Source organism: Henriciella sp. AS95 (assembly GCF_038900055.1).
Lineage (GTDB): Bacteria > Pseudomonadota > Alphaproteobacteria > Caulobacterales > Hyphomonadaceae > Henriciella.
The window spans coordinates 2028845-2140878 of the sequence record NZ_JBBMQM010000001.1 but is presented as its reverse complement, the minus strand read 5'-3'; the positions used below and the strand labels follow the sequence as shown (position 1 = coordinate 2140878).

Sequence of the window (112034 nt, the reverse complement as noted above, 5' to 3'; positions counted from 1 at the left end):
GGCGGCTTGGCCGCGCTGGCTGAAGCCAGCCGCCGCCTGCGCTCCGGCAGCGTCATGTGCATCACGCCCGACGGTCCGCGCGGACCGGCCGAAACGGTTCAGCCTGGCCCGATCGTACTGGCGCAAAGGACGGGGGCGGCCATTATTCCATATGCCCTCGATTGCCGGCCGGTGAACCGGTTGAACACCTGGGACCGCTTCATGATCCCAATCCCCTTCTCCAAAGGTGCCATGGTGATCGGCGAGCCCATCTTCATCGACAAAACCGCAAGTACGGATGACGCTGTCCATGAACTCGGCAACGCCATGGACGCAGTCTACGCGCGGGCGTCTGAGCTCATTGCCAGGAAACACTGATCGCAACTGGCGACGCCGGACCAAATTCGCTTTAAAAGACCCGCTATGAGTCTGGGCCGAACTCTCTATCGAACTGCGACACGCGCTGTGCATCCGTTTCTGGGCTTGCTGATTTCCCACAGGGTGCGCCGGGGGAAAGAGGATGGCGAGCGTTCGGCTGAGCGGTTCGCCCGCATCCCTGGCCACGCGAATTCTTCGCCCCTGGTCTGGCTTCACGGCGCCAGTATAGGCGAATCACGCCTTCTCATCGCTCTTGCCGAGGCATTGATCGAGCATCGTCCGCATCTCAATTTCCTGTTCACCAGCCAGACCCGCACATCAGCTGAACTGGTCGATAAGGCGATCGCGTCGAGTGAAACACTGAAGGGGCGAGGCACCCACCAGTTTGCGCCCATCGATGCGCCCGCCATCGCCAGACGGTTTATAGAACACTGGACCCCGCAGGCCGCAATTTTCGCGGAAGGCGAGATCTGGGCCAACCTCCTCACAGAATTGAACAAGGCCGACATACCCACCGCTCTCATCAATGCGAGGATGACCGAAAAAAGCATTGATGGATGGGAAAAATGGCCAGCATTCGCAAAGGAGCTTTTCGGCAGTTTCGATATCGTGCTCGCGGCCGACCAGAAGACGGCTGCCGGCCTGACACGCCTTGGTGCACGCAAGGTGCTGCAACCGGGCAATCTGAAAACCTCACTCCCGGCGCCGACATCTGACCCGGCGGAGCTGGCCACACTGCGCACCCAGTTCAAAGGCGATCGCCATTGCCTCGCAGCGATATCCACGCATTCAGGTGAGGAAGCCTTCGCCCTTGATGCGGTCGCGCTGATGGACGAAACGCCAGCTCTGGTGATTGTCCCGCGCCACCCTGAACGGGCGCCTGAGATCATGGAGCTCCTGAAATCCCGTGGCGTCTCTTTCCATCAACGGTCTCTCGGACAGTCCATGACCGGCCCCGTCGATCTCATCCTGGCCGATACGCTGGGCGAAGTCGGCCTCTTCGCAGAACTTGCCGACACGGTTTATCTCGGCGGCGGCCACGCGGCCGGGGTCGGTGGCCACAACCCAATCGAGATCCTGCAGACCGGCACGCCTGTCCTGACGGGGCCGGACCAGTTCAACTTCGAAGACATCACTTCTGACCTTGCCGGCATAGCCGGGTTCTCGATCGTTGAGACACCGTCAGACCTTGCCGCAGATTTTCCGGCGGCAGCCCCATCCGAAGAGATGCGCTTATTCCTGAAGCAACGCACGCGCGAACCGATGGAGCAAACAGTCGCGGCGCTTCTCAATATCATTCCGGCGGAAACATCATGATGCGTTCACCCCATTTCTGGGACCGCGATGTCGACCCAAAGTCGCGTGAAGCCGCGCCCCTGACGCGTATCATGCTGACGCCGCTCGCTGCGGTTTATGCCGGTGTCACAAAGCGCCGTATTGCCAATACCGAACCCCACAAGCTCGACATTCCCGTTCTCTGCGTGGGCAATCTCAGCGCTGGCGGAACAGGCAAGAGCCCCGTCGCAGCTGCCATCAGGGACCGCCTCTCAGAAGAGCTTCCCGGCGCCCGTATCGCAACGCTCTCGCGCGGTTATGGAGGGACATCGAAAGGCCCGTTGAAAGTTGACTTCAAAACTCACACGGCAACCGATGTCGGTGACGAAGCGCTGATGTTCGCCAGTTCTGGCGAAGCGTGGATCGGTGCGGACCGGGCCGAGGCGGGCCAGGCCATGCAGGATGACGGCGTCGATTTCATCATCATGGATGACGGCCATCAGAATCCCGGCCTGTTCAAGGATCTCTCTCTTGTCGTCATTGATCGCCAGTCCGTCTTCGGAAACGGACACGTCATTCCCAAAGGCCCCCTGCGCGAGCCGGTCGCAGCAGGATTGTCGCGCGCGGACGCGATCGTCCTGACAGGCACCGGGCCTGAGCCTGAAGAACTTGACGGCTGCCCGCTGCCGATCATTCGCTCCAGCCTGGTGCCGCGCTCGGCCAACCTGCCGGGTACCTACGTCGCCTTTGCCGGCATCGGCAGGCCCGAGAAATTCTTCGATACGCTCGAAGAATGCGGCGCTCGCCTAGAAGACAGCGTCCCCTTCCCTGATCATCACGTCTATTCGGACCGCGACATTGCCTATCTGACCAGCCTGGCCAAGGACCGCGAAGCCACGCTCATCACGACCGAGAAAGACTATGTCCGCCTGAAGCAAAGCCAACGCGGAGACATCCTTGCCTTTCCAGTGCTAGCAACGTTTGAAAATGCGGACGTTCTGGACCATCTCCTGAAGCCGCTGATCGAACGGGCAAGCCAAGCGACATGAGCGAAACAGACCAATATATCCGTCCAACGGACATTGATGAGCGCTCAACCTTCGGGCAGCGCATCGCCTGGCGCCTGGAAGCGATTGCCTGGGATGTCGTCTACTGGTGGCCGATGAAACTGCTCGGCCCCGACCGCGCATCGGGCGCTGCTGGGTGGATCGTCAAGACGATTGCCCCGCTGCTCAGCCAGAACAATACGGTGAAGCGCAATCTGCGCATGGCCTTTCCCGACTGGAGCGAAGACGAGATCGAACGCGTCGCCAAGGCCAGCTGGGAGAGCGTCGGCCGCACGGCGGGCGAACTTCCCCACCTCCCCAAAATTCATCCCTATGAAGGTAACCGTGTCGACGTCGTCAATCCTGAGCGTCTCGACGCTGTCGAGCAGAGCGATCAAGGCGCTGTGTTCATCTCGGGCCACTTCGCCAATTGGGAAGTCATGGCCGCTGTCATCTGCCGCCGCCCCGTCGATTGCCTCGTTACCTATCGCGCGCTGAACAACCCGCATATCGACCGACGCATCAACAAGGTCCGCCACGAATACGGGATCGGCGTCCTGACGCCCAAGGGCCTCGGCACGCGCGAACTGATGCGGGCCCTGTCCGCTGGTCGATCAGTCGCCCTGATGAACGACCAGAAGTTCAATAAGGGGCTGGCGGTCCCGTTCTTTGGCCGCGACGCGATGACCGCACCGGGCCCCGCCCGCCTCGCGCTCAAATACAAGGTGCCCATCATCCCCGTCTCGACCGTTCGAACCGGTCCTGCCCGCTTTCGTGTCACTATCCATGAAGCGATCACGCCCGATCCGGGCCTCGAAGGCGACGCCGCCGTCAAGGATTGCGTCGCAAAGATCACAGGGTTCATTGAAGAACAGGTCCGTGCGAACCCTGAGCAATGGTTCTGGCAACATCGGCGCTGGCCCAAATCGGCCTGGAAAGAGGCCGGCGTCTGAGTGCGTCTTAACTCGCCGGTGAGGCTGACTGTTCTAAGTGTAGCTTTCAGGCCAATCAGGTGGAGATCTCATGACAATCCTCACAATCATTTCCGCGATCGCCCTGTTTGCGGGCGCTTTGATGGGTCTGGGCGCGCTGTTTGTGCCCAAATGGGCGCAGGGCGTGGTGCGCCTCGTGCCGGATCCGGATCCAGCAAAGCCGGGCGGCTACTCGGAGTTCCGGGCCACCTATGGGGGCCTCCTCTTCATGGTTCATATGACAACTCTCGTCATTCTCCTTCGCGTCGGCGGCTTCTACTCCCTCTTTGCCATCATGCCCGTGGCCGCCGGATGGTTCGGCGCCGGTCTCGGCCGGTCCTTATCGCTCCTGCTGGACGCAAAAGAGAACCGCTCAGCCGGCATGATCCCCGTCTGGATACCACTGGAGCTTGCCCTCGCTCTTGCAATCGCGTGCCCCATCCTTCACATAAGCTGACGCCCTTAAAGGACAGCGATAATGACGGATCGTCGTGAGACGCCCCGGCCCGGCAGACGGACCAACTCACCCTCATCTGAAAACGCCACGCCCGATGACTGGAGCGAAGGCGAACGGATTGCCAAATGGCTGGCCCGCGCTGGCATTGCGTCCAGGCGTGAAAGCGAGGTGCTGATCGAGCAGGGCCTCGTCACCGTAAACGGCAGGAAACTCACTTCGCCAGCCTTCAAGGTGACGGGCAATGAGACGATCCAGGTCCGCGGCAAGAAGGTCAAACAGCCAGAAGCGACACGCCTCTGGCGCTATCACAAACCGTCCGGCCTGATCACGACCACGATCGACCCAGCAGGCCGTCGCACGATCTTTGACGAGCTGCCAAAGCACCTGCCCCGCGTCATGACGGTTGGCCGGCTCGACCTTACCACTGAGGGGCTGCTGCTCCTCACCAATGATGGCGAACTCGCCCGCACGCTTGAGCTGCCCAGAAATGAGTTTCAGCGCAGCTACCGCGCCCGCGCCCATGGCAAGGTTACCCCGGAAAAGCTGAAAGAGCTCGCGGACGGTATCACGGTCGACAGGGTTACCTATGCGCCGATCGTGGCGGAACTCGAACGCGAGACCGGCACCAATAACTGGATCCGCGTCACGCTGACCGAAGGCAAGAAACGTGAGGTCCGCCGCGCCCTCGAAGCGGTTGGCCTTGAAGTGAACCGCCTCATCCGGACCAGTTACGGCCCATTCGAGCTCGCGGATTTGCAGCCGGGTGCCGTCGAGGAAGTCCTGCCATCACAGCTCAATGAAGCGCTCGGCACGTATATGCCGAGTCAGAAGAGCGGAAAGCCGAAACAAAAACGGACCCGCGGAAACCAGCGAAATGCGCCGCGAAAGCCGCGTTCCGCTTCAAAGCATCAATAGCCCTGAAGCGTGAACTCAATCCGGCGGTTGCGAGCATAGGCCTCTGAGGTCTGGGCGTAGTCCAACGGGCGGCTTTCGCCATATCCAACCGCGGTCAGCTTGCTCTCGGTCACGCCGTTGTCGACCAGGTATTGCTTGACGGCGTCAGCCCGCTCCTGAGAGAGGCGCAAATTGTAGGAGTCAGCGCCCCGCGCGTCGGTGTGGACGCCTATTTCGATCGTATAGTCCGAACAGATAAGCGCTGCGCCGGTCACCGCATCCAGAAGACGCGCACTGGACTCCGCAATGCTTGAATTGTCGCTATCAAACTCAATATTGCGGCCAGTCATGACAGCCGCGAATGTCGCCTGGCAGGCTTCTGGAGTCGGACGGTCAGCCAGTCCTGCAAGCGCGCCCCCCACGGCTTGCTCACCGCCGTCGACCGAAATCCCATCGACAACGAGGCTGATGTGTTGAGCACCGACCGGGCTCGACATGACGGCATTTCGTCCTGCTGAGTAAGCGGCCTGTTTCGTATCGGCATCGGGCGCCGTTCCAACCAGCGTGGCAACCGGTCCCGCTACGCTCACCGACAGCCAGTCATAGCCCATATTCTTGACGTCGTCCGTTACACTATCCACCCACGCGACCTGGCTTTGAGTGGTTTGGGCCGGCAGCTCTATGGCCATATCCTCACTGGTTGGAGAAAACTGTCCTTCAGTGAACAGATAATATCCATCCGGAATTTCCACACAGGCGCTCGCCGCACCATCATCGGCGACAGGACCGCTCGATTGACCGCCGCACGCCGAAACAATTGCCGGGGCAAGAAGCGCCGCCGTCCACAATTGAAATTTCAGCTGATATCCCATGATGCTCTCCGCGCAACCGACTTGAGTGTTTACGGTTTTTCCAACTAACCTAAACTTCGATGCATGAACCGTGCAAATTTCACTAAAGGCTCCGTGATGTTCAATTTATTTCCGCTGAAGCTGCCAAGCTTGGGCCTCCTGACGACCATTATCGCCATGTCAGCATCCTTCGCCACCGCCCAGGGCATCAGCTTCGATGAGCCGATCGACTCCCTGGACGAGGAAGTCGACGCCTGCCTCGCCTCCGAAGGCGTGTCGGTTCTGCCGGATACGAAGACCATTTGCTACAATGCAGCGATCTTTCCAGGCCAGTTTCTGCAATTGGCGGATATGGATCCTGCCGACAGAATAATCATTACCAGCCCAGGCGGAAACGTCGCCACGGCACGAATGATGAGCCGAATCCTTGATCAACGCGACGAACCGATTGTCATCGCGGGACAGTGCATGTCTGCATGCGCCATGGTGCTTGTTCCGGGGGCGGATGAGTTATGGATCCATCATTCTGCCCATATTTCCGTGCACGGCATCGTCATGATGGGATTTGATCAGTGGTTCGGATGGCTGAAAGACGGAGAAGACGCCACCAAAAGCGAACGTATATTGGCCGGGCTCGGCTATAATTTCCCCTACACCCTGCACAAGAGCGGCCAGGATCACATGATTGATCACCTGAAGGGCCAGGGTGTTGACGCAGATTACATTGAAATCGTCAGCGACAGAATGCTCGCCGACGCCCTCAACCATGACTGCCGCGTCGACCCGAATGAGTATTGGGGCATGATCGATGCCGCGCACCTGAAGCGCTTTCTGGGTGACCGCATCGCCCATATGGAGCGGTTCGCACAAAGCTGGAGCGACCCGGTCAACACCGTATACAAAGACGTCACCGTCCCCATCGCCGAGCAGACTTACATCTTTCAGCGGGACTATAATGAAGCGGGCTGCGCGGCGTCCGATTAGGCCGGAAGCAACTCTTTCGGATAGTCCGGATAGCTCGCCTTCATGATCCCATGATTGAGCAGCATCTTGGCTTTGAGGGTTTCGCCAGCTTCGTCGTAGAAGCTCGTCTCAACCCAGTAATTCTCGACGCGGCGGCTCTGGGACAGCGCGACGACTTCCCGTTTCAGCTTGTAGGTCGCACCCACAAATAACGGGCCGTCCACCATCATGATTTCGAGGTCAGCAAACAGGCCAATCGATGGTTTCTTGATCGGCCATTTGACCATGCCGCCCGTATAGTTTCCCAACACGGACACCATTTCGGTCGGCACGATGGCACGTCCCCACGGCGAGGCATCGGCATCATAATACCAGTCCATCGGTTCGGTAATCTTCTGGAGCTTCTGGTTCAGCGAGAACGGATAGAGATCGCCCATATGCTGATCGGGCTCCATGCGAACGATTTCTTCGCTCTGCCCCGTCAATCCAACTTTCATGTCCGCAAGGATGACCAGATCGCCTGCAGGCCGAAGCTTCGCCATCCGGGCGCGCAGCAGCGTCTCGCCGTGATCGGGACCGAGCGTCGCGCTCGCTTCCAGAACCGGTGTGCCATCCTCTTTTTCGGCGCGGCAATACGCTTCGGTGTCGTTCTTCGGCTCGACGAAGACACGCACCGCCTCCCCTTCGACAACCATGTTGAGGAAATGGGTGGAAAAACAGCCTCGCTCGAACCATTCCTTGCCGAACAGGTCCACCAGATAGGGTGAGAACTGGCTGAAATGCGTCGGCCCTTCGATCGGGCCGGCCTTGATACCAAGCCTCTCGGCTTCACTGTCATCATGCAGCGACTTGTGGCCGTCATAAGATTGATCCGCCAGCATCTGAGCGGGTTTGCGAAGCGGTCCTTCAATAATATTCGCCATCATCCTTATCCCTTCATTCCCGCCATGCGCGCCCGCTCTGCGGCAAAGGCTGCGAGAGGCTTCACACGCTCGGCATTCGCGGCAGCGTTTGCATTGGAGGCTGTCCCGTCGCGCACGCGCCCGACAATGCCCTGCAGGATGCCCGCGAGGCGGAACGCGTTGTATGCGAAATAATAGTCGAGCTCCGGCAACCCATCACGGCCGGTATGCTCGCAATACATATCGACATATTCCTCCATGGTCGGAATGCCGTGCGCCTTCAGGTCCGGGATGGACGACAGTGATCCGCGCGTTTCATCGCCGCTCGGCATCACCCAGTTCATGAGATGGTAGGAAAAGTCCGCAAGCGGATCACCGAGCGTGGACAGCTCCCAGTCCAGCACGGCAATCACTTTCGGCTCGGTCGGGTGCAGCACCATATTATCCAGCCGGTAGTCACCATGGACAATCGTCGTCGTATCGCCCGGCGGGATATTCTTCGGCAGCCATTCGATCAGCTTCTCCATATCTTCGACATGTTCGGTTTCCGACGCCTTGTACTGCTTCGTCCACCTGTGAATCTGGCGCGCAACATAGTCGCCTTCCTTGCCGAAGCCTTCCAGGCCAATCGCCCGCCAATCCGTATTATGAAGATCGGCGAACGTCTTGACCTTGGCTTCGTAAATCTTCCGCCGCATCGCTGGCTCATACTCCGGTAGCGTCCCGTCCCAAAGGATTCGTCCGTCCACGCAGTCCATCACATAGAAGATTGTGCCGATGACACTTTCATCCGTACAGAGACCATATGGGCGAGCAACAGGGAATCCCGTCGGATAAAGCGCGTTGATGACGCGGAACTCTCGGTCAACCGCATGCGCCGATGGCAATAGCTTGCCAGGCGGTTTACGGCGCAACACATAGGTCTTGCCCGGCGTGAAGAGTTTGTAGGTCGGGTTCGACTGACCACCCTTGAACTGCTTGACGGTCAGGGGCCCTTCATAGCCCTCGACATTCGCTTCCATCCATTGCGCGAGCTTGCTCTCGTCGAACTTGTGACTCTCGGCGACCTCCTTGGTGCCCGTAAACATTTCCTGCGCGTTTTCGGCCTCTGACATGCTCTACTCCCTGCAATACCTTTTCGGGGCGCACCCTAGCGCGTGCAGTCACGCGGACAAGCTTTTCGCAAGGTCAAATCGCCACAATGAATGGGTCGGCCGCCTCCCGCATTTGAACGCGAGACAGCAAAACGGCCACCCTGATGAGAGTGGCCGTTCATGTTTTTGTATGACTGGATTAGCTCCGAGCGTCTTCAGCCATTTCAGCGAAGCGTTCGCCGTAGCAGGCCGACGCTTGAGCGCGCTGAAGCAGCTCGCGGGTCACCATGTCCAAATCCTTGTCTTCCAGCTTGGACGCCGCTTCCTTGGCGAGGTGTTCTTCGCCGCCTTCAACGGCCTCCAGAGCGGCGTGCTCATCGTCCTGGAAGAGCGACGTAAAGTCGGCCCAGGCCCTGTGAAGCGAGCCGCCTGTGCCGCCGGAGGTTTCCGGTTCGCCGCCAAAGGAACGGACCTGATTCTGGAAACTCTGGATCAGATCGGCCCGCTCGGCCGCCAACGATTGGAACTTGCCGCGAAGCGCATAGCTGTCATCAGACATGGCGCACACTTTCTCATAGCCTTTCTGGCTATCGATCAGCGTTTTGGTCACGTCGTTAAGGGCATCGATATTCTTGTTAGTCATGAGGTTTCTCCTTCATATCAGTGAAGAAGAAACGGATTGCCCGCCGCTTGGTTGCCTGCCGAGCCGCCAGATTACGCTTTTTTTAGCGCTCGGTGAGCAATGTCCTTGCGGTAGAATCCTTCGGGCCATTCGATTGCCCCGACGCCCTGATAAGCACGGTCCACAGCCTGCTTCAGATCATTGCCTGTCGCGGTAACGCCCAGAACCCTTCCGCCGGAGGCAAGAAGCTCGCCCTTCTCATTCATGTCGGTGCCGGCATGAAATACCGTCACGCCGTCAATGCCGTCAGCCTTGTCGACGCCCGCAATGACCGAGCCTTTCTCGGCCTTTCCGGGATAACCCTTGGCCGCCATGACAACCACCGCGCTTGGCTTGAACTCGGTGAGCCCCATCATGTCGCACAGCGCCGCATGACTGGAGACCAGCCCACCGGTCGCGCAGACAAGCAAGGCCGGCACGATGTCGCCCGGAAGGCCCGCCATCAAAACCTGGCATTCCGGATCACCGAAGCGCGCATTGAACTCCACCACTTTAGGGCCGGAGGGCGTCACCATGATGCCGACATAGAGAACGCCCTGATAGGGCATATCATCCTCAGCCATGCCCGACAGCAGCGGCTCGACGATCAGCGTCTGCACCAGTTCCAGCGTACGGGCATCGACAATTGGCGCAGGCGCATAGGCGCCCATACCGCCTGTGTTCGGCCCGGTATCACCATCGCCCACGCGTTTATGGTCTTGAGCCACCGGAAGATAGATGGCGCCTTCGCCGTCCGTCATCACGAACACAGACGCTTCTTCGCCGTCCATGAATTCTTCAATGACGACTTCGGTGGAGGCCTCTCCAAACTTGCCGGTCATGAATTCCTCGACCGTGTTTTCGGCTTCCTCGAGCGTCTGGGCAATCACGACACCCTTGCCCGCTGCCAGGCCATCGGCCTTGATGACATAAGGCGCACTCATCTGTTCGAGGTATTCCAGCGCATCGGTCAGATCAGTGAAGCGTCCATAGGCGGCGGTCGGCACGCCATACTTCTTCATGAGGTCCTTGGCGAAGCCCTTGGAGCTTTCCAGCTGCGCCGCTGTCTGGCTCGGCCCGAGCACGTCGAACCCCCGCGCGCGCAAGGCGTCGCTCACGCCTGCGGCCAGCGGCCCTTCCGGGCCAATGATGATGAGATCCGGCACAATCTGAAGCGCGAGTTCCTGAACGGCTTTCAGATCCGTCGGGTCAAGATCGAAGCAAGGTCCGATCTTGTCCATGCCGGGATTACCCGGCGCACAGAAAACTTCGTCGACGAGCGGGGACTGGGCGATTTTCCAGGCCAGCGAATGCTCGCGGCCACCGGAACCAAGAAGGAGTATTTTCATAAGCTGGGAGATGAACGCCCGGCCCTGTTTGATCAAGCCCCAATCTGCGCTCTGGCCTGTCATCATTGGGCTTTTGCAGGGAATCGAGAGCTTTCCCCCTGTCAAGCTCACAATTGGGCTTGCTAGCCCCGCTTCTCGCAGGGCAAGGTACCCCTATGGCAAACAGTCCCCCCAAACGCCGCCAGACAAAAGATCTGAGCGGGCTCTGGACAGGCTTCTACGCCTATGACCTCACCGATGATGCCGTCATGTTTACCGCATGGATCAAGGAAGAAGGCGGCAAGGTCACAGGCTCGATCCTCGAAGAAAATCTGACTGAAGAGCAGGATATCGCTGAGTATGAAGCCCGCATTACGGGCTATCGGCAGGGCCTCGACGTTCACTTCACGAAAATCGCTCTGGATGATGAGAGCGGCGAACCTTTCATGCTGCGCTATCATGGCGACGTCGATGCCGATTGCTGCCTCATCAGCGGCGTCTGGTTCTTTGATGACCCATCCGACTGGACGGGCACCTTCATGATGACCCGCATTTCGGGTGAGCTGAAAGCGCGCACAGCCGTCGCCGCGTCCGATACGCCGCGCAATTCGGACCAGGGTGAAAGCTAGGCCCGATGTCCGAAGAGGCACCATCCAACATCGCCGAGCTAAGCGTCTCGGAACTCGCCGCAAACCTGAAACGCACCATCGAAACCAATTTCGATCATGTGCGCGTGCGCGGTGAACTCGGCCGCGTCACCATCGCCCGGTCCGGCCACATGTATGCCGACATCAAGGACGACAAGGCTGTTCTGAACACAGTGATGTGGAAAGGCTCGGTGCAACGCCTCCCCTTCAAGCCTGAAGAGGGCCTGGAAATCGTCGCCGAAGGCCGGCTCTCTATCTATGCTGGCCGGTCCAACTATCAGATGATTGCGGATTTCATGCGCCCTGCCGGGGCGGGTGCGCTGATGGCGCTGCTCGAAGAGCGCAAGAAGAAATTCGCCGCCGAAGGCCTGTTTGACGAGCGGCATAAGAAAGCGCTGCCGTACCTGCCGCAAACCGTTGGTGTGGTGACAAGCCCGACAGGTGCCGTCATCCGAGATATCCTGCATCGCATACGTGAGCGCTTCCCGGTGCGCGTCATTCTCTGGCCAGCGCTGGTTCAGGGCGACAAGGCCGCTTCGCAGATCGAAGCCGGCATTCGTGGGTTCAACGCGTTGCCTGAAGCCGACCGTCCCGATGTTCTCATCGTCGGACGAGGCGGTGGATCGATCGAGGACCTTTGGCCATTCAATGAAGAAAATGTCGTCCGCGCCGCCTTTGAAAGCGAGATTCCGCTTATCTCTGCGGTCGGCCACGAAACAGATACGACGCTGATCGATTTCGTTTCCGATGCCCGGGCACCGACGCCAACAGGCGCCGCGGAAATCGCCGTGCCCGTGCGATCGGATCTCCTCATCGCCATTGAAGACCGTGAGCAGAGCCTGAAGCGGGCGCTGGCCCGCCGCGTTCGGCATGACCGGGACCGGCTCCGCGCGTCTCGTCTTCCACGCCTCGAAACTTTGATCGCGCAGAAGCGCCAGACCGTCGACTATCTGGAAACGGGTCTTCGCTCAGGTCTCTCGAGCGCGATCAAGACCAAGCAGATCCATCTGACCCGCGCCGGCGCGCGCCTTCGGCCGGAACCGCTGAAAACAGAAACGCGCCGCAACCGACAGAAACTCATCGATGTCGCTGTGAGGGCTCGCCCTGCCCTTTCAAGAATCATTGAAAGCAATCGAACCGCGCTCGCCTCAGAAGCGAAATTGCTGGAGACACTCTCATATCAGGCGACTCTCGATCGCGGCTTTGCCATCGTTAAGGACGGTGCCGGAAAAGTGCTGAAAGACGCGAGCGAAGCGAACGCCGACGAGACACTCGATATCACTTTGTCCAAAGGGTCTCTTGAGGCCATCGTTTCGGGCACGAAAAAAGCCGCTGCAAAGAAGCCGCCGCCGAAAACAGCAAAAAACAAGCCCAAGCCCAAATCCGAGTCGAAACCGCCTCCTCAGGGCTCACTTTTCTGATGTCCGGCATCGGCCTGCAATCGGCCTAAAATCGACCCAGGATCGGCCCGTAATCGGCCTATAATCGGCCTGTCAGACCGCCGGTTTTATCCGGAGGACGTTTCCAATCGTATCCTCGACAATCACACCGGTGCCTGCAATCGGGCTGGAGCCGTCCATGGTCTCTGCTGACCACTCTGTATCGCCAAGCTTCACGCGGCCCACACCGCCAGAAAAGTCTGCAATAACAACGCCTCGCTGCCCCACGGTTCGGTCCATTCGCCTGTTCAGCGTCGGATGATCACCGACGATCTTGCGCATACCAGCAAACACAGTGCGTCCAAGGATCACAAGCCCCGTCGCCGCGACAGCAAAGAAGATCAGTTGGCCTTGCCAGTCACTCAGCCCCGCCGGCGCAATGGCCGCAAAGATCGCTGTGATACCGGCTGCAATCGCAATCCACAGAAGATCGAAAGTCCCAACCGCCATTTCGATGCACAGCAAAAGCAAGGCGATCGCCAGCCAGTGCCAGGCCGTCAGTGGCCAGATGAGCTCATTGACCCCTTCCATGACTAGTCCTCCCGGCGCCTTGTTGAGGGAACGGTTCCGCCATTATTGCGCGATGATGCGGCGCTGTCGGCGAGGCCTTTGATACCTTCAATTGTCCCGAGGATTGAACTGAACTCAGCCGGAATGATGACCGTCTTCTGGTTTTGGGCCGTTGCGAGTTTTTCAAACGCCGTCACGTATTGCTGGCCGAGGAAGTAATTGATCGCATTGACGTCGCCCTTGGCGATCGCTTCGGACACCATGGCGGTCGCTTTAGCTTCCGCTTCAGCTTCGCGTTCGCGGGCTTCGGCGTCGCGGAAGGCGGCTTCCCGGCGGCCCTCGGCCTCAAGGATCTGAGACTGTTTCTGGCCTTCCGCTTTCAGGATCGCCGATTGCTTATCACCCTCAGCCGTCAGAATTTCAGCGCGCTTCAGGCGTTCAGCTTTCATCTGGCGAGCCATGGCTTCTGTAATGTCTGCAGGCGGTGTCAGGTCCGCAATCTCTATGCGCGTGACTTTCACACCCCACGGATTGGTCGCCGCGTCAACGACACTCAAAAGGCGCGCATTGATCTCATCACGGTTGGAAAGCACCTCATCGAGATCCATAGACCCGACCACGGTACGAATATTTGTCAGCGACAGATTCTGGATCGCATTCTGAAGATTGTTCACTTCGTAAGCCGCCGAAACCGGGTCGATTACCTGAATGAACACAACAGCATCGCAGGACACCATCGCATTGTCCTTGGTGATCACTTCCTGCGTGGGGATATCAAGCACGCTTTCCATCATGTTCATCTTGCGGCCAACCCGCTGATAGAACGGTACGATGAAATGAAGGCCCGGGTTTAGTGTCTTGGTATAACGGCCGAAATTCTCAACGGTGAAGTTGTACCCCTGTGGGACAACCTTCACCGCAGACGTCAACAAGACCAGTCCGGCAATCGCGAGGATAATCGCGACAACAAATGATGGCTCCATAGTGTTTCCCTCCTAGTACCTATGGATAAGATCGGCACCAGTTTTCCGTTTTTCAATAAATTCCGCCATAAAAAACGGCGTGTACCGATCTGGTACACGCCGCCTTTAAACTGGTTTGCGACAAAGCGGGACTCAAATTTGCCCGAGCAGATAGTCCGCGCTGGAGACCTTGAACTCGCCGCCGTCCTCGACATTCAATTGTTCGACAACGCCATCCTTGACGAGCATGGAATAGCGTTGGGACCGCTCTCCCATACCAAAGCCGCTGGCGTCCATTTCGAGCCCAAGTGCCTTTGTGAAGTCGCCATTGCCATCGGCCATCATGCGAACCTTCTCGCCAGCATTGGCCGACTCGCCCCAGGCATTCATGACAAAAACGTCGTTGACCGACGTGCAAACAATATCGTCCACACCTTTGCCGTGAAGGGCTTCGGATTTCTCGACGAAACCGGGCAGGTGCTTGGCCGAACACGTCGGCGTAAACGCGCCTGGAACCGCGAACAGAGCGACGGTTTTACCCCCGAAAATATCGGCAGTCTTGCGAGGTTCGGGCCCGTTCCCCGTCATTTCCATGAGGACGGCGTCGGGTAGCTTGTCGCCAACTTTGATTGTCATGAGGTTCTCCTGATTTCCTGCTCGGTACTTAGGCATTGTAACCGCCTCATTCAATCAAGCCTTGCCAATAATCGCGTGCTGCGTCAGCCTGATGTGAATGAAAGGTGACTTGAGATCATGACCGAGGATCTGACTGGAAAACTGCTCATTGCGATGCCAGGCATTGGCGACCCCCGATTTTCGCGCTCGCTCGTCCTCGTCTGCGCCCATCAACCCGACTATGCGATGGGAATTGTCCTCAACAAGCCGATCGACGACCTCACCCTGCCTCAGCTATTGTCGCAGCTGGACATTGACCAGCAAATCAGAGTGCCTGAACGCGCGGTTCTCAATGGCGGCCCGGTCGGCACTGATAGGGGTTTTGTGGTTCACTCAGGTGATTTCCACTGCGATGGAGCAACGATGGATGTCGGACAAGACGTGTGCCTCACGGCAACGCGAGACGTTCTGGAGGCCATCGCCTCGGAGGATGCGCCGCGCGAATCAGTGATGGCACTTGGATATTCCGGATGGGGCGCCGGGCAACTCGAAACCGAGATTGCAGAAAATTCCTGGATCATCGGCGATGCGGCGCCGGATATCGTCTATGGAGACGAGCACTCGCTGAAATGGGGATACGCGCTCGATCTGCTCGGCATCGACCCGGCCCGTCTGCATTCAGCTGGCGGATCCGCCTGAGCTAGCTTGCCAGCAATGAAAGTGCGTCGTCCGAGCTGAGCGGCTTCGAGAAGGCGAAGCCCTGTGCGAAGTCGAAACCCAGATGCTTCAGAACACTGATCTGCCCCAGATCTTCAATCCCTTCGGCCGTCGCGCTCATACCAAGTTTGGACGCGAGCAAAGTGACGGTTTCCAGAATCGTATCGACTTTCGGATTACCAATCTGACGCGTGAGTTCGGGATCGATCTTCAGCCCGTCCGCCGGCAAGGCTGCCAGCCATGAGAATGAAGAATGCCCGGATCCGAAATCATCCAGAATTACACCCGCGCCTGCCTTTTTGAGCGCGTCGGCGACCCGCACGGCCTCAGCGGCATCGCGAAGGGCCGCCTGCTCGGTTATCTCGATCCGCAATTGACCCGCCGAAAACCCGTGACCGGTCACGAGCGCATCCACTAAACCAGCCAGATCGTCGCGCGCCAGATCGCGTCCCGTGAGATTCACATTGACGAAAAGATCATCGCCAAACCCGTCCTTGCGCCACATCGACAAGGCTTCGCTCGCTCGGATCAACATGTTTGGCGCAAGCGCGGCATCACCGATTCCCGTGTGCCCCGTATGAAGCTGTGGTGCTTCCCCGTCCCAGCGGGCCAGGGCTTCAAAGCCTGCAATATTCCCCGTCGAAAGGGAGATGATGGGCTGAAAAACAGCCTTTAAACCCGGCCCCGGTGTCCCGGCAACGGACACGCCCGGTTCAATTTCCTGAATGAGATCGCCCACGACAGAGCCATCTTTTCCAAACTCACCGGTCAATCGAATCGCGCCGCCATTCGACAGACCGAGTACGCAGGCGAAACGTGGCTCCTGCTTCCTCGATGGGTCCAGCGCGCGTTCCAGCCGACTGCGGCTCAGCCCATCCAGTAGCACACCAATCGCATCGAGCGACCAGATGCCGCCGAGATCATCTAATGGAGATTGCGGCAATGGCTGGATTTCCAGCCGCCGGTCACCAGCATCCCACTTCCAGTGCCCGACGTTCGTGTCCGAATAGTTGCCCATTCCGGGAATCCTAGCGATTCAAGGCCGGGCTGGCGAGAGACTTCATGTTCTCTGGTGCGAAAGAATATAGTCGCGAACGGCGCCAGCGTCGGCCGCCATTTGTTCGAACACTTCCGCCCGGCCAGCCAGGGCTTTCACGCGCTCTGGCAAAGGCGCATCTCGACCGGTCGCTTCCAGAACCGTCTCCGGAAACTTGGCAGCATGCGCCGTCGAAAGCACCACTGTGACGGCATTCGACTGGGGCATCTCACGTGCGACCGAGGTTCCGACGGCCGTGTGGGGGCAAATTAGCCATCCCGTTTCCGCCAGAACGGTTGCCATTTCAGTCATCGTTGTCGCGTTCGATACGGACTTCGACGAAAGTCCGCTACAGCTCAAAGGTCCTTTGATCTGGTCAGGCAGTTCGACATCGCCGCTTTGAGCGAACTGGTCGTAGATCTGGCGGACAAGCCCGGCGTCACGGCCCGATACCTCAAAAGCGATCCGCTCGAAGTTGCTGGGAACGGAAATGTCCATGGCCGGGCTCGGTGTCGCCACTGCCTGCTCGCGGCGCATCCTGCCCTGCTCGAACAGGACATTCAGCGTGTCGTTTTCATTGACGGCGCAGACGCCTTCAAATCCCGCCAGCAAGCCGCATCGGGCGGCGACATAGCCAGCCAGCGCATCCCCCATATTGCCACTGGGCACGACAAACCGAAGAGGACGGCCGGCGCCAAGTGCGGCCTGCGCGGTCGCGTAATAAACCGACTGGGCCGCAATCCTCGCCCAGTTGATGGAGTTGACGCCAGAGAGACTTGTTCGGCGAACATAGTCCCGGTCTGCGAACAATGATTTCACGATCGCCTGGCAGGCGTCGAAATCTTCCGTCAGTGCCAGATTATGGACATTGGACGACCCGGTCGTTGTCATGAACAGCCGCTGCACAGGCGAGATACGTTCGAAAGGGTGCAGAATGAAGAGGTCGACATGGCCGGCCCCCGCAAAAGCAGCTGCTGCTGCGCCGCCAGTATCACCTGACGTGGCGCATGTGACGCTCATACGCTCGCCGCGCTCGGCCAGCACGTGGTCAAACAGTTGAGCAATGAGCTGCATGGCGACGTCCTTGAACGCCAGGGTCGGCCCGTGGTGCAGCTCCATCATGAAAGCATTCGGACCCGTCTGGACGAGCGGCGCGACCGACTGATGGGCGAAACTCGCATAGGCACGCTGGCAGATTCCACGCACGACATCGTCGGAGAGTTCGCCATCGGCAAAGGCCGATATGATGCGTGCGGCAACATCAACATAGGATTCATCAGGACCCGCGGGGTCTATGCGCGGCCACTCCTCGGGGACGTACAGGCCACCATCGGGCGCAAGTCCGGCAAGGCAGGCATCCACAAAGCCAACGGCAGCGGCCTCGCCTCGTGTCGAAATGAATTTCATCGATTATCCTCGAAAACGTAAGCGGCCTTGAGCGTGATGGAAGGCGAGATACACGCCAATAAGCGCCATTGCCATCCCCCACCAGGTCAGGGCGTAGCCAAAGTGGCGTTCTGGCGGCAGAGCGTCTCTCACCTGAAGCGTCGCATAAGGGTTCTCGGCCTTGCGAGCGCGCGACGAATCTTCGGCCAACCGGATCGTAATCTGGTCTGGCTCCACGACTTTCACGTTCTCCTGCTGATAGCCCAGCTGCCGAAGCATGGCGGTACCATCGAACCCGTACCAGATATCGTTTTCAGGCTGGTTGGACCTGGCGATGCCACCCGTCTTTGCCGGCCGAATGAAAACATTTGATCGCCGTGTGAAATCCTCCACATCGGCGACGGCCATCGGCACCGGGTGTACGCCCGACGTCGCATCGACCAGGGCGAGGACAAGGCCATCCTCTCCCTCAATCCTTGCCGGCGCATAGCGGCGCCAGACCGCTTCGCCGCCAACGATGCCGTTCAATTGCTGCACCCGACCAGGATTGGAGCGGTCTATCTGAACCGTAATCTCGTTAAACTCGGCCGAAACCTGCTCTGGCGGATTGGCTTTCTTGTCTGCGTAGCGCCCATATTGCCAGTTGCCGAGCCAGACCAGGATGGCCAGGCTCACCAAAGTCAGCACGGTCAGAAGAGGCATGGGCCGGAATGTCATGGCTGGGACTGATCGTCAGTCTCAGTTTTATCGACCCACTGCGCTTCTTCTGCGTGGTTCTTCCACTGCAAAGCAAACATGAGAGACTTGAACGGTCTCAGCAGCAGTACCGCCAGAACGATAATCACAGGCGTCCACAACAGGAAGTGGACCCAGAAAGGCGGAGAGAAAAGGGCCTGCACAAGCAAGACGGGCGGCATGATAAGGATGCCAAGCAGGAACATGACAAAGAAGGCCGGACCGTCGCCGGCATCGGCTTTGGAAAAGTCGGCCCCGCACGCAGTACATTTCGGCGCGAGACCGAGATAGGATTTGAAGACCGGTCCTTCTCCGCATGCGGGGCATCGGCAACCGAGCCCCGCTGAGATGGGAGAGACAGACCGGCTCACGTCAATATCAGTGTCCGAGCACCAGGTAAGGGATGACGTAGACGAAGGCGAACAGGAACAGCCACACCACGTCAACAAAGTGCCAATACCAGGCCGCGAATTCAAAGCCGAGGTGCTTCTTGGCCGTCATGCCACCCGTCATGAGACGAATGAGACATACAGTCAGGAAGATCGTTCCGATGACGACGTGCGCGCCGTGAAAACCGGTCGCCATGAAGAAGGCTGAACCATAAATGGTGCCGTCAAACGAGAAGCCGGCATGCGTGTACTCGAGAACCTGCAGTCCAGTGAAACTGATGCCAAGGACGATCGTGATGGCCAGCATGAAAATCGCAGACTTGCGGTTATTGTGCTGAAGCGCGTGGTGCGCTGCCGTGACGGTCGTACCAGACAGCAAAAGGACGAGCGTGTTCATCAGTGGCAGATGGAACGGGTCGAAAACTTCAACGCCTGCCGGAGGCCATTGCCCACCGACGGCCTGCAAGGCATCAGCGTATAGCGGATTGGTTGCATCAAACGACGCGCCAACGCGAGCACTATGGAAGATGGCGAACTCAAAGAAGCTCCAGAACCACGCCACGAAGAACATGATCTCCGAAGCAATGAACAGGATCATCCCGTATTTCAGGCCAATCTGGACGACCGGCGTGTGGTCACCACCCCGGCTTTCCTTGATGACTTCGCGCCACCAGCCGAACATCACGTAGGCCACACAAGCAAATCCGAGCGCCATAAGCCACCAGGTGCCTTGCGGCATTCCAAAGAGGCCTTTCATGAAGGTCACCGCGCCTAATGCCAGCACAACCAAGGACATCGAGCCGAGCAGAGGCCACGGCGACGGATTCACAAGGTGATAATCGTGTTTCACTTCATCATGAGCCATTGGCCACAACCCCTCGATTCATCATGTTTCCGGCGCTTTTAGCCTGCACCGCATTAAAGTCGCAACAGTTCAATTGAGCGCGGCTGAATTCGCCGCACCTTCAAAGCTGTCAGTTTCATAAAAAGTGTAAGAGAGCGTGATGGTGCGCACATCCTTCATGTTGCGCTCGTCATCCAGTTCCGGTCCGACAAAGAAAACGACCGGAAGCTTTTTCGTCTCACCCGCTTTGACGATCCGCTCCTCGAAACAGAAACACTCCAATTTGTTGAAGTAGAGACCGGCCTTGTGCGGCGTAACATTGTAGGACGCCATCAGGCTCACATCGTGATCGGACGTATTTGTGACTTCATAGAAGGCGAGGCCATGTTCGCCGAGATTGATCGGCATCGACGTCTGCAGCGGACGAAACATCACCGGCGCGTTCATTACATTGGCGTCAAACCGTACTTTGATCTCACGATTGACGATGGCTTCAGGGGCTTCTTCCGCAATTTGTGTCGTGCCACCAAAGCCGGTCACACGGCAAAATGTATCGTAGAGCGGCTTTGATGCGAAGGCGAGACCGAGCATCGCCAGCACGAGCACACTTAGCCCCAAAGCAATCATGCGATTGTTCATTCCGGCGCCTCCTCCGTCTGGCCGGCGTCATCGCCAGGTAGGACGGGCATTGGCGCTTGATCAGCGGTGCCGGGATCATTGCGCCAGTAGATACCGCCATCTTCGCCAAGGTCGGCTTCGCCGAGACGGATCACGGTCGTGAGGCCGACGATAATGACAAATGCGAACAAGGCGACAGCGAGCCACAGGTTTCGTTTCTTCTGAGCAGCAAGGCGCGCCTGCTCTTCATCAGGAACGTCGTCGGGAGGCATTTGCTCGTTGGTGTCACTCATCACGCTATCGTCACCGGCATATATGCGCCAAATCCACGCTCAATGATGATCATGGCGAAGAGAATGAAGAGATAGAGAATGGAGAACGCGAAGAGGCCTTTCGCCTTTTTCAAATCTGAGCCCGGTGCCCCGGCGTCACCCGCCTGACTGCGCCAGACATTGAACGCAAGAACCAGAAAGACCGCCCCGAGAACAAGAGCCGTGATGCCATAAAGCATGCCAGCGAGCCCCGTGATGACCGGTGCCAGACCAAGCGGCGCCAACACGATCGAATAAGCAAGAATCTGATTGCGTGTAGCTTTGGCCCCATGTGCGACGGGAAGCATTGGAACATTCGCTTTCGCGTACTCTTTGTGCGCCAGAAGCGAGAGCGCCCAGAAGTGCGGTGGCGTCCACATGAAGATGATGGCGAAAAGGATCCAGGCATCGAGCGGCGTGCTACCGCTAACAGCTGCCCAGCCGATCACAGGCGGAAACGCCCCTGCCCCACCGCCAATGACAATATTCTGCGGCGTGCGGCGTTTCAGAAGCATGGTGTAAAACCAGCCATAATACGCAATCGAGCCTGCCAGCAGCAGCGCCGCGAGCGCATTTGAAGCAAGCCACATCATGAGGACCGAAACACCGGACATGATGAGCCCCATGGCCAGCGCCTCGTCGCGTGGAACCGCCCCGGACGGAATCGGACGGGTGGACGTGCGCGTCATGATCGCGTCGATATCCGCGTCATACCACATGTTGATCGCTCCGGCCGCGCCAGACCCGAGAGCAACCGCCAAGGTCGCAATGGCAGCCATGACCGGGTTCATGGAAACTCCGGTGACGCTTTGCGCGGCGACGAGGCCAGCAACAGCGGTAAACACGACCAGCATCATGATGCGCGGCTTCATCAGCTGCACATAGTCAGCAGCCGTGGCATGACGGCGAGCGACTGGGTCAATCATTTCTGCTGTTTCTGTATGTGCCATATGTCGATCCAAGTGACGATACTGGAAACGGCCCCACACGCGCTCAACGTGACAGGGCCGCCCCTCATTCTTTACCTGACGCGGGCCTTAATGGTGTGCGTCGGGCTTAACTTCCGGCAGTTCATTGAACTGGTGGAATGGTGGCGGTGAAGGCAGCGTCCATTCAAGCGTTGTGGCACCTTCGCCCCATGGGTTTGCGGAACCTTTGCGGCGGCGAATAGCGGCTTCGATGACACCGACAAAGAAGATAGCCGTCGCAACCAGGGTCACCGCATAGCCCATCGAAGACCAGAAGTGCCAGGTCGCAAAACCGTCTGCGTAGTCGATATAGCGACGCGGCATGCCGTTGAGGCCCAGGAAGTGCTGCGGGAAGAAGAGCAGGTTCGATCCCACGAACATCGTCCAGAAATGGGCGTAGCCGATCGTCTTGTTGTACTTCACGCCGAACATCTTCTCGAACCAGTAGTACCAGCCCGCAAACAGGCCGAACACAGCGCCGAGAGACAGCACGTAGTGGAAGTGGGCGACAACGTAATAGGTGTCGTGAAGCGCGTGGTCGATACCCGCATTGGCCAGGACAACACCTGTCACCCCCCCCACCGTGAACAGGAAGATGAAGCCAATCGCCCAGACCATTGGCACTTCGAAATCAATCGAGCCGCCCCACATTGTGGCGATCCAGGAGAAGATCTTGATGCCGGTCGGCACTGCGATCACCATGGTGGCTGCCACGAAGTAGGCCTTCATGTCAGACGGCATGCCGACCGTATACATGTGGTGAGCCCACACGATGAAGCCGATCGCGCCAATCGAAACCATGGCGTACGCCATACCGAGGTAGCCGAAGATCGGCTTCTTGGAGAAGGTCGACACAATGTGCGAAATGATGCCGAAAGCCGGCAGGATCATGATGTAGACTTCCGGGTGTCCGAAGAACCAGAACAAGTGCTGGAACATGATCGGATCACCACCGCCAGACGGATCAAAGAATTGCGATCCGAAGTTACGGTCGGTCAAAAGCATGGTGAGTGCACCAGCCAGTACCGGCAGCGACAAAAGCAGAAGAACGGCGGTCACGAGAACAGACCACGCAAACAGCGGCATTTTGTGGATCGTCATGCCGGGCGCGCGCATATTCAGGATTGTGACGATGAAGTTGATCGCACCAAGAATGGACGCAATACCGGCAGTGTGAAGCGACAGGATCAGCAGGTCCATGGACGGACCAGGGTGACCAGTTGTGCTGGACAGCGGCGGGTAAAGCACCCAGCCACCACCGAAACCAAGGAATTGGCCCGTGCCCGGCAGCGTCATCGAGATGCAGGCCATGATGAAGGCGGCAACCGTCAGCCAGAACGAGATATTGTTCATTCGCGGGAAGGCCATATCCGGCGCGCCGATCATCAGCGGCACAAACCAGTTGCCGAAACCGCCAATCAGCGCCGGCATCACCATGAAGAAGATCATGATCAGGCCGTGATAGGTGATCACAACGTTATAAAAGTGCTTTGCGTGCTCAATGGCCTGGTCACCTTGATAACCAAACATCTCCATGATGCCGGTCAGAGGACCGATACCCGGCTCAGCAAGCTCCCAGCGAATTAGGCCAGAGAGCGAGTAGCCGACGATACCGGCGACCAGCGCAAAGACCAGGTAGAGCGTACCGATGTCCTTGTGGTTCGTTGACAGGAACCAGCGTGTAAAAAAGCCCGGCTTGTGATCGTGCGCGTGATCATCGTGGGCGACTGAGACTTGATCCATTGGCATGTCAGATATCCCTCTGGTGTCTTACTGGGCCTGGGCGAGGCGCATGGCTGCGTCCGTCGGCTCATCAATTGAAGCGGTAATGGCGGGACGAATGGCGTCAAACGCCGCATCAAAGTCGTCACCTGCCTTGAGGCTTTCGATCCAGGCCTCGTACTGGTCAGGTTCGACAACGCGAACCTCAATCGGCATGTACGCATGGTCCTTGCCGCAGAGCTCTGAACACTGACCGTAATAGACGCCGGTCTCCTCGACCAGGAACCAGCCCTCATTCAAACGGCCGGGTACTGCGTCCGTCTTCACGCCGAATGCCGGTACTGTCCACGAATGAATGACGTCCGAAGCGGCAGTCTGATAGCGGATGTAGCGGTTGGCAGGCAGAACGAGCGGATAATCTGTCGCAAGATTACGCGGACCGTTCTCAGGTGTCCCACGGTCATTGCTCAGACCACGCTGAAGCGGGTTGGAGACGTACTCTACCGGATAGCCACCGCCATCCAGTTCATCCGGGAAGGAGTAGGTCCAGTTCCACTGGTTGCCTTGCGCCTTGACCGTAACCCAGCCTTCTTCTGCAGCTGCAGGATAAATATTCTCATTGTCGTTTTCTGTCTGAGCAATTCGCTCCAGATCGGGTTCGTTCTCCTGATAGAAAAGATTGGAGAAGGAAGGCCCGGCGATCACGACCAGAATGATGACCGGAACGACAGTCCAGACGATCTCAACCACGGTATTGTGGCTGAACTTCCGGGAAACCGGATTTGAACGCTTGTTGTAGCGAACACAGACCCAGATCAGAAGCGCAAGAACGAACAAGACGATGATGGTGATGATCACCAGCACACCGAAGTGAAAATTATGAATGCGCTCTGCAATACGCGTTGCAGCAGGCTGGAAATTGATGCCGCCCTGTTCAGGTTGAGCAGCCAGCGCCGATGCGCCGAATGGTAAAATCGAAAGAAGAGCGATCAAAAAACGCACAGCCCGACTCCTTGGTAAAACTCTGACGCCTGCCATAACTACACTCTAAACTCTCGTCCACCCACCCGCTCAGTCTTATCAAATTTGTCGCAGCTGGTTCGCTTCGTGCGCGAAAAGGAGTATATTCCAGAGCATAACAAAAATGGAGGTATCAATGTCGATATATCGACTTGGTAGTATGCTGGCAGCTGCAGGCCTGTTCACTGCAGCCGCTTCAGCGCAAGTCTTCGTTGTCGGTGGCGGCTTGGCTAAGGAATGCTTCGACGAAGCCAAAAGCGGGAAATACATCTATCGCCTCGCCGAAGAAACTTGCTCCCAAGCGCTGCGTGAAGAGACGATGAGCCGGGAAAACCGGGCGGCCACATACGTCAATCGAGGTGTGATTCGAATGCGAGAAGGCCAGTATGACGGTGCCCTGAGCGATTATTCGCGAGCTGTCGATCTCAAGCCAGAGCTTGGCGCCGCCTATCTGAATGAGGGGGCCGCGCACATCTATCGCAAGGACTTCGCAGCTGCCTTGTCGCCGCTTAATCGGGCGATCGAACTCGATTCGACGGATATTTTTGCCGCCTATTACAACCGCGCCATTGCCCGCGAACAAACAGGCGATGTCAGCGGTGCCTATTATGATTTCCAGAAAGCACTGGAGCTGAAGCCAGGCTGGGAACTTGCTGAACGCCAGCTGAGCAGGTTCACGATCAAGCAATAATACGCAGTGATGACCTGGATGGGCGCTTGCAGCCATGAAGCGAAGCGCCCATTCTCATGTCTATGGAACAAACAGACCTCCCATTTGACCGCCAGGAGGCCACCGCCCTTCTCGCTGAAGCATGCGATGGTGCCGATGACGGCGACATCTACGTTCAACAATCCCGTTCAGAGAGCTTTCTCTTCGATGATGGAAGACTGAAGTCGGCAGCCTTCGACACAAACCAGGGCTTCGGGCTTCGCGTCATTGCTGGCGATGCGAGCGGCAATGCCCACTCCGGCGAATTGACCATAGAAGCCATTCGGCGCGCAGCCTCGACGGCGTCCGCAGCGAAGCGCGGTTACCAAGGCTCACTGGACGTTGGTCCACAGCCGATCAATCGAAGGCTTTATGCGCCAATCGATCCGACCGAGGCGCCCGGCTTTTCAGTCAAGACAGATTTGCTCGGCGAGATCGATGCCTGGGTCCGCGCCCGCGATCCAAAGGTGGTGCAGGTATCTGTGTCGCTGGCTGGCAGCCACGAAGAGATCGACGTGCTGCGCCCTGCGGGTGACGCTTTTCACGACGTACGCCCACTTGTTCGACTGAACATCGCCGTCACGCTTGAAAAGGATGGCCGGCGCGAATCGGCGTCATCAGGTGCCGGCGGCCGCGCTGAATACGCTGAATGGATAAAGCCGGAACGCTGGAAAGCAATCGCCGAACGCGCTCTGCGAAAGGCCGAGATCAACTTGGACTCAATTCCTGCCCCCGCAGGCGAGATGGAAGTGGTGCTTGGGCCGGGCTGGCCTGCTGTTCTGCTGCACGAAGCTGTTGGCCATGGCCTGGAAGGTGATTTCAACCGCAAGCAAACCAGCGTCTACGCCGGCCGAATCGGTGAGCAGGTCGCCGCCAAAGGCGTTACGGTTATTGACGATGGCACGATTGAAGCGCGCAGAGGCTCGCTCTCATTTGATGATGAAGGCACACCAACCCAGAAAACCGTACTGATCGAGGATGGCATCCTCAAAGGCTATATGCAGGACCGCCAGAACGCCCGCCTCATGGGTATGGCGCCAACCGGCAATGGCCGCCGTGAATCATATGACGCGACCGTAATGCCGCGCATGACCAACACCGTGATGCTGGGCGGCAAAGATGATCCCGACGAGATCGTGAAGTCGATAAAGCGCGGAATTTGGGCCGTCGATTTTGGTGGCGGTCAGGTCGACATCACGTCCGGCAATTTCGTCTTCCAATGCACCGAAGCGTACTTGGTGGAGAACGGCAAAGTCGTGGCGCCCGTCAAGAATGCGACCTTGATCGGGCACGGCCCGACAGCGCTCAACAAAGTGTCCATGATCGGCAATGATTTTGCGATGGATGACGGTATCGGCACATGCGGCAAGGCGGGGCAATCCGTCCCTGTTGGCGTCGGACAACCAACGCTAAAACTGGATTCGCTTACCGTCGGCGGCGCCGGTTAGGAGACCGGCACCTGGCTACAAGGTTTTTCCTGTTTCTGTTGGCGCAATGGCCTTTCCATCTCTTCGCCCGTTTTCAGGTCCGTGTAAGCCAGTCGGTATTCTAAAGGGTAGACCACATCGGTACGGATGCGTGGTACACCTTTGTAAAAGGCTGGCTCAAACCGCACCTTCGAAACAGCTCGTTTGGACTCAAAGCAAAAAATGGGTTCTGTGCATCTGGTCATGAGTCCAAACGGGTACCCCTCCTCGTCGACAGAAAACCTGACTGAACAACTTCCCTGCAGCCCCCAAGCGGCGGCGAGTAATGGATATGTTGGCACCGGAGGCAAAATCGGTTGAGCATCCTGGTCATCGAAGACAGGCTCAGCAAAGACGGAAAAGGACCCAAAAAACGCAATAAGCCACGACAAAAAGAATAAGCGCATCCCAACCCCCGGCTGCCTTTCTCAATCTTTAGTGACGTAACTGCAGTTGAGCAAGCAATCTACCGATGTACCGACAGAGTCGGATCGTGATAAAGTGAGTGCATGACATCGTTCATCGCAAAAATCGTGATCGTCACCACGCTGGGGTTGAGTGTGAACCTACCCATGGCTTCAGCACAAGGCCTACCACCAGAAATGCCGGTGCCGCGTGCGGACCTTATGGTCCGCAAAGCGGATGGGCTGCTGATCGATGTACGAACGCCGGAAGAGTGGGCGCAAACGGGCGTTCCCGCCACAGCCCATACGATCTCGATCAAGGATGACGACTTCGTGGCGCGGGTAGAAAAGATTGCCCGCGGCGACAAATCCAAACGCATCGCGCTGATCTGCAAGTCAGGCAATCGCTCTGCGCGGGCCCGCGATATCCTGATAGACGCCGGCTTTGAGAACGTCACCAGCGTCGCTGGCGGCGTGACGGGCACGGAAGGCTGGATCGATGCTGACCTGCCTGTCCGGCCCTACCCCTGACCGCTAATCCTACTCGGCGGTCAGCCGTCGCGCGTTTCGTTCTTGACCTGGTCGCCTGCGCCAATCGACGCTGACTCGGCGACCATCTCCTGACCTGCCAGGTTGTGGTCCGGCTCGTCCTCATCGCTCATTTTCATCCAGCCCTTAACGATCGGAGCGATGAGCAACATGACGACGCCAATCCCCATACCAATCCAGCCGACGCTCGAGAAGACAGATGCGTAATTGTCCTTCGCGGCCGCCTTGTCGATGATTTCACCGCCAACGGTTTCTGCACCGGCTGCCGAAGCGATCACACCCGACATGGCATTACCGAGGCCGGAATAGACAAACCATGCGCCCATCATCAGACCGACCGCACGGGCAGGGGCAAGCTTGGTCATGGCCGAAAGGCCCACCGGGGAGAGCATGAGTTCTGCCATGGTGTGGACCCAGTAGATGGCGAAGATGAAGAAGACTGGCGTCAGGAAGTCTGCGCCTGCTGTGCCCATACCTGCGGTCAAGACGAGATACCCAAGACCAGCGCCGAACACACCCATGGCGAATTTGACCGGCGTGGAAGGCTCCCAGCCGCGCTTGGCAAGCCACACCCACAGCCACGCAATCATCGGCGCGAATATGAAAATGAAGCCTGCGTTCAGCGACTGGAACACTGGTGTAGGCACTTCCCAACCAAATATCTTGGTATCCACCAGACGGCTGGTAAACAGCGTCAACGAAGAGCCTGCCTGTTCGAAAAGAGACCAGAATGGAATCTGAGCGATCGCAAAGTATATGCCCGCCCACATTCTCGTACGGTCTCGCCCCTTGAGGCTGATGAAGCTGTAAGCGGTAAGGCCAATAAACATGGCGATCCCGACGAGTGCACTCAGCGAACCAACGACTTCTGAGTTCATCACCAACAGCATGGCAAGCATGATCAGCCCAAGCCCCGTCAGGTAACAGGCCCATTCGATATTGATTGGTCCGAGCACCTTCTGCTTCAGTTTTTCCGGGTTTGGCGGCTCTGCGCGCCCCTCAAGCCAATGCTGCAACCAGAGGAAGGTCACCAGGCCGACCAACATACCGATACCGGCGAGACCGAAGCCCCATGCCCAGCCGTAATAGATCCCCAGAATACCGCAGGTCCACGTCGACAGGAATGAGCCGAGGTTGATGCCCATGTAAAAGAGCGTGAAACCGGAATCGCGACGCGGATCCTTGATGTCGTAGAGGTCCCCCACAATCGTCGAGATGTTCGGCTTGAGAAAGCCCACCCCCGTGATGATCAGCGCCAATGACAGGAACAGGATATAGATGAAAAGCTGCTGCTTCTCATTGCGATCGGAGTATTCGCCATCCGGCACAGTGAGCAGAACATTCGGTTCCGCATCAGCGTCAGCATTTTCAGACAGCGGCTCGACAACCAGGAGATCCGTCTGGGTTGCCTCCTCAAAGGTCACTTCCTGGCCATCGACAAGCGCCACCTGTTGAACAGCGCCGTCCTGACGATCAACGTCCTCAATCGGGTAGGATTGCCCGTCCACAATCAAAGTCTTCGATGGATCGGGCCCTGCGCAGCCGAGACCAACGAGATTGCAGACGTTCTGGAAGAGCGAGCGGGAGACGACATCGATGCGATAGTCACCTTCGCCATCTGCATTCATCGGCGTAATCCGGCGGTCTCCCAGGGTCGCGTAATTTTCGCTATCGAAAACCAGCTGGCGCTGGTCGCCCTCATAATCGATATAGAGTTTCCGGAACCGGTCACGGCCTTCGTCTTCGACAGCATATTCAGTGCTGTTGAACGTCACATATTGCTGCGATCCTGATCCCTCGAACGCCATGCCGAAGTGGCCGAGCACGAGCAATATTGCTCCATATGTTACGGCCTTTCTCTGCCCTAAATACCGGTCAGAAAGCGTGCCGCCGATGATGGAGATCGCATAAACAAGCGAGATGTAGGCGCCGTAGATCAGGGAGGATTCCTGATCGGAATAGAGGAAGTGCTGGATCAGATAGAGGGTGAGAAGCGCGCGCATCCCGTAAAACGAAAAGCGCTCCCACATCTCGGTGAAGAACAGGACGACAAGACCGCGTGGATGGCCGAAGAAGCCCTTCTCGCCAGACTTTCCGGACACCTGGTCCGCCGACACATCACTCATATTCACTCCCCGAGCTCAAAGTCAGACTCACTGACTTCCCTGACATCGCGCACACTATGACCACGCGTTTTCGCGTTGCTCAAGCAATCTTGTGCCATTTTCAGGATGTGGGGCGCAAATACCCGCTAATAGGCGAGTGTTTCGAAGACCGGTTCTACCCGCCTTCCCCATTCGCCGTGGTAGAGTTGGAGGAGACGATCTGACGGCGTCAGCCCGCTTTCAGCGATTTCATCGAGCTCGGCCAGGAAACCCGTTTCATTGTCGCCAGCCGAATTGGGCTTGGCGCGCGCCTTGAGCCCTGCCCGGCTGATCGCAAGCACGTCTACGGCCAGCTCGCGCATTGAGCGTCCATCGGGAAGCGGTGTTCTGAGGCCAAGCGTTCGAACAGACTGGCGGATGGCTTCCCGGTCGGCGGCCGTCCAGTCCTTCACAAGGTCCCATGCCGCATCCAGCGACGACTCGTCGTAGAGGATGCCGGTCCAGAACGCTGAGAACGCGCACAGGCGGCTCCAGGGGCCCGAATCTGAGCCGCGCATTTCCAGGAACTGCTTGAGGCGAACTTCCGGGAAGATTGTCGACAGGTGATCGACAAAGTCATCCATCGCCGGCTTTTCGCCAGGCAGGATGGACAGTTCACCTTTCAGGAAATCGCGAAAGCTGAGACCACTCGCATCGATATATTTCCCGCCCCGCCGGACGAAATACATGGGCACATCAAGCGCATAATCGACATAGCGCTCAAATCCTGCGCCATCTTCAAACATGAAAGGCAGCATGCCCGAGCGGTCCGGGTCAGTGTCAGTCCAGATATGCGACCGGTAGGACAGGAAACCGTTTGTTCGGCCTTCGGTGAACGGCGAATTGGCAAAAAGTGCCGTGCCAAGTGGCTGCAATGCCAATGAAACACGCAGCTTCTTCACCATGTCTGTTTCGGAACCGTAGTCCAGATTTGCCTGAACGGTGCATGTGCGGAACATCATCTCTCGGCCGAGGCGTCCGACCTTCTGCATGTAGTCCCGCATGATCTTGTAACGGCCTTTCGGCATCATCGGAGTCTCATCCATGCTCCATAGTGGAGAAGAGCCCATGCCGAGGAAGCCGATGCCAAGGGGATCGGCGATCTCGCGGACTTCGCGCAAATGATCGCCAACTTCGTTACAGGTCTGATGGATATGTTCGAGCGGCGCCCCAGAGAGTTCGAACTGACCACCCGGCTCAAGGCTGACGCTTGCGCCGTCTTTTTTCAGGCCGATCAGGTGGCCGCCTTCTTCAATGGGCGCCCACCCGAACTTATCGCGCAAGCCTTCCAGCATGGCCCTGATCGATACATCGCCATCATAAGGCAGAGGACGCAGTCCCTTGCGAATAAAACCGAATTTCTCGTGTTCCGTGCCGATTTTCCAGTCCGTTTTTGGCGTGCAGCCGCTTTCGAACCATTCAACCATTGCTGATTTGGACTCTATGCGCGGTGCGCTTTCGTCGATGTCAGACGTTGGAGTCGTCATAAAATTCTCCGCCCCTAAGCGATCCGCGAGTCTGGCAGATAGGGATGTTCCCTCCAGTCGCCAACCATTGACTGCCACAGGGTTAACGCGGCAACCGCCGCCGTTTCTGCTCGCAATATACGGGGGCCAAGCGTGACGGGCACGACAAAGGGAAGACTGCGGATCCTGCGGCGCTCGTTTTCTGAGAAACCGCCCTCCGGCCCGATAAGGACGCCTGCTGGGCCAAATTCCGTTTCGGCAAGGGTTTGCGCCATGGGCTTCGCCTCACCCGCTTCATCGCAATAATAGAGCATTCGCGCCGGGTCCCAACCATCGAGCGCGCTGAACAGGGACACATCGTCAGCCACGATCGGCACATCCATTCGTTCGGTTTGTTCGGCCGCCTCAATCACAACAGACTGAAGCCGGTCTGACCTCACACGCGAAGATTGAGTGCGTTCCGTCATCACGGGCTGGATATGCTGGACCCCAAGCTCGCACGCTTTTTCGACGACAAAATCGGTTCTCGTCTTTTTCAAAGGTGCGAACATCAAGGTGAGGTCTGGCGCTGCGACCTGTGGCCTCGTCTGCTCTTCAGGTATGACAAACACCTTCTTGCCGCTTGCCTGGCTCAAGCTGGCCCGCCATTCACCGTCCTTGCCATTGAATAATCTGACCATTGCGCCATCGCTGAGGCGCATCACACGGGTCAGATACTTCCCCTGATTCTCGTCGAGTTGGACGTGGCTTCCAGCTGATAAAGGAAGGCTTACAAATATTCGCGGAACGGAACTCATGGGCCCCATATAGGCTTCACACTTGTAAGAGTTAAGAGACCCGAAAGGCAGAAAATCATGACAGTGCGTTCAGTAAATCCCGCGACGGAAGACGTCATCGAAGAATTCGAACCGCATTCGGACGTCGACGTCGACCAGGCCCTCGCCGTCGCCGAAGAACGCTACGCCTCCTGGCGCCTGACAGGTTTTGACGAAAGGTCGCGCCTGATGCACGCGGCAGCAGACGTGCTGGAGGACCGCAAAGACAATTTTGCGCATCGGATGACGCTGGAGATGGGTAAACCTTTGAAACAAGCCGTCGCTGAGGCTGAAAAGTGCGCCTGGGTTTGCCGCCATTATGCCGACCACGCTGAGGAATACCTCAAAGACGAGACAATCGGTACAGATGCCAAGACGTCTTATGTCCACAACCTGCCAATCGGTCCGGTCTTGGCGGTCATGCCATGGAATTTTCCGTTCTGGCAGGTTTTCCGGTTCGCAGCGCCTGCGCTTATGGCCGGGAATGTCGGCATTTTGAAACACGCATCCAATGTCTGGAGGTGCGCCCTCAATATTGAAGACGTGTTCAGCGAAGCGGGCTTTCCTGCTGGATGTTTCCAAACCCTATTGATTGGTTCTGACAAAGTGGAGCAGGTCATTCGCGACCGCCGGGTTCGCGCGGCCACATTGACGGGCTCGGGGCCAGCGGGAAGTTCGGTCGCGTCGATTGCGGGGGACGAAATCAAACCGACCTTGCTGGAACTTGGTGGAACTGATGCTTTCATCGTCATGCCGTCCGCCGACATCGAAGCGGCTGTTGAAACGGCGGTCGATGGCCGCACTCAGAACAACGGCCAGTCCTGTATCGCCGCCAAAAGGTTCTTTGTTCACGCCGATATTTACGACGATTTCCGCACCCGTTTCATAGAGAATATGAGCGCTCTCAAGGTGGGTGATCCCATGCAAGAGGACACGCAAATCGGGCCACTCGCGATGAAAGCCATTCGTGACGATCTCGCCGAACAGGTAAAAAAATCGATCTCTTGCGGGGCCAAGCCTCTGATCGATACCCAGTCCTTGCCTGATACTGGTTACTGGTTTGCCCCACAGATACTTGAGGACGCCCCCGACTCAGCGCCTGCCAGCTATGAGGAAATGTTTGGGCCTGTCGCTTCTCTTTGGAAGGTGTCTAATCTCTCCGAAGCCATCGCCCGCGCAAACGATAGCGAGTTCGGCTTGGGATCTGCGATCTTCACCTCCGACAAGGGCGAGATTGAGGTCGCAGTGCGCGACCTGGAAGCAGGGTCGACCTTTGTGAACGCGAAGGTCGCAAGTGATCCGCGTCTGCCCTTTGGCGGCGTGAAGGCATCCGGTTATGGCCGTGAACTTGCGCGCGATGGCATCTTGTCGTTTGTGAACCGGAAGACAGTGTCTATCGCCTAGCAGGTAAAATTCGGTATAGGGGCGCCATGAACGATTCAACAAAGACTCATGACGATCCGGATCCAATCGAGGCCGAGTTCACAGAGAAGGCGGAACCGTCGGCGAAAGCGCCCGCCGACAGCGCCCTCCCCGTGTGGCTGACATCGCTGCCGGACCGATTCAGACCTTACGCGGCCCTTGCCCGACTGGACCGTCCAATCGGGACGTGGCTTGTGCTACTTCCGACGCTGATCGCGTTGTCGTACACACGCATCGCGACGGGCTTCCTGTGGATCGACCTTTGGTGGGATGTGCTGTTCGTCGTCGGTGCCGTAACCATGCGTGGCGCTGCCTGCACCTGGAATGACATCACTGACCGCGAATTTGATGCGAAGGTGGAACGGACGGCGAACCGTCCCCTCCCCTCTGGCGACGTCAGCGTCAGAAATGCGTATATTTTTCTCGGCGCTCAGCTCCTGCTGGCTTTTCTCGCCTGGCTTTGCCTGCCACTCGATGCAAAGATTGTCGCCTTGCTCGCGATCCCGCTCATCACCTCATACCCATTCATGAAGCGCGTCACCTGGTGGCCTCAAGCCTGGCTCGGTTTCACGATCAACTGGGGCGTTCTGGTTGCCGCTGCCACAGCCATGCACGTCTCATTCGGGACGATCCTTCTCTATTTCGGCTTTGTCTGTTGGACGATCGCCTATGACACGATTTACGCGATTCAGGATGAAGAAGACGACGCGCTGATCGGCGTTATGTCGACCGCCCGCTTGTTTGGCGATCGGGTGCTGACCTGGTCGTTCTGTTTCTTTCTCGGCGCGGGAGCCTTCTTTGCAGCAGCATCAGCAGCAGCTGGGGCGCCGCGTATAGGCGCTCTGGCTGTCATCGGCTTCCTTGTTCACGCTGTCTGGCAGGTCAACCTTGTCGGCAAGGACAAGACTGCGGCGCTTCGCGTTTTCAAGTCGAACGCTTTTGCGGCCCTGATCCTCCTCATCGGCTTCACCGTCGCAGCAATCCTGTAGGAGAGGGTCGGAAAGAAAGGCGCCGCAAGCTTGTATCGCGCCGGCTGAGCCCCACCTTCTGAAACCAGGAAGGCAATGTGCAAGGAGGCGCCGCGATGACCAAGCTAACCATAGAAATGGTGTCCGACCTCGTATGTCCCTGGTGCTGGCTCGGCCTGAGACGCATCCGCGAAGCCATCAATCTTGTGCCGGAAGTCGACGTCGAACTCCTGTTCAGACCATTCGAACTCGACCCGTCGATTCCGGAAGGCGGCGTGAATTACCGCGATTACATGGCCAAGAAATTCGGCCCCGAAACCGAAGACAGCCGCTGGGCAAGCATGCGCCAGGCTCTGATTGAGTATGGCGAGGCCGAAGGCATTCCATATCATTTCAATGATGTGAAGCACCGCCCGAACAGTTTCAACGCACATCGTCTTGTTCGCTGGGCTCAGGGACAAGGCAAGGGTGCCGAGGCCAAGGAAGCGCTATTCTCGGCTTATTTCGAACACGCCCGCGATATTGGACAGGATGAAGTGCTGGCTGACATAGGCGAAGAGATCGGCCTCGAGCGGGAGATTATCGAGAAACTGCTCGCCTCTGACGCCGATGTCGAGGAAACAAAAAAAGAAGAAGAGCTTTTCCGAGAGATGGGCATTGGCGGCGTACCGACATATATCGCCATGCGCCGTGTTGCCGTTCAAGGTGCTGAGTCCGCTGAAAAGCTGGCGAAGTTCATCCGCGCCACCGCAGCACAGATGCCGCAAGAGCGTGGATATGGATGAGCTAGCTTAGCTGAAGCTCGACGAGCTTCTTGTACGCGCCGCCGAGGCGCATCAGCTCCTCGTGCGACCCGTCTTCGACCAGCTTGCCGTCTTCCATAACGATGATCCTGTCGGCTGCACGGACGGTCGATAGTCGATGCGCAATAATGAGCGTCGTTCGATCCTTCGAAAATTCATTAAGAGCCGCCTGCACCTTCGCCTCGCTCTCGGCATCCAGAGCGGACGTGGCTTCGTCCAGCAAGAGAATCGGCGCTCCCCGGAGTATTGCTCTGGCAAGCGCAATACGTTGGCGCTGACCGCCTGAAAGGCTGCGCCCCATTTCACCGACAGGTGAATCATAGCCGCCGGGCAGTGTCAGGATAAACTCATGCGCATTGGCGGCCTCTGCAGCGGACCTGATCTCGTCACGCGTGGCACCAATCTTTCCAAGCGCGATGTTGGCAGCAATCGTGTCATCGAAAAGAAGCGCTTCCTGCGCGACGAGCGCTGTCGCCTGACGCAGGGATTTCCCGGTAAAAGCTCTGATGTCGTTTCCATCAATAGCCACTACCCCGGAAAGCGGATCATAAAGGCGCAATAAAAGATTGAAAACAGTGGACTTTCCGGCACCCGAAGGCCCGACCAAGGCAACCGTCTCACCCGGATTGGCCGAAAAGCTTAGACCGCTGAGCGCCGGAGAGCCGTCCGGATAGACAAAGTGAACATCTCTGAATTCCACGCCGCCACGTGCGCCTTCAAGCGTTTTGGCACCTTCACGGTCCGAAATGCTGGAGTCCGCATCAAGAATTTCAAACACACGGTCCGCAGCGGCCCCGCCTTCCTGAGCAACCGCGTTCAAAGTTCCCAGAGCTCGCAATTCCGGCGCCGCGACTGCCACGGCGCCGATAACACCAACAAAATTGCCAAGTGATGTATCGCCCTGCGCGATCCGCCAGGCCGTGAGCGCGAGAATGCCGACGAGAGCCAAACCACCCGTGATTTCCAGAATGGGATCGACGGCCGCCTTGTCCGTCAGGACCTTGAGAAAAAGCCGGGAACGCTCGACGAATCCCTTTTTGGCGCGGGCCTTCTGATAATCCTCAAGCCCATAGGCTTTCACCACCCGCGACGACTGAAAGCTCTCCGACAAAAGCGACGCGACTTCCCCGATCTGTTTCTGGGCCTTTTTCGAGCGCTTCCGAACGCGGTTGCCGAGCGCAATGACCGGACCGAAGGCGAGTGGATAAATAACCAGCAGCACCAGCGTAAGCTTCCAGTCCATGATCAGCATCGTGATCAGAACTCCGATGACGGTGAGCACGCCCTTGGTGAGATTGTTGGCCAAGCGAAGCCCAGCCTCGCGCAACGCGTTGATATCATTAATGAAGCGAGATACGAATCCGCCGGACCGGTCGTTGGAAATGCGGGCGAAGTCGCCATCTGTCAGCGAGTCGAATTGATCGGCCTGGATGTCGACAATCGCCCTTTGAACGCCGGTATTATTGGCGAGCGTCATGCCATAAAGGGAAAGTGATCGTACGATTGCAGCCATGGCAATAATGCCAATCAGCAACCACAATCCTGTTGGCACCGTTGTATTCACCGGATCCGCGAGACGCTCAAGTCCCTCGACGACCAGCTTCAGCAAATAACCGTACGACGCTGCTGCGATTGACGTCAGTGCCGCGCACCCTGTGCCCAGCGCAAACCAGCCCCAGTGTGAACTGAAGCGTTCACGGATCAGCCGATAAAGGCTGCGCGCACGAGGTTTGTGCGCTTTTTCCGCCTTAGACGTGATGGTGCGACCCCGTTTCCGGGTCGAGAAGACGGTGCGCATGCAGGATGAAATATCTCATCTCGGCATTGTCGACCGTGCTTTGCGCAGCAGATTTCCAGGCATCATAAGCGGCCTTGTAGCTGGGAAATGCGCCGACGAAATCGATCTTTGAAAGGTCTTCAAATTCGACACCGCTCACGTCTTTCAGTTCACCGCCAATAACCAGATGAAGAAGCTGCTTTGCTTCTGGCATGTCCGCCATGGGTCTTTGCTCCGTTGTTTCAGTCTTTTCGAATGGACGCACCGTCCAGTTCGGATCGGGCAGCCTCACGCCTTTGACGCGCTCCACTAACAGAGGATGCAGAGCCTTTCCAGCCGCGATCAAACTCCTTTGTGCAGGTTCGCTGCGATTGAACAGAAAGGGTTCTCCCAGATGCGTGGTCGCCAGTCCACCCGCCTCCTCAACAATGATACTCCCAGCGGCGAGGTCCCAGTCGGATTTCCGCCACAGGGCGAGGGTCGCATCCCATTTGCCGGTGGCCACCCAGCACATCCGGAGCAGCGTTGCATTCGGCTTGGGATTGGCCAGTTCCATTTTCGGCCACGGCACGCGCCAGGCTGGATGGGTCAGCATCGACTCGGCCGCGATCATCCTGCAGCCTTCTTCCTCATTGCAGGCACTGGTCTTGAGAGGCTTACCATTGAGAAAAGCCCCCTTCCCCCATTCGGCAATGTAGGTCTCACCAAGAAGTGGCGCATGCACGACGCCGGCAACCGCTCGGCCTCGTTTAATCAGAGCCAGGCCAATACACCAGTATGGCTGCCCGCTCATGAAAGCCCGCGTTCCGTCGATCGGATCGACACACCAGACTGTCTCTTCCAGCTGGGTCGACTTTGACAGCGCCGTCTCCTCCGAGAGCCAGCCATAGTCGGGACGCGCCGTCATCAGACGATCGCGAATCAGTTTGTTGGATTCGATGTCAGCTTCCGTCACCGGATGACCAGGGTACTTTTCCCAGGTTGGTGTCTGGCCTCTTTCAAAATAGGCGAGGGCCAAACTGCCTGCCTCGACCGCGACCTCTCTCAGAAGCCTTGTCTCTTCGGAAAAGCCAGCGTCAGTTTCCTGCAATCGACATATCCTCGATGAGAAGGCTCGGCGCATTGTTGCGACCGCGGAATTCAAGATCAGACGCAGGAACCAAGCGCGCAAACATTGCCGGCAAGTCGCCCGCAATCGTCACTTCCGACACTGGGTACTGCACTTCCCCGTCTTCATACCAGAACCCGGCCACGCCAACCGAATAATCGCCTGTATTCGGATTGATCGATGGACCAAACATGTCGGAGACCAGCAAACCTTTACCCGTCGCCTTCATCATCTCTTCTGGCGACTGCCGCCCAGCCTCGATGTGGAGATTGGACGTCCCAACGCCGGGCGGGTTACCAAAGCCGCCACTGGCAAAGCCATTTGGCTCCATGCCGAGCTGCCTGGCCGAGGCTGTGTTGAGCAGCCAGCGCGTCAGCACGCCATTCTCGACAAGGTGTGTCCGCTCAACCGGCAGGCCTTCACCATCATGGTTCCGACACCCCAGTGCTTTTTCGAGGAAAGGATCATCAATCAGATTTACCCCCTCTGCGAAGACAGGCTGACCCAGCCTGTCTTTCAGAAAGCTGACACCGCGGGCGACGGATGGCCCCGAAATCGCGCCGAGAAACGCGCTCATCAAACTTGTCGAGACCCGCTTGTCATAGATAACGGCCGCCTTCTGGGTCTTTACCTTACGCGGGCCCAGCCGCGCAACGGCTCGTTCGCCAGCCGTTCGCCCAATCTCTGCGGGCGACGGTCGATCCGCCATCTTGCGCACACTCCAGCTGTCATAGTCGCGTTCCATGGCGCCATCGCGTTCAGCGACCGCCGCGAGGCCGAGCCCGGTAGATCCACCCGACAGATAGGCACTGAATCCATTGCTGGCGGCGACCCATCGCTCCGACTGGCTCCAGCCATTGCCGCACCCACCGACAGTTTTAACGCCGGGAACTCCAAGGGCCGCTGCCTCTGCTTCGATCGCATCTCTTTCCAGCGTCTCCAGCGCGATCTCCCCGTCGCCAGACAGGTCGAGCTCTGGTGGATCCGTCGCGAGACGGTCCGACGGCGCGAGACCGGCATACTTGTCCTCCGGCACCGCTTTCGCCATAGCGACGCAGCGCTCTGCCATGGTCGTCAAAGCGTCGTCCGAGAGGTCGGAGCCGGACACATGCGCCTGCTTCTGGCCGAACAGAACACGCAGTGAAACACCGCGCGATTCAGATCGCTCCACATTCTCCAGCTTTCCGTCTCGAACATCCACGCTCACGCCTTCGGAGAAGCCAAGGCTGCAATCAGCTGCGCTAGCCCCTGCTTTCAGCGATGTATCGATGAGTTTCTGAAGAATATCCGCCGGCGGCGTCTTGAATGAAGATGATGTCATGCCTTGCAGTTAGCCCCTGCCCTGCCCAGCCACAACGCCCAAAGCACTCAATTTACACATTGATGGCTGATGCCGCCTCCGGGGCGGTACGAACAATAGCATCAATGAGCACGTCGATATCACTCATTCGCGTGCGATGGTTGGTTATGTTGACGCGAATGGCGAGGCGCCCGCCAATCCTGGTCCAGGAAGGCGCTGCGATGCCCGCTTCCTGCAAACGAATAACAATCTCCTGATTGAGCGCGTCCAGATCATCTTCCGACATGTTTTGACGAACATAGCGAAAGCAGCAAATGCTGGTTTCAATCGACGCCATCCGCTCCAGCGATTCGTGCGCATCGATGCAACTGGCAAGGTACTCGACTTGCTGGCAATTGCGCGTGACGACCGCGCCAAGACGCTGAGGCCCAATTTCCTTCAGGTGCGCCCAGACTTTCAGCGCGCGAAAGCCTCGTGACAGTTCCGGACCGAACTCCACCGGCCAAGGGCTTGCTGCAGCCAGGCCTCTGTCGACGCCTGAAAGGTATTCCGGGAGATCAGAGAAGGCGCGGCGGTGGAACGCTCCGTCACGAACCAGAACGAACCCGGCATCATAGTTGACCTGCAGCCACTTATGAAAATCGAAGGCGATTGAGTCAGCCCGCTCGATGCCTTCGAGCTTCGGCTTCAGGTGGTCGCTGAGAATGCCCGCGCCGCCGAACGCCCCATCCACATGAAACCAGAGCGCTTGTTTGGCGCATAGCGCTGCCAAATCCGCCAGTGGGTCGATGGATCCGGCGTTGACTGTGCCCGCTGTCCCTATGACGACGAAGGGCGTGTCGCCCGCCGCACGGTCCGCTTCGATCATCGATTCCAGTGCGGCGACGTCCATCTTCAGGTCTGCATCGCATGGCACTCGGCGAAGGGCATCCGTGCCGAGCCCCAGCATGTCGAACGCTCGTGCATTGCACGCATGCGCTTCAGCGGAAGCATATCCAACGAGTTGGCCGCCCGCGACGCCAGCTTTTCGGCTTCGGAAATCGAGGGCCACATCGCGAGCGACTTTCAAGGCAACAATCGTCGCCATTGAAGTCCCCGAAACAACCAGCCCGCTGGCGTTTTCCGGAAAAGAGAACAGGTCTCTCACCCAACGGATAATCTGGCGCTCGACATGGATCGCGGCATGATCGCGTCCGCCTGTATTCGCATTCATCGCGGCCGCTGCAATGTCAGCAATCAGACCGCCTGGTGTCCCGGCACCGTGTACCCAGCCGAAGAAACGCGGATGCGTGTTACCAACACCATAGGGCATGAGTTCTGAAATCGCCGCATCGGTCGTATTCGGTCCTGCACCATCAACAGGCAGGTCGGCCTGTAATGCCGCCATCAGGTCTTCCGGAACAGGCGTCCAGACACGCCCCTCAAGTGCGGCCTCCATCTGGTCGACCGCGCGCTCAACCATGGCGTGGGCCCGCGCTCTGAAGGCCTGCCAGTCTTGTGGATCAAGCGTTGCGTCTGAGCGGGTGGTATCGTCTTCGTTCACTCTCATTGGTATCCAATAGCGAAACTGTCTTCACAGTGCAGCCCGTCAAACGCGCTACCTATGCGCGCGCATTCGCATCGCGTAAGCTTCGGCGAAGAGCCGATGACGGCCATCTCAAGCAAGGGAACAGGAATGGCCGAACAGCACTGGATTTCAAGGAGCAATATTCGCGACACCAAATGGGTCGAAACAGAGCAGGCCTTGGACGCGGGCAACGTGCGCTTGAAACCCGACGCTTTCGCGCTCACGGCAAACAACGTGACCTATGCGACATTTGGCGGGCCGCCGATGAAGTATTGGGATTTCTTTCCAGCCGAAGATCCCGCTTATGGCCGGGTGCCTGTCTGGGGTTTTGCAACGGTGGATGAATCGACCGTCGACGGAATTGAACCGGGTCGGCGCGTGTACGGCTATTTTCCGATTTCGTCCGAGCTTATCGTGACGCCGGTGAAATTGAACGAAGGCGGCTTTTCCGACGGGGCACCACACCGTAAGGAGCTGGCGCCCATCTACAACGCCTATTTCTTCACTGACACCGATCCGATTTATGTCGCCGAAAGGGAAGCAGAGCAGATGCTTTTTCGCCCGCTCTACATGACGGGCTGGATGATTTGCGACAGCCTGATGAGTGCTGACAGACCGCCCAAAACGGTCATTATTTCAAGCGCTTCGTCCAAGACGGCGCTCGCAACAGCGCACGGCCTGCACCAAGGCGGCGTTAAAACCATCGGCCTGACCTCGCCCGGCAATACTGGCTTTGTCAGAAGCTCGGGACTCTACAGCACAGTCATGACCTATGATGATGTCGCCGATCTCTCACCTGATGCGCCCTCCGCCTATGTGGATTTCGTCGGTCGCCCCGCTTTGACTTCTGCCGTGCATTCCGCCTGCGGTGACGCCCTGGCTCGCAGTCTCGTGATCGGTATGACGGATTGGGAGAGTGATCGATCACCGCAAGCCGACCTTTCAGGGCCTACGCCCGAGTTCTTCTTCGTGCCGACCTATGCTGCCGAACGCGCCAAGCAACTTGGCCCGGCGGTCCTCGCCAGCAAGACACAGGAAGACATGCGGGCCTTCTACGCCGCCTCCCGCAAGTTCGTCACGCCCGAAACAGTTACGGGCAAGGACGCAATCAGCAAAGCCTGGGCGGATACCGTCGAGGGTAACGTCGCGCCCGACCGCGGACTGATCTGCAAGCTTTATGTGGGTTGACCGGTGGGCTCGCGCGCGCCACATCGCGCCTTATGAGCATAAAACCGATCCACATCATCGGCGGCGGCATGGCCGGCTCCGAAGCAGCCTGGCAGGCGGCCAATATGGGCGTGCCTGTCATCATTCACGAGATGCGCGGCGTTCGCGGCACCGAAGCGCACCAGACCGACAAGCTGGCCGAGCTCGTCTGTTCGAACTCGTTCCGGTCTGACGATCACACGTCAAATGCGGTCGGCGTCCTGCATGAAGAGATGCGCCGGGCGAACGGGCTGATCATCACCAAGGGCGCAGACCACCAGGTCCCGGCCGGGAGCGCGCTGGCGGTCGACCGCGAAGGTTTTTCTGAAGATGTCACAGCAACGCTGGAGGCCCATCCTCTGGTCACCATCGTGCGCGAGGAGATTGATGGAATTCCGCCCGAAGACTGGGACAGCGTCATTATCGCGACCGGGCCGCTGACGTCGATCAAGCTCGCCGAAGCGATCCGCGCGCATACCGGCGAGGAAGACCTGGCCTTCTTCGATGCCATCGCGCCGATCGTCTATTTCGACAGTATCGACATGGACAAGGCGTGGAAACAGAGCCGCTATGACAAACCCGGACCGCATGGCGACACGGCGGCCTATATCAATTGCGGCATGAATGAAGAGCAGTACAACGCCTTCATCGACGCGCTGATCGCTGGCGAGAAGACCCAGTTCAAGGATTGGGAAAAGGACACACCCTATTTCGAGGGCTGTCTTCCTATCGAAGTGATGGCCGAGCGCGGACGCGAGACGCTGCGCTTCGGGCCGATGAAGCCGGTTGGCCTGACCAATCCGCATGATCCTGACGTGAAGTCTTACGCGGTGGTGCAGCTGCGCCAGGACAATGCCCTCGGCACGCTGTGGAACATGGTCGGTTTCCAGACCAAGCTGAAATATGGCGCGCAATCGGACATCTTCCGGATGATCCCGGGGCTTGAGAACGCCCAGTTCGCGCGGCTTGGCGGCATTCACCGCAACACATTCCTGAACTCGCCGAAGCTGCTGGATGTGCAGCTGCGGATGAAATCCATGCCCCGCCTTCGGTTTGCCGGACAGGTGACGGGCGTGGAAGGCTATGTCGAAAGCGCGGCCATGGGCCTGCTCGCCGGGCGGTTCGCTGCTGCCGAACGCCTCGGCCAGGAGCTAGCGCCGCCACCGCCAACGACAGCGCTCGGCGCCCTGATCGGTCACATCACGGGCGGCCACCTTGAAGGCAAGCAGAGCTTCCAGCCGATGAATATCAATTTCGGCCTCTTCCCCGATCCAGACCCGGAGACGATTCCGAAGAAGGATGAGGAAGGCAAACGCCTGCGCGGCAAGGCCAAGGGCCGCGCCAAGAAGGGTGTGCAGGCGGTACGGGCGCTTGAAGACATTCAGGCCTGGGTGGAAGCGCAACGCGCGGGCGTGGCGGCGGAATAAGCGCCGCCGTGAAACCTCTGTTTTTGTTGCAATGGCGGTTCCTTTATACTCGGCGCGCGGCCCGGCGTGATTTGATTTCGCTCGCCATGCGAGCCTTTTAAAGCCTGCTGGCCACCGTCTAGCGCGCACGATTTCACCCGAGTTGCGGCTGGGCTGCGCCTGATCGGTCAGGATGGACCGGGAGCTTTGCCCATGTCGTGCGATCAGATTGCCGCGACAGCAGCCATCGCGCTCTCGCTTTCAGCCACGTTGCTGATCTTCAGGCTTTATCTGCTCTATGAGGGCGCAATCATGGCGCTCATGACCGGCGAGATCGAAGACCCCGGGCAACGCCATTGTGCGCGCGGAAGAGCCATCCAGATTCTGAATCGCGGTTGCCGTGGACGGGCTGATCGACCTCATGGTTGTGGCCAGCGGCCTCTTCGCTTGCCGGGTGTTGATACCCCCGGCGGCGAAGTCAGTGATCGCGAAGCGGTGAGGACCGTCGAAGTGAGCGTTCTAACCCATATCAACCTTCACCCGTTCGCGTCACTTGGCTATATTCTGGGACGCCTTGTGCGACTTCCAATTCATGCCCAGGCCAAGCTGACGAAGCGCAGTTAAATATCCTTCAGCGACTTCGTGTCTTCGCGCAGATTGTTTAGTATATCGAGGCCCCGGTTCTTCTTCTGCTCGGCGGAACGCAGAGATCGGATCAACAGCACCGCTAGGATGCCCATGACGATCGAAAATATCAGCATGGCCGGGTCCTCCCTGTAGGGCCGCCCGGTCTCTTCATCAGTCAGAAACACTCCACCGACGAAGACCATAGCCATGAAAATCGCAAGTAGCCAAAACACCAACTTCAGAAGATCCGGTGTTGTTTTCCAAGTGACCCAATAATCCCCTGTCGAGATATTTTTCTCGCCAACTTCCTTACCATTGTAAACAACTACAGCAACGATATCCCCAGGTGCGTAGGTTCCGGTCATTGGCCAGTCCTTAAGCGCCCCTTTCTCAGTGCGCAGACGGATCTCTGAGAAGTAGGATGTACTGGAATGAACCCGTCCACCAGCGCCAGAAACATCGGTTTTGCTCATTCGAGTTGAAGCTTCCACGACACCGCGCACGAACCAAAACCCTGTTTTTTTTGCCATTACAGCCCCCCAAGAAACGAGATGTTCAAAATCCTGCTGAGTTCCGATTCTGCAACAGCTATTATTGATCACATCCGACAACGCGCAAGCAACCACTCGCGCAGCCCCCTGTTGAGCGGCAAATTATCGCAGCGATGCAAATGGTGTGGATTTACCCGATCGCCGCCTTCGCGCGTTCGCGCCATTTTCCGATGTTCTCGAACTCCTCGTGCGGCTTCCATTTCATGACGCCGGCAAAACCCGTGAAGCAGTAGAGGGTGATATCGGCGATGGAGAAGCGGCCGGCGGCGAGGAAGTCATTCTCGGCGAGGTGGGCGTCGATGCGCTTGGCCATCGCCTTGGCGCCCTTCTCGGCCTTGGCGCCGGCTTCGGGGACCTGCGGGACTTCGAGCGGCGCCATGGCGGGATGGGTGTTGCGGAACCATGTGGCGAATTGCAGGAACAGCATCAGCTCGACGCGCCGGTCCCACATCTCGATCAGCGCCTTTTCCTTCGGGTCTGCGCCCATCAGGTTCGGCTCTGGAAAAACGCCTTCCAGATAGGTGCAGATGGCGCGGCTTTCGGTCAGCTTCGTTCCGTCATCAAGGATTAGAGCCGGAACTTGCGAAAAGGGCGAGACCTCGCGGTATTCCGGTGTCTTGTGCTCCTGCTTCATGATCGAGAGCTCCTCGATCTCGACGGCGTCGAGCTTGCCCTTCGCCTTGAGGAATTTGACCACGCGTTCCGGGTTCGGCGCCTGCGGGCTGTGGTAAAGCTTCATGACTTCCTCCTGTTTTACCAAAGCCCTACTCCTGATCGTGGCGGAAGTCGAAGGCTGTCCTGACGCTAATCGAAACGCTTTTTGATCCCGATCGTCGCGTTGAGAGGCTCTCCAGGAAAGTACCGATCATTGCCGAAAGCAAAATCGGCGCGGTCCGCATAGTTGAGATCAAACAGATTTCTCACGATCACAAATCCTTGCAGACCCTCGGCGAAATCATAGGCGAGACGCAGATTGGTGAGCGTGTGCCCCGGATAGGTCTGCTCATTGGCCGGGTCGGTATAGTACTCGCCGATGTATTCAGCCGACACGCTCGCCTCAAATCGATCAGTCGGTGTCCAGCGGAGCGCGAGATCGCCGAGCCAGTTAGGTGCGGTGTCGACCTCGTTGCCAGAGCGAATGATTTCAGAACCGTTGCCGACGATCCGATCGAATGTGTAGGTGTGCTCGGCAACGCTAAGAGTCGCGTCAACAGAGAGCTGGTCAGACAGAATCCAGTTCGCCTGTCCTTCGATACCCTGATGGCGCGTCGAGCCGTCAGTGACATTGAGACCGTCGGAGTCGCGGAAAAAGAAGTTCTCCTTTTCGGCGTAGTAAGCCGCGATATCGAAAACGAGCGCGCCATCCAGTACAGCCCCACGCGCGCCAACCTCGATGCTGTCCATCGTTTCCACATCCGCTTCAGCGATGCCCTGCTGGGATTGCAGGCGGTACAGGTCCGATGCCTGCGGCGCGCGTTGGCCGCGCGCATAGTTCACATAATAGCTGATATCGCCACTGCCGGGGGTCCAGATCGCGCCGAGCTTCGGCGTCAAAAGGTCGAAACTGTCTTCGCGGTCAGCCGGGACGAGGAAACGGCCATTTGGCCCGGCAGGCGCATCGGTCGAGTAGTCATAATCATGCGTCTCACCACGCAAACCAGCCAGCACAGTCAGGTCATCGGACACTTCCCATTCAGCTTCGCCCCATAAGGCGAGCATTGTCGTATCGACCGTGTAGTCATAGTGCACGCCGGTCGGAAATCGCGTGTCACCCGGAAAGAATCCGAACGGGTCTGACTGCGTCTCCTTGAGCCAGCCTGATGAAACATCGACATCGGCACCTATCCGCCATGTGACCGGGTCGTAGGCCCTGATTTCGTATTTCGACATGAGGCCGAAGCCATCATGGCCATTCTCCTCGACGCCTCCGTTCGGCAGAAAGTGCTGTGCGAACTCCATTTCCTGCCAGCGATAGAAGGGAGTCAGCGTCAGCTCACCTGTGCCAAGCTCTCGCGAAAGCCGAACAGCACCCATGGCCCATTGCGCATCTCGATAGGCTTCCGGATTGGGATTAGTGGTGGCGGTGTCGTCATCCCGGTAGGCTTTGTAGCCTTGAAGGAAACCGGCCGTCTCCTGATTGAGATTTGAGGCGCTCATCCATGCGAGACCATTCCAGCCAGCCACGTCGAACGCGTAATTCGCTGAGAGCTTCTGCTGTTCAACACCGGTAAAATCACGCCAACCAGCATCATCTTGCAGCGAAAGGGAGACCTTGGCGGTCCCGGACAGATTGCCGGTGAGGTCAGCTCGATAACGGTTGAGAGTGGAGCCTGTCAGTCGCAGATCGGCGTAGTCCTCGTGGCTGGGCCCATCAAGAATGACGTTGATCAACCCGTGGACCGCATTCGAACCATACTTCGCCGAGGCCGGTCCGCGCACGATCTCGATGGCTTCAGCGACTTCGTGGTGGATCTCGAACAGGGAATTGACGTTGCCAAAGGCTGGCGCGCGGGTCGGAACGCCATTTTCCAGGATGAGAAAACTTCCTTGCCCCGCGCCGCCTGTCAGGACGGGAGAGCGCAGGGCGATGAGGTGCTCCTGACCGGAATTCATCTGGATGTTGACGCCTGGCAGCTCGTTCAGGATTTCGGCCGGGTGGTCTGCGTTGATTTCTGCAATTGTCTCGGCATCAACGCTCGAAACACTTCCCGGCTGACCAGACGTCCGGTCACCGTAGATCTCGACCACGGGCAGCCGACTGTCGGCCACAATGACTTGTTCTCCGTCATCATTGACCTGAGCAGATGCAAGCCCTGCAGACGAAACTAAGATCGAAACACTGGCAGCTGTTGCAAACAGGCGGCGGAGCGGCATGGTTTCTTCCCTCGAAGGTCGGTGGAGTTTACTCTCTTCACCAGCCATCTAGCTCGATGCCCCTGCTTTGACGAGGGCGACTCTGCGTTAGCCGGCGCCGGCAAAAATGGAATATGGCAAAGCGCCAACCACTGCGCCCGACAGACACGTCGCCAGGGTGCCGGCCAGCAGAGTCCGCCAGGCCAGCGACAGAAAGTCATCGCGTCTTGCCGGCTCGATGATCGACAGACCGCCAATCAGAATGCCCATGGAGCCGAAATTCGCAAAGCCGCAGATTGCGTGCGCCGTGATCATACGGGTGCGCGGGTCCATGGCGTCAGCTGGCACATCGGCAAGCTGTATGAAGGCCACGAACTCTGTGAGCACCGTTTTTACGCCCATGAGAGAGCCCGACTGCGCCGCCTCGCCCATCGGAACACCGATCATGTACATCAGCGGAGCGAAGATCCAGCCGAGGATCCGCTCAATGGACAGGGCATCTCCCTGCGCCAGCAGCCGGATGGTCTGGTCGGGTTCGATCGCGGCGCATTTTTGAAGAAAAACCGGTTCCTTCATCATCACCCAGGTCTCTTTCAGTGCGGCATAGTCGACGGGTGGTGCACACAGCTTTGCCAGCGATACGCTCTGGCCCCAGAACATGCCCGAGACGGCTTGCAGGCCAGCATTGATGATCCAGAGGAGCGCCAATGCGGCAATCAGCATGGTCGCGATGTTGAAAACGATCTTCAGGCCGTCAGTGGCGCCCGTGGAAAAGGCGTCCATCGTTGATGAATAGGCAAAATCCGGCTCCTGCATGCGTTCGGTTCCAGAGGTCGTTTCCGGAATCATGACGAGCGCAACAGCGACAGCTGCCGGAGCGGCAATCAGCGACGCCGCAAGAAGCTGTGGCAGCGGGTTGGCCATCTTGCCTTCCAGGAACGCTCCGTAAACGACGAGGACAGACCCGGCGATGGTCGCGAACCCGGCTGTCATCATGATGAGCAGCTCTGAGCGCGTCATGCCCTTGATGTACGGGCGGATAAGGACGGGTGCTTCCGTCATGCCCATGAACACGTTGGCAGACACCGCCAGAGAGGTTGCACCGCCCAGCCCCATCAGCCGCTGGAAGACATAGGCAAACCCGTTCGTGATCCATCTCAGGATGCGCCAATGCCACAAGATTGCGGACAGGGCCGCAACGACGATCACGATGGGCAGGATCTGGAAGAAGAACAGCGCTGGGGGCGACCCTTCCATGATCTGCCCGGCCGCAACATTATCGCCAACATAGCCAAACACGAATCCCGTGCCGGCACGCGTCGCTTCCTGCAAGCCATCGACGAGAACATTCGCTTTGAGAAGCACGCTACGAACGGGTGTCACCCAGAACAGGATGAGAGCAAAGGCGAATTGCATGATGGTGGCGCCAATTACGATCTTCCACGGGAACGACCCTCGGCGCTCGGAAACGAGCAGGCAGATTCCATAGATCAGCGCGATGCCGATAAGCGCACGCGCATTGTCCCAGCCCCATTCCATGCCCGACTCCCTCATTCCACGGATCAACAAGCCTTAGCCTGCGATCACACATTGCTCTACCCCCGATTTTCACCGCCCGCGCCAATGCAGGAACATCAGCAGGGTCCGCACGTTAATTGACCAGACAACCATCCCAAAAGGAGCGAGATATGAAAAAGAAGAGATTCACGCCACTCAGGGAGCAGACCGTTACGATGGAGCCGCGCCCGGTAACATCCGACCAGGTCGATGGTGTTGGAATGTCGTCCGACGATCTCGACGTTAAGCTCGAAAAGCTTAAAGAGCTGCGCCAGCAGCACCAGGATTGGTCAGCACGCCAACCGGAAACAGATGGCAAACCCCTCCTTCTGTACATTGACGGCTACATCAAGCGCCTGATGCACGATGGCGATTTGAAAGAAATCACGGCCGCCTGATAAAGAATGCCGAGCGAACCGATGAGGCCGCAGCAGAAGCTGCGGCCTTTTTTGTGCGGCTAACCCAGTTTGCAAACGCAGATCTTGTGACCATCCGGATCGCGGAAATATGCGCCATAAAATGTCGGCATGCGATTTCCAGGCTCGCCCTCGCCCTTAGCGCCAAGCTCCAGCGCCTTCTTGTACACCCTGTCGACCGTTTCGTTGTCTGGTGCTGCCAATGCAGGCATCACTCCATTCCCGACCGTCGCCGTACCTTCATCATAAGGCCCCCCAATGGCCAGCATCGGTTGCCCGGGCGCGGTGCCGTAGAAATAAAGTCGCCCATTATCGAAAAAGCGTTTCGCGCCCAGTTCAGGCATCAAAGCGTCGTAAAACGCCGTCGCCTTTTCAACGTCGTTGGAGCCTAAAGTTACATAAGCCAGCATTGTTGTTTCCTCCTGTTTGATTGCCCCTCAACAGCATGACCGCTGGCGTCACACAAGCGCTAACCTTGCGCCAGTGCTTGACGTTTGGCCGAGCCGGTGCTGCAAGGCACGCCAGTTTCAGTCAATCTTACTCTCCGGGAGAAATTCATGTCCGATATTCGTTTTGATGGAAAAGTCGCCATTGTGACAGGTGCTGGCGGCGGTCTTGGTCGTTGCCATGCGCTCGAACTTGCGCGACGCGGCGCGAAAGTCGTTGTCAACGATCTCGGCGCGTCCATGGACGGATCAGGCGGCAGCTCCGAAGCCGCAAATGACGTGGTGAAGGAGATTGAAGCGCTCGGAGGCGAAGCTTTTGCGAATGGCTCATCCGTGTCTGATACGGCGGGCGTCCAGAAGATGATCGATGACACGATGGCGAAATGGGGCCGCATCGACATCCTGATCGCGAATGCAGGCATCCTGCGCGACAAGTCCTTCTCCAAAATGACGCTGGAAGACGTTGAGCTCGTTGTCGATGTTCACCTGATGGGCAGCTTCAAGCCGATCAAGGCGGCCTGGGACATCATGAAAGAGCAAAATTACGGCCGTATCGTCGTCACCACCTCCTCCACAGGTCTGTACGGCAACTTTGGCCAGGCGAACTATGGCGCCGCAAAGCTCGGCCTCGTTGGCCTGATGAATACGCTGAAAATCGAAGGCGCGAAGAACAACATCAAGATCAATGCTGTCTGCCCGGTCGCAGCAACCCGCATGACGGAAGGCCTCATGCCGCCAGAAGTTCTGGAGCAGCTAAAGCCCGAATATGTCACGCCGGGCGTCATGAACCTCGTCAAGGAAGAAGCGCCGACCGGCATGGTGCTGTCTGCCGGCGCCGGTGCCTTTTCTATGGCCCAGATTGTAGAGACAAACGGCGCTTTCGTTGGTCAGGGAGACGCCCTGACGGCCGAAGCCGTCGAAGCGAAGTGGGATCAGATCACTGACACCTCGACGCAAACCCACTTCGAAATGGGCGCAGGCCACAGCCAGAACATGTTCCGGCTGCTCTCAGAAGCGGGAAAATCCTGATCAATTAGCGGGCTGGCAGGCTCTATTTTTGCTGAGGCGCTTGCCAGCTCGCAACTTACATGGCCCAATTGGGGCAACTAACGGATTCTCTGCGGGGCAAAGATGAGACTTCTGGCAATTGCACTTTCCATCGGTTTTCTTACGGCGTGCCAGCCATCGGGCAACGACTCACCCGAGCCAGCGCCCGAAGATACGATGCCGGTTGAAGAGACAGTCACCCAACCGCAGCCCGCTCCCGACGCAGAAGGGGCGACCTGTGGCGGTATCGCAGCGATCGAGTGCCCCGCCGGTCTTTTCTGCAAGCAACCGGACGGGCAATGTCTCGAAGTGATGGATGGCACCGGCACGTGCGAACCTGTTCCTGATTTCTGCACAGAGGAATATGCACCGGTTTGTGGCTGCGACGGTCAGACCTACAGCAACGCCTGCGTCGCCGCTTCTGCAGGCGCCAGCGTTGCTGCAGAAGGTGAGTGTGCTGCCAGCGACGTGGAATAGATCAAAGCGCGGCTGAAATGCCTGAGCGCAGCACGGGTAGAGGCTCCAGAATCGGAAAATCCTGCACCGAACCATCGGATTCGATCCGTCTGATGACCTGGTCCTGACCTGTTTGATTGAACGGGGCCACCAGAGCGCCGCCACGAGCGACCTGCTGAAGCAGTTTTTCCGGTATGCCTGAAACCGCTCCAGTCAGCAGAATGCGCTCGAATGGGCTGTGCTCCGGCCAGCCATCCAGCCCATCGCCATGCCTGAAGTTCACATTCTCGACTTTCAGCTCAAGCATTCTCGCGCGCGCCGCCACGACAAGTTGCTGGTATCGCTCCACGGCCCAGACATGACGCCCGATCTGAGCGAGCAAGGCGGTCATGTAACCTGCCCCTGCTCCGACAATCAGAATCCGGTCTTCCTTGCCGGGCGAAGCCTGCAAAGCACCAAGGAGCTGTGCGACAACAACCGGCTTTGGGATCATCTGCCCGCAGGGAATGGGAAGCGCCGTATCTTCGTAAGCGAGCTCTGCAAGCTTCGGATCAACGAAAACGGCGCGGTCGATCGTTTCCATCGCCGCAAGAACGGCATCATCGCGAATTCCCTGCCGGCGCAGCAACAAAATAAGCCGCGCGGCCCGGAATGGATCAGCGATCAGGTCTGCCATGACGCCTTCAGCGTTTCGAGATACCGGTTATGGGTCAAATCGACATGCAACGGCGTCACCGAAATCCGCCCCTCATAGATCGCGCGTAGGTCAGTCCCTTCTTCGGGGCGTGACAGCTTGGGCTTGAAACCGATCCAGAAGTAATCATTGCCGCGCAGGTCTTCGCGCCGTTCCGTCGCAATGATCGACTCGTCGCGAAATCCCTGACGCGTGATCTCAATACCTGTAACGTCGTCTGGCTCGCGGTCGGGGAAGTTGACGTTCATCACAACATCATCCGGCCAGCCTTTCTCGATGAGCGGCTTGATGACCTTTGCGCCCCAGGATTTCGAGGTTTCCCACGGCAAGGACACGCGTTCGCGAAAGCCCTGCGCCTGACTGAGCGCGATGGACGGGATGCCAAGATGCATACCGAACATAGCGCCGGCAATCGTACCCGAGAGGCTCGTATCCTCGGCGATGTTCTGGCCACGATTGACGCCTGAGAGGATCAGGTCTGGGCGCTCATCCATAAGGTCATGCACAGCAAGCAGGACGCAGTCGGTTGGCGTACCCATCACGGCCCAGCATTTGTCGCGCACCAGGCGGGTACGGACCGGCTGTGTCAGCGTGATGGATCGCGATTGGCCGGACTGCTCGACTTCCGGCGCGGCGATCCAGACATCATCGGACAGCTCCCGCGCAATGGATTCCAGCACCGACAGCCCCGGCGCGTGAATGCCATCATCATTGGTGAGCAAAATCCTCATTTGATGACCTCAAGGCCGCCCATATAGGGCTGCAGCACCTTCGGCACGGCGATGGAGCCGTCTTCCTGCTGGTAGTTCTCCAGCACGGCGACGAGCGTGCGCCCCACAGCGAGGCCGGAGCCGTTAAGCGTATGTACGAATTCGGGCTTTGGTTTCTGATTTTCTTCGCTCGGTTCCGGGCGCCAGCGCGCGTTCATGCGGCGCGCCTGGAAGTCGCCGCAGTAAGAGCAGGAACTAATTTCACGGTAGGTGTCCTGGCTCGGCAGCCAGACTTCGAGGTCGTACGTCTTGCGCGCGCCTGCTCCCATGTCGCCGGTACACAGCAGCATGCGCCGATAAGGCAGATCGAGGCGTTCAAGAATGGTCTCGGCACATGTCGTCATGCACTCAAGTTCGGTGAGGCCTTCTTCTTCGTCGCGGACGATGGAGACGAGCTCGACCTTGTTGAACTGATGCAGCCGGATCATGCCACGCGTGTCGCGACCTGCACTGCCAGCTTCGGAACGGAAGCACGGCGTGTGCGCGGTATAGCGGCGCGGAAGGGTTTCATCATCAAGAATGCTCTCGCGGACGATGTTCGTGAGCGGGACTTCAGCGGTGGGGATGAGGTAATCAGCTAATTCTTCCAGACGCGGAAGAATGACCTCCCCTCCGTCCTTCGTCGGCACCTTGATCGTCTTGAACGCTTTGAACAGGTCCTCAGAGAATTTTGGCAGTTGCCCAGTGCCTATAAGTGCTTGTGGGCGAACGAGAAGTGGCGGGCTAGCTTCGGTGTACCCATGCTCGCCGGTCTGTACGTCCAGCATGTAATTGGCTAGCGCCCGTTCCAGTCGCGAGAGCTGGCCTTTCAGCAGCACGAAACGCGAGCCGGACATCTTGGCTGCCGTCTCGAAATCCATCAGGCCGAGTTTCTCGCCAAGGTCGGCGTGATCCTGCGGCGTAAAGTTGAACTGGCGCGGCGTGCCGACCTTTTTCTGCTCGGCATTGGCCGCTTCATCTTCACCTTCTGGAACGTCCGGCATCGGCAAATTCGGCAGACCGAGCAGCAACTCGTCCAACGCCTCGCGGGCGGCAGCTTCCTGCTCACCCGCCGCCTCGATCGTGTCCTTGGCCTCAGCAACGATAGCGCGCAGACGCTCAAACTCTGCATCGTCACCCTTGGCCTTGGCTTGACCGATCAGTTTTGAATTCGTGTTGCGCGCGCTTTCAGCTTCCTGCTTGTCTGTCAGCGCTTTACGAAGCGCCGCGTCGTGAGCGCGGATGTCGTCGACCGCATCGCCGAGTCCCGGCTTGCGGCGATTCCAGGCGGCGCGGAATGCATCAGGGTTGTCGCGGATGGCGCGGATATCAAACATGAAACTAGGCCTTGAAAGTCTGTACTCTGCTTGGCTCTAGCCCAATTGGAGCCATAGCGGAACAGGACATCTTGCGCGGCTGCAGCTAGTCGCCTGCCTCGCGGGCCGCTTCTTCTTCTGCCGCCTTTTTCTCCATCATGGAAACGCACCAGATGGAAATCTCGTAGAGGCCATAAACCGGAACAGCGAGCATGATCTGCGAGATCATGTCCGGCGGCGTGAAGAAGGCCGCTGATACAAGAATCGCGACAATCGCATATTTGCGACCGCTTCGAAGCGTGTCGGTCCCGACAATGCCGGCGCGGCCGAGCAGGCCCAGAACAACAGGCAGCTGGAAACTGAGGCCGAAAGCCAGCATCAGCGCCATCACGAGGGAGAGATATTCTGACACTTTGATCTGCGGCGTAATGGCCGCGACGCCTTCCCCGCCCTGCTGCTCAAACGACAGCGCAAAGCTCGAGATCAGCGGCAACATGATGAAGTAGACGAAAAGTGCGCCAATCACGAAGAGGACGGGCGCCGCTATCAGAAATGGCAGCACTGCACCGCGCTCATTCTTGTAGAGGCCGGGCGCGACGAAGGAGTAGATCTGCCATCCCATGATCGGAAATGACACGAAGACGCCAGCGAAAAGCGCTAGTTTCAACTGAACGAAGAAGACTTCGAGCGGCTGGGTATAGATGAGATTGAACTGGGTATCGCCGCGCTCGACTTCCGCAACCTGAACAAGGGGCTCCAGCAGCCAGTTGTAGAGCGGCTTTGCCAGGAAGAAGCAGACTATGCTGGAAATCGCCAAAGCGGCGATTGACCAGATAAGGCGGCTGCGAAGCTCGATGAGGTGATCAAGAAGCGGGGCGCGCGATGCTTCAAGCTCGTCCTCGTCGGTAATGTCGGGACGCTGATCTGACGGAAGGTCGGTTGTCATGAGCTCTTGGCCTTCGGCTCGTCAGAAGACTCTTGTGATGTTTCCGGTTCCGGCTCCAGTTCCGGCGCGCCTGTCTCTACCGATTTGGGGGCGTCTACAGAATGCTCGTCTGGCAGCTTTGGATCATCCGCGTCAGTCGGCATTGGGCTTTCCATCATGACCTGGCGATTGATGTCGGCTTCAGTCTTCTTCAACTCGTCGACGGCCTGGGTGAGCGCATTGTCGCGGCGCAAATCCTCAATCTCCTTGCGCAATTCATCGAGCTCCGCCTGCTTCGCAATGTCATCGAACGCCGACTGAAACTCCCGCGCCATAGATTTGCCCTTGGCCACGAACTGGCCAAGCTTGCGCATCATCATTGGCAAGTCCTTGGGGCCAACAACGATCAGGGCTACTGTCGCAATCAGCAGAAATTCAGTCAGTCCAAATTGTGGAAGCATTGATCAGCCGGCCTCCCTCGCCAAATTAGCTGGAGGTTTTCGACTTTTCCTTTTCAGGCGTCACATTGACCATCTTGTCGTCTTCGAGATTCTTTTTCTTCTCGGTGTCGTCTTCTTCATCGTCGTTCAGGCCTTTGCGGAAGCTGCGCACGCCCTTCGCCATGTCACCCATGATCGAAGAAATACGCCCGCGGCCGCCAAACAGCAGCAGAGCCACGATGAGTACAATAAGAAGCTGCATCCAGCTTGGGGCCATGGGAACTCTCCGGATTATCTAAACAGACATGTAGCGCCGACACCTGCCCGGCTCAATGGTCACGCTTACAATCCCTAGTCTTCCTCAGCGTCGCCGTCCATGAAATCTGTGACGAAAGCACTATTATCTTCGTCACTGCCAGAGACAGCATCTGCGTCGCCGATCGGCATGTCGACCTCGGAGGCATCGAAATCCTCAGGCACGACATCAGACAGAAGTCCGCCCGCTTCCAGCTCGGCGCGGCCTGGAAGGACATCCAGGCTCTCCAGGCCAAAATGCTCAAGGAAATCATCGGTCGTGCCATACGTCACAGGGCGACCAGGCGTCTTGCGACGACCCTTGATGCGAACCCATCCGGCTTCCATTAGCTGATCAATCGTGCCTTTGGAGACCGCAACGCCGCGAACTGCCTCGATTTCGGCCCGTGTGACGGGCTGACCGTAGGCGATGATGGCGAGCGTTTCGAGCGCGGCCTGAGACAGCTTTTTCTGCTCGTGGCGCTCTTCAACGAAAAGATAGGACAGATCTTCGGCGGTCTGGAAGCGCCATTTTCCGGCGACTTCAACGAGGTTCACGCCGCGATTCGTATAGGCCGCCTTCAGCGACATGAGGACCTGCGCCGCATCGGCCTCCTGCGGGAGGACCTCCGCAATCTGCTCGGCTGACAGTGGCTCGCCGGCGGCAAACAGGACAGCTTCGGCACGGCGTAGCGCTTCAGAACTCGCGTCAATTCCCGCATCGCTTGCTTCTGAAAGCGTTTCGGCTGAGCGCCGATAGGCGAAAGAGAGCTGGCGCACAGCCTTGCGGATATCTTCCGGCTCGTCTTCCATCGGGTCTTCTTTCATCTGAGGTATCGCGTTCATGCGTGAACCCCTCCCCTCTCGTCTTGAGCGCCGCGCAGATAGAGCGGCGAGAAATGCTGGTCCTGACGCAGTTCGACGTCGCCGTCACGGGCGAGTTCCAAAGCTGCAGAAAAGACGCTGGCGGTAACAGAGCGCGGCGGAATATCGCCGGCAATGTCGGTCATTCTGGCGCGAAGCTGATCAAGGCTCGCCCAATCGTCGATCAATTTACTGAGCGACTTCAGCGAGTCGCGCGCATTTTCGAGCGGCAGAACAAATTGGTGCTCGACCTTATGCGGGGCCGCCTCTTCACGGCGCTGCCGGATAGATCCGAAAGCCTGCATGAGATGCCAGAGCGTCGTGTCATATTCGGTCTGCTTGATAATGCGTGGCTTTTCTGGCGCGCCGCGAACGAAAACCTCCTGTCCGAGCTGGGCCAGGTCCATCAGCTGGTCACCCGCCTCGCGCATGGCGTCGAGACGTTTGAGGCGGAACGCCAGGCGTGCCGCCATCTCCTCGCCATCAACCTCGTCATTTGCGGCCTTCTCGGGCTTGGGCAGCAGAAGCCGTGATTTGATGAAGGCGAGCCATGCTGCCATCAGCAGATAGTCCGCCGCGAGGTCTATCCGCTTGCGCCGAACCTCTTCGATAAAGTCGATATACTGGTTCGCGAGCTCAAGCATCGAGACCTTGAGAAGATCAACTTTCTGCTTGCGCGCGAGATCGAGCAGGAGGTGGAGCGGGCCTTCATAGCCATCCAGATCCACCGAGAACATGTCCTCGGCTTCGATATCATCCTGCTCGACGAGGTCGTTGGAGACTAGTTCAAGGCTCATGCGTAGGCAGCTCCCGTATTCGAGAGGAGCGCGTTGAACCGCTCCCAGCCGGCTTTGACGTCAAACTCTGATCCGCATTGCGTGGCCGCTTCGGCGCTTTCCGCTCGATCAAGCGACTTGCCCTCAAGCGGTGGTGCGGCCTCTGCGACCTCTGTCATTTCGGCAAGAATATCCGCTGGCTCTTTCAAAAAACCAGAGCAATGCAGCAGCACATCGCAGCCCGCCGCCATGGCAGCTTTAGCGCGATCTGTGAGCGAGCCCCCCAGGGCATTCATGCCGAGATCATCCGTCATCAGGAGACCATCAAACCCGATTCGCCCGCGAATGACGTCCTGAATCACAGGTTTCGAAAGCGTGGCAGGCGATGTGGCGTCAAATTGGTCATATGCAATGTGCGCTGTCATCGCCATTGGCGCGTCTTTCACCTGCTCAAATGCAGCGAAGTCCGAGGCCAGTTCATTGTCACCTGCCATGACGCGCGGCAGCTCCATGTGACTGTCCGACATGGAGCGACCGTGCCCTGGCATGTGCTTGATCACTCCAGCGACCCACCCGTCCTGAAGCCCTTTCAGCGCGGCCTTCGCCAGCGCGCCGACCTTCTCTGGCTGAGCACCAAAAGCGCGGTCGCCGATAACGTCATGTGCGCCGGGCTGAGGCAGGTCACACACAGGCGCACAATCGGCGTGGATACCCATGCTGGCAAGCTCATGCGCCATCAGCCGATGGCCGAGCCATGCGGCTTCAAGGCCCTTGTCGCGGTCAATATCGTAGAGATCACCGTACACTCGGCCTGCTGGGAATACGGGCCATTCTGGTGCTTTCAGGCGCGCAACGCGGCCACCTTCCTGATCAATAAAGATGAATATCTGTTTGCCAACAGCTTCCCAGATATCCTGAACCAGCTGCGTGACCTGTTGTTTCGACAGGCAGGAGCGGCCCATCAGGATGACGCCCCAAGGCTTGTGCTCGGCAAGCAAGGCCGCTTCGTCGCGCAGCAGGTTCGGCCCCGCCACGCTGAGGATGCAGGCCTTATTCGTCACGCCGTTCCGCGAACAACGATACAGTCACCGCCGTTCTGCTTCAGCGCATCACAAAACTCTGATGCGGTATCACGCGAGCCGAAAGCGCCGGCACGAAGGCGATAAAAAACGCCCTTGGCACCAAGATCTGCTCTTTCAATCGACATCTTGGCGCCGTCGAATATGTCCGGGTTATTGCGGCGGGCTTTTGTCCAGGCTTCGCTGGCGGCCTCTTCGCTGCGCAGCGCCGATATCTGGACCAGATACTCGCCGCCCGGCGTAAATGCAAAGCGGTAGCCTGGCTCAGGGGCCTGCTCGATTTCCGGTTCGGTTGCAGCGGGGGTTTCGACAGCAACCGGCTCGATCGTCGGCAAGTCCTCTGCCTGGACAATAGGCTCTGACGGCGTCTCGACCTGGCTACTTTCAGCTTCACCTGATGGGCGCAAGTCCATCGGCGGTCCACCGCGAAGATAGCCATCCGTGCGGCTGACGACTTGAGTCGGCTCCGGCCGGCGCGTTGAGCCATCCATGGCATCATAAAGACGCCGGTCAAGATCATCGATCTGGATGCCGCCCTTGTCATCAGGCAGGCGTTTGTAAGGCTGGGCCTCGGCGACGACCATGGGCAACGCCCCGTCGGTCGGGCGCACGCCCTGACGATAAGTATTCCAGACGACAGCGCCGAACACGATCAACACGCCAATAGCGAGCGACAGGATCAGCGGTCCACGCGCGGAATCATCATCTCGGATATCGAAGCCGCGATATTCTTCTTCGTACGGCGCCGCATCATAATCTCGGTTGCGATTGCTCATTCTGGTCATCAGCCCCTTGATGAAATGGTCTTTGGTTAAGATTAAGGCGCGTTTCGTTAACGATCGTTGAATCGGACCGAAGACAGGCGCCTACCCCTCAGATCATGCTTTCCAGGTTGAAGACCTTGCGATGCAGGTCGATCGCATAATTGTCAGTCATTCCAGCGATGTAGTCGCAGACAAGACGGGCACGGCGCTCTTTGGGCGCCTGCTCGGCATCCTGTCGCAGCGGCGGCGGTAGGATGTCTGGTTCCTGCAAGAAGAGGTCGAACAGCTCCTTCAGGACCCGCTTTGCCTGGCTACGCATCCGGTTGACCTTGTAGTGCTTGTACATGCGCTCATAGAGGAAAGCGCGTAGCGCGCGCTGCTGGGCGTCGAATTCTTCGGAAAAGGCAACCAGCGGTTCTGGAAGCGCGCGAACGGCGGCAGCCGAGTCTGGCTGATATTTCTCGACCCGGCGCTGGGTTTCGGTGATGAGATCATCAATCCACAGGCCGATCAGCTGACGAACGGCTTCATAGACCGTGCGCTGCGTATCGAGCACCGGGTGTTCCAAGCGCACGCCGCGAAAGACATCGCCGACGAGCGGTATGCCCAGCATGTCATCAATGGTGAAAAGACCCGCGGCGATGCCATCGTCGATATCATGATTGTTATAGGCGATGTCGTCGGCCAGCGCAGCAACTTGCGCCTCAGGACCGGCGAATTGATCCAGCTCAAGTTTTTCCAGATACGGAAAGTCCCTGAAGGCGGCTGGCAGGGAAGAAATCGGATTATCCGCCGTCACCAGCGGCCCGTTATGCTTCACCAGTCCTTCCAGCATTTCCCAGGTGAGGTTCAGGCCATCAAACGTCGGATATCTTTGCTCAAGCCGGGTCACCACGCGGAGCGTCTGCGCATTGTGATCAAAGCCTTCATAGTCGTGCATGCTCTCATCGAGCTGGTCCTCGCCTGCATGACCAAAGGGCGGATGCCCCAGATCATGCGCAAGCGCCATGGCTTCGGCGAGGTCTTCGTCCACCCCGAGACGACGAGCGACCGACCGCGCGATCTGGGCCACTTCCAGCGAATGGGTGAGCCGCGTGCGGTAATGGTCGCCCTCATGGGCCACAAAAACCTGCGTTTTCTGCTTCAAACGACGAAATCCGGAGGAATGAATGATCCGGTCGCGATCCCGCTGAAACGGCGTACGCGTTGCAGATTCCGCCTCATCATGGAACCGGCCGCGAGAGTTTTCCCACAGCGTCGCAAACACGGCTCTCTTTTCAGGGAGCGCAGGCTTTCCTATCTTGTTCGACATGACCGACGTCACTCTCTCTTCCTCAGCTGCCCAGCGCATTAAAACGATTCTGGCGAAACAGTCTGACAAAGACTTCCTTCGCGTCTCCGTTGAAGGCGGCGGCTGCTCCGGCTTCTCCTACAAGTTCGATCTTGAGGATACCCGCAATGAGGACGACATTGTGGTCGAACGTGACGGCGCGCAGGTGCTGATAGACGAGATGAGCATGGAGTTCATGCGCGGCTCGGAAATCGACTTCTCGACCGAGCTGATCGGCGCGGCCTTCAAGATCAACAATCCGAATGCAACGGCCGCGTGCGGCTGCGGGACGAGCTTTTCGCTCTAGGCCAATTTTGCCTAAGTTACGTTTGCGATAGCACGTACGCAAGCGCAGCCAGAGCGGCAATCGTAAGGCAATTTGTACATGTTCCAATGAGCCTGGTTGTTGATGTGCTGACGAACGCCAAACTTACTGCCGCAATAATCCAACCACCAAAAAAGAGTGAGAATGGCAGCCAGAGCAAATAGCCAAGCTGATCGGCCACATAACTCATACCTCCGTTACAACATCCCAGAACAACGATGAGGCCTCCTGTTACAAACAACACGGTCGGTCCTAAAAACGTCGCGAGAATGCCTGTTGTAGACAAACCCGATTTCCTGGTCTTCAGGGTCATAGCCCTTCCTCAATGTGAGCGCTCACTTACTACTAATGTGTTAGCTCATGGTCAATCAAAATCCGACCAGTATGACTGGCTGCCGCTCGTGTATGAGGGCTTCGCTCTAGCGTTCCGGCGTCCTCCAATCGCTCTCATCCGTGTCACGGCGGCTGAGTCGCAGGGCGAGTCCGACGGCCACGCCGACACCAATGGCAACCGTCAAGTCGACAAGAACCGTCAACACCATGGTCAGGAGTAGGAGCGCCAGATCGCTCTTTCGCGCCCTGGCGTATTCATTCCATTTGTGCGGTTCAGTCATATTCCAGGCCGTCATCACTAGCAGGGCTGCCAGCGCCGGCAAAGCGAGGTAGCCGGCAAGTGGCGCGGCCGCCACCATGATGAGCAGGATCACCAGCGCGTGAACGATCCCTGCGACGGGTGTCTTCCCGCCAGCGCGCACATTAGTTGCGGTGCGGGCGATTGCGCCTGTGGCCGGAAGGCCGCCGAAGAGCGATGAGGCGATGTTCGCGGCCCCCTGCGCGGTCAGCTCGGCGTTCGGGCGGTGATGGCCGCCAATCATCCGGTCAGCGACCATGGCGGAGAGGAGCGACTCCACACCGGCGAGGAATGCGATGATGATCGCTGATGGCAGAAGCTCCACCAGCCGGTCCCAGCTGATGTCCGGCAGCTGCGGCATCGGCAATTGGTTTGGCAGCGCGCCAAACCGCGAGAAGAGCGTATCGACCGGAAGATTCATCAGCGCCACAGCCGCCGAGCCGACGCCAACAGCAACGACAAGGCCGGGATATTTCGGCGCGAGCCTGCGCAGGCCGATGATCAGGACAAGCGTCACCAGCGCGATACCGAGCGCGGCGAGATTCATCGTCTCACGCGCGTCCCACAGGACAGGAAGTTTTTCAAGGAAGTCCGCCGGCATATGGGACACGGTGAGGCCAAAAAAGTCGCTGATCTGGCTCGCCGCGATGATGATGGCGATACCGATGGTAAAGCCATTGACGACCGCTTCCGGGATGAAGGCGATAAGCCGCCCCGCCCTGAGCCACCCGGCCACCAGCAGGATCAGCCCCGCCATGAAGGTCGCCAGGACAAGGCCATCATAGCCGTGCTCCGCAATCACACCGAAGACGACGACAATGAAGGCGCCCGTCGGTCCGCCGATCTGGACGCGGGATCCACCAAGCAATGAAATGAAGAAGCCCGCGACGATCGCGGTGACCAGCCCCTTGCCCGGGTCAGCGCCAGACGCAATGGCAATGGCCAGGCTGAGCGGCAGCGCTACCAGGGCGACCGTCAGACCGGCCATCAGGTCGGCGAGAAAGATTGACCAGGAATATTCCCTGATCGTCGTGAGGATTTTTGGCTTGCGCATGGACATGGCTCACTAGCACGGCCTGGATGTCTCGGCACTGCGGCTTGCCTGCGCAGAATTTTCCGCTGCGCGCCCTTCCCTTCCCCAACGTCGCGCACCTATTTGAGTCGCGAATTCAGGGGAGACTTCAGATGGATGTATCGCAAGCTGTTGATCAGCGTATCTCGACGCGCGCCTTTCTCGACAAACCGATTCCCGAAGCTGACATTCGCGACTGGCTGACCGCAGCCCAGCGTGCCCCATCGGGCGGCAACACACAGCCCTGGCGGGTCATCGTGGTGACCGGTGACGCGATGCAGGATGTGATCGAAACCTGTCAGAAAGCGCTGGCTGACAATCCTCGCGGCGAACCAACGGACCGGCTGATTTATCCGAAGGATCTTTGGGAGCCGCACGAAGCACGCCGCCGCAAGGTTGGCGAGATGATGTACGAAACGCTCGGCATTCCGCGCGAAGACAAACCAGCGCGCCGACAATGGTTCGCCCGCAACTTCCGCTTCTTCGATGCCCCTGTCGGGGTGTTCTTCGTGATCGACGAGCGGATGGGCCACGGTCAGTGGGCCCATACCGGCATGTATATGCAGACGCTCGCCCTGCTGGCCGAAGAGCGCGGTTGGGGCACCTGCTTCCAGGAATGCTGGGCCATGCTTCGTCCGACGCTGAAGCAGCATTTCAGCCTCGGCGAGACCGAGATGCTCTATTGCGGCATGGCGCTTGGCTATCCCGATCCCGACCATCCGGTGAACTCGCTTCGGGCTGAGCGCGCTGAGTTATCGGAGGTCGCAGAACTGAAAGGGTTTTAAAAAGCCCGATCTGCGCCGCATTCGCGCCGCAACCTCTGGCCAATCTCGATTCCCATGAGGACGAGGAGAGCATTTATGGCCAGTCTGGGCGCGCTTCCATTGGCAGCCAACAATACCGGCTGGAGGGCTTTTCCTCAATCAACTCAACTGGTTGCGGCGGCGCGGCGACAGATTGGGGTAACGATCGATTATGACCCGGCCTATGTGCGGCTCGACTACCCCGGCGGGGATGTTCCGCGCGAATCGGGCGTGTGCATTGATGTCGTAATTCGCGCTTATCGCGATGCGTTCGGTTACGATTTTCAGAAATCCATCCATGAAGACATGCGCGCCAACTTCAACAAATATCCAACAAGCTGGGGCCTGTCGCGCACTGACCGCAACATCGATCACCGGCGGGTGCCAAACCTTGAAACCTGGCTTGTTCGCAACGCAGTGGAGCTGCCGGCGGATGACTGGCAGCCGGGTGACCTGCTGACCTGCCGCGTCGATCGATCCCTGCCTCATATCGCAATCATATCCGACAGGAAGATGAGCTGGGGCGAGCCTTATGTGATCCACAATATCGGACTTGGCGCGCGAGAAGAGCGTCTGATCGGCCGCTTCGAAAATGAGCGACGTTTTCGATTTTTTCCGCCTGTCGCCTGAGCTCATTTCCCCGAATTTCGGCAGGCCGATTTTAGGCCGATACCGGGCCGATTACAGGCCGATTTCAGGTCAATGCGAACGACAGCCGTTAAAGATGCGAAAACGGCGTCCCGGACATCCGAAACGCCGCCATCGAAGAAGACCATTTCTGGTCAGCTAGACTCTATTTCACGTCGTAGCGGTCAAGCATCATGACCTTGTCCCAGGCTTTTACGAAGTCTTTCACGAACTTCTCGCCATTGTCGGACTGGGCATAGACTTCCGAAATCGCACGAAGTTGCGAGTTGGAGCCGAAGACCAGGTCAACGCGGGTGGCGGTCCATTTCAGGTCGCCCGACGCGCGGTCGTGGCCTTCAAACAGCATTCCGCTATCGTCCGTTGGCTGCCAGGCCGTGTTCATGTCGAGCAGGTTGACGAAGAAGTCATTCGTCAGCTGGCCTGGACGCTGGGTGAACACGCCGTGCCTGGTGCCAGCGTAATTGTTGCCAAGAACGCGAAGGCCGCCAATCAGGACCGTCATTTCCGGCGCTGAGAGCTTCAGCAGATTGGCCCGGTCGATCATGATCTCTTCGGTCGGTGCGGTGACGTGTGAGCCTTCAACATAGTTGCGGAAGGCTTCAGCACGGGGGCGCAGCGGTTCGAAGGACTCAACATCCGTCATCTCGGCGGTCGCGTCGGTGCGGCCCGGCGTGAACGGAACGGTCACGTCATAACCCGCATCCCTGGCGGCCTTTTCGACGCCTGCACAACCGGCCAGGACGATGAGGTCAGCCATCGAAACCGGCTTGCCGTAAGACGATTTGATCTCTTCCAGCTTGCCGAGCACTTTCTGAAGTTGAGCCGGGTTGTTGACTTCCCAGTCATTCATCGGCGCCAGGCGGATACGGGCACCATTCGCGCCGCCGCGCTTGTCGGAGCCTCGGAAAGACGCCGCAGATGCCCAAGCCGTTGAGATGAGTTCAGACACTGAAAGACCGGTCTCAAGGACCTTGGTTTTCAGTTCCCTGATCTCAGCATCGCCGATCAGTGGGTGATCCACTGCCGGCACCGGATCCTGCCAGATCAAATCCTCTTGCGGGACTTCCGGACCAACATAGCGGGATTTCGGCCCCATATCGCGGTGCGTAAGTTTGAACCAGGCGCGCGCAAACGCGTCGGCAAACTTGTCCGGATTGGCGTGGTAGTCACGGGAGATCTTCTCGTATTCCGGATCCATGCGCATCGCCATGTCCGCGGTCGTCATGATCGTGATCTGCTTCTGGGACGGATCATGGGCTTTCGGCGCCATGTCCTCTTCCTTGACGTCCTTCGGCTGCCACTGAAAGGCTCCGGCCGGGCTCTTTGTGAGCTCATAGTCATAGCCGAACAGCATGTCGAAGTAGCTCATGTCCCATTTGGTCGGGGTTGGCGTCCAGGCGCCTTCGATACCGGAGGTGATCGTGTCATCACCGATGCCAGAGTTGAACGTGCTGGCCCAACCGATGCCTTGCGCCGCGATGTCGGAGCCTTCCGGATCTGCGCCGACGAGGCTTGCATCGCCTGCGCCGTGGCACTTGCCGAAGGTATGGCCGCCTGCGGTGAGCGCGACGGTTTCTTCGTCATTCATGGCCATGCGGGCAAAGGTCTCACGGATGTCCTGGCCGGAGGCGAGCGGATCGGGATTACCGTCAGGGCCTTCCGGGTTCACATAGATGAGCCCCATCTGGACAGCTGCCAGCGGGTTCTCCAGGGCGCGGCCTTCGGAATAGCGGCTGTTCGGCTTGTCGCTGGTGGCGAGCCATTCAGCTTCAGAGCCCCAGTAGACTTCTTCCGGTTCCCAGACGTCCGGACGGCCGCCTGCAAAACCGAAGGTCTTGAAGCCCATATCCTCAAGCGCGACATTGCCGGCGAGGATGATCAGGTCAGCCCAGGACAGGGCGTTGCCATACTTCTGCTTGACCGGCCACAGGAGGCGGCGGGCCTTGTCGAGGTTGGCATTGTCTGGCCAGGAATTGAGGGGCGCAAAACGCTGCTGGCCGGAGCCTGCACCGCCGCGGCCATCGCTGATGCGATAGGTACCAGCAGAGTGCCATGCCATGCGGATCATGAATGGGCCGTAGTGGCCATAATCAGCCGGCCACCAATCCACAGAGGTGTTCAGGACCTCGGCGATGTCAGCTTTGACGGCTTTAAGATCGAGTTTGGAAAAGGCTTCGGCATAGTCGAACCCGTCATCCATCGGGTCACCTGCCGGATGGTTCTTGTGCAGGATGTCCAGGTTAAGGAGTTTTGGCCACCAATCCTTGTTGCGGGGTCCGCGGAATAGCCAGTGGCGCTCCGTGTCGCCTGAAAACGGGCATTTCATGTCGTCAGCCATAATTTCTCCTGTGAAATAGACGTGGGGGAATGGGGTATTGGGCTTTTTATAACCCAGGCAAACCTATAGAACCAATCGAAATCTCTTGGCTTGACTATAGACCTACTCTATCCCAACCAATCTATTCGAGGCGACCGACAGGGCAGCTTCAGTTTTTCCGTTTATTCGGGGGCGTGCCGTGGCGGCCGGTGCTTTCCCATTTGGCTTCTTCAGCCCGGTGTCGCAGCTGAAGATTGAACAGGACACCCTTGAACAGCGGCAGCAGCGCCAGAACCAGTCCAAACATCGTCGATAGCAACACGATCCAGAGAAGGACCTTGGTCACAAGTCCCACGTCGACGATCGGCAGAATGAAGTAGAACGGCGCGAACAGGATCAGGACCAGGAAGCCGACAAAGAAGGCCGGGCCATCTGCCGTGTCGGCGACGCCAAAGTCCTGCTCACAGGCGGGACACTCGTCATGAAATTTCAGGTAAGACCGAAACAGCTTGCCTTCGCCGCAGCGCGCGCAACGCCCCTTCAGTCCACGTTTTATCGGATCTTCGTACATGCCCGAAACATCGGGATGACTGGTCCTCGAAGGAAGTGAGACAGAGGCGCACAGGTCGGAAATCAGAGATCCGGCGCGATGGGGACACTCGCCCATGCAATCGCATCTTTTAGCCGCGAGAGAGGAAGCTTACCCGGAAACCCATTGTAGCTGGGGTACTGGTGCGCCGGTTCGCCGTCTGGCGTGGTGGCGTGAATTGAAATGGTTGTCTCGTTCGCGTTCGCCATCAACATCTCAGCCGTGGCAGCGTCCAGCACGAATTTGAAACGGCCGGCATGAGGACCTTCAGACACCTGCCCAACCGGCTGCAGGGTGTAGCCATTCCCGGCCTCGTCCCGAATTTGCAGACCGGTGGGCTCGTGCTGCATAACAGCCTCCAGCGAGCCATCAGCCATCACATACAGAACGCCTACAGTATCGTAGGAACCGGTCTCCTTGAGACTGATGCCGACGAGTGGTCCGCTGGTCCGATCCGGTGTGCGATAGGCTGATACCCCAAACTCGGAAAGGCTCTCGAAGCTGAAGAATTTATAAGCCGTCCAGTCGCCGTAGATCTGCACGCTGTTTGGGCCGTCTTCCATCTTCAGGGCCTGGCGGTCCTGCAGCGTTTTCGGCCCGATGAGATCACTGGAGAACACCTGGCCAATGCATTGTTTTGTCATCTGGGACGCAAAGGCTGTGACAGTGTTGGTATAGTCGGTCTCAGTTGGCTTTCCGGCATAGCGCGCATCGGCGATCGCCTTGGCTTCACTCATTGTGGAACGCTGGATTGGTTTGCCATCGCGGGTGAGCGCACAAGACTCAACCGACGCATCCATGGCGCCGGGGGCCGCGATCAAGGCGTCAACATAGAAGCGGGCGGAATCGATGTTTTGCCATTCGGACGCATTGGACTCCCGCGCCAGGCAGCCTGTCCAGTTTTCGGCGGCGAGCTCAGACAGCCGCTCTTCTTCAGCGCTGACGGCAGCCTCACCCGCCCGGTCCTTCAGGGCCGTTCTCATGACGAGTTGAAGGTGCTTGGCTGTTTCGTACTGGATATGGTCGAACACCTGGCACCGCTCATCGACGGCGAGGCCGTACGTGCTGACGGTGAACATGGTAAGGATTGGATCCTGCTGCTGCGCGGTCGCCGGCGCGGCGATCCCCAGAATCCCAGACACGGCCAGACCCGCTGCAAACTGCTTCTTCATACCCCGCCCCACCTTCCGGATTCTGCAATGACCAGAACAGTTTAGAAGCCGATTTGGATGATGTCATCAAGAGCTTTGACTACCGTTGCGGAACCGCACTAGCTTGCGCCAAACAGAAAAATGACCGGGAGACAATCGGGATGGACTATGAAGAGGTCGTACGCGGGCGGCGGAGCATTCGGGGCTATCTCGACAAGCCTGTCCCGAAGGCGCTGATCCGCGAAATCCTGGAAATCGCGATGCGCGCGCCGACCTCGCTCAATTCCCAGCCCTGGAACTTCTTCGTGTGCACTGGCGAGGTGCTGGACAAGATCCGCAAGGGCAATGTCGAGCGCAATGTTGCGGGCGTCCCAGACAGCCGCGAGTTTCGCACCGGGCCTGCCTATGACGGGGTTCATCGCGAACGTCAGGTCGGCATTGCGGTGCAACTCTTCAAGGCGATGGGCATCGAGCGCCATGACAAGGAAAAGCGGATGGACTGGGTGCTGCGCGGCTTCCGCCAGTTCGACGCGCCGGCCTGTATCGTCGTCACCTATGACAAGGCGCTGGCGGGCGGCGACATTCCGCCATTCGATTGTGGCGGCGTCGTCAATTGCATTGTGAACACGGCCTGGTCGAAGGGGCTTGGCTGCGTGATCAATTCGCAAGGCATCATGCAGAGCCCGGTCGTGCGCGAACATGCGCAGATCCCGGACGATCAGGTCATCCAGACCTGTATCGCGATTGGCTGGCCGGATGATCGCTTCCCCGCGAATGCCGTCGTTTCGACGCGCAAATCGGTTGACGAAGCGGCAACATTCCTGGGCTTTGAGGACTAGGCTTCTTCGGTAATATCGACGGAGTTCTGCGCGTCGAGCTTCCAGATCGCAGCGATGAAGGCGCCCTTGGCCCTTGGCAACACGGTGAGGCAAAGCCCGATCGCAAAGATCACCATACCGGCGGTGCTCAGCCATAATGGCAGCGCGTCTGTCATGAAGGTGATCGCCATGAGCGGCGCGAGGAAATGGCCGACGATGAGCAGTGTCAGCCAGGGCGGTCCGTCGTCGGCGCGAATGTCGCCAGTCTTCAGGCCGCAACTCGAACAGGATGGCGTCTGACGGAGATAACCGGAGAAGAGCTGGCCTTCGCCGCAGCGCGGACACCGCTTCCTGATCCCGCGCACGAGCGCAGTGGCGATGCTGGTTTGCTCATTAGAGTTGGCCATGATTGCGGCCTCCAGCCGAGCCCCAGACCTGGCGCACGGGCGCGTCAAACTCAATGCGTGAGACTGCCGCAGCCCGGTTGGCAAGTATCTGACTGCCCTATTTCGTTTCGCCGTCGACCGGATCGCCGTGAATATCGAGAACAGTGACGTTGCCTTCGGCGAAGTCGGTGACCGGCTGCAATTGTGTCTCCCCGTCGCCGACAACGACCCAGGTCATCCCCGGCGCTTCGAGATACTCGGCGATGACCCGCTTATACTCTTCGAGCGGCATGGAGAGGAGCTGTTGCTGCTCGTCTTCGACGAAGCTCAGACTCTTGCCGTACTTGGAGATTTCGCCAAGCATATCGCGTTTTGCGTTCAGGCTCTCATAGGCAAGCGTGTCCTGCTTGACGAGCTTCTGGCGCGTGAGCTCAACGGCAGCGTCGTCAAACTCCGGCCCGTAGGCTTCCAGCATGTCTTCAATGACATCGAGCGACGCCTGGGTCGCGTTTGCGCGCACACTCGTGGACACGATGATCGGCTCAGGAACCAGTCCATTCTGGAGGTAGGAATAGGCGCCGTAGGTGTAGCCCTTCTCGATGCGAAGCACCTGGGCGAGGTCGCCCGAAATACCGCCGCCGAGCTTCTCGTTTGCAAATTCGATCTTGAGGAAGTCAGGGTTGGGCGTGGCCACGGTGAGCTGGCCAATATAGAGCACGCTCTGCTTCGAGCCCGGCACATCGATGAAGAAGACCTCGCCCTGCTTGTCCTGCACCGGCGTCAGAGCCTCCTCGAACGCAATCTTGTCTGCTGGCAGAATGGAAGCAATGTCGCTGAAGGCAGCTTCCGCCCGGTCCTCGGACACGGCGCCGGCAACATGCATCCGAACATTCGTGGCGAGCATCATGCCGAACGATGATTTAAGATCGTCCAGCGTTATCGTCTCGACGCTTTCTTCGGTGCCGATGCTGAAGCGGCCATTTGGATGGTCCTCGCCGTAGATCAGTTTCGCAAAGGCACCGGCCGCGATGTATTGGGGATTGGCCTGGCGGTCACGGATGGTTGTGAGGGCGGCTGACTTCTCTCGCTCAAAGTACTCCGGATCCCAGCGCGGTTCGGTGAGCATCTCCTCAATGAGCGCCACCGTTTCCTCGAAGTTGCGGGCGAGTGATGTGGCGTTGATCGTGATGCTGTCGGTGTTGGCGCTGACGCTGATACCGGAGCCGAGCAGACCGATTGCCTGCTCCAGCTCCGCTGCTGTTTTCGTGGCCGTGCCTTCATTCAGCATCTCGGCGACAAGATTGGCAACGCCGACTTTGCCGTCCGGGTCGAGCCTTGAGCCGGCATCGAATGTGATATCGAAAGAGACAAGCGGCAGCTCATCATTCTCGACGCCAAAGGCCCGGGCGCCGTTTGGAAGGGTCGCCGTCCAGACATCCGGCATCTCAATCAGCGGCAGCTCACCAAAAGGCGGCTCTGAGCGATCATATTTGCTTGGCGTCTTTTCGTATTCGGCTTCTTCGCCCTGGCTGACCTCTTCCGAGGCGACATCGGCTTTCACTTCCTCGATCCAGACCGAGGCGAGCTCTGCGCCCTCCAGCGCGAGAGCGGTTTCGCCCTGTGGCACAAAGCTGGTGATCACGGATGGCTTGCCTTTGATATAGGTTTCGTAGGCGGCCATCACGTCGTCAGCCGTGACAGCGCGTAGTAGCTCGGCCTGCTTGATCGCATAGGCCGGATCGCCCGCGAATTCATTGTCTGACGACATCTGATTTGCCTTGCCGAGCACGGTGGAGAGATTGTTGTAGAGGATGGTTTCCTGCTCGGCCTTGATGCGTTTCAAATCCGTTTCATCAACACCATTGGCTTCGAAGTCGGCCAGCGCCGCATCGAGCGCGGATTTGACGGCATCCAGATCCGTCCCGGCCTTGGCGCGGACGCGGAACACAAACTCGCCTGCCAATTCCATGCTGTTATTGTAAGCTGAGACATCCGGCGCAAGCTGCTGTTCTTCAACGATTTCCTTGTAGAGCGGTGAGTTCTTTGTGCCGGCGATAATGCGGGCCAGCACATTCAGAGCTTGCTCATCCTCATTGTAGGATTCAACGGTCGGGAAGGTCAGGCGCAACTCTGGCAGCTTGGCGAAATTGTCCTCGAAATAGAGGGATTTTGTTTCAGCCAGCGTCACGGGCTGGGGCGCAGCCGGTTCGACATCCGGGCCTCTGCGGATTTCACCAAACCAGCGCTCGACCTTTGCCTTTGTCTCTGCGATGTCGATGTCACCGACAATGGAGAGGGTGGCGTTTCCAGCGCCGTAATACTGGTTGTAGAATTCCTTGAGGTCATCGAGCGTCGCGGCCTGAAGGTCCGGCAGCTGGCCGATGACCGTCCAGTTGTAGGGATGATCTTCAGGGTAAAGCGCGGCGCGGATCACTTCCTGGGTATAGCCATAGGGCGCATTGTCGACGCGCTGGCGCTTCTCATTCTTCACGACCTGCTTTTCGCGTTCTAGCGCCGCCCGCGTGACCGTGTTCAGCATGTAGCCGAGGCGGTCGGAGTCGATCCAGAGGATCTTGTCGAAAGCGTCTTTGGGGACGACTTCATAGTAGATCGTGCCGTCTGACCATGTGCCGCCATTGCGCTGGCCGCCCCAGTCCGGAATCGCCTTGCGGTTCCAGCCGCGCGGGACGTTCTCGGAATCGTTGAAGGCCATATGTTCAAAGAAGTGGGCAAAGCCCGTGCGGCCTTCCTTCTCACGGTTCGAGCCGACATGAACGACAGTGGAAAACGCGACAATCGGGTCCGATCGGTCGACATGGAGGATCACTTCGAGACCGTTTTCCAGCGTGAATTTCTCGTATTCGAGGTCAAAATCAGCGGTTTCTTCAGGAGCCTGGTCAGAGGCAATGTCAGCGGGCTTTAGCGAAGCCCCCTCGTCAGGACTGGATTGCGTCGTGGCGGCGCACCCGCCGAGAATCATGATTACGCCAAGCGCGGTCGCTGCCGTCAGTCTCATCACCTATACCCCAATGTCGATTATGGTCGTGGCGCGTCGCTGCGCCGGATACCGACATCTGTAGCATATTGATTTTCGATGTCACCTCAGAGGCGAGTACGGTGCGCATTTGCTCGCGAAGCGCTCAGACCTGGCCCGACATGACGGCTCTCAGGATGCTCAGACGCTTGGCGATACGGCCGGGTTCAGTCGTTTTTCCGTAGAGCCGGCGCAGGCGGAAATGCGCGATCGCTGGCCTGATCGACTTCGGCACCTTCGGAACCACCGGCCCGTATCCAACGCTCTCGCCGCGTCGCAACGCTGCGACATGCGGGGCGAGCATGTGAATATGCTGACCCCAGCCATGCGCATCAGCGAGCACCCGGGCAGCGGTCGCGGTCAACAAGGTTTCCGGCTGCTGGCTACGGTCAGAGGCTTCAAACGCATCTTCATACTGGTCAATCAGTCGTTTCAATGTGTCGATACGCAGCTGATCTGCCGCGATCTGATCGCTCAGCGCCCCCACGACATCATGAGCGCGCGGTGTCGCGCCCGATTCGATTTCGTCCAATGCATCACGCCACCACTGAAACCGGATGGCACCCAGGCCTGGCTCCGTCACGACAAGCCGGACACGGGCCAATTCGAGGGCGAATGCATAGAGGGCAATGAGGGTGCGACGCTCTCTGGCAGGCGCGTAACGTGACGAAATCCAGCGGTCTTCATCGGCTTTTCGGAGCCGATCATCAATATTTGCCCAAATTTCAGGGCTTGTCAGGGTGGCAGAAGCTGGCATGGAACCCATATGAAGTGCAACACGCTACAAACTATACATACGCAAATGCAAGGAGCGACCAAATGGCTTTTGACCTTCCAGACCTACCCTATTCCCGCGATGCGCTGGCACCACACATCTCAGAAGAGACGCTGAATTTCCACCACGGAAAGCACCATCAGGCCTACGTCACCAACCTCAACAAGTTGATTGACGGCACCGACATGGAAAGCAAGTCGCTTGAAGAGATCATCAAGGCGGCAGCGTCCGATTCCTCCAAAGCTGGCCTGTTCAACAATGCAGCCCAGGTCTGGAACCACACCTTCTACTGGCACTCGATGAAGCCAGGCGGCGGCGGCAAGCCGTCCGGGGCGATCGCGTCCAAGATCGATGAAGATTTCGGTTCGTACGACAAATTCGCCGAAGAGTTCAAAGCAGCCGGCGGCGGCCAGTTCGGTTCAGGCTGGGCCTGGCTCGTCCTGAAAGGCGGCAAGCTCGAGATTCGCAAGACCCCGAATGCCGAGACCCCGGTCACCGATGATGGCGCGACGCCGCTTCTGACGATGGATGTCTGGGAGCACGCCTATTATCTCGATTACCAGAACTCACGCCCGAACTATATGACGGCGTTCCTCGACAATCTGGTGAACTGGGACTTCGCGAACCAGAACCTCGCTGACGCAAGCTAAGCGATTTTTCGCCTATCCAGCAAAGCCCGCCTCCAAGAATGAGGCGGGCTTTTTTGCAACTGTGTTTCGCTGAAACCATTGCAGTCTGTCCATAATCCTTTCGCAACTGCGAAAATTCGGCTATGGCGGCGCCAATATGTACTTCCGGGCATGGAATCGCCCGGGCCGAGCACCATAGGGGTGACTCACCGAGCGACATTTCATTTTATATCCCGAAAGACACACATTTGACCGAAGAAACAACCGAAGCTCCGAAAACCACCTTTGCCGCTCTTGGCCTTGGTCCGAAGATCCTTCAGGCCATCGAAGAAGCCGGCTATGACAGCCCCACACCCATTCAGGCGCAGGCCATTCCACACGTCCTGCTCGGCGGTGACGTGACGGGTATTGCCCAGACCGGCACAGGCAAGACGGCGGCCTTTGTGCTGCCAATGATCCACAGGCTGGAACAGGGTCGGGCCAGGGCCCGCATGCCGCGCACGCTGATCCTCGCGCCGACGCGCGAACTGGCTGCGCAGGTGTCCGAGAATTTCGAAAAATACGGCAAACATCTGAAGCTGGAGATGGCGCTGCTGATTGGCGGCGTTTCCTTCAAGGAACAGGAAATGAAGCTGATGCGGGGCGTCGACGTCCTGATCGCGACGCCTGGCCGTCTGATTGACCAGTTCGAACGCGGCAAAATCCTGCTGACCGGCGTCGAGATTCTCGTCATCGATGAAGCTGACCGCATGATGGACATGGGCTTCATCCCTGACATCGAGAAGATTCTCGGCATGCTGCCCCCGCGTCGCCAGACGCTGCTCTTCTCGGCCACGATGCCGCCGGAAATCGCGAAACTCGCCAAGACGTTCCAGAAGCATCCCAAGCGGATCGAAGTCGCCAACCAGCAAATGACGGCGTCGACGATCACCCAGCATGTGGTGAAAATCTCTCGCAATGACGACAAGGCGAAACGCACCGCATTGCGCCGCGTGATTGAAGCGCGCGAAGTGAAAAACGGCATCGTGTTCTGTAATCGCAAGCGTGAAGTCGATGTTGTCGTGAAGTCACTCAACAAACACGGTTTCGACGCTGCCGCCATTCATGGCGACCTGCCGCAAGCCTATCGCACACAGACGCTGGAGCGTTTTCGCGATGGCGACCTGAAGCTGCTGGTGGCATCCGACGTGGCTGCGCGCGGTCTGGACGTTCCGGATGTGAGCCAGGTGTTCAATTATGCGCCGCCACCAAAAGACGAAGATTATGTTCACCGGATCGGTCGGACCGGCCGTGCTGGACGCGAAGGTGAGAGCTTCACAATCGTCAGCCCTGAAGATGAGAAGTCCTGGGCAGGCGTTCTGCGCCTGATCAAGACGGACGTTGAAGAGTACATGCCGGAAGGTCTGGCTGAAGAGCTTGAAAACCTGCCTGAAGATACCGGTGGCCGGGGACGCGGTCGAAGCCGTGGTGGCCGGAATGAGCGCAGCGGCGGTGGCCGTAGCCGCAGTCGCGGCAACCGGTCAGCCGATCGCGAACGCTCGACACCGGACGCAGCTGAAGCGAACGACAACGACGCAAAGCCGTCCAAACCGCCTGAAAAGAAAAAGCCGGCCAAGCCTAAGACCGAGAAGACTGATCAGCCCAAGTCCGAAGCGAAGCCGAAGCAGGATCGTTCCGGCGGGCGCAAATCATCTGATCGTCGCTCGAAGAAAGATCTCGAACCGGCAAATGATGGCGTCCGCGGCTTCGGCGGCGATGTTCCGGACTTCCTGAAGCGCTAAGCCCGGTTACGGATTTGCGCTGCGGTTGGGGTCGAACATCCCGTTCCGCAGATTGCCGGCCAATTCTTCGCGCATGAAACTGATCGTGTGACGCGTACCGCTTGAGCCGGTTTCGCGATCCACTTTCGCGCCCAGAACGCTGGTCAGAGCTTCGACCAGAAGCGTGCCGACGCCCGTACCGTTTGGGTCACGCTCACCGTCCTTGATGCCCACGCCGTCATCCATGACGGACACCATCACCTCGTCGCTTTCACCATCGATGAGGAGCGTTATCCGACCCACGTCACGCTCTTTGAATGCATATTTGCAAGCATTCGTCAGAAGCTCCGTAACGGCGAGGCAAAGCGACACCGCCTTGCTGATAGGCAGAATGATCTCGCCTCTTGAGTCGCGGATCAATTTGATCCCGCGATCAAGCTGGTAGGTTTCAAATATCTGTTGGCAGATGTCCGGCAGCAATTTCACACAATCGACGCGGTCATGCGTACCGAGCTCATAAAGGCTGCGATGCGTCGCTGAAACGACATCAACACGGTCGCGGGTCTGGCGAAGGGCATCGCGCGCTTCCTTGTCCTCGATGCGCTGCAGCGGCAGGGACACAATGGACGAGACAATCTGGAGGCTGTTGCGCACGCGGTGATTGACCTCGAACAGCAGCATTTCCTTCAGGTACAGGGCTTCTCTCAATTGCTGTTCGGCCTGCAGGCGCAGCGTGTCGTCGCGCATGGTAAGCACCGAACCGATCTGACGACCATCATCATCAAGGACGGGACGCGCCGTGCCGACCGCAAAGACGACGCTGCCGTCCGGTCTCTTTATCTTCCATGCCGAATCGACAACGGTTTCTCCGTTCAGCACGGCCCTGGCGAGCGGCAGTTCATGGGAGGGATATGGCTCATCCTCCATGGTCAGCAATTTGTAGGTTTCGCTGTATTCGTCTGGCGGAACGTCGAGCCGCACGCGGCCGTGAATTTCCTCTGCCGCTCGATTAACGGTGATGATTCTTCCTTTATCATCAGCAACGATGACGCCCTCACCCAGTTGGTCAAGCACACTGGCTTTGAACTTTTCGACCGAACTTAACATTCCGCCCGCCCCGTTTGATCCCCGCAGTCTGATCTGAAATCAGCGTCCCGCATTCAGACTGGGGGTGTTTTATTCATTCGCGTTATCTCTTCAATCTACTTTCTACCTGCTTGCGATATTTGGCCCCGTAAGGTGGCCGAATAACCGAGAGCAGGTCCGAACCAATTTGCGTGTATACAGACTTCCTGTGGCTGAATTCGCGGAAGCCGTCGACTCCGTGGTAGCTACCCATGCCGGATGGTCCCACGCCGCCGAATGGCAGATCTTCCTGGGCGACGTGGAAAATGACGTCGTTTACCGTCACACCGCCTGACGTCGTATTGTTCAGGACATAGTCGCGCTCACTGGAATCCTGACCGAAATAGTAAAGGCCGAGCGGGCGCGGGTGCGCGTTGACATAGTTCACGGCGTCTTTCGTTTCGCCATATGACTTGATCGGCAGGATCGGTCCAAAAATTTCATCCTGCATGATTTTCATGTCATCGGTCGGGTCGACGATAATGTGCGGCGCCATCTTGTGATGCGGCTGCTGGCTGAAATTCTCGTCTTTTGGATTGAGCTCGATGATTTCGGCCCCTTTGGCGCGGGCATCGTCGAGATATCCATTCAGCCGCTCGAAATGGCGCTGATTGACGACGGAGGTATAGTCGTCATTGTCCTTCAGGCCCGTCGGAAACATCGTCTCGACAGCGCTTGTCGCAGCAGAGATGAAGTCACGTGTCTTGTCTTTCGGAACAAAGGCATAGTCAGGCGCCAGGCAGATCTGACCGGCATTGAGCGTCTTGCCCGCCATGATGCGCTTGGCGGCCTTGTCGAGGTCTGCGGACTCGCCAAGAATCACGGGCGATTTACCGCCGAGCTCTAGCGTGAGCGGGACGAGATTGTCCGCCGCCGCCCGCATCACATGGTGGGCGATGGACGTCGCCCCCGTGAACACCAGGTGATCGAATGGCAGGGATGAAAACTCGGCGCCGACATCGGGGCCGCCTGTTACGACAGCTACTTCTTCTTCCGAGTAATATTCGCCAAGCAGCTTCTTCATCAGCTCTGACGTGGTTTCGGTAAATTCCGATGGCTTGATCATCGCCCGGTTTCCGGCGGCGAAGATGCCAGCAAGCGGCGTGAAGGTAAGATTGACCGGGAAGTTCCACGGGCTGATCACCCCGATTGTGCCTTTCGGCTGGAAATGCAGCCTCGCTTTGCCACCGAGCAAATTCAGCGGGAATTCGACAGAACGCTTTTCCGGCTTCATCCAGCTCTTGAGGTGTTTCTTCGCAAATTTCAGCGCGCCGATCGAACTGGCGATGTCTGTGAAGTCCGACTGGTCGGTCGAACGGTGGCCGAAATCTTCGCTCATGGCCTTGCCGAGGGCTTCGCCATGCGTGACGAGCAGGTCAATCGACCGGTCGATCCAATCGATGCGCTTTTCGGCTGAAGGAATTCCATCTCGAAGGTGCGCCGCCTTCTGAGCTGTTAGAATTGAACTCATTCCGCCTGCAGGTCCGCCCTCAAGTGCCATCGTTTCTCTCCCGGTGTTTGTTGTCTGCATACTACCATACAAAAGACCGCGCCGTTTGAAAAAGTCTTCCGCCACGTCACGGTTTTCAGGCGCTCCGGATGCCTTACATTGCGGCCAGCAAAGAGAGGACACGCGCCGATGAGTTTCGAGAAGATCACCTATTCCGTTGACGACGAAATTGCCGTCATCGCCATGAATGACCCGAAGACGATGAATGCAGCTGGCGTCGATACGGTCGAAGAGATGAGCCATGCTCTTGAAATGGCGGGCGATGAAGCGCGCTGCACGATCATTACCGGCAATGGACGAGGCTTCTGCTCTGGCGCTAATTTGTCGGCCAATCCAGGCGGCGCACCCGGGCCAAAACGCAAGCCGGATACGGGCCGGGAGCTCGACCGGGTCTACAACCCGTTCATCAAGGCGATGCGCACACACCCTCACCCGATCATCACGGCCGTCAACGGCGCAGCCGCTGGCGTGGGCTGTTCAATCGCGCTGATGGGTGACTTTATCGTCGCTGCGGAGAGCAGCTACTTCCTGCAGGCGTTCCGCCGGATCGGCCTGGTGCCAGATGGCGGCTCAACCTATCTGCTGACGCGCACGATTGGCCGTGCCCGCGCAATGGAAATGACGCTGTTTGGCGAAAAGATACCGGCGAAACAGGCCTTTGAATGGGGCCTGGTGAACCGCGTCGTTTCCGATGACAAGCTGATGGATGAAGCCAAGAATTATGCGCTGCAGCTCGCGAATGGCCCGACCACGGCGCTCGCCATGATCCGCGACCTTGTCTGGCAAGCTGAGGACAATGACCTCGATAGTCAGCTCCAGGCTGAACGGTTTGCCCAGCGCACGGCTGGTCGCTCGCCGGACTTCGCCGAAGGGGTCAAAGCCTTCCTCGAAAAGCGCCCTGCCGATTTCAGAAAGGGCTGATCAAGCTCACCCTTCCTTCGGAAGCCCGAGCCGGTAGATCCCCTTGAAGTCATCGGGGTCTGCCGGCTTTCCTTTTCGGTAGATCGTGATTTCGCCGGCATGAGCGAGCTTGATTGCGCGTACTCGAACTTCACCCATGAGCTGCTGCCAATTTTCCGCGCGGAAGGTGCGCGCCGCTTCAGACGGGCAGATCGTCTTGCCTTGCCCGCGTTCAGCGGTGAGGCGCAGGATGATGTCATCCAGCGTCTCTTTCTTCTTCTTGCGCTCCGGCTCGCTCACCAGTCGATGGCAGCGTAGACGAGCTGCTGGAATTGCGGACGGATCGGGTAGCAGCCGGAGGGGATCATCTGGGTCGCCTGAAGGGCAATCAGCTCTTCCTCGAAGTCGATCCAGAAGAATGTATTGGCGAGGCCGCCCCAGCTGAATGTACCGAGAGAGCCGGGCTGCATGGTTTCAGCAACATTGACGATCGTGCTGCCGCCGAGGCCGAATCCGTTGCCTTCCATACGGGCTTCGGAAAACGTCTTGTCGCCCATCTGCTTGATCGTCTTGCCTTCCGGCAGGTGATTCATGCGCATGAACTCAACCGTTTTTGGGCTGAGGAGGCGCGCGCCTTCCAACGTGCCGCCATGCAGTAACATCTGGCAGAAGCGGTGGTAATCACGGAGGGTGGAAACCAGGCCGCCGCCAGCATTCAACAGTGGCGGCTTGGCGCGATAGAGCTTCGATTCCGCGCCAGCGCCATCACTCAAGCTGATCGCGCCGGTTTCAGGATGCTTGTTGTAGCACGCCATCAGGCGCTTCAGCTTGTCTTCAGGCACGTAAAAACCGGTATCGACCATGCCGAGAGGGTCGAATATGCGCTCCTGGAAAAACGTATCGAGCGCCTCACCTGAAGCCACTTCAACCACGCGACCGAGGACATCGGTGGAGTGACCGTAATTCCAGCGCGTGCCGGGAGAGAAGAGCAGCGGCAGTTTGGCGAGACGTGCGCACATTTCTTCGAGCGTCTCATCCGGCCGGGCAATTTTTTCCTGGCGGTACAGGGCATCGACCTCGTGCTGGAGGAGGAATCCATAGGTGAGACCAGACGTGTGCGTGAAAAGATCACGGACTTCCATGGGACGCATCGGCTTGCGGGTCTCATAGTCGTCGAGCGTGCCTTTTACCCAGACTTCGGTATCGGCAAACTCAGGAATGTATTTGCTGACCGGATGGTCGAGGCGAATCTTGCCCTCTTCAAACAGCATCATCGCCGCGACCGACGTGATCGGCTTCGTCATCGAATAGATACGGAAAATCGTGTCGGAATTGATCGGATCGCCGCCATCGATATGGGTGCGACCGCGATAGGCTTCGTGTACGATCTGGCCATTGCGCGAGACCATCGTCGCGACGCAGGGCAGCTTGCCCGTGTCGAGATAGGCGCTCGCGAAAAAATGCGGAATCGCGTCCAGACGCTCTTCATTGAGACCAACATCCGATGGCCCGATTTCATCCTGGATCGACATATCAGCCCCTCTTTCCCTTTGCCCTGCCTGCTGCGGTTATTACAGCAGGTCCGCCGCCGCAGCCTTTTTCAGTTCACGCGCAATGATGATCTGCTGAATCTGGCTTGTCCCTTCGTACAGGCGGAAGATGCGGGCGTCACGATAGAACCGTTCGATGCCATAGTCAGAGATGTATCCGGCACCGCCAAATACCTGCACGGCCCGGTCTGCGACGCGACCGTTTGCTTCCGTCGCGAAGAGCTTTGTCGACGAGGCCAGCATTGTGACGTTCTCGCCTGCATCGCGCTTTTTCGCTGCGTCCAGGATCATGCATCTGGCTGCATAGGTTTCGGCCTGGCTGTCGGCGAGAAGCGCCTGGATCAGCTGGTGGTCGATGATCGGCTTGCCGCCCTGCACACGCTCGCTGGCATAGTTGACCATCTCCTTGATGAGCCGCTCGGACATGCCGGTCGCGACTGCTGAAATGTGGAGACGCCCCTTGTCGAGCACGCTCATCGCGACCTTGAAGCCTTCGCCTTCATTTCCGATGAGATTGTCGACCGGCACACGGGCATCTTCAAAGATCACATCACAGACATGGGCGCCCTGCTGGCCCATTTTCTTTTCAGGCTGGCCGACGCTGACGCCCGGCGTGTCGCGTTCAACGACAAAGGCAGAGACGCCTTTGGGGCCTTTCACATCCGGCGAGGTGCGCGCCATGACGGTGAAGAGGTCAGCCTTGTTGGCGTTGGTGATGTAGCGCTTGGTGCCGTTGAGCACATAGTGATCGCCGTCGCGAATGGCCTTCGTCGTCAGGCTGCCGGCGTCTGACCCTGCACCCGGTTCGGTGAGCGCAAAGCTCGAAATGAGATCACCCGAGGCAATGCCCGGGAGCCACTTTTCCTTCTGCTCAGGCGTGCCGAACAGGACGAGCGCCTGCGACCCGATGCCGATATTTGTCCCCGCCACAGAGCGGAACGCAGGAGAGGTGCGACCGAGCTCAAGCGCGACGAGGCATTCGGTTTCCATATCGAGGCCGAGACCACCGAAATCTTCCGGAACGGCAAGTCCGAAGAGACCGAGCTGTTTCATCTCGTCGACAATGTCCTGCGGAACTTCGTCCGTATCGCCGACCTGACCTTCCAGCGGGATACATTTCTCCGTGACGAACCGGCGAACCTGCTCGATCAGCGCCTGACGGATTTCTGCATCGAATGCCATGATAGTCTCCTACACCTATTTTCTTTCATCATACGCTTTGATGGCTATTGAGTCGAAGGGCAAGGCTGGACGCTGAGGCATCATCGTCGCAGGCTGGTGCGGAATCGAAGATCGGGGAGAAAACTGTGACGCAGACTGTCGAGGTAAAGGCGGGCGAATTTACCGGTTGGAGGACATGGCCGACCGAACCTTTTGAATATGAGACGGTTGGCCCCTTTTATTTTCGCATTGATGAGCAAGGGCCGGTCGCGGCCTTCCGGGCCCAGCGCAAACATATGAATGCGGGCGGCGTGGTCCATGGTGGCTGCCTGATGGCATTCGCCGATTACTCCCTGTTCGCGATCGCGCATGAGCAGATCCAGGACGAGTACGGGCTTACCGTCGCCTTCAACTCCGAATTCCTCTCCGGGCCAGCTGAAGGTGCTTATATAGAAGCGCGCGGTGAAGTGCTTCGCGCCGGCCGGTCCATCATCTTCGTACGCGGGCTCATCACGGGCGACGGCAAGCCGTGCCTGAACTTTTCAGGCACGATCATGCGGCGTTCGGTGAGGAAGGACCAATAACTGTTCAGCGGGCCGAATGGACACAGTCCCTCAGAACTCGAACTCCCACATGTACCGGCATTCGTCCTTGAAGGCATACCCGGCCCATGAGCCGTGTGCATCGCTGGCCTGTTGCGACAGACAATAGCCGCTGTCGTTTGACCGGCCAAAACTTTGGAGTTCGATCCTCCACGCGCATCCGTCTCACCTGCCGAAAACTACGAAAGGCGCCGGCTGCGGCCTAATGCAGAAACCTGAAGACCGGCATGAAGAAGCATGAAGATGCGCGAAATGTGCGCTGGCGGGGCGGCAACGGTGACGGACACTCTACGTGAACATCCATGGGGCGGTCGTCGCAAGCCGACGCGCTCGCGCCCTGCTTCCCGGATTGAGACCCTCATGCTACTTTCAGCACATGCCGGAATTTTAATTCGGCAGCGGGAGGGGAAATGTCACTGAAAGTCATAAGCGCCGGTTTTGGCCGGACGGGAACCATGTCGCTCAAGCTCGCGCTGGAGCAATTGGGATTCGGGCCGTGCTATCACATGATCGAAGTGATCGAAAATCCCGATCCGCAAGTTGAGCTCTGGAATGATGCGCTGGCCGGTGCCCCGGATTTCGACGCGATCTATCAAGGCTACGTTTCAGCCGTGGACTGGCCCACTGCCGCTTTTTGGAAAGAGACCGCTGATGCCTGTCCGGAGGCGAAGATCATCCTCTCCACGCGCTCACCAGAGAGCTGGTATGCCAGCATTTCCGAGACGATTCTTGCCACGGTGTGGGCACCGGACACATGGCCGCCTCAGGCGGTTGAGTGGTTCAAGATGGTGACCAAGGTGCTTGAGCGCAGCTTTGGAGATGCGCGAGACAAGGACGCACTGATCAGGGCATTCGAGGCTCATGAAGCCAAGGTGAAGGCGGCGATCCCTGACGATCGTCTTCTGGTTCATAGCGCAAAGGATGGCTGGCAGCCGCTGTGCGACTTCCTTGGCGTCGCGGTCCCGGACGGCGACTATCCCCGCACCAACAGCAAGGAAGAATTCTTCCTGCACATGACCAAGGCCGACGACATGTAAGGTGGCAGGTTTACACGCCATCGCCGCGCGCCTACCTGACGCTGTCGGGGCAGCACAGGGCGCACAGATGACAATCTCTGAGGAATGGTGGGACCGGTGGTGGGAGGAGGATTACTCCTGGGATGGGCTGGCGAAGAAGGACTGGGATGGCTGGGTCGTGCCGGAGGATGGCGTTCCGGTGCCGGGCAAAGTTGGTGTGGACGGCGATCAGGCTACGCTGCAGGATTATTGGCGGCGCGCAGGCCTCGAGGAGGATATCAAGCGTGAGGGGCATACGTGTCCCAAAACGGGCAAACAGTTCACCCGCATCCACCTGCCCCTGACATTCGAAGATGGCAGCGAGACGCTGAAGGGGAAGGACGACAAAGCCTTCCTGGAGGAGGTGTATGATGTGCTTCGTTCCGAACTGGCCCGGCCGATCATGGAAACCAAATATCTGGATTGGGGCGAGCTTGAAGGGCCGGACCACCGGATGCAGTGGCGCGGAGTCGTCCTGCCGCATTTCGACCTTGAAGACCTGTCCGCCCAATCCCGGGACGAGGATGACAGGATTCCCCTCTCCCTGCATGCAATAGATGCCGCCTTCTTGGGAGACGCTTGGTTCAACAGCGCCGCCTTCTCGGGAGATGTCCGCTTCGACAGTGCCGCCTTCTCGGGAGACGTCAGCTTCTACAGCGCCGCCTTCTCGGGAGACGTCAGCTTCTACAGCGCCGCCTTCTCGGGAGACGCTCGCTTCGACAGCGCCGCCTTCTCGGTAGACGCCAGCTTCCACAGCGCCACCTTCTCGGGAGTTGCTGAATTCGAGAGCGCCGTCTTCTCGGGAGACGCCATTTTCTACGGCGCCGCCTTCTCGGGAGACGCCGGGTTCAGCAGCGCCGCCTTCTCGGGAAACGCCCGCTTCGACAGCGCCTCCTTCTCGGGAGACGCCGGCTTCTACGGCGCCGCCTTCTCGGGAGACGCCGTGTTCAGCAGCGCCGCCTTCTCGGGAAAGGCCCGCTTCTTCAGCGCTGCCTTCTCGGGAGACGCCAGCTTCAACAGCGCCGCCTTCTCGGGAGATGTCCGCTTCGACAGTGCCGCCTTCTCGAGAAACGCCAACTTCGATAGCGCCGCCTTCTCGCGAGACGCCTGGTTCAACAGCGCGGCCTTCTCTGGATACGCCAGCTTCGAGAGCGTCACATTCTCGGGAGACGCCGTCTTCGCCAACGCCGCCTTCTCGGGAGATGCGATCTTCGACAGCGCCGCGTTCTCGGGAAACGCCAATTTCGATAGCGCCGTCTTCTCGGGATACGCCATCTTCGAGAGCGCCGCCTTTTCGAGAGGTGCCATCTTCGAGACCGCCACCTTCTCGGGAGATGCTTGGTTCGACAACGCTGCCTTCTCAGAAGACGCTTGTTTCGCCAGCGCTGCCTTCTCGGGAGAAGCTCATTTCAACGGTGCTGTCTTTTTAGGTGATGCCGATTTTGGCGGGGAGAGGCGCAGCCTGATGAGCGAGCGTGTGGACCAGCCTACCCCACTCGCGATGGCGCGGCGTTCCATTCAGCGTTTCGCCGCCAATGGAGCCGTGTTTCTGGGGCCCGCCAACTTTTCCAATCGGGACTTTCTGAGTGGGCCTGACGGTGTTGAATCCGATTTCCATGATGCTCACTTTTTCCATCTGTTCAAACTCCATGACAGTGCGCTGCACCGTGGCATCAACTTTAGGAAAGCCCGTGTTGAGTTAGCTCTGGATCAGGGTAAGGCTCAGGAGTCTTGTCTGCCAGTCCCCGGTGCGCTGATGGAAGGACTGGAGACTTTGAAGCGGGCTGTTCCGGAAAAGCCGAAGCCCCCCAGGGCAGATGCGCTTGAATCGAATAAAGAGCAGTATCTGCGGGACGCCTCAAAATGGTCAGCGCTATATGAAGGTGGCCTTGAGGAATTTCAGGCGTGGCGGCGGAGTGAGGCGCGGGCTTTTGCGGAAGGTTCGGTCGAAGATCGGAACGAGTATTTTCGCGCTCTGGAAGACTGCTACCGTACTTTGAAACTATTCAATGAAGACAGGCGGGACAGGCTGGAAGAGAGCCGATTCCACCGGTTGGAATTGATTGCCCGGCGCAGGCGACGCCGGCCGAAATATACGGCACCTCAAATGCTGGCCTTCTGGCAGGAGAAAGAGGGCATCCCGATCTGGGAACGGACGCTGTCTCACATCTATGGTGGGGCATCCAAGTATGGAAACTCAGCCGTATTGCCGATTGTCTGGCTAATTTGCGGTGTTCTGCTGTTCGCCGCGATTTATGCCGCGATGGCATCCTTTCCGCATCACACGCCTACGGTGAGCGAGCTCGAAAACGCGCTCTCATTTTCGACAGGTCGGGTGTTGCCTTTTGGTCCGTGGGCGGCTCCGGAGGCGTGTTCCCGCATTGGACAAATGCTGGAAACAGCGGGTCGTGAAAATTGCTCCGGAGGTGCAATTCACTATGGCACGTGGGTGCCGTTTGGCCTGCGCCTGCTGGCGAGCTTTCAGTCGCTGACCGCAATTATCCTGGCCTTCCTGTCAGGCCTTGCGATCCGTCGGCGGTTCCAGATGAACTAGTAGCTCTTCGGCAAGCCCAGCACGCGCTCTGCGATGAAGTTCAGGATCATCTCCCGGCTGACCGGCGCGACGCGGGCGTCGAATGAACGTTCCTCAATCGGATCCGTCAGCGTCGTCCATGAGCCGCCCATAGGCGTCCAGATCGAAGGCAATCGGAAGCGGCTTGCCGTCCATCCACGCGCCAAGATGGATGTGCGGGTTCCGACCGTATCCATTGTTACCGACGACAGCGATCTGCTGACCGGCCGTCACGACATCACCGACCTCAACCAGAGGAGATGCAATATGCGCGTAGAGCAAGTGCGCGCCATCGGCCCGCTTGATCACGATCATTGAGGCCGGTGGCTCTCCGAGATTGCCAGGTTCATTGACAACCGGGTTCTCATGCATCCGGATAATCTCGCCGTCGATCCCGGCGAGCACGGGCTCGTTCCACGAAAACCAGTCTTCATTCGACAGGCCATCATTGACGTAAGCGCGTGCAAACTTCCCGCCCGATGGCGTGTCGACCAGTCGATAGACATAGCAGTCCGAGCCGAGCGCATCCCCCATATGGGGAAGCTGGCCCTGCCAATGCTGGGCGCATGAAAAACTGTCGGCGAAAAGAGGGCCGATCAGGAGGTGATCAGGCGTCGGCGCGTCTGCTGCCGGTTCCTGCGAACATGCCGCCATTGCCGCCAAGGCGGCCATCGCAATCCTGATCTTCATCCCCCACCCTTTCCTGTTGTTATCAGTAACTCTTCGGCAAGCCCAGCACACGTTCGGCCAGGAAATTCAGAATCATTTCACGGCTGACCGGGGCGATGCGGGCGAGCATGGCTTCGCGCATATAGCGCTCGACATGATATTCCTTCGCATAGCCCATGCCGCCATGTGTGAGGACAGCATTCTCGCAGGCGCTGAACCCGGCTTCGGTGCCGAGATATTTCGCGGCATTGGCTTCGGCGCCGCAGTCCTGCCCGGCATCGTACAGGCCAGCCGCCTTGTAAGCGAGCAATTCGGCGGCTTTCAGCTCTGCCCAGCTTCTGGCGAGCGGATGCTGGATGCCCTGATTCTGACCGATCGGGCGGCCAAAGACGACACGCTCTTTGGCATAGGTGGCAGCGCGTTCGAGCGCGGCGAAGCCGAGGCCGATGGACTCCACGGCGAAGAGGACACGCTCCGGGTTGAGGCCCTGAAGGAGGTATTTGAACCCCTGCCCTTCCTCACCGATCAGATGTTCCTTCGGCACTTCGAGCCCGTCGATATAGAGCATGTTACATTCAACAGCCTTGCGGCCCATTTTCGGGATCGGCTTGGCGTCGATCTTGCCCCGGTCGAGGTCTGTGTAGAACAGTGACAGGCCGAGATAGGGTTTGGCGCACTGATCTTTCGGCGTTGTGCGCGCGATGATCAGGATCTTGTCGGCGCGCTGGGCCCCCGTCGTCCAGATCTTGCGGCCATTGATGGTGTAGCCGGCATTGGTGCGCTCTGCCTTGGTCTCGAGGCTGGATGTGTCGAGGCCCGAGTTTGGTTCGGTCACGGCAAAGCACATCTTCTCTTCGCCGGAGATGATGCGAGGAAGGTTTTCCTGCTTCTGCTCAGGCGTACCGAATTTCTCGAGCGGTTTGGGCCCGAAAATATTGAGGTGGATTGCCGATGCACCTGAATAGCCAGCGCCAGAGCGCGTTACCGTCTGCATGACAAGCGCCGCTTCGGTAAGCCCGAGACCTGCGCCGCCATATTCTTCCGGGAATGCGACGCCGAGCCAGCCACCCTCCGCCATCGCATCGCAGAAGGCTTCCGGCCAATTGCCGGTCTCATCGGTCTTGGCCCAATACTCGTCATCGAACTGGCTACAGGTCCGCTCGACAGCATCCTTGATGGCGACTTGGTCTTCCGTCATCTGACCGATTGAGTGCATTGGGTGTCCTCCTATCGCCAACCACCTAGACCGGCAGGGCAACTATATCCAGTTTCAAACCGTCTCAAGTTCTGCGCGTGTCGGCGAGAAGCAACCGGCATTCGCCGCCGCTGGCTTGCCTTCAATCATGTCAGCAATCCTGTGCGCAGTCGCCGGTGCGAGCAAAACGCCGTTCCGAAAATGACCCGAGGCAATAAACTCACCCTCATCAAGAGCGCCGATAATGGGTAAGGCATCCACCGAGCCCGGGCGCACGCCGGACCAGCTTTCCTGACGGATCGCTTGCCTGAGTGATGGCAACACGTCGCAGGCAGATTGGTACAATGTCTCAATCGTCGCCGCGTCGACCCCTGCATGGGCATAGGTTGCTTCGCTCGTTGCGCCGATCACGATCCGGTCGGGCTTCGGGACGATGTAGCCGCCGCCATAGCGGATCACTTCAGCGGGCATCGTCTCCACCGGGTAAAGAGACAGGGCCTGCCCCTTAACGTCCCGCGTGACGCCCGTCTCGTGGCTGCCTCGCGCCCACACGATAATATCGAATCCATTGCCTTCAGCCTGCTCCCTGGCCTCGGCGAGCGTCTCGACATGCTGAGCGACGAAACGACCGCCCAGCTTTATCAGCGCGCGCCGCAGGGCGATCAGCAATTTGCGGTTGTCGATCTGATGGTCACTTGTGAGCTGTAGCACCGCCTGAACCCGACCGGACAGACCGTAACGCTCCATTGCCGCGTCCCTGCCCATCCAATAAGCGGTATGCCCCCGCCCATTCAGCTCGGCTTCGAGCGCCCTCAGGGCGGACCGGGCCTCGCTATCGAGAGCGACTGCCAGCGTCGGTGCGTTGCTGTAGCCCACCGGCATGCCCGCCGCTTGACGGATCGACGGTGCAAAGCGCTCCCAGAGTCTTGCACTTTCAAAGGCAAGTTCACTGAAAGCGCCGCCTGACTCGCCGCCATGCAGATACATCTCGTAGGCTGGCGCGATCATGCCAGCAGCCGCCCAACTGGTTGAACGGCGCAAATCACCGCCATCAAAGCAGGTGACCAAATGCCCGCGGCGCAAAAGTTCGAAGGCGCAGGACAGGCCAATTACACCCGCGCCGGCGACAGCAATCTTGAGGCGTGAGGCGCCCTCTGGATATTCCACTTTGCTCATCGCAGATTCATGTAGTCGGAGACATCGTACAATCCTAGACGGTCATCCCAGCATACCGCACGACAGGCCGCGAAGTGAGACACTCTGCCTCGCCCAGTTGCGAATGCTTCTCATTTATGAGAAAGCCCCCTATATGGTTCTCATGAAAAGATTTCTCCCAGTTCTGGCGCTGGCAGGCGCGATGGCAGCCTGCTCGCCCGCACCGTCTGACGAAACACCGGCAAATCCAGACGTCGAGGTCGGCTCGAACGGGACGCTGCGCATCTATTCGGCGCGCCACTATGATTCTGATCGCCTGATGTACGAAGCCTTTGAAAAGGCGTCCGGCGTCAAAGTTCTTTATCGTGAAGCCGGTGCCAACCAGCTCCTGGAAACAATGAAGGCCGAGGGCGAGAACAGCCCGGCCGATCTGATTATTGCGTCTGATGCGGGTGCCCTGTGGCGGTTTGAAGATGCAGGTCTCACCCAGGCTCTGCCGGAAGGCGAGTTTGAGAGCCGCATTCCAGCCCGTCTGATTGATGATGGTCGCCAATGGGTCGGCCTTGCGCGCCGCGTGCGCGGTGTTGCCTATGATCCCGAGCGTATTTCCGCTGATCAGGTCGATGAATGGAGCGATCTCGCCGATCCGTCGCTTGAAGGCGAAATCTGTGCGCGGTCTTCAACCAACATCTACAATCTTTCGCTGATGGGCGAGATGATCGAACGCTGGGGCGCGGACGAAGCCGCAAACTGGGCCGACGCGGTCGTGAACAATATGGCGCGCCAGCCTCAAGGCGGCGACACCGACCAGATCGAAGCGGTCGCGGCAGGGCTTTGCGGCGTGGCGATCACAAATCACTATTACTGGGTCCGCATGACGCAGAGCAGCTCTTCCTCGACGCGCGAAGCCGCCGATTCAACCGAGCTCTTATTTCCGACCTTCGGACCGGACACCGGCGTTCATGTGAACATTACCGGCGCAGCGCTCGCAGCCCATGCGAAGAATCCGGACCTTGCGTTGGAGTTCATCGAATTCCTTCTGACGCCAGAAGGTCAGGCGCTGCTCGTGGACGAAACCAAAGAGATTCCTATCAGTCCAGACGCTGAAAGGCCGACCGGCCTGGACCGGATTCCAGATTTCGAAGACAGCGACATGCGGCTGAGCGCCTTTGGCGAACACCAGGCCGAAGCCCAGCGCATCTATGATGAGGCCGGCTGGAACTAGCCGGACCTCTGATGCAAGCCTCGCCGTTCGCCTTGAAGATTCCGACTCGCGTGAAATCACTGCCGGTGATCACGCTTGTCGCGGCGATGGTGATCGGTGCGCCGGTGCTAATCGCGCTGATGACCGGGCTGATTGGCGGCGGCGGAGACGCCTGGTCTCACATCGTTTCCACGCAGCTTCTCGGTTATACGCTGACGACGCTTGGCGTTCTCTTGCTGACCTCGTTGCTGATTATCCTGTTCGCCGTTCCAGCAGCATGGTTCGTCAGCCTGTATGATTTTCCGGGTCGCGGCTTTTTTGAGTGGGCGCTCATATTGCCGCTCGCGACCCCCGGCTACGTGCTGGCCTATTCATGGGCTGACATCATGGATGTGGCAGGCCCGCTGCAGAGCTTCGTGCGCGACACGACAGGCCTCTCAGCACGCGATTACTGGTTTCCGAGCCTATATTCGATCCCGGGGCTTTCCTTCGTCATGGCATGTGCCCTGTTTCCATACGCCTATCTCACCGCGCGGGCGGCTTTCTCGAACCTGTCCCTTTGCACGATGGAAGCGGCACGCAGCCTTGGTGCATCGCCCAGACGAATTTTCCTGAACGTGGCGCTTCCTTCCGCGCGGCCGGCAATCTTTGCAGGCCTTGCCCTGGCGCTCATGGAAACCGCCGCTGACTATGGCGCTGCAAGCTATCTTGGTGTGCAGACACTCAGTGTCGGTATATTCCGCGCCTGGCACAGTTTCAGTGAACCCGCGGTCGCCGCTCGCCTGGCTTTCCTGCTGATCCTTATCGCCTTTGGGCTTCAGTTCATCGAACGCGCCGCGAGAGGCAAAGGCGGCGTGCAGCAGACCGCCACACGCTGGCGAACACCCCGCCGTCAAACGCCTCGCCGTCTGGCCGGATGGCTGATCGCCGGTGGGTGCACATCTGTTCTGCTGCTTGCTTTCGTCTTTCCGGTCGCACGCCTGATCTGGCTCAGCGCCGAGACAGGCCTCGGCCATGGTGACATCTGGCGTCCATTCTTCAATTCGCTCGTTCTCGCCGGGGCCGGATCCGCCCTCGCTTTCGTCCTTGCCCTCTCCGTCGTCATCGGCGCACGCCAGAACAAGGTCAGCCAGATCATGGGCCGTATTGCAGCAGGCGCTGGCTATGCCGCGCCGGGTATCGTCCTCGCGCTTGGCGCGCTGTTCATCCTGTCCTGGACGAGTTTCTCGATCGCGGGGCCGGCTGCGCTTGTGTTCCTGGTCTGGATCTATGCGAGCCGGTTTACGGCTGCTGGCGCTGAGCCGCTGAATGCTGCGTTTTCGCGCGCACCCGCCAATCTCGGTTATGCCGCCCGCAGCCTCGGCGCTCACCGCATGCAGCGCCTGATGCGGGTTGACCTGCCCGTTGCCCTGTCTGGCGCAGCGGCGGCAGCGATCATCCTGTTCGTGGAAATGCTGAAAGAGCTGCCGGCAACGCTCATGCTGCGGCCTTTTAATTGGGACACGCTGGCTGTGCAGGCCCACGCCTATGCCAGCGATGAACGACTTGCTGCCGCGACATTGCCGTCTCTGCTGATCACGGCTGCGGGACTCATCCCGGTCATCCTGCTATCGGTGCAGCTGACACGGGCAGGAGAAGCGAGGGCAGCGGGATGAGCGGACAATTGCCACTGGTGGCAGACGGCGTTTCGCGGGCCTATGGCGACAAGCGCGTGGTCAACAAAGCCTCTCTGACGCTTCGCCCCGGCGAGATAACGGCGTTGCTCGGCATGTCCGGCGCGGGAAAGTCGACCCTGTTGCGCCTGATGGCAGGACTTGAGTCTGTCAATGAAGGCACGATCCGTCTGGGCGACAAGGTCCTCTCCTCGACGAGCGAACACGTTCCGGCAGAAGATCGTCATATCGGCCTGATTTTTCAGGATTTTGCGCTGTTTCCGCATCTGAACGCGATCGATAATGTAAGTTTCGGCCTGTCGCGTATGGCCAAGAATGAGCGCCGCCGGATTGCGCTCGACTGGCTGGACAGGCTGGGGCTTAGCCACCGGGCCAATGCCTTTCCGCATCAATTATCGGGCGGCGAACAACAAAGAGTCTCGATCGCCCGCGCCCTGGCCGCAAAACCGGTGGCCATTCTCATGGATGAACCGTTTTCAGGACTTGATGTAACCCTCAAGAGCGATGTGCGCCGCATTGCGCTCGATGCCGTTTCCGCGGCAGGTATTCCAGCGCTTCTCGTCAGTCATGATGCGTCCGAAGCCATGCGCGATGCCGACCGGATCGCCGTCATGAAAGACGGCGCGATCCTGCAGGAAGGCACGCCAGAGGACCTCTACCTGCATCCCAACTCACTGGCGGTTGCCCGCGCTCTCGGCCCTCTTCAGAGCATTCGCAGGGAGCAGATGCCCGAGAGCTGGCGGGCTCAACTTCCCGAAGCCGAATCGTATTGCCTGCGCCCTGAAGCCATCCGCATGGTTGCTGATGGTCCGGCCGCCTTCCAGGTGAAGGCGTCCAAACGGGCTTCCACGCTTGTTGAACTTGATCTCATTGGTGAGGCTGGCGACACGTTCAAAGCGGTCAGCATGGGGCCTCATCGCCCCCTCGCTGGCGACACGGTTCACGCGGCCCTCTCCCCGGAATTCGCGTTCATCCTGCCTTCAGACGCGGGGTGACAATTCAGTGAGCGTCGCACACGACGTCTCGCCTTTGCCGTAATCTTTGCCTAGGCTGGCGATCAAGACATTCGAGGTCATCTCATGACGTTCCGTCTCTTCAAGACTGCCTTCGCCGCAATAGCCGCCATTGCGTTCACCGCGTCGGCGAGCGCGCAGAGCCTTATCCGCGACGCCGAAATCGAAACCACGCTGCGAGAATGGACCGATCCGATTCTGGAGGTTGCAGGCCTCAATCCGAATGATGTCGGCCTCTACATTATCAATGATCCGAGCCTGAATGCTTTCGTCGCAAACGGCCAGCGCATCCACCTGCACACGGGCCTGCTGATTGCCGCCGATACGCCAGGGCAGCTGAAAGGCGTCATCGCACACGAGACCTGCCACATTGCGTGCGGTCACTCTGTCTCGCGCACCCGGGCCGCTTCCGTGGCCAGCCGGCCGGCGCTTGTTTCGATCGGACTTGGTGTCCTGGCGATTGCCGCAGGTGCGGGCGATGCAGGGGCTGCGCTGATTTCAAGCTCGCAACAATTTGCAGCGCTGAACTTCTTTGTCCACACGCGCGCCGAAGAGGCGATGGCAGATGCCGCCGCTGTGACCTACTTGTCGGAACTTGGACAGTCGCCAGCCGGCATCGTCGAGTTCTTCGACAAGTATCGCTACCAGGAAGTGCTGTCAGAGGCGCGCCGCTATCCTTACTTCCGGTCTCACCCGCTGGCTTCGGACCGGATCCGGACGACGCGTGCACTGGCTCAGGACACCGGCCTGATGGATGTGCCGACCGACCCGAAAACGCAACGCCAGTTTGACCTGATGCAGGCCAAGCTGATCGGCTTCCTCGAGCCGCCCGCACGCGTCTACCAAAAATACCCACCGGGCGATGAGAGTGAAGCGGCTCGCTATGCGCGCGCCATTTCGTCGATGCAGTCAGCCGACCTGGCCGGGACGCTGAGGGAAGTCGACTCATTGCTCGAAGAATTTCCCGAGAACCCATATTATTGGGAGGTCAAAGGCCAGGCGCTGTTCGAAATGGGCCAGGCCGCCGAGTCCGTCGAACCGCACGCGAAGTCGCTGGAATACCTGCCCGGTCACCCGCTGCTGCTGATCAACTATGCCCGTTCGCTCATTGCGCGCGGCGAAGAGGGAGACCTCGAAGCCGGAGAAGACGCCCTGCGCGACGCCCTGATCAAGGAGCCCGACAATTCCTTCGCATGGTCTCAACTCGCCATTGCGCTGGAAAAGCAGGACAAACGCCCTGAGGCGGAGCTGGCAACGGCTGAGTCCGCCTATCACATCGGCGATTATCAGCGGGCCTACATCTTCGCCCAACGCGCCCTTCAGGATCTTCCGAAGAACTCGTTCGAATCACGCCGGGCCAGCGACATCCGGAACGTTACCGATCCGGCATTGCCGGAAAACCGCGACTATTGGCGGCGTGGCTAAACGTCCATTATCACGCACTTGTCAGATATAGCCCGCTCGCAGTTGAAGCGGTATCAACTTATTTGCGCTAAACAAGCTCCTAGAAACAACAGATCAAGGTTCGTCCGAATGTCCCGCAAACTCGCTCCTCTGCCCGTCCTCGCGCTCGTCGCGCTCACCCCTGCCTGTGCTCAAGGTGATGTTGACGTCACGAGCAAAGCCGCCGTCGAGAAGATTGTTCGCGAGTATATTCTCGAAAATCCCGAGATCATCGAGGACGCCCTGATCGCCCTGTCCGAAAAGAAGGCAGAGGAAGACGCGATGGCCGCGCGGGATGCTGTCCAGGAAAATCATGACCTGATCTACAAAAGCAGCCACGACTATTCGATCGGTCCGGACGATGCCCCTGTCACGCTCGTCGAGTTTTTCGATTACCGCTGTGGCTACTGCAAGCGGTCGATGGAATGGACGCTGGCCCTGCCCGAAGAGAATGACAACAAGGTTCGGGTTATCTTCAAGGAGCTGCCCATCCTCACGGCGGAAAGTGAAAAAGCCGCTTTGGCTGCGCTGGCTGCCGGAGAACAGGGTAAGTATGCAGAGATGCACCGCGAGCTGATGACACTCGATAATTCAACCGGCTTCGATCCGGAGGATATCGATGCCGCTGCGGAACGTGCCGGTGTCGACGTCGCCAAGATGCGTGCTGACATGGAGTCGGTGAAGCTCCAGAAAGTGATCGCAGACAATAAGAGCCTAGCCCGCAAGATCGGGGTTGATGGCACACCGGCTTTCTTCGTCGGCGACGAACATGTTCCGGGCGCCGATCAGGGCCGTGTCGAAGCAATGATCAAGAACGCGCTCGACGAAGCCAGCTGATCAGATCAGACCGGCAAGCGGTGAGGATGGGTCAGCATAGCGTTTGCGGCCCATCCGACCGGCCAGATAGGCTTCACGACCAGCGATAACAGCGTGTTTCATCGCCCGCGCCATGCGGATCGGGTCTTTGGCTTCTGCGATCGCCGTGTTCATCAACACACCATCACAGCCAAGCTCCATCGCCTGCGCGGCGTCAGACGCCGTGCCGACGCCTGCATCCACGATGACTGGCACGCGGGCCTGCTCAACGATGAGGCGGATATTCAACGGGTTCTGGATGCCGAGGCCTGAGCCGATCAGGCTGCCCAGCGGCATGATCGCGCAGCACCCTGCATCCTCAAGCTTCTTCGCATAGACCGGGTCATCAGAGCAGTAGACCATGACCTCAAAGCCGTCGGCGATCAGGGCCTTGGCCGCTTTCAGCGTCTCTTCCATATCCGGATAAAGCGTTTTCTGATCGGCCAGCACTTCCAGTTTGACCAGGTCCCATCCGCCCGCTTCTCGCGCCAGGCGGAGCGTGCGGACCGCGTCATCGGCGGTGAAACATCCAGCCGTATTGGGCAGGTAAACAAACTCGTCCGACTTGAGGTGATCCTGAAGTCGTTCCTCGTCGGGATTGGACCAGTTCACGCGGCGTAGGGCCACAGTCACCATCTCTGCCCCCGCTGCGCGGGCCGCTTCGGCGTTCTGCTCGTAAGATTTGTATTTGCCCGTTCCAACGATGAGGCGGGACGTGAATTCCCGGCCGGCAACGGTAAGTGTATCGCTCATTGAATTTTCCTTGTTCAGCCACCGCCGACAAACTGGACCACTTCCAGCTTGTCGCCGTCTGCGAGCTGCGTCGTGGCATGGGCAGATTTCGGGACGATCTCTCGATTACGCTCAATCGCCATGCCGCGCGGATCATCAGTCAACTGCCTGACCAGATCTGCGACGGTCGAGCCATCGGCGATTTCCATCGCGTCTCCATTCACCAAAACCCGCATGAGTTGCCTTTCCATCTTCCTTGTACGCCTTGCCTTGTTAGAGAAAGCAGAGCAAGACCTGCAGCATGACGAAGCCGATTTATGTCCTGAATGGCCCCAACCTCAACCTTCTGGGTTCACGTGAGCCTGAGATTTACGGTCACGAAACGCTGGATGACATTCGCGACTCCCTGACCGAACAGGCCGGGAATCGCAGTATAGAGTTTCGTCAGACGAATTCCGAAGGGCAATTAGTGGACTGGGTACAGGAAGCCAATCGCGACGCCAGCGCCATTATCCTCAATGCAGGCGCCTATACGCACACCTCCGTTGCACTGCATGATGCACTGCGTGCTTGCACCCTGCCCGTCATTGAGGTTCACCTTTCAAATCCGGCCGCTAGGGAGCCCTTTCGGCAAACCAATTATGTAGCACCCGCAGCGACTGCAACGATTGCAGGACTGGGGTCACGCGGTTATCACTTCGCATTAGACGCCGCGATAAAAATGACAGCTTGAGGATACACCTTCTATGAGCACGGCAAAGACCGGCCTTGATACAGGCCTTGTTAGAGAGCTCGCTTCCATTCTGCGCGATGCAGATCTTGGCGAAGTCGAAGTGGAACATGACGGCCTGCGAATCCGGGTCAGCAAACCAACTGCCGCCGCCCCGGCACCCATCCAGTACGCCGCTCCAGCCCCGGTTGCAGGCGGCGCGGCCCCAGCGGCCGCTGCCGCACCGGCGGCAGCGCCAGCCACTGCTGCGCCTTCGCACGACAACGCCGTGACCAGCCCAATGGTTGGAACCGTCTATCTGTCTCCAGAGCCGGGCTCCAAGGCTTTTGTGGCCGTTGGCGACAAGGTAAAAAAGGGCGACACGCTGATGCTGGTTGAAGCCATGAAGACCTTCAATCCTGTTGAGGCGCCCGCCGCCGGCACTGTGAAGGAAATCATTGTTGCCGACGCACAGCCCGTAGAATTCGGCGAACCCCTGATCGTCATCGAATAAGGACGACGCCATGATCGAGAAAGTTCTGATCGCCAATCGCGGCGAGATCGCCCTGCGCATCCACCGTGCGTGCAAGGAAATGGGCCTATCGACCGTCGTGGTGCATTCCGAAGCCGACCGCGACGCAATGGCTGTGCGGCTTGCCGATGAGAGTGTGTGTATCGGACCGGCACCGTCCAGCGAATCATATCTCAAGAAGTCCCGGATTCTGGCGGCGGCTGAAATCACCAATGCCGACGCAATCCACCCGGGATACGGCTTCCTCTCTGAAAACGCGCAGTTTGCCGAGATGGTCGAAGCACACGGTCTCATCTTTATCGGTCCCAAGCCCGAGCACATCCGGACGATGGGCGACAAGATCGCCGCCAAGCAGGCCATGATCGACGCTGGCGTGCCGTGCGTGCCGGGCTCAGACGGCGGTGTGTCGAGCGTCAGCGAAGCCAAGAAGGTCGCCAAGAAGATCGGCTATCCCGTTCTGGTAAAGGCGGCAGCGGGTGGCGGTGGTCGCGGCATGAAGGTCGCCCAGACCGAAAAGGATCTGGAAAACGCAGTCCGTACCGCAAAAACCGAAGCAAAGGCCGCTTTCGGCGACGATGCTGTTTACCTCGAAAAATACCTTGGCAAGCCGCGCCATATTGAAATTCAGGTGATTGCTGACAGCCATGGCAATGTCGCCCATTTGTGGGAGCGCGACTGCTCGCTGCAACGTCGCCATCAGAAGGTTTTCGAAGAAGCGCCGTCCCCTGCCCTCAACCAGGCGCAGCGCGAAGAGATTGGCATGATTGTCGCCAAGGCGGTTGGCAAGATTGGCTATCTCGGCGCCGGGACTATGGAATTCCTCTATGAAGACGGAAACTTCTACTTCATCGAGATGAACACCCGTCTGCAGGTCGAACACCCGGTCACCGAGATGATTACGGGCATTGATCTTGTGCGTGAACAAATCCGCATAGCTGACGGAAAGAAGCTGTCTTTCAGCCAGGAAGACGTGATGCTGGTCGGCCATGCGATCGAATGCCGGATCAATGCCGAGCATCCCGAAACATTTGTCCCCTCACCGGGTCTGATCACCGAATTCCATGCGCCGGGTGGCCCCGACGTGCGCGTCGACAGTGCCGCCTATGCCGGGTACCGCATACCGCCGAACTACGACTCCATGATCGGCAAGCTGATCGTGCATGGCCGAACGCGCAATGAGTGCATCATGCGTCTTCGCCGCGCCCTGGACGAAATGGTGGTTGGTGGCGTGAACACCACCCTGCCGCTTCATCAGCGCCTTGTTGAGGCAAAGGACGTCGTCGATGGCAATTACAACATCCACTGGCTGGAGAAATTCCTCGCCAAAGAGTAATTGTCCGGACCAACATGTCTGAACGTATCGATACGGAATTTGTCCTCGACTTCTACCGCCGGGGCGTCTTTCCCATGGCTGATTCGCGCGAGGATGAGACGCTGTTTCTCATCTCGCCCGCTGAACGCGGCGTTCTGCCGCTAAAGGGGTTTCACATCCCTCGGCGGCTGAAGCGCACAGTGCGTCAGATGCCTTACAAAGTGACGGTCGATACGGCGTTCAACCGGGTCATCGATGCCTGCGCCGAAGAACAGCCGGACCGGCCCACGACATGGATCAACACGCAAATCCAGAACATTTATGGCGCCCTGCACCGCGAGGGTCATGCCCACTCGATCGAATGCTGGAATGATGAGGGCGAGCTGGTTGGTGGCCTGTACGGCGTGAAGATCGGCGCTGCTTTCTTCGGGGAGAGCATGTTCTCGCGCGCGACGGATGCATCAAAGATTGCGCTGGTCCACCTGGTGGCCAGACTGATTGAGGGTGGGTTTGAACTGCTCGACGCGCAATTCCACAACCCGCATCTGGAACAGTTCGGATTGATGGAAATCCCGAAAGAGGCGTTCCTGCAACAGTTGAAAGACGCGCTGTCGAAGGACGCTGATTTCTACTCTTCGGGCGCTTCCGGGGTCGACGGGCTGACCGGTTCGCGGTCTGTGCATCTGATTACCCAGACATCGTAAACCGGGTGCTCAAGTGCGCTGAGGCCCGGTGTCGAAGCGAACATCCAGCCTGAGAACAACGTCTCTGGCGCATCCGCGTCTTTTTTCGAAGTCGATGCATCTTGCTCGACATCGCTGGCCGGGCGCGGCTCGGTCATCGACTGCATGCGTGTCGCACTTGCCGTCTCGATATGTAAGAAGGCTGCCGATTCCGGTGGCTCCTCCGGCGGCGTCTGATAACAGACCTCAAGGTTGATCTTGAGAGAGCCATAGATAACCGGCTCATCGACCTTGATTTCAAAATCGGTGGAACGACCGGTAATCTTGTCGAGCGCCCGAAGGGTGGCCGTTTGCTCTTCATTATAGCTGACCGCGCTGGACGGCGGCGCAACTGCACCCGCAATCAGCGCAGCAGCGAGGAATGGTGTGAGGCGCACTTATTGGTCTCCTGAATCATCCATCTCTGGATCAGTTTCATCGACTTCACTCGATGAATCGGGAGATTCTGTGTCTTCAGCTGCTTCATTGTCAGGGGCTGGGGCTTCAGAGGCCGTGTCTTCAGAGGCAGTATCATCAGCTGCCTCGTCTTCACCGAACGCGCTCAGCGATGGGGCCTCTTCATCATTAGAGGACGCACTGCTGCTATCAGCACTATCGGAATCGTCACCAGAGCCGCTCGCGAAGGATGCAAACAGGGTCAGCAAATCAACACTGCCTTGAGTGTAGAGGATTTCGCCGCATCCGCTGTCACCAAAGAGTTCCTTGCCTTCCGGGCAGGGTTCAATCATTCCAAACCCGGCGGCCGGTTCCAGATTGATGTAGTTGCCGCCCAGCAGGCCTTCGGCCTGAATGCGAGCGGAAGTGCCGTCTTCCAACGGGACGAGGTCCTTGGAGATGGCCATGGTCACGAGGGCTTCTGCGCGGTCGACATCCAGGCCGATCTTGCGGACGGTGCCGACCTTTACGCCAGCCATACGGACATCCGTGCCGGCACTGACACCGCTCACACTGTTGAACCTGGCACCAAGCTCAACGCTGCCGGATGGCGCAGATGCAGCCTCGCCGCCGCGCGCCAGGGCAAACCAGAGGAAAACGCCGGCCACAACCAGGACGGCTGCACCGATCAGGGTTTCAAGAATCGATTCACGCATCTGGCGTCCAGGCCTCATAGTCTGCGTCGGCTTTGCGGCGGTCACCGCCTTCGCTGATCGCACCTTTCGGATGATAGGCGAAGAGTGTGCCCGTCATGTTTGGTTTGTGATCCGTTTCCCAGGCGCGCCGGTTGAGCGGCATTTCTGTCGGCGGCTCTTCAAGCGTATGATGAAGCCAGCCATGCCATTCGGCAGGCACCTTGGACGGTTCAGCGAGGCCGTCATAAATTACGTAGCGGCGATGGCGGCCTTCCACAGATTTCTTGCGGTCCTCATAATATTTATTGCCATAGTCATCGGTACCGACATGCACGCTGCGACGCTTGATATCGAACCAGCCGCCGGGCGTTACGCCATTCCACCAAGTGAAGAGCTTGAACATTTCTGAAGACCTCGAATCTTTCAATCATGCTGGAATATGGGGCAAGCCATGTCGCGAATCCAGTTATGCATGGCCACACAATATCTGAACCCTACCGTCAAGACCGCAGAACACCATTCGGCGTGTCGTCGCATCGCAATCGGTATAGTGACCCTCGGGAGTATGCAATGAGCCAATCAGTCGGAAAAACAGGTTTGCTACAGGCGGCGCTCGCCGACGGACGTATCAGCCCGATTTGCCGGCTTTCCGATCTGGTCTCTCTGCCTTCCATGGCGCCTGAGGGCCTTGAGGCTGAAGCGCTGGACGTTGCCCTGCGCCAGCGCGAGGCGGTCGAGCTGTCCAAACGCACGACCCTCGGCATGGCGGACCTCGTCGAGCAATTGGGCTCACGTCCCCGCAACGCGCAGATTGCGGAGGCCATGCTCGCCGGATTGCCTCAGCCGCTGGTCGAGGCCGGATTGCAGCACGAGCAGGGTTTCGAGGGACTTGAACGCCAGCTGCGCGAACAGGCGATGGCACCCTATGTTCAGGCCCCCGTCGGACTGGCCACTGACGCCTTCGAGACGATGAGCGACGCGCTTGCGACCTTCCGGAAGAAAGCCATCAGCGTCTGGGTCGGCGATCCGCAGGCTGTACCTGCAACCACGCCTGCCGTCGCGATCGATGTGTCCACCTTCATTTCGGAAAACGGACTTGAAGCGCGTCTCCTGACGGACACGCTTGAAGTGGCGCACCTTTCAGCCGGATCGCCGAATGACATGTGTGTGCTCGTGCACGGCGTGCGCGCCGCAGCGCTCGCGCTCGAGGCGCATGGCGAGGCCGATACGGCCAAACGGGCAGCCGCCATCCTTTCCTTCCTCGGTACCCTCACGTCCGGATCCACGCTCACCAAGGCCGATGCATCACGCCTTGGTTTGTCAGCCATCTCGAAGCTGGGTCCAATCAAAGGGCTGTCGATTGGTATCGCTCCCCTTCGGGCCGATGCGGATCTGGCATTTGCGCCGGCCAGCGACGGACTAAGCGGCGCTGTTGCGCTGACACACACGGACGAGGACGGCATTATTCGCCTGTCGCCAGCCGCGGCGCTGGCCGTCGAGGCGCGAGGCACAAAAACCCGAGAGGCCGTCCAGGCCGCCATTGATGATGGGTGCAATCTCGACCACCTGCCCGAGATCAATACAGAATCGCTTCGCCTTCGCGGTTTTTCTGATGAAGCGATTGCTCGCTTGCGCAACGCGATCGCCGAAGGACTGCCGTTCAGCGCGGCCTTCTCTCGCTGGGTCCTTGGCGATGATGTGCTGACCAAAGACCTGAAGCTTGCGCCGGAAGCATTTGATACTGATGGCGTCGCGCTTCTCAAGGCGATCGGCTTTTCCGACAGCGCAATCACGGCAGCAGAAGACGCGTCGAACGGCGCCGTCGAGAAATCGGTGCACCGGGTCTTCGAAGAGGCAGGCCTCACCGTGGATGACGCGACCGGCTTCGTTCTTGAGACGGCGCGCCTGGCGCGCAAGCATTTGACGTCAATCCATTGTGTTGACGGCTCTGACTGGCCGGACGCCGAGATTTCACAGGCGCTGAGCGCGGGCCTGTCAGTGTTTCTCGGCGCTGAGCCTGAACAGGTCGATGCGGAAACCGAAGAGCGTATGTCCGCAATTCTGGCCCTCGCTGAAGACCTCGCCGCCGAATATGAGCGAGACGCCATGCCAGCGGACGTTTCGGAAGCCGGCATGGGCAGCGCTTCAGGCCCCGTCCAGCGCACGCGTCTTCCCGACCGGCGCAAGGGATACATCCAGAAAGCCACCGTGGGTGGGCACAAGGTATACCTGCATACGGGCGAATTCGATGATGGCTCTCTGGGCGAGATCTTTCTCGACATGCACAAGGAAGGCGCGGCGTTCCGGTCTCTGATGAACAATTTCGCCATCGCTGTGTCGCTCGGTTTGCAATACGGCGTCCCGCTGGACGAATATGTCGATGCATTCGTCTTCACGCGGTTTGAGCCTGCTGGCGACGTGACCGGCAATGACCGCATCACGAAGGCCACGTCGATCCTGGACTATATTTTCCGCGAACTTGCGATCTCCTATCTGGCGCGGGAGGACCTGGCTGAGATTGGCGCTGATGTCAGTCACGACGGTCTGGGTCGCGGCCTGAAGGACGGCACACGCGAGGCCCCTCAACCTTTGCCCGATGAGGCCGTTCAATTCATTTCACGGGGCTTTTCGCGCGGACAATTGCCAGACAATATCGTCATTCTGGACAAGAAGAGAGCCGAGCGCGGCGAGGCCGCCAGCCAGGCGAATTTGGACGATCCAGATGATTATGACCCCGAATACCTCGCTCAGCCGTGCCCCCATTGCGCGAGTTTCACGCTGACGACTCTCCCGGAAGAAGAAGCCTTGCACTGCGAAACGTGCGGGCAGGAAACGAGTCCGGAGAGCATTTTCAATTAGCCGAAAGGGCTGATTTCCGGCCAGAATGAGCCCTCATTTTTCGCGTGCGAGCAACTGGCAAGGCGATTGCGACAAGTAGTGGGAAACCCTAAGTCCCCTCCATCAGGTGTTCCATGTTGAAACAAATTGTTATCGCAACGGCCGGACTGCTCATATCCGCGGGCGCTTTCGCCCAGGATGCCAGCGAGATTGCCAAGGTCCAGGCCGGCCAGTCCTGTGTGGGCTGTAATCTGTTCCAGGCGAACCTCGCCTATCTGGACGCAAAAAATGTTGATGTTTCAGGGTCGAGGCTCCGCCAATCTGATATGCAGCTCTCAACGTTCGATGACTGGAACCTGTCGGGCGCGAACCTCACAATCGCGAATATGTTCGGCGTTCGGTTCAATCGATCCGACTTTTCAGGCGCTGATCTGACCCGCGCAAACATGGTTGGCGCGTATGTTGGGACCTCAAATTTCGCGGGCGCAAACTTGACAGACGTTAACATTTCTGGCGCTGATCTTTCCATCGCTCGGGGACTTACCCAGCACCAGTTGGATCGAGCGTGTGGGGACAATTCGACCATGCTTCCAAAGGGGCTAAAGGTACGGCCATGCGCCTGATCCGCCATCTGTGATGGTGCGACCCGCATGCAACACCTGCCACTTCTTTCAGAGCCTGTCAGCGAATTAAGTTAATTGAGCGGTCGAGGACCAATAAATTAAAGCCATGAGAAGCACGGCCCTAAATCTTTCCATCGCGGCAATCGCAGCCTTGGCAATGGCACAAAACAACTTTGCGGACGCGCAGGAAACCAGCCACCATGTTGCCTGGTCGCCGTCATATGGTGGATCCTGCCAAGCTTGTGATCTGCGCGGTCGAAACATGTCAGGGTGGGACATCTCGCGCGCAAACTATCCGGATGCAGACTTATCTGATTCCTTGTTGAGAGGGACGCGTGCGACCGGAGTTGTCTTCACAAACGCCATTGCTCTGAACACTGATTTTCGTCAGGCGACGCTTGATGATGCGAAATTCGTCGATGCGCATCTGGAAACTTCGCGCTTTGACAAGGCGAGCCTGCGCAATGCGGACCTCTCCCGCGCGGTCATGACGCAAACCAAGCTACGCGGCGCCATTCTGACAGGCGCGACGGCGCGCCGGACGGACTTTTCTGATTCACTGGCTCAACGCGTCGACTTTTCGGGCGCAAATCTCGCCAATGCGCGGTTCACGAATGCGAAGCTCAGCAATGCGGTGTTCTACAACGCCGTTCTTACCGGTGCGACGTTCGATGGAGCCGACCTGACCGGTGCCAATCTATCGAACATGCGCCTCAATGAGGTGAACTTCGAAGGGGCGATTGGCCTCGAGACGGCCAACTTCGAAAATAGCTGCCTCGCAGCCGGCACGCATTTGCCAGACGGTATCGAGCTGGCGCCCTGCCCTCCATTGGAAGGGACATTTGCGCTCAAATTTGATTAGCGAATTCGAGTTCACCGATTGAGCAAGGGCGCCGCGAACGGCGCCCTTTTTTGTGCCTCAATCCTTTTTGACCTGCGGTGCGAGCCTCAGATTCAGCTCTTTAAGCTGTACGTCTTCCGCAGGCGCCGGGGCGCCCATGAGGAGGTCGACCGCCTGCTGGTTCATCGGGAAGAGTGCGATGTCGCGAAGGTTTTTCGCGCCGCACAGGATCATCACGATACGGTCGATACCCGCCGCCATACCCCCGTGCGGAGGTGCGCCATACTGGAAGGCGCGGTAGAGACCACCGAAACGGTCCTCGACGTCCTGTTTGGACAGTCCGACTTTTTCGAAGGCTTTGACCATCAGTTCCGGCACATGGTTCCGGATGCCGCCGGACACGATCTCGTAGCCGTTACAGACAAGGTCGTACTGCCAGGCCTTGAGATCCAGCGGATCCATCGAGTTGAAGGCATCGAGGCCGCCTTGAGGCATCGAAAACGGGTTGTGAGAGAAATCGATGCGCTTCTCTTCTTCGTCCCACTCATAGAATGGGAAGTCGACGATCCAGGCGAGTTCGAACCGGTCGCGGTCAATGAGATCGAGCTCTTCACCGACCCGTGCGCGGGCGGCGCCGGCGAAAGTTGCAAACGCTTTTGGATCACCGGCTGCGAAGAAGCAGGCATCGCCAGCTTCCAGGCCGAGCTGAGTGCGGATGGCTTCGGTGCGTTCGGCTCCGATATTCTTGGCGATCGGACCGGCGCCAGCGACCGCGCCTTCTTCTTCGCGCCAGAAGATATAGCCGAGGCCAGGCTGGCCTTCGCCCTGCGCCCACGAGTTCATCCGGTCGCAGAAGGCTCGGCTGCCGCCCGTCTTGGCCGGGATGGCCCAGACCTCGACTTTGGGGTCCCGTTCGATCATCCCTGCGAAGACCTTGAAGCCCGAGCCCGCGAAGTGCTCGGTAACGGCCTCCATCTCGATCGGGATGCGAAGGTCCGGCTTGTCGGAGCCATATTTGCGCATCGACTCGTCATACGGGATGCGGCGAAACTCCTGCGTGACAGGCTTGCCCTCACCAAACTCCTCGAAGAGGCCGCGGAAGACCGGCTCCATCGTGTCGAAGAGATCGTCCTGCGTGACGAAACTCATTTCGAGGTCGAGCTGGTAAAACTCGCCGTAGAAACGGTCAGCGCGCGGGTCTTCATCCCGGAAGCACGGCGCGATCTGGAAATACTTGTCGAAGCCCGACACCATCAGCAGCTGCTTGTACTGCTGCGGAGCCTGCGGCAGCGCGTAGAACTCACCAGGGTGCAGACGCGATGGCACGAGGAAATCCCGTGCGCCTTCCGGCGACGAGGCTGTCAGGATCGGCGTCTGGAACTCGGTGAAATTCTTGTCCTGCATGCGCTTGCGCATCGACGCGATGACTTTGGTCCGCGTCATGATGTGATTGTGCAGCGTCTCACGGCGAAGATCGAGGAAGCGGTATTTGAGACGGACCTCCTCTGGATATTCGGGTTCGCCGAAGACTGGCAGGGGCAGCTCGGCGGCCGCGGACTGCACAGTCACTTCACCAGCCACGACTTCGATTTCACCCGTTTCAAGATTCGGGTTCACCAGCGACTCATCGCGGGCAACTACCTTCCCGTTCACCGTCAACACACTCTCGGCGCGCAGGCGCTCGACCGTCTCAAAACCCGGTGAGCCCGGATTGAAGACGCATTGGGTCAGGCCGTAATGATCGCGCAGGTCAATGAAGATGACACCACCATGGTCGCGGCGGCGGTGCAGCCATCCAGATAGCTTCACAGTCTCACCAACGTGAGACTTCGTAAGTTCGCCGCATGTATGCGAGCGGTATGCGTGCATTCTATCGCTCCGAGAATTTTCTCATGAGAGACAAGCTTTTGACCAGCAAGCCTCTCGCCTTTGTTCTGCGGATGCGATACGCGTGCGCGCCATGACTGACAAGACACTGACGCCCATTACTGAACAGGGAGAGCTGCAAAAGTTCTGCGATTCCCTGTCGAAAAGCGAATTTATCTGCGTGGATACAGAATTCCATCGCGAAACGACCTTTTGGCCAGAGCTTTGCCTGGTGCAGGCGTCAGCGCCCGGCGTGGAAGGCCTTATCGACCCGAAAGCCAAGGGACTCGACCTGCAGCCATTTCTCGATCTGATGGCAGACACATCTCGCGTGAAAGTCTTTCATGCTGCCCGTCAGGACATGGAAATTTTCAACAAGCTCATCGGGTCGCCCCCTGCTCCGGTGTTCGACACACAGATCGCTGCGATGGCACTCGGCCTTGGCGATTCGATTTCGTACGACAATCTGGTTCAGAGAACGCTGCGTCGGCAGATCGATAAGTCGAGCCAGTTCACCGACTGGAAACGTCGCCCCTTGTCAGACAAGCAGCTCACTTACGCGCTCGGCGATGTGACCCATCTGCGCGATGCCTACATCATGATGCACGATGAGCTGGAAAAACTTGGCCGTCTCGACTGGATCAAGGAGGAGATGGCCGCACTTTCCGATGCCGATCTCTACAACACCGATCCCAAGGATGCCTGGCAGCGGCTGAAGTTCCGGAAGACCCATAAAGACTATCTGGCTGTCTTTGTTGCGGTCGCCGAATGGCGTGAACGCCAAGCGCAGTCGCTGGATCGTCCTCGCCGGCGTATCCTTAAAGACGAAGCAATTCAGGAAATCGCTGATCAGAAACCCAGAACTGCCGAACAGTTCGACCGACTGCGCGCTGTCCCGAACGGCTTCATTCGTTCGCGCAATGCTGAAGGCCTGCTGGAAACGGTGGAAGCGGCTGTGGCAGACCCGGAATACTACGCGCCGAAACTGCCGAAGCGTCAGCACAATCCCCAAACGCCGCCCGGTGCTCCGGAAATGCTGAAAGTCCTCCTGAAGGCCGTCAGCGACGATATAAGCGTTGTGCCGCGCCTGATTGCCAATGCCGCCGATATCGAGCGTATCGCCCGCGGAGAGACGTCTGACGACATTCCTGCGCTGACGGGCTGGCGAAACGAGGTTTTCGGTACGAAAGCACGGGCCTTGCTTACGGGTGAGCTGGCGCTCTCATTCCAGGATGGTCAGGTCCGGCTGTTCGAGCCAAAACACTAGACATTCACTGTTTCGGCGACGGCCACTTCAGGGTTCAGGTCCATGATCGAGCCAAGCTGGTTGAGGCGCTTGCGAACCGTTGCCGACACCATGTCCTCGCAGCCGGGCTCAACTTCCAGGACAAGTTTGGATTTGGTTGTGCGCAGGCTGACCTGTTTCAGCAGCGTTGCCGTACGACCGGAATAAACGGCCCCGAGACGCATCGCAGCGCCCATCACGCGAGCAAGATGGTCATCGGAATCACGGCCCAGTCGGGTAAAGGCTTTCGGGCGCTGGAATTTGTGCGTGTAGCGCGCGCCGGTAGCGTGGGCGAGCAGGACCCGGTCCTCATGTGACATGCTGCGTATAGGTGAGCGGAGGATGAGGTAATACGCCATGTCTGCCCGGTGATCGGGGTGGAAACGACCGCCGCAATCGGCCATGAGGCAAGCGGCCTTGAAGATACGTTGCTTGGCGACGGATTTCGGCAGGACCGACCGCACAAAATCGTACAGCGCCAGGCCAAACTCGTATTGTGACTTGTCGAGGCGCAGGAAGGCTGCTGTGCCATCGAGCAGCGGGTCACCGGCGGGGCTACCGAGCGATTCGAACAGCACCTGACCTCGCTGATCGAACAGCACGCCGTCGCGCAAACCGTTGGCCGAAATGACGACTTCCTTGAATTCGCCAACATCGAAGACTTCGTCGAGCACAAGGGCGGCATGTATGATGGTATCGAAGCGCCGGCCCACAATGGAAGAGACGCGGCTGGCCACTTCCTTGTCACGCTGGATCGACAGGATCTCGCGCGTGAGCAGCCGGATCGCCGATCCATTCATTCGGTAGCCGTGCAGGATGCCGAGTGGATAGGCGGTCATGTCGATATGAACGCTCGCGAGCGCACGCCATGAGCCACCAACCGCATAGAGACGGCGCGCACCAGACTTCAGGATGTCGGAGTGTTTGAGGACCTTGCGGATCGCCTTGCGATGCTCGCTGATCTTCGTATCGGGCGCCATGGAAAGAGAGAATGGACCAAGCGGGTGCGTTTCGCCCTGTCCGTCCTGCCCCGAGGGTGTGATGCGTTGGAATTCCAGACTGGACCCGCCAAGATCGCCGACGATGCCGTCTGGCAGATCGAAGCCGACGCGGACACCGAGCGACGATAGTCTTCCTTCGTCGGCGCCCGACAGAATTCTCAGTTTCGCACCGAGCTCCGTCGCCGCCCGGCGGGCAAATTCGGGCCCGTCTGACGCCTCACGTACAGCGGCCGTGGCAACAGCGATGACTTCGGTGACGTTCAGGCCCGTCAGGATGGCGCGGAAGCGGCGAAGCGCAGCAATGGCTTCGGTGACGCCCTCAGGAGAGAGATGTCCGGTCTCCGGCAAGCCCCGCCCCAATCCGGCGAGCACCTTCTCATTGAAATAGGGCAGCGCTGCAGACCCCGTTACCTCATAGATGACGAGACGCACCGAGTTCGAACCGATATCGACGACCGCAGATTTTTCTGGCGTGAGCGATCTAAGCATTCTGTTTCTTGCCGCGTTTCTTCGGCGCGAGGCGCGGTGGAATACTCACAACGAGCGCATTTCCGCGGCCAGACAGGCTGGGGTTTTCCATGAAGTAGCGGTGGGCACTGAACCCGTCGCCCCGCTCTGGTGGACGAAGACGGAAAAAGCTACCGTCGCCATCCATTTCCCAGCTCTGCTCATCATCATTGAGATTAGCGATCATGATCTGGTTGAGCACCTGGCGGTGCACGGTCGGGTTCTCGATAGGCACGAGAGCTTCAACGCGCCGCTTCAGGTTTCGCTGCATCCAGTCTGCGGAGGAGATGAAGACCTTTGCTTTTGCCGAGGGCAGACTTTCGCCATTGGCAAAGCAGACAATTCGCGAGTGTTCGAGGAACCGCCCGATCAGGCTTTTGACGTTGATGGTGTCAGACAGACCCGGCACCTGAGGCCGCAGGCAGCAAATGCCGCGAACGATGAGAATGATCGGCACACCCGCCTGACTCGCCCTGTAAAGCGCATCGATGACATCGCCGTCGACCAGCGAGTTCATCTTGGCCCAGATGCCGCTCGGCTTGCCTGCCCTGGCATTGGCGGCCTCCTTGTCGATGAGCTTGATCAGCGTCTGCTCCAGCGTGCGCGGTGACATCGAGATTTTCTCGAAATCCGGTGCATTTTCGGGCGGCTCACGGTAGGCCGTTATGTAGTTGAACAGGCGGTTGGCATCGCGTCCGAGCGCCGCATCGGCGGTGAACAAAGACAGGTCGGTGTAGATGCGGGCAGTGACAGGGTGATAATTTCCTGTCCCGAAATGGGTGTAGGTCTGGAGTTTCTGGCCTTCCCTGCGGACTACCAGCGAGACCTTTGCATGGGTCTTGTAGTCAATGAAACCATAAACGACCTGCACCCCTGCCCGCTCCAGGTCACGGGCGAGACGGAGGTTGGTTTCCTCATCGAACCGCGCCTTGATCTCGACCAGGGCTGTCACGTTCTTGCCCATCTCGGCCGCTTCCATAAGGGCGGCAACAATCGGAGAATTCAGCGTCGTGCGATACAAGGTCTGCTTGATCGCGATGACATCAGGATCGAGCGCAGCCTGTCGAACGAACTGCACAACCACATCAAAGGACTCATAGGGGTGATGGACAATGAAGTCCTTCGCTCGGATCGCTGCGAAGCAGTCACCACCCATCTCGCGAATGCGCTCGGGGTAGCGTGGCTCGTAAGGTTTGAACTGCAGGTCAGCGCGATCCTCAATGATGAGCTCTGACAGGCTTTTCATGCCGAGCAGGCCATGGAGGACCATGATGTCGCGTGGTTCGGCGCCAATTTCCCGCGTGATAAACTCAAGCAGCTGATCGGGCGCGTCGGCGTCGATGTGAATGCGGACAATGCGGCCGCGCCGGCGTTGCTTCAGCAGGATTTCAAACTCATGAATGAGATCCTCGGCCTCTTCCTCGATCTCGATGTCGCTGTCTCGAACGATGCGGAACACGCAATGGCCACTGGAACTATAGCCAGGAAACAGCATGTCCATGAACTCAGCGATCACACTCTCAAGACGGACAAAGCGAATGCCTTGTTTGGCCTTGTCTGGCAGACGTATGAAGCGCGGCGAGAAAGCGGGCATGGGCACCAAGCCAACCATCGCCTCCGCACCCGCGTGCTCCGGGATTAGCTGGAAGGCGACGGCGAAGCCCAGATTCGGAATGAATGGAAATGGGTGTGCCGGGTCCACCGCCTGAGGCGTCAGGATCGGAAAGACATTGTCCTCGAAATGGGTCTTCAGCCATTTGAGATCCGCCTTGGACAGTTCAGAAGCGGGTTCGACGTGGATTTTCTCTGATGCGAGCAGATCGCGAAGCTCTTTCCAGCAGGCTTGCTGCGACTCCATCAGTGCGGCCGACTGTTTTTCAATCGCCTCGACCTGCTGTCCAGGCGTCATGCCCTCCTGGCTGGTCTTGGTGACCCCTGCGCGAAACTGCTCCCGCAGGCCAGCGTAGCGGACCATGAAAAATTCATCGAGATTATTTGCTGAGATCGACAGAAATCGAAGCCGCTCCAGAAGCGGGTGCGAAATGTTATGGGCTTCCTCGAGAACGCGCTCATTGAAGCGCAGCCAGGAGAGCTCACGATTCAGGAAGCGCTGCGGACCTTTCATTGTCGTCGCTGAACTGTCCTGATCCGTTTCAGCCGCGTCCGCCATCAGTCTTCCTCATCCTCAAACAGTGGCCGCGTTCCATCCATTTCATCGAGGACGTCGCGGGCAAGGGGTATGGTTACCTCACGCCCATCTATCATCTCATGAAGATTTTCAACGAAAGTTTCTATGGCAAGATAGCTACGTTCAATGCGGATCAGCAAATAGGTCTCTACGCC

General features: G+C 58.5%; 111 protein-coding genes and 1 pseudogene (2 of these 112 running past the window's edge). 45 read left to right on the top strand and 67 right to left on the bottom strand.

From position 1 onward, the window contains the following. The 6 genes from WNY37_RS10640 to WNY37_RS10615 all read left to right on the top strand — a co-directional run. Nucleotides 1–357, top strand: the 3' portion of a protein-coding gene (locus tag WNY37_RS10640) for a lysophospholipid acyltransferase family protein (RefSeq protein WP_342973370.1). Its footprint begins 351 nt before the window's first position; 357 of the gene's 708 nt are visible here — the last part of the coding sequence; its start codon lies off the left edge, out of view; it ends in the stop codon at nt 355–357. Between the two features lie 45 nt (nt 358–402). Continuing rightward, nucleotides 403–1674 carry a glycosyltransferase N-terminal domain-containing protein gene (locus WNY37_RS10635; RefSeq protein WP_342973369.1) on the top strand — a complete coding sequence of 424 codons (1272 nt, stop codon included), beginning with the start codon at nt 403–405 and terminating at the stop codon, nt 1672–1674. Further along, nucleotides 1671–2681, top strand: coding sequence for a tetraacyldisaccharide 4'-kinase (gene lpxK, locus WNY37_RS10630; RefSeq protein WP_342973368.1), 1011 nt, complete (start codon nt 1671–1673; stop codon nt 2679–2681). Before WNY37_RS10635 ends, lpxK begins: the two co-directional genes overlap by 4 nt. Next, nucleotides 2678–3631: a lysophospholipid acyltransferase family protein gene (locus WNY37_RS10625; protein WP_342973367.1), complete on the top strand. Its 954-nt coding sequence runs from the start codon at nt 2678–2680 to the stop codon at nt 3629–3631. Before lpxK ends, WNY37_RS10625 begins: the two co-directional genes overlap by 4 nt. 70 nt (nt 3632–3701) lie before the next feature. Continuing rightward, nucleotides 3702–4106, top strand: a complete 405-nt coding sequence (locus WNY37_RS10620; RefSeq protein ID WP_342973366.1) for a hypothetical protein — start codon at nt 3702–3704, stop codon at nt 4104–4106. Between the two features lie 21 nt (nt 4107–4127). Beyond that, nucleotides 4128–5021 (top strand): pseudouridine synthase, encoded by an 894-nt coding sequence (locus WNY37_RS10615; protein ID WP_342973365.1) that lies wholly within the window; start codon nt 4128–4130, stop codon nt 5019–5021. Here the strand turns inward: WNY37_RS10615 and WNY37_RS10610 are convergent. Continuing rightward, nucleotides 5015–5872, bottom strand: coding sequence for an OmpA family protein (locus WNY37_RS10610; RefSeq protein ID WP_342973364.1), 858 nt, complete (start codon nt 5870–5872; stop codon nt 5015–5017). The genes WNY37_RS10615 and WNY37_RS10610 overlap by 7 nt on opposite strands. A 96-nt stretch (nt 5873–5968) precedes the next feature. Between WNY37_RS10610 and WNY37_RS10605 the strand changes: the two genes are divergently transcribed. Next, complete coding sequence (locus tag WNY37_RS10605) at nt 5969–6835, top strand: hypothetical protein (protein ID WP_342973363.1); 867 nt, start codon at nt 5969–5971, stop codon at nt 6833–6835. On the opposite strand, the gene WNY37_RS10600 is transcribed toward WNY37_RS10605, so the two are convergent. From WNY37_RS10600 to purD, 4 genes are all read right to left on the bottom strand, one after another. Further along, entirely contained in the window at nt 6832–7737 is a 906-nt protein-coding gene (locus tag WNY37_RS10600; RefSeq protein ID WP_342973362.1) for a hypothetical protein, read from the bottom strand. The genes WNY37_RS10605 and WNY37_RS10600 overlap by 4 nt on opposite strands. A 5-nt stretch (nt 7738–7742) precedes the next feature. Further along, nucleotides 7743–8831, bottom strand: coding sequence for a phosphotransferase family protein (locus WNY37_RS10595; RefSeq protein ID WP_342973361.1), 1089 nt, complete (start codon nt 8829–8831; stop codon nt 7743–7745). Between the two features lie 178 nt (nt 8832–9009). Beyond that, nucleotides 9010–9453, bottom strand: coding sequence for a PA2169 family four-helix-bundle protein (locus tag WNY37_RS10590; protein WP_342973360.1), 444 nt, complete (start codon nt 9451–9453; stop codon nt 9010–9012). 71 nt (nt 9454–9524) lie between these two features. Next, a complete protein-coding gene (purD, locus tag WNY37_RS10585; protein ID WP_342974895.1) occupies nt 9525–10820 on the bottom strand; it encodes a phosphoribosylamine--glycine ligase in 1296 nt (431 codons plus the stop codon). A gap of 155 nt (nt 10821–10975) precedes the next feature. Here purD and WNY37_RS10580 point away from each other — a divergent pair, with 155 nt between their 5' ends. Together WNY37_RS10580 and xseA are read left to right on the top strand one after the other, a co-directional pair. Next, nucleotides 10976–11428, top strand: a complete 453-nt coding sequence (locus tag WNY37_RS10580; RefSeq protein ID WP_342973359.1) for a hypothetical protein — start codon at nt 10976–10978, stop codon at nt 11426–11428. 5 nt (nt 11429–11433) lie between these two features. Further along, nucleotides 11434–12867, top strand: coding sequence for an exodeoxyribonuclease VII large subunit (gene xseA, locus WNY37_RS10575; RefSeq protein ID WP_342973358.1), 1434 nt, complete (start codon nt 11434–11436; stop codon nt 12865–12867). A gap of 72 nt (nt 12868–12939) precedes the next feature. Here xseA and WNY37_RS10570 read toward each other — a convergent pair whose 3' ends face one another. The 3 genes from WNY37_RS10570 to WNY37_RS10560 all read right to left on the bottom strand — a co-directional run bounded on the left by WNY37_RS10570 (nt 12940) and on the right by WNY37_RS10560 (nt 14993). Beyond that, a complete protein-coding gene (locus tag WNY37_RS10570) occupies nt 12940–13416 on the bottom strand; it encodes an NfeD family protein (RefSeq protein WP_342973357.1) in 477 nt (158 codons plus the stop codon). Between the two features lie 2 nt (nt 13417–13418). Continuing rightward, nucleotides 13419–14378 (bottom strand): SPFH domain-containing protein, encoded by a 960-nt coding sequence (locus tag WNY37_RS10565; RefSeq protein WP_342973356.1) that lies wholly within the window; start codon nt 14376–14378, stop codon nt 13419–13421. Between the two features lie 132 nt (nt 14379–14510). Then, entirely contained in the window at nt 14511–14993 is a 483-nt protein-coding gene (locus WNY37_RS10560) for a peroxiredoxin (protein ID WP_342973355.1), read from the bottom strand. Between the two features lie 117 nt (nt 14994–15110). Here WNY37_RS10560 and WNY37_RS10555 point away from each other — a divergent pair, with 117 nt between their 5' ends. After that, the gene (locus tag WNY37_RS10555) at nt 15111–15671 is read left to right on the top strand and encodes a YqgE/AlgH family protein (protein ID WP_342973354.1); all 561 of its coding nucleotides are present in this window, start codon (nt 15111–15113) and stop codon (nt 15669–15671) included. A gap of 1 nt (nt 15672) precedes the next feature. Here the strand turns inward: WNY37_RS10555 and WNY37_RS10550 are convergent, their stop codons facing one another. The 10 genes from WNY37_RS10550 to coxB form a co-directional block, all read right to left on the bottom strand. Continuing rightward, nucleotides 15673–16707 (bottom strand): EAL domain-containing protein, encoded by a 1035-nt coding sequence (locus tag WNY37_RS10550; RefSeq protein ID WP_342973353.1) that lies wholly within the window; start codon nt 16705–16707, stop codon nt 15673–15675. Nucleotides 16708–16749: 42 nt separating this feature from the next. Then, nucleotides 16750–18132: a threonine synthase gene (gene thrC / locus WNY37_RS10545; protein ID WP_342973352.1), complete on the bottom strand. Its 1383-nt coding sequence runs from the start codon at nt 18130–18132 to the stop codon at nt 16750–16752. Between the two features lie 3 nt (nt 18133–18135). After that, complete coding sequence (locus tag WNY37_RS10540; protein ID WP_342973351.1) at nt 18136–18813, bottom strand: SURF1 family cytochrome oxidase biogenesis protein; 678 nt, start codon at nt 18811–18813, stop codon at nt 18136–18138. Nucleotides 18814–18824: 11 nt separating this feature from the next. Continuing rightward, complete coding sequence (locus WNY37_RS10535; RefSeq protein WP_342973350.1) at nt 18825–19217, bottom strand: DUF983 domain-containing protein; 393 nt, start codon at nt 19215–19217, stop codon at nt 18825–18827. A gap of 7 nt (nt 19218–19224) precedes the next feature. Then, nucleotides 19225–20100 (bottom strand): cytochrome c oxidase subunit 3, encoded by an 876-nt coding sequence (locus WNY37_RS10530; RefSeq protein ID WP_342973349.1) that lies wholly within the window; start codon nt 20098–20100, stop codon nt 19225–19227. Nucleotides 20101–20169: 69 nt separating this feature from the next. After that, nucleotides 20170–20718 carry a cytochrome c oxidase assembly protein gene (locus tag WNY37_RS10525; RefSeq protein WP_342973348.1) on the bottom strand — a complete coding sequence of 183 codons (549 nt, stop codon included), beginning with the start codon at nt 20716–20718 and terminating at the stop codon, nt 20170–20172. Beyond that, the gene (locus tag WNY37_RS10520) at nt 20715–20990 is read right to left on the bottom strand and encodes a hypothetical protein (protein ID WP_342973347.1); all 276 of its coding nucleotides are present in this window, start codon (nt 20988–20990) and stop codon (nt 20715–20717) included. Before WNY37_RS10520 ends, WNY37_RS10525 begins: the two co-directional genes overlap by 4 nt. Further along, nucleotides 20990–21958, bottom strand: coding sequence for a heme o synthase (gene cyoE / locus WNY37_RS10515; RefSeq protein ID WP_342973346.1), 969 nt, complete (start codon nt 21956–21958; stop codon nt 20990–20992). Before cyoE ends, WNY37_RS10520 begins: the two co-directional genes overlap by 1 nt. Nucleotides 21959–22045: 87 nt before the next feature. Further along, nucleotides 22046–23719, bottom strand: coding sequence for a cytochrome c oxidase subunit I (gene ctaD, locus WNY37_RS10510; protein ID WP_342974894.1), 1674 nt, complete (start codon nt 23717–23719; stop codon nt 22046–22048). A 27-nt stretch (nt 23720–23746) separates the two neighbouring features. Further along, nucleotides 23747–24700, bottom strand: a complete 954-nt coding sequence (gene coxB, locus WNY37_RS10505) for a cytochrome c oxidase subunit II (RefSeq protein WP_342973345.1) — start codon at nt 24698–24700, stop codon at nt 23747–23749. A gap of 154 nt (nt 24701–24854) precedes the next feature. Here coxB and WNY37_RS10500 point away from each other — a divergent pair, with 154 nt between their 5' ends. The 3 genes from WNY37_RS10500 (at nt 24855) to WNY37_RS10490 (ending at nt 27828) form a co-directional block, all read left to right on the top strand. Further along, on the top strand, nt 24855–25409 hold the full coding sequence (locus tag WNY37_RS10500) for a tetratricopeptide repeat protein (protein WP_342973344.1): 555 nt from the start codon (nt 24855–24857) through the stop codon (nt 25407–25409). A 62-nt stretch (nt 25410–25471) separates the two neighbouring features. Continuing rightward, nucleotides 25472–26875 (top strand): metalloprotease TldD, encoded by a 1404-nt coding sequence (tldD, locus tag WNY37_RS10495; protein WP_342974893.1) that lies wholly within the window; start codon nt 25472–25474, stop codon nt 26873–26875. Between the two features lie 527 nt (nt 26876–27402). Beyond that, a complete protein-coding gene (locus tag WNY37_RS10490; RefSeq protein ID WP_342973343.1) occupies nt 27403–27828 on the top strand; it encodes a rhodanese-like domain-containing protein in 426 nt (141 codons plus the stop codon). 20 nt (nt 27829–27848) lie between these two features. Here WNY37_RS10490 and WNY37_RS10485 read toward each other — a convergent pair whose 3' ends face one another. From WNY37_RS10485 to WNY37_RS10475, 3 genes are all read right to left on the bottom strand, one after another. After that, nucleotides 27849–29972: a peptide MFS transporter gene (locus tag WNY37_RS10485; protein ID WP_342973342.1), complete on the bottom strand. Its 2124-nt coding sequence runs from the start codon at nt 29970–29972 to the stop codon at nt 27849–27851. A 125-nt stretch (nt 29973–30097) separates the two neighbouring features. Further along, nucleotides 30098–31477, bottom strand: coding sequence for a glutamate--cysteine ligase (locus WNY37_RS10480; RefSeq protein ID WP_342973341.1), 1380 nt, complete (start codon nt 31475–31477; stop codon nt 30098–30100). Between the two features lie 14 nt (nt 31478–31491). Then, a complete protein-coding gene (locus tag WNY37_RS10475) occupies nt 31492–32253 on the bottom strand; it encodes a 16S rRNA (uracil(1498)-N(3))-methyltransferase (RefSeq protein ID WP_342973340.1) in 762 nt (253 codons plus the stop codon). 57 nt (nt 32254–32310) lie between these two features. Between WNY37_RS10475 and WNY37_RS10470 the strand changes: the two genes are divergently transcribed. The 3 genes from WNY37_RS10470 (at nt 32311) to WNY37_RS10460 (ending at nt 35446) form a co-directional block, all read left to right on the top strand. Next, entirely contained in the window at nt 32311–33675 is a 1365-nt protein-coding gene (locus WNY37_RS10470; RefSeq protein ID WP_342973339.1) for an NAD-dependent succinate-semialdehyde dehydrogenase, read from the top strand. Nucleotides 33676–33701: 26 nt separating this feature from the next. Further along, nucleotides 33702–34682 (top strand): 4-hydroxybenzoate octaprenyltransferase, encoded by a 981-nt coding sequence (locus WNY37_RS10465; RefSeq protein WP_342973338.1) that lies wholly within the window; start codon nt 33702–33704, stop codon nt 34680–34682. 95 nt (nt 34683–34777) lie between these two features. Further along, nucleotides 34778–35446, top strand: coding sequence for a DsbA family oxidoreductase (locus WNY37_RS10460; RefSeq protein ID WP_342973337.1), 669 nt, complete (start codon nt 34778–34780; stop codon nt 35444–35446). A 1-nt stretch (nt 35447) separates the two neighbouring features. Here the strand turns inward: WNY37_RS10460 and WNY37_RS10455 are convergent, their stop codons facing one another. From WNY37_RS10455 to WNY37_RS10440, 4 genes are read right to left on the bottom strand one after another with little or no spacing between them, the layout of a single operon-like run. Continuing rightward, nucleotides 35448–37262 (bottom strand): ABC transporter ATP-binding protein, encoded by a 1815-nt coding sequence (locus WNY37_RS10455; RefSeq protein WP_342973336.1) that lies wholly within the window; start codon nt 37260–37262, stop codon nt 35448–35450. After that, nucleotides 37213–38331, bottom strand: a complete 1119-nt coding sequence (locus WNY37_RS10450; protein ID WP_342973335.1) for an inositol monophosphatase family protein — start codon at nt 38329–38331, stop codon at nt 37213–37215. Before WNY37_RS10450 ends, WNY37_RS10455 begins: the two co-directional genes overlap by 50 nt. After that, nucleotides 38318–39670, bottom strand: a complete 1353-nt coding sequence (locus WNY37_RS10445) for a TldD/PmbA family protein (RefSeq protein WP_342973334.1) — start codon at nt 39668–39670, stop codon at nt 38318–38320. The genes WNY37_RS10450 and WNY37_RS10445 overlap by 14 nt, the downstream gene beginning before the upstream one ends. Before the next feature lie 52 nt (nt 39671–39722). Continuing rightward, complete coding sequence (locus WNY37_RS10440) at nt 39723–41198, bottom strand: pyridoxal-dependent decarboxylase (protein ID WP_342973333.1); 1476 nt, start codon at nt 41196–41198, stop codon at nt 39723–39725. 126 nt (nt 41199–41324) lie between these two features. Here WNY37_RS10440 and WNY37_RS10435 point away from each other — a divergent pair, with 126 nt between their 5' ends. From WNY37_RS10435 to WNY37_RS10425, 3 genes are all read left to right on the top strand, one after another. Further along, entirely contained in the window at nt 41325–42404 is a 1080-nt protein-coding gene (locus WNY37_RS10435; protein ID WP_342973332.1) for a DUF2855 family protein, read from the top strand. A 32-nt stretch (nt 42405–42436) separates the two neighbouring features. After that, complete coding sequence (gene trmFO / locus WNY37_RS10430) at nt 42437–43849, top strand: methylenetetrahydrofolate--tRNA-(uracil(54)-C(5))-methyltransferase (FADH(2)-oxidizing) TrmFO (protein WP_342973331.1); 1413 nt, start codon at nt 42437–42439, stop codon at nt 43847–43849. A gap of 192 nt (nt 43850–44041) precedes the next feature. Then, nucleotides 44042–44452 (top strand): hypothetical protein, encoded by a 411-nt coding sequence (locus WNY37_RS10425; protein ID WP_342973330.1) that lies wholly within the window; start codon nt 44042–44044, stop codon nt 44450–44452. Here WNY37_RS10425 and WNY37_RS10420 read toward each other — a convergent pair. The 4 genes from WNY37_RS10420 to WNY37_RS10405 all read right to left on the bottom strand — a co-directional run bounded on the left by WNY37_RS10420 (nt 44449) and on the right by WNY37_RS10405 (nt 49398). Further along, entirely contained in the window at nt 44449–44985 is a 537-nt protein-coding gene (locus WNY37_RS10420; RefSeq protein ID WP_342973329.1) for a hypothetical protein, read from the bottom strand. The genes WNY37_RS10425 and WNY37_RS10420 overlap by 4 nt on opposite strands. 151 nt (nt 44986–45136) lie before the next feature. Continuing rightward, nucleotides 45137–45745: a glutathione S-transferase family protein gene (locus WNY37_RS10415; RefSeq protein WP_342973328.1), complete on the bottom strand. Its 609-nt coding sequence runs from the start codon at nt 45743–45745 to the stop codon at nt 45137–45139. A 65-nt stretch (nt 45746–45810) separates the two neighbouring features. Beyond that, on the bottom strand, nt 45811–47880 hold the full coding sequence (locus WNY37_RS10410; RefSeq protein ID WP_342973327.1) for a TonB-dependent receptor: 2070 nt from the start codon (nt 47878–47880) through the stop codon (nt 45811–45813). 87 nt (nt 47881–47967) lie between these two features. Beyond that, nucleotides 47968–49398 carry a nucleoside transporter C-terminal domain-containing protein gene (locus tag WNY37_RS10405; protein WP_342973326.1) on the bottom strand — a complete coding sequence of 477 codons (1431 nt, stop codon included), beginning with the start codon at nt 49396–49398 and terminating at the stop codon, nt 47968–47970. 149 nt (nt 49399–49547) lie between these two features. On the opposite strand from WNY37_RS10405, the gene WNY37_RS10400 reads away from it, so the two are divergent. Continuing rightward, nucleotides 49548–49814 carry a hypothetical protein gene (locus tag WNY37_RS10400; protein WP_342973325.1) on the top strand — a complete coding sequence of 89 codons (267 nt, stop codon included), beginning with the start codon at nt 49548–49550 and terminating at the stop codon, nt 49812–49814. 59 nt (nt 49815–49873) lie between these two features. Here the strand turns inward: WNY37_RS10400 and WNY37_RS10395 are convergent, their stop codons facing one another. Continuing rightward, entirely contained in the window at nt 49874–50242 is a 369-nt protein-coding gene (locus tag WNY37_RS10395) for a VOC family protein (protein ID WP_342973324.1), read from the bottom strand. A 147-nt stretch (nt 50243–50389) separates the two neighbouring features. Here WNY37_RS10395 and WNY37_RS10390 point away from each other — a divergent pair, with 147 nt between their 5' ends. Both WNY37_RS10390 and WNY37_RS10385 read left to right on the top strand, forming a co-directional pair. Then, nucleotides 50390–51307 (top strand): SDR family NAD(P)-dependent oxidoreductase, encoded by a 918-nt coding sequence (locus WNY37_RS10390; protein ID WP_342973323.1) that lies wholly within the window; start codon nt 50390–50392, stop codon nt 51305–51307. A gap of 102 nt (nt 51308–51409) precedes the next feature. After that, nucleotides 51410–51802: a Kazal-type serine protease inhibitor domain-containing protein gene (locus WNY37_RS10385; RefSeq protein WP_342973322.1), complete on the top strand. Its 393-nt coding sequence runs from the start codon at nt 51410–51412 to the stop codon at nt 51800–51802. Nucleotide 51803: 1 nt separating this feature from the next. Here the strand turns inward: WNY37_RS10385 and WNY37_RS10380 are convergent, their stop codons facing one another. From WNY37_RS10380 to WNY37_RS10330, 11 genes and pseudogenes are all read right to left on the bottom strand, one after another. After that, nucleotides 51804–52457, bottom strand: a complete 654-nt coding sequence (locus WNY37_RS10380) for a protein-L-isoaspartate(D-aspartate) O-methyltransferase (RefSeq protein ID WP_342973321.1) — start codon at nt 52455–52457, stop codon at nt 51804–51806. Then, nucleotides 52445–53206, bottom strand: coding sequence for a 5'/3'-nucleotidase SurE (gene surE / locus WNY37_RS10375; RefSeq protein WP_342973320.1), 762 nt, complete (start codon nt 53204–53206; stop codon nt 52445–52447). Before surE ends, WNY37_RS10380 begins: the two co-directional genes overlap by 13 nt. Beyond that, on the bottom strand, nt 53203–54561 hold the full coding sequence (gene serS / locus WNY37_RS10370; protein WP_342973319.1) for a serine--tRNA ligase: 1359 nt from the start codon (nt 54559–54561) through the stop codon (nt 53203–53205). Before serS ends, surE begins: the two co-directional genes overlap by 4 nt. An 85-nt stretch (nt 54562–54646) precedes the next feature. Continuing rightward, nucleotides 54647–55486 (bottom strand): twin-arginine translocase subunit TatC, encoded by an 840-nt coding sequence (gene tatC, locus WNY37_RS10365; protein ID WP_342973318.1) that lies wholly within the window; start codon nt 55484–55486, stop codon nt 54647–54649. A 227-nt stretch (nt 55487–55713) separates the two neighbouring features. Further along, nucleotides 55714–55926 (bottom strand): annotated as a pseudogene (tatB, locus tag WNY37_RS10360) (Sec-independent protein translocase protein TatB); the annotation flags it as partial. A 25-nt stretch (nt 55927–55951) separates the two neighbouring features. Beyond that, a complete protein-coding gene (gene tatA / locus WNY37_RS10355) occupies nt 55952–56182 on the bottom strand; it encodes a twin-arginine translocase TatA/TatE family subunit (RefSeq protein ID WP_342973317.1) in 231 nt (76 codons plus the stop codon). Between the two features lie 74 nt (nt 56183–56256). Then, on the bottom strand, nt 56257–57045 hold the full coding sequence (scpB, locus tag WNY37_RS10350) for an SMC-Scp complex subunit ScpB (RefSeq protein WP_342973316.1): 789 nt from the start codon (nt 57043–57045) through the stop codon (nt 56257–56259). Next, the gene (locus tag WNY37_RS10345) at nt 57042–57860 is read right to left on the bottom strand and encodes a ScpA family protein (protein WP_342973315.1); all 819 of its coding nucleotides are present in this window, start codon (nt 57858–57860) and stop codon (nt 57042–57044) included. The genes scpB and WNY37_RS10345 overlap by 4 nt, the downstream gene beginning before the upstream one ends. After that, nucleotides 57857–58900 (bottom strand): beta-N-acetylhexosaminidase, encoded by a 1044-nt coding sequence (nagZ, locus tag WNY37_RS10340; protein ID WP_342973314.1) that lies wholly within the window; start codon nt 58898–58900, stop codon nt 57857–57859. Before nagZ ends, WNY37_RS10345 begins: the two co-directional genes overlap by 4 nt. Next, nucleotides 58897–59694 carry an SPOR domain-containing protein gene (locus tag WNY37_RS10335; RefSeq protein ID WP_342973313.1) on the bottom strand — a complete coding sequence of 266 codons (798 nt, stop codon included), beginning with the start codon at nt 59692–59694 and terminating at the stop codon, nt 58897–58899. The genes nagZ and WNY37_RS10335 overlap by 4 nt, the downstream gene beginning before the upstream one ends. A gap of 97 nt (nt 59695–59791) precedes the next feature. After that, nucleotides 59792–60994, bottom strand: coding sequence for a deoxyguanosinetriphosphate triphosphohydrolase (locus tag WNY37_RS10330; RefSeq protein ID WP_342973312.1), 1203 nt, complete (start codon nt 60992–60994; stop codon nt 59792–59794). Between WNY37_RS10330 and erpA the strand changes: the two genes are divergently transcribed. Then, complete coding sequence (erpA, locus tag WNY37_RS10325) at nt 60993–61319, top strand: iron-sulfur cluster insertion protein ErpA (protein WP_342974892.1); 327 nt, start codon at nt 60993–60995, stop codon at nt 61317–61319. The two genes, WNY37_RS10330 and erpA, sit on opposite strands and share 2 nt — an antisense overlap. 16 nt (nt 61320–61335) lie before the next feature. Here the strand turns inward: erpA and WNY37_RS10320 are convergent, their stop codons facing one another. Further along, nucleotides 61336–61650, bottom strand: coding sequence for a hypothetical protein (locus WNY37_RS10320; RefSeq protein ID WP_342973311.1), 315 nt, complete (start codon nt 61648–61650; stop codon nt 61336–61338). 106 nt (nt 61651–61756) lie between these two features. Next, the gene (locus WNY37_RS10315; protein WP_342973310.1) at nt 61757–63022 is read right to left on the bottom strand and encodes a SulP family inorganic anion transporter; all 1266 of its coding nucleotides are present in this window, start codon (nt 63020–63022) and stop codon (nt 61757–61759) included. A 131-nt stretch (nt 63023–63153) separates the two neighbouring features. On the opposite strand from WNY37_RS10315, the gene WNY37_RS10310 reads away from it, so the two are divergent. Both WNY37_RS10310 and WNY37_RS10305 read left to right on the top strand, forming a co-directional pair. Continuing rightward, nucleotides 63154–63825 carry a nitroreductase gene (locus WNY37_RS10310; protein ID WP_342973309.1) on the top strand — a complete coding sequence of 224 codons (672 nt, stop codon included), beginning with the start codon at nt 63154–63156 and terminating at the stop codon, nt 63823–63825. A gap of 75 nt (nt 63826–63900) precedes the next feature. Beyond that, nucleotides 63901–64473, top strand: a complete 573-nt coding sequence (locus WNY37_RS10305) for a DUF1287 domain-containing protein (RefSeq protein ID WP_342973308.1) — start codon at nt 63901–63903, stop codon at nt 64471–64473. A 163-nt stretch (nt 64474–64636) separates the two neighbouring features. Here WNY37_RS10305 and katG read toward each other — a convergent pair whose 3' ends face one another. The 3 genes from katG to WNY37_RS10290 all read right to left on the bottom strand — a co-directional run bounded on the left by katG (nt 64637) and on the right by WNY37_RS10290 (nt 68569). Beyond that, complete coding sequence (gene katG, locus WNY37_RS10300) at nt 64637–66829, bottom strand: catalase/peroxidase HPI (protein WP_342973307.1); 2193 nt, start codon at nt 66827–66829, stop codon at nt 64637–64639. Nucleotides 66830–66977: 148 nt separating this feature from the next. Continuing rightward, nucleotides 66978–67379, bottom strand: a complete 402-nt coding sequence (locus tag WNY37_RS10295) for a DUF983 domain-containing protein (protein ID WP_342973306.1) — start codon at nt 67377–67379, stop codon at nt 66978–66980. Between the two features lie 62 nt (nt 67380–67441). After that, entirely contained in the window at nt 67442–68569 is a 1128-nt protein-coding gene (locus tag WNY37_RS10290; RefSeq protein WP_342973305.1) for a hypothetical protein, read from the bottom strand. Nucleotides 68570–68709: 140 nt separating this feature from the next. Here WNY37_RS10290 and WNY37_RS10285 point away from each other — a divergent pair, with 140 nt between their 5' ends. Then, entirely contained in the window at nt 68710–69387 is a 678-nt protein-coding gene (locus WNY37_RS10285) for a nitroreductase (RefSeq protein WP_342973304.1), read from the top strand. Here WNY37_RS10285 and WNY37_RS10280 read toward each other — a convergent pair. The 3 genes from WNY37_RS10280 to WNY37_RS10270 form a co-directional block, all read right to left on the bottom strand. Then, the gene (locus WNY37_RS10280; protein WP_342973303.1) at nt 69384–69773 is read right to left on the bottom strand and encodes a DUF983 domain-containing protein; all 390 of its coding nucleotides are present in this window, start codon (nt 69771–69773) and stop codon (nt 69384–69386) included. The genes WNY37_RS10285 and WNY37_RS10280 overlap by 4 nt on opposite strands. Before the next feature lie 97 nt (nt 69774–69870). Continuing rightward, the gene (locus WNY37_RS10275; protein WP_342973302.1) at nt 69871–72768 is read right to left on the bottom strand and encodes a pitrilysin family protein; all 2898 of its coding nucleotides are present in this window, start codon (nt 72766–72768) and stop codon (nt 69871–69873) included. A 124-nt stretch (nt 72769–72892) separates the two neighbouring features. Further along, nucleotides 72893–73543 (bottom strand): squalene/phytoene synthase family protein, encoded by a 651-nt coding sequence (locus WNY37_RS10270; protein WP_342973301.1) that lies wholly within the window; start codon nt 73541–73543, stop codon nt 72893–72895. A 62-nt stretch (nt 73544–73605) separates the two neighbouring features. Between WNY37_RS10270 and WNY37_RS10265 the strand changes: the two genes are divergently transcribed. Both WNY37_RS10265 and WNY37_RS10260 read left to right on the top strand, forming a co-directional pair. Next, nucleotides 73606–74211, top strand: a complete 606-nt coding sequence (locus WNY37_RS10265) for a superoxide dismutase (RefSeq protein ID WP_342973300.1) — start codon at nt 73606–73608, stop codon at nt 74209–74211. Between the two features lie 227 nt (nt 74212–74438). Then, entirely contained in the window at nt 74439–75971 is a 1533-nt protein-coding gene (locus WNY37_RS10260; protein ID WP_342973299.1) for a DEAD/DEAH box helicase, read from the top strand. 6 nt (nt 75972–75977) lie between these two features. Here the strand turns inward: WNY37_RS10260 and WNY37_RS10255 are convergent, their stop codons facing one another. Together WNY37_RS10255 and WNY37_RS10250 are read right to left on the bottom strand one after the other, a co-directional pair. After that, complete coding sequence (locus WNY37_RS10255; protein WP_342973298.1) at nt 75978–77057, bottom strand: histidine kinase dimerization/phosphoacceptor domain -containing protein; 1080 nt, start codon at nt 77055–77057, stop codon at nt 75978–75980. A gap of 82 nt (nt 77058–77139) precedes the next feature. Continuing rightward, the gene (locus WNY37_RS10250; RefSeq protein WP_342973297.1) at nt 77140–78576 is read right to left on the bottom strand and encodes a coniferyl aldehyde dehydrogenase; all 1437 of its coding nucleotides are present in this window, start codon (nt 78574–78576) and stop codon (nt 77140–77142) included. A gap of 138 nt (nt 78577–78714) precedes the next feature. Between WNY37_RS10250 and WNY37_RS10245 the strand changes: the two genes are divergently transcribed. Further along, nucleotides 78715–79506 carry an enoyl-CoA hydratase/isomerase gene (locus WNY37_RS10245; RefSeq protein ID WP_342973296.1) on the top strand — a complete coding sequence of 264 codons (792 nt, stop codon included), beginning with the start codon at nt 78715–78717 and terminating at the stop codon, nt 79504–79506. Between the two features lie 6 nt (nt 79507–79512). On the opposite strand, the gene WNY37_RS10240 is transcribed toward WNY37_RS10245, so the two are convergent. The 3 genes from WNY37_RS10240 to WNY37_RS10230 are packed head-to-tail and all read right to left on the bottom strand — an operon-like array spanning nt 79513 to nt 82217. Then, the gene (locus tag WNY37_RS10240; RefSeq protein WP_342973295.1) at nt 79513–79785 is read right to left on the bottom strand and encodes a DUF3253 domain-containing protein; all 273 of its coding nucleotides are present in this window, start codon (nt 79783–79785) and stop codon (nt 79513–79515) included. Beyond that, entirely contained in the window at nt 79782–81017 is a 1236-nt protein-coding gene (locus WNY37_RS10235; RefSeq protein WP_342973294.1) for a serine hydrolase domain-containing protein, read from the bottom strand. Before WNY37_RS10235 ends, WNY37_RS10240 begins: the two co-directional genes overlap by 4 nt. A 39-nt stretch (nt 81018–81056) precedes the next feature. Continuing rightward, a complete protein-coding gene (locus tag WNY37_RS10230) occupies nt 81057–82217 on the bottom strand; it encodes an acyl-CoA dehydrogenase family protein (protein WP_342973293.1) in 1161 nt (386 codons plus the stop codon). A gap of 125 nt (nt 82218–82342) precedes the next feature. On the opposite strand from WNY37_RS10230, the gene WNY37_RS10225 reads away from it, so the two are divergent. From WNY37_RS10225 to WNY37_RS10215, 3 genes are all read left to right on the top strand, one after another. Beyond that, nucleotides 82343–82780, top strand: coding sequence for a PaaI family thioesterase (locus WNY37_RS10225; RefSeq protein WP_342973292.1), 438 nt, complete (start codon nt 82343–82345; stop codon nt 82778–82780). A 428-nt stretch (nt 82781–83208) separates the two neighbouring features. After that, the gene (locus WNY37_RS10220) at nt 83209–83835 is read left to right on the top strand and encodes a sulfotransferase family protein (protein WP_342973291.1); all 627 of its coding nucleotides are present in this window, start codon (nt 83209–83211) and stop codon (nt 83833–83835) included. Nucleotides 83836–83902: 67 nt separating this feature from the next. After that, nucleotides 83903–86407, top strand: coding sequence for a pentapeptide repeat-containing protein (locus WNY37_RS10215; RefSeq protein ID WP_342973290.1), 2505 nt, complete (start codon nt 83903–83905; stop codon nt 86405–86407). Here WNY37_RS10215 and WNY37_RS10210 read toward each other — a convergent pair. From WNY37_RS10210 to WNY37_RS10195, 4 genes are read right to left on the bottom strand one after another with little or no spacing between them, the layout of a single operon-like run. After that, nucleotides 86404–86538 (bottom strand): hypothetical protein, encoded by a 135-nt coding sequence (locus tag WNY37_RS10210; RefSeq protein ID WP_342973289.1) that lies wholly within the window; start codon nt 86536–86538, stop codon nt 86404–86406. The two genes, WNY37_RS10215 and WNY37_RS10210, sit on opposite strands and share 4 nt — an antisense overlap. Continuing rightward, nucleotides 86501–87115, bottom strand: coding sequence for a M23 family metallopeptidase (locus WNY37_RS10205; protein ID WP_342973288.1), 615 nt, complete (start codon nt 87113–87115; stop codon nt 86501–86503). The genes WNY37_RS10210 and WNY37_RS10205 overlap by 38 nt, the downstream gene beginning before the upstream one ends. A gap of 22 nt (nt 87116–87137) precedes the next feature. Beyond that, nucleotides 87138–88310 (bottom strand): acyl-CoA dehydrogenase family protein, encoded by a 1173-nt coding sequence (locus tag WNY37_RS10200; RefSeq protein WP_342973287.1) that lies wholly within the window; start codon nt 88308–88310, stop codon nt 87138–87140. A gap of 54 nt (nt 88311–88364) precedes the next feature. Next, complete coding sequence (locus tag WNY37_RS10195; protein WP_342973286.1) at nt 88365–89465, bottom strand: FAD-dependent oxidoreductase; 1101 nt, start codon at nt 89463–89465, stop codon at nt 88365–88367. Nucleotides 89466–89607: 142 nt separating this feature from the next. On the opposite strand from WNY37_RS10195, the gene WNY37_RS10190 reads away from it, so the two are divergent. From WNY37_RS10190 to WNY37_RS10170, 5 genes are all read left to right on the top strand, one after another. Next, the gene (locus tag WNY37_RS10190) at nt 89608–90669 is read left to right on the top strand and encodes an extracellular solute-binding protein (protein ID WP_342973285.1); all 1062 of its coding nucleotides are present in this window, start codon (nt 89608–89610) and stop codon (nt 90667–90669) included. Nucleotides 90670–90719: 50 nt separating this feature from the next. Then, on the top strand, nt 90720–92303 hold the full coding sequence (locus tag WNY37_RS10185) for an iron ABC transporter permease (protein ID WP_342973284.1): 1584 nt from the start codon (nt 90720–90722) through the stop codon (nt 92301–92303). Beyond that, complete coding sequence (locus WNY37_RS10180; protein ID WP_342973283.1) at nt 92300–93316, top strand: ABC transporter ATP-binding protein; 1017 nt, start codon at nt 92300–92302, stop codon at nt 93314–93316. Before WNY37_RS10185 ends, WNY37_RS10180 begins: the two co-directional genes overlap by 4 nt. Before the next feature lie 84 nt (nt 93317–93400). Then, nucleotides 93401–94759, top strand: coding sequence for a M48 family metalloprotease (locus WNY37_RS10175; RefSeq protein ID WP_342973282.1), 1359 nt, complete (start codon nt 93401–93403; stop codon nt 94757–94759). Between the two features lie 108 nt (nt 94760–94867). Next, nucleotides 94868–95614, top strand: a complete 747-nt coding sequence (locus WNY37_RS10170; RefSeq protein ID WP_342973281.1) for a thioredoxin domain-containing protein — start codon at nt 94868–94870, stop codon at nt 95612–95614. On the opposite strand, the gene WNY37_RS10165 is transcribed toward WNY37_RS10170, so the two are convergent. Together WNY37_RS10165 and thiS are read right to left on the bottom strand one after the other, a co-directional pair. Continuing rightward, complete coding sequence (locus WNY37_RS10165; RefSeq protein WP_342973280.1) at nt 95615–96385, bottom strand: thiazole synthase; 771 nt, start codon at nt 96383–96385, stop codon at nt 95615–95617. 14 nt (nt 96386–96399) lie between these two features. Beyond that, nucleotides 96400–96600 (bottom strand): sulfur carrier protein ThiS, encoded by a 201-nt coding sequence (gene thiS, locus WNY37_RS10160; protein ID WP_342973279.1) that lies wholly within the window; start codon nt 96598–96600, stop codon nt 96400–96402. 65 nt (nt 96601–96665) lie between these two features. Here thiS and aroQ point away from each other — a divergent pair, with 65 nt between their 5' ends. Genes aroQ through aat form a run of 4 tightly spaced genes read left to right on the top strand, consistent with a single transcriptional unit; the run spans nt 96666 to nt 99621 of the window. Then, nucleotides 96666–97097 (top strand): type II 3-dehydroquinate dehydratase, encoded by a 432-nt coding sequence (gene aroQ, locus WNY37_RS10155; RefSeq protein ID WP_342973278.1) that lies wholly within the window; start codon nt 96666–96668, stop codon nt 97095–97097. A 13-nt stretch (nt 97098–97110) separates the two neighbouring features. Then, nucleotides 97111–97587, top strand: coding sequence for an acetyl-CoA carboxylase biotin carboxyl carrier protein (accB, locus tag WNY37_RS10150; RefSeq protein ID WP_342973277.1), 477 nt, complete (start codon nt 97111–97113; stop codon nt 97585–97587). A gap of 10 nt (nt 97588–97597) precedes the next feature. Continuing rightward, nucleotides 97598–98938 carry an acetyl-CoA carboxylase biotin carboxylase subunit gene (gene accC, locus WNY37_RS10145; RefSeq protein WP_342973276.1) on the top strand — a complete coding sequence of 447 codons (1341 nt, stop codon included), beginning with the start codon at nt 97598–97600 and terminating at the stop codon, nt 98936–98938. A gap of 14 nt (nt 98939–98952) precedes the next feature. After that, complete coding sequence (gene aat / locus WNY37_RS10140; RefSeq protein WP_342973275.1) at nt 98953–99621, top strand: leucyl/phenylalanyl-tRNA--protein transferase; 669 nt, start codon at nt 98953–98955, stop codon at nt 99619–99621. On the opposite strand, the gene WNY37_RS10135 is transcribed toward aat, so the two are convergent. Genes WNY37_RS10135 through WNY37_RS10125 form a run of 3 tightly spaced genes read right to left on the bottom strand, consistent with a single transcriptional unit; the run spans nt 99546 to nt 101133 of the window. Beyond that, on the bottom strand, nt 99546–100037 hold the full coding sequence (locus tag WNY37_RS10135; RefSeq protein ID WP_342973274.1) for a DUF2155 domain-containing protein: 492 nt from the start codon (nt 100035–100037) through the stop codon (nt 99546–99548). The two genes, aat and WNY37_RS10135, sit on opposite strands and share 76 nt — an antisense overlap. Continuing rightward, a complete protein-coding gene (locus tag WNY37_RS10130; RefSeq protein WP_342973273.1) occupies nt 100038–100751 on the bottom strand; it encodes an MlaD family protein in 714 nt (237 codons plus the stop codon). Next, nucleotides 100744–101133, bottom strand: coding sequence for an NADH:ubiquinone oxidoreductase subunit NDUFA12 (locus WNY37_RS10125; RefSeq protein WP_342973272.1), 390 nt, complete (start codon nt 101131–101133; stop codon nt 100744–100746). The genes WNY37_RS10130 and WNY37_RS10125 overlap by 8 nt, the downstream gene beginning before the upstream one ends. Before the next feature lie 167 nt (nt 101134–101300). Here WNY37_RS10125 and WNY37_RS10120 point away from each other — a divergent pair, with 167 nt between their 5' ends. The 3 genes from WNY37_RS10120 (at nt 101301) to WNY37_RS10110 (ending at nt 105053) form a co-directional block, all read left to right on the top strand. Then, nucleotides 101301–103589, top strand: a complete 2289-nt coding sequence (locus WNY37_RS10120) for a hypothetical protein (protein WP_342973271.1) — start codon at nt 101301–101303, stop codon at nt 103587–103589. A gap of 113 nt (nt 103590–103702) precedes the next feature. Next, complete coding sequence (locus tag WNY37_RS10115) at nt 103703–104191, top strand: pentapeptide repeat-containing protein (RefSeq protein ID WP_342973270.1); 489 nt, start codon at nt 103703–103705, stop codon at nt 104189–104191. Nucleotides 104192–104348: 157 nt separating this feature from the next. Next, nucleotides 104349–105053 (top strand): pentapeptide repeat-containing protein, encoded by a 705-nt coding sequence (locus WNY37_RS10110; protein ID WP_342973269.1) that lies wholly within the window; start codon nt 104349–104351, stop codon nt 105051–105053. A 57-nt stretch (nt 105054–105110) separates the two neighbouring features. Here WNY37_RS10110 and aspS read toward each other — a convergent pair whose 3' ends face one another. Further along, entirely contained in the window at nt 105111–106901 is a 1791-nt protein-coding gene (gene aspS, locus WNY37_RS10105; RefSeq protein WP_342973268.1) for an aspartate--tRNA ligase, read from the bottom strand. Between the two features lie 91 nt (nt 106902–106992). On the opposite strand from aspS, the gene rnd reads away from it, so the two are divergent. Then, complete coding sequence (gene rnd / locus WNY37_RS10100; protein ID WP_342973267.1) at nt 106993–108165, top strand: ribonuclease D; 1173 nt, start codon at nt 106993–106995, stop codon at nt 108163–108165. Here rnd and WNY37_RS10095 read toward each other — a convergent pair. The 3 genes in view from WNY37_RS10095 to WNY37_RS10085 are tightly spaced (each overlapping or abutting the next) and all read right to left on the bottom strand, a layout consistent with a single transcriptional unit that may run on beyond the window. Further along, nucleotides 108162–109673 (bottom strand): Ppx/GppA phosphatase family protein, encoded by a 1512-nt coding sequence (locus WNY37_RS10095; protein WP_342973266.1) that lies wholly within the window; start codon nt 109671–109673, stop codon nt 108162–108164. The two genes, rnd and WNY37_RS10095, sit on opposite strands and share 4 nt — an antisense overlap. Next, a complete protein-coding gene (locus tag WNY37_RS10090; RefSeq protein ID WP_342973265.1) occupies nt 109666–111861 on the bottom strand; it encodes an RNA degradosome polyphosphate kinase in 2196 nt (731 codons plus the stop codon). The genes WNY37_RS10095 and WNY37_RS10090 overlap by 8 nt, the downstream gene beginning before the upstream one ends. Further along, nucleotides 111861–112034, bottom strand: partial view of a hypothetical protein gene (locus WNY37_RS10085; RefSeq protein WP_342973264.1) — the 3' end only. Its footprint extends 546 nt past the window's final position; 174 of the gene's 720 nt are visible here — the last part of the coding sequence; its start codon lies beyond the right edge, outside the window; its stop codon occupies nt 111861–111863. The genes WNY37_RS10090 and WNY37_RS10085 overlap by 1 nt, the downstream gene beginning before the upstream one ends.

Excerpts from the sequence above, each read along its gene's own strand:
- WNY37_RS10550 (WP_342973353.1), bottom strand. The coding sequence starts at position 16,707 with ATGGGCAACTATTCGGACACGAACGTCGGGCACTGGAAGTGGGATGCT.
- WNY37_RS10090 (WP_342973265.1), bottom strand. The coding sequence starts at position 111,861 with ATGGCGGACGCGGCTGAAACGGATCAGGACAGTTCAGCGACGACAATG.
- WNY37_RS10170 (WP_342973281.1), top strand. The coding sequence starts at position 94,868 with ATGTCCCGCAAACTCGCTCCTCTGCCCGTCCTCGCGCTCGTCGCGCTC.
- WNY37_RS10265 (WP_342973300.1), top strand. The coding sequence starts at position 73,606 with ATGGCTTTTGACCTTCCAGACCTACCCTATTCCCGCGATGCGCTGGCA.
- WNY37_RS10215 (WP_342973290.1), top strand. The coding sequence starts at position 83,903 with ATGACAATCTCTGAGGAATGGTGGGACCGGTGGTGGGAGGAGGATTAC.
- WNY37_RS10245 (WP_342973296.1), top strand. The coding sequence starts at position 78,715 with ATGAGTTTCGAGAAGATCACCTATTCCGTTGACGACGAAATTGCCGTC.
- scpB (WP_342973316.1), bottom strand. The coding sequence starts at position 57,045 with ATGAACGCGATACCTCAGATGAAAGAAGACCCGATGGAAGACGAGCCG.
- WNY37_RS10110 (WP_342973269.1), top strand. The coding sequence starts at position 104,349 with ATGGCACAAAACAACTTTGCGGACGCGCAGGAAACCAGCCACCATGTT.
- WNY37_RS10490 (WP_342973343.1), top strand. The coding sequence starts at position 27,403 with ATGACATCGTTCATCGCAAAAATCGTGATCGTCACCACGCTGGGGTTG.
- katG (WP_342973307.1), bottom strand. The coding sequence starts at position 66,829 with ATGGCTGACGACATGAAATGCCCGTTTTCAGGCGACACGGAGCGCCAC.
- WNY37_RS10610 (WP_342973364.1), bottom strand. The coding sequence starts at position 5,872 with ATGGGATATCAGCTGAAATTTCAATTGTGGACGGCGGCGCTTCTTGCC.
- WNY37_RS10410 (WP_342973327.1), bottom strand. The coding sequence starts at position 47,880 with ATGCCGCTCCGCCGCCTGTTTGCAACAGCTGCCAGTGTTTCGATCTTA.
- WNY37_RS10595 (WP_342973361.1), bottom strand. The coding sequence starts at position 8,831 with ATGTCAGAGGCCGAAAACGCGCAGGAAATGTTTACGGGCACCAAGGAG.
- WNY37_RS10455 (WP_342973336.1), bottom strand. The coding sequence starts at position 37,262 with ATGCGCACCGTCTTCTCGACCCGGAAACGGGGTCGCACCATCACGTCT.
- WNY37_RS10395 (WP_342973324.1), bottom strand. The coding sequence starts at position 50,242 with ATGCTGGCTTATGTAACTTTAGGCTCCAACGACGTTGAAAAGGCGACG.
- WNY37_RS10445 (WP_342973334.1), bottom strand. The coding sequence starts at position 39,670 with ATGACATCATCTTCATTCAAGACGCCGCCGGCGGATATTCTTCAGAAA.
- aroQ (WP_342973278.1), top strand. The coding sequence starts at position 96,666 with ATGACGAAGCCGATTTATGTCCTGAATGGCCCCAACCTCAACCTTCTG.
- tatA (WP_342973317.1), bottom strand. The coding sequence starts at position 56,182 with ATGGCCCCAAGCTGGATGCAGCTTCTTATTGTACTCATCGTGGCTCTG.
- WNY37_RS10130 (WP_342973273.1), bottom strand. The coding sequence starts at position 100,751 with ATGCGTGAATCGATTCTTGAAACCCTGATCGGTGCAGCCGTCCTGGTT.
- WNY37_RS10210 (WP_342973289.1), bottom strand. The coding sequence starts at position 86,538 with ATGGGCGGCTCATGGACGACGCTGACGGATCCGATTGAGGAACGTTCA.
- WNY37_RS10385 (WP_342973322.1), top strand. The coding sequence starts at position 51,410 with ATGAGACTTCTGGCAATTGCACTTTCCATCGGTTTTCTTACGGCGTGC.
- WNY37_RS10285 (WP_342973304.1), top strand. The coding sequence starts at position 68,710 with ATGGACTATGAAGAGGTCGTACGCGGGCGGCGGAGCATTCGGGGCTAT.
- WNY37_RS10180 (WP_342973283.1), top strand. The coding sequence starts at position 92,300 with ATGAGCGGACAATTGCCACTGGTGGCAGACGGCGTTTCGCGGGCCTAT.
- WNY37_RS10540 (WP_342973351.1), bottom strand. The coding sequence starts at position 18,813 with ATGCCTCTTCTGACCGTGCTGACTTTGGTGAGCCTGGCCATCCTGGTC.
- accC (WP_342973276.1), top strand. The coding sequence starts at position 97,598 with ATGATCGAGAAAGTTCTGATCGCCAATCGCGGCGAGATCGCCCTGCGC.
- WNY37_RS10205 (WP_342973288.1), bottom strand. The coding sequence starts at position 87,115 with ATGAAGATCAGGATTGCGATGGCCGCCTTGGCGGCAATGGCGGCATGT.
- accB (WP_342973277.1), top strand. The coding sequence starts at position 97,111 with ATGAGCACGGCAAAGACCGGCCTTGATACAGGCCTTGTTAGAGAGCTC.
- WNY37_RS10290 (WP_342973305.1), bottom strand. The coding sequence starts at position 68,569 with ATGAAGAAGCAGTTTGCAGCGGGTCTGGCCGTGTCTGGGATTCTGGGG.
- aat (WP_342973275.1), top strand. The coding sequence starts at position 98,953 with ATGTCTGAACGTATCGATACGGAATTTGTCCTCGACTTCTACCGCCGG.
- ctaD (WP_342974894.1), bottom strand. The coding sequence starts at position 23,719 with ATGGATCAAGTCTCAGTCGCCCACGATGATCACGCGCACGATCACAAG.
- tldD (WP_342974893.1), top strand. The coding sequence starts at position 25,472 with ATGGAACAAACAGACCTCCCATTTGACCGCCAGGAGGCCACCGCCCTT.
- aspS (WP_342973268.1), bottom strand. The coding sequence starts at position 106,901 with ATGCACGCATACCGCTCGCATACATGCGGCGAACTTACGAAGTCTCAC.
- WNY37_RS10530 (WP_342973349.1), bottom strand. The coding sequence starts at position 20,100 with ATGGCTCATGATGAAGTGAAACACGATTATCACCTTGTGAATCCGTCG.
- WNY37_RS10590 (WP_342973360.1), bottom strand. The coding sequence starts at position 9,453 with ATGACTAACAAGAATATCGATGCCCTTAACGACGTGACCAAAACGCTG.
- xseA (WP_342973358.1), top strand. The coding sequence starts at position 11,434 with ATGTCCGAAGAGGCACCATCCAACATCGCCGAGCTAAGCGTCTCGGAA.
- WNY37_RS10475 (WP_342973340.1), bottom strand. The coding sequence starts at position 32,253 with ATGAGTTCCGTTCCGCGAATATTTGTAAGCCTTCCTTTATCAGCTGGA.
- WNY37_RS10255 (WP_342973298.1), bottom strand. The coding sequence starts at position 77,057 with ATGTTAAGTTCGGTCGAAAAGTTCAAAGCCAGTGTGCTTGACCAACTG.
- WNY37_RS10570 (WP_342973357.1), bottom strand. The coding sequence starts at position 13,416 with ATGGAAGGGGTCAATGAGCTCATCTGGCCACTGACGGCCTGGCACTGG.
- WNY37_RS10250 (WP_342973297.1), bottom strand. The coding sequence starts at position 78,576 with ATGGCACTTGAGGGCGGACCTGCAGGCGGAATGAGTTCAATTCTAACA.
- WNY37_RS10125 (WP_342973272.1), bottom strand. The coding sequence starts at position 101,133 with ATGTTCAAGCTCTTCACTTGGTGGAATGGCGTAACGCCCGGCGGCTGG.
- thrC (WP_342973352.1), bottom strand. The coding sequence starts at position 18,132 with ATGAAATTCATTTCGACACGAGGCGAGGCCGCTGCCGTTGGCTTTGTG.
- erpA (WP_342974892.1), top strand. The coding sequence starts at position 60,993 with ATGACCGACGTCACTCTCTCTTCCTCAGCTGCCCAGCGCATTAAAACG.
- WNY37_RS10335 (WP_342973313.1), bottom strand. The coding sequence starts at position 59,694 with ATGAGCAATCGCAACCGAGATTATGATGCGGCGCCGTACGAAGAAGAA.
- WNY37_RS10625 (WP_342973367.1), top strand. The coding sequence starts at position 2,678 with ATGAGCGAAACAGACCAATATATCCGTCCAACGGACATTGATGAGCGC.
- WNY37_RS10470 (WP_342973339.1), top strand. The coding sequence starts at position 32,311 with ATGACAGTGCGTTCAGTAAATCCCGCGACGGAAGACGTCATCGAAGAA.
- lpxK (WP_342973368.1), top strand. The coding sequence starts at position 1,671 with ATGATGCGTTCACCCCATTTCTGGGACCGCGATGTCGACCCAAAGTCG.
- WNY37_RS10330 (WP_342973312.1), bottom strand. The coding sequence starts at position 60,994 with ATGTCGAACAAGATAGGAAAGCCTGCGCTCCCTGAAAAGAGAGCCGTG.
- WNY37_RS10310 (WP_342973309.1), top strand. The coding sequence starts at position 63,154 with ATGGATGTATCGCAAGCTGTTGATCAGCGTATCTCGACGCGCGCCTTT.
- tatC (WP_342973318.1), bottom strand. The coding sequence starts at position 55,486 with ATGACAACCGACCTTCCGTCAGATCAGCGTCCCGACATTACCGACGAG.
- WNY37_RS10425 (WP_342973330.1), top strand. The coding sequence starts at position 44,042 with ATGTCGTGCGATCAGATTGCCGCGACAGCAGCCATCGCGCTCTCGCTT.
- WNY37_RS10460 (WP_342973337.1), top strand. The coding sequence starts at position 34,778 with ATGACCAAGCTAACCATAGAAATGGTGTCCGACCTCGTATGTCCCTGG.
- purD (WP_342974895.1), bottom strand. The coding sequence starts at position 10,820 with ATGAAAATACTCCTTCTTGGTTCCGGTGGCCGCGAGCATTCGCTGGCC.
- WNY37_RS10200 (WP_342973287.1), bottom strand. The coding sequence starts at position 88,310 with ATGCACTCAATCGGTCAGATGACGGAAGACCAAGTCGCCATCAAGGAT.
- WNY37_RS10405 (WP_342973326.1), bottom strand. The coding sequence starts at position 49,398 with ATGGAATGGGGCTGGGACAATGCGCGTGCGCTTATCGGCATCGCGCTG.
- WNY37_RS10115 (WP_342973270.1), top strand. The coding sequence starts at position 103,703 with ATGTTGAAACAAATTGTTATCGCAACGGCCGGACTGCTCATATCCGCG.
- WNY37_RS10400 (WP_342973325.1), top strand. The coding sequence starts at position 49,548 with ATGAAAAAGAAGAGATTCACGCCACTCAGGGAGCAGACCGTTACGATG.
- WNY37_RS10195 (WP_342973286.1), bottom strand. The coding sequence starts at position 89,465 with ATGAGCAAAGTGGAATATCCAGAGGGCGCCTCACGCCTCAAGATTGCT.
- WNY37_RS10605 (WP_342973363.1), top strand. The coding sequence starts at position 5,969 with ATGTTCAATTTATTTCCGCTGAAGCTGCCAAGCTTGGGCCTCCTGACG.
- WNY37_RS10315 (WP_342973310.1), bottom strand. The coding sequence starts at position 63,022 with ATGCGCAAGCCAAAAATCCTCACGACGATCAGGGAATATTCCTGGTCA.
- thiS (WP_342973279.1), bottom strand. The coding sequence starts at position 96,600 with ATGCGGGTTTTGGTGAATGGAGACGCGATGGAAATCGCCGATGGCTCG.
- WNY37_RS10380 (WP_342973321.1), bottom strand. The coding sequence starts at position 52,457 with ATGGCAGACCTGATCGCTGATCCATTCCGGGCCGCGCGGCTTATTTTG.
- WNY37_RS10555 (WP_342973354.1), top strand. The coding sequence starts at position 15,111 with ATGACCGAGGATCTGACTGGAAAACTGCTCATTGCGATGCCAGGCATT.
- serS (WP_342973319.1), bottom strand. The coding sequence starts at position 54,561 with ATGTTTGATATCCGCGCCATCCGCGACAACCCTGATGCATTCCGCGCC.
- WNY37_RS10295 (WP_342973306.1), bottom strand. The coding sequence starts at position 67,379 with ATGTACGAAGATCCGATAAAACGTGGACTGAAGGGGCGTTGCGCGCGC.
- WNY37_RS10580 (WP_342973359.1), top strand. The coding sequence starts at position 10,976 with ATGGCAAACAGTCCCCCCAAACGCCGCCAGACAAAAGATCTGAGCGGG.
- surE (WP_342973320.1), bottom strand. The coding sequence starts at position 53,206 with ATGAGGATTTTGCTCACCAATGATGATGGCATTCACGCGCCGGGGCTG.
- WNY37_RS10415 (WP_342973328.1), bottom strand. The coding sequence starts at position 45,745 with ATGAAGCTTTACCACAGCCCGCAGGCGCCGAACCCGGAACGCGTGGTC.
- WNY37_RS10500 (WP_342973344.1), top strand. The coding sequence starts at position 24,855 with ATGTCGATATATCGACTTGGTAGTATGCTGGCAGCTGCAGGCCTGTTC.
- WNY37_RS10485 (WP_342973342.1), bottom strand. The coding sequence starts at position 29,972 with ATGAGTGATGTGTCGGCGGACCAGGTGTCCGGAAAGTCTGGCGAGAAG.
- WNY37_RS10270 (WP_342973301.1), bottom strand. The coding sequence starts at position 73,543 with ATGCCAGCTTCTGCCACCCTGACAAGCCCTGAAATTTGGGCAAATATT.
- WNY37_RS10165 (WP_342973280.1), bottom strand. The coding sequence starts at position 96,385 with ATGAGCGATACACTTACCGTTGCCGGCCGGGAATTCACGTCCCGCCTC.
- WNY37_RS10275 (WP_342973302.1), bottom strand. The coding sequence starts at position 72,768 with ATGAGACTGACGGCAGCGACCGCGCTTGGCGTAATCATGATTCTCGGC.
- WNY37_RS10320 (WP_342973311.1), bottom strand. The coding sequence starts at position 61,650 with ATGACCCTGAAGACCAGGAAATCGGGTTTGTCTACAACAGGCATTCTC.
- WNY37_RS10305 (WP_342973308.1), top strand. The coding sequence starts at position 63,901 with ATGGCCAGTCTGGGCGCGCTTCCATTGGCAGCCAACAATACCGGCTGG.
- cyoE (WP_342973346.1), bottom strand. The coding sequence starts at position 21,958 with ATGGCACATACAGAAACAGCAGAAATGATTGACCCAGTCGCTCGCCGT.
- rnd (WP_342973267.1), top strand. The coding sequence starts at position 106,993 with ATGACTGACAAGACACTGACGCCCATTACTGAACAGGGAGAGCTGCAA.
- WNY37_RS10525 (WP_342973348.1), bottom strand. The coding sequence starts at position 20,718 with ATGAACAATCGCATGATTGCTTTGGGGCTAAGTGTGCTCGTGCTGGCG.
- WNY37_RS10280 (WP_342973303.1), bottom strand. The coding sequence starts at position 69,773 with ATGGCCAACTCTAATGAGCAAACCAGCATCGCCACTGCGCTCGTGCGC.
- WNY37_RS10565 (WP_342973356.1), bottom strand. The coding sequence starts at position 14,378 with ATGGAGCCATCATTTGTTGTCGCGATTATCCTCGCGATTGCCGGACTG.
- WNY37_RS10620 (WP_342973366.1), top strand. The coding sequence starts at position 3,702 with ATGACAATCCTCACAATCATTTCCGCGATCGCCCTGTTTGCGGGCGCT.
- WNY37_RS10095 (WP_342973266.1), bottom strand. The coding sequence starts at position 109,673 with ATGCTTAGATCGCTCACGCCAGAAAAATCTGCGGTCGTCGATATCGGT.
- WNY37_RS10175 (WP_342973282.1), top strand. The coding sequence starts at position 93,401 with ATGACGTTCCGTCTCTTCAAGACTGCCTTCGCCGCAATAGCCGCCATT.
- WNY37_RS10615 (WP_342973365.1), top strand. The coding sequence starts at position 4,128 with ATGACGGATCGTCGTGAGACGCCCCGGCCCGGCAGACGGACCAACTCA.
- WNY37_RS10440 (WP_342973333.1), bottom strand. The coding sequence starts at position 41,198 with ATGAGAGTGAACGAAGACGATACCACCCGCTCAGACGCAACGCTTGAT.
- WNY37_RS10230 (WP_342973293.1), bottom strand. The coding sequence starts at position 82,217 with ATGGCATTCGATGCAGAAATCCGTCAGGCGCTGATCGAGCAGGTTCGC.
- WNY37_RS10190 (WP_342973285.1), top strand. The coding sequence starts at position 89,608 with ATGAAAAGATTTCTCCCAGTTCTGGCGCTGGCAGGCGCGATGGCAGCC.
- WNY37_RS10435 (WP_342973332.1), top strand. The coding sequence starts at position 41,325 with ATGGCCGAACAGCACTGGATTTCAAGGAGCAATATTCGCGACACCAAA.
- WNY37_RS10480 (WP_342973341.1), bottom strand. The coding sequence starts at position 31,477 with ATGACGACTCCAACGTCTGACATCGACGAAAGCGCACCGCGCATAGAG.
- WNY37_RS10390 (WP_342973323.1), top strand. The coding sequence starts at position 50,390 with ATGTCCGATATTCGTTTTGATGGAAAAGTCGCCATTGTGACAGGTGCT.
- WNY37_RS10220 (WP_342973291.1), top strand. The coding sequence starts at position 83,209 with ATGTCACTGAAAGTCATAAGCGCCGGTTTTGGCCGGACGGGAACCATG.
- trmFO (WP_342973331.1), top strand. The coding sequence starts at position 42,437 with ATGAGCATAAAACCGATCCACATCATCGGCGGCGGCATGGCCGGCTCC.
- WNY37_RS10345 (WP_342973315.1), bottom strand. The coding sequence starts at position 57,860 with ATGAGCCTTGAACTAGTCTCCAACGACCTCGTCGAGCAGGATGATATC.
- WNY37_RS10560 (WP_342973355.1), bottom strand. The coding sequence starts at position 14,993 with ATGACAATCAAAGTTGGCGACAAGCTACCCGACGCCGTCCTCATGGAA.
- WNY37_RS10120 (WP_342973271.1), top strand. The coding sequence starts at position 101,301 with ATGAGCCAATCAGTCGGAAAAACAGGTTTGCTACAGGCGGCGCTCGCC.
- WNY37_RS10600 (WP_342973362.1), bottom strand. The coding sequence starts at position 7,737 with ATGGCGAATATTATTGAAGGACCGCTTCGCAAACCCGCTCAGATGCTG.
- WNY37_RS10635 (WP_342973369.1), top strand. The coding sequence starts at position 403 with ATGAGTCTGGGCCGAACTCTCTATCGAACTGCGACACGCGCTGTGCAT.
- WNY37_RS10420 (WP_342973329.1), bottom strand. The coding sequence starts at position 44,985 with ATGGCAAAAAAAACAGGGTTTTGGTTCGTGCGCGGTGTCGTGGAAGCT.
- WNY37_RS10520 (WP_342973347.1), bottom strand. The coding sequence starts at position 20,990 with ATGAGTGACACCAACGAGCAAATGCCTCCCGACGACGTTCCTGATGAA.
- WNY37_RS10235 (WP_342973294.1), bottom strand. The coding sequence starts at position 81,017 with ATGTCGATCCAGGATGAAATCGGGCCATCGGATGTTGGTCTCAATGAA.
- WNY37_RS10465 (WP_342973338.1), top strand. The coding sequence starts at position 33,702 with ATGAACGATTCAACAAAGACTCATGACGATCCGGATCCAATCGAGGCC.